A 112,432-nucleotide genomic window follows, 5' to 3' on the forward strand; every position below is an offset into this window, starting at 1 on the left:
GTTATGCCGTTCCAGCCCTCTGTGGCGCCATGCACACCACGGCAATTCTGCCATTCTCGGGCACTCGCGGCGCTTGTCTATAGTAGCTGCTGCGCCTTGCCGAAGGCCGCCTGCGGGTGGGCATGGGGGAAAAGTCTGACTGGGTAGTCAGTCATGGCGCTTTACCAGGGCGGGCGCGGTGGGTAACGTCTGCCGTCTGTCCTTCTATTACAAGCATTACAAGGAATCGCGTCATGAGTGAGTTGATTGCCTACCACCTCGAAGACGGTATCGCGACCCTGACCCTGAGCAACGGCAAGGTGAATGCCATTTCGCCGGCAGTGGTCAGTGCGTTTAATCAAGCGCTGGATCAGGCCGAGAAGGATCGGGCGGTGGTGATCATCACGGGCACGCCGGGGATTTTGTCCGGTGGCTATGATTTGAAGGTGATGACCGCCGGCCCTAAAGAAGCCGTGAGCCTGGTGACGTCGGGCTCCACCCTCGCCCGCCGCCTGTTGTCGCACCCGTTCCCGGTGATCGTGGCGTGCCCCGGGCACGCGGTGGCCAAGGGGGCATTCCTGCTGTTGTCGGCGGATTACCGGATCGGTGTAGACGGACCGTTCAGCATTGGTCTGAATGAAGTGATGATCGGCATGACCATGCATCACGCCGGGATCGAGCTGGCGCGGGATCGTCTGCGTAAGTCGGCGTTCCACCGTTCGGTGATCAATGCCGAGATGTTTAACCCGCAGGACGCATTGGGCGCCGGGTTCCTGGACAAGGTGGTGGCGCCGGAAGCGTTGCAGGCAGCCGCACTGGAAGCCGCTCGCCAGTTGAAGAAGATCAATATGAACGCCCACAAGCACACCAAGCTGAAGGTGCGTAAGGCGCTGCTGGAAGCCCTGGATGACGCGATCATTCAGGACCAAGGCCACTTGGGTTAATTAAACCTACGCCTGCTGAATCGAAGCCCGACCTTGAGTCGGGCTTTTTCTTACAAAGAATTCCGGTTTGCCTACAACCGCTCTAGACAGTGTCTGTCACAGCATGTTGAAACATGCGCTTAAACATCGCCTATCTTCTGACTCTATAGGGGCAATTGCCGAATACAGTGCACATCCGTACACTGCGCCACCTTTTGTCCCGATGGGCTGTGTCGATGCTTTTTTTGTTACGCATGTTGTTGATGGGCCTGCATTTTATGATTGCGGGCGTACTGGGCGTGCTGCTGGGGATCTGTCGGCCGTTCAATCCGGACAACAGCCGTTACTGCGCGCGCCTGTATGCGGTGCCGGCGATGTGGCTATTGCGCCTGCGAGTGAAGGCCGATGTCGACTCGCTGCGTAACAAGCCCAGCAGTTGCGTGATCATCGCCAACCATCAATCCAACTACGACCTGTTTGTGTTCGGCACCGTGGTGCCGTACCGCACGGTGTGTATCGGCAAGAAGAGCCTGAAGTGGGTGCCGTTGTTCGGACAGTTGTTCTGGCTGGCGGGCAATGTGTTGATCGACCGGGGCAATGCGCACAAGGCGCGGCGTTCGATGCTGACCACCACCCACACCTTGCAGCATGCCGACACCTCGATCTGGGTGTTCCCGGAAGGCACGCGCAACTTCGGTGAAACCCTGCTGCCGTTCAAGAAAGGCGCGTTCCAGATGGCGATCGCCGCAGGCGTGCCGATTGTGCAGGTGTGTGTCAGCACCTATGTGAAGCAGATGAAGCTCAATAGCTGGAACAGTGGCGATATTCTGATTCGCTCGTTGCCGCCGATTCCTACGAAGGGGCTGACGATGGATGACATGCCGCTGTTAATGCAGACCTGTCGCGAGCAAATGCGCGACTGCATCGAGGCGATGGACCGCGAGCTGCAAACCACGCCTGCAATCACGGCTGAACCCCGCCGAATTTGCTGACTCTGATTGGGCAGGGCAGCTAAGCTGCCTGACAGTTGTCATCTGCCATTCAAGAAGAAGCGATCAGCACTATGGGTAGAGTTGTTGCGGCCGCCGTCTATAGCGCCGGAAAGAAAGTCACTGATATCACCCTCGACGAAGGCGCCGCGTGGGCCGCCAAGCCTGACCACTTTGTGTGGATCGGCCTGGAAGAGCCCAGCGCACTGGAACTGGCCAACCTGCAGCGCCAGTTCAACCTGCACGAACTGGCCATCGAAGACGCCCTGGAAAAACACAGCCGCCCCAAGCTTGAAACCTTCGGCGACGCGCTGTTTATCGTGACCTACTCACCGGTGCGCGATAACGGCAAGCTGGAGTTTATCGAGACCCATATCTTTGCCGGCAACGGCTACATCATCACCGCCCGCAACGGCCACTCGGCATCCTACGGCTATGTGCGCCAGCGCTGTGAGGCGCGACCGCTGTTGCTGGAGCATGGGGAAGATTTCGTACTCTATGCGCTGCTGGATTTTGTTACCGAGAACTATCAGCCGGTGAGCGAGGCGATTCATGCCGAGGTCGATGAGCTGGAGCGCAACGTGTTGTGCAACTCCCTGAGTGAAGCGGATATCCAGAAACTCCACGGCCTGCGCCGCGATGTGCTGCGACTGAAGCGCTATGTGGCACCGATGGTGGAGATCAGTCAGGAATTGCAGAAACTGAGCTTCCCGTTTATCGACAAGAACATGCGTCCGTACTTTCGCGATGTGCAGATTCACGTCACCCGGCAGATGGAAGACCTGACCACCTTGCGGGATATCGCCAGCCAGACCATCGAGATTGGGGTGTTGCTGGAAGCCTCGCGCCAAAGCGTGGTGCAACGCAAGTTTGCCGCGTGGGCAGCGATTCTGGCGTTCCCGACGGCGGTGGCCGGGATTTACGGGATGAACTTCCAGAACATGCCGGAGCTGCAATGGCACTATGGGTATTTCGCGGTGCTGGGGTTTATTGCGGTGGGGTGTACAAGTTTGTGGGCCAGCTTCAAGCGTTCAGGCTGGCTGTAACAAACCCAGCTCAATTTGCTGAAGATCAAAAGTGTGGGAGCTGGCTTGCCTGCGATGCAGGCACCTCGGTTTGTCAGTTACACCAAGGTGATGCTATCGCAGGCAAGCCAGCTCCTACATTAATCTGCTTTGCCTTGAAGACCGTGCTTCTTGCCCTGGACGGTTTCAGGCCGCTCCTGCTTTTGGTTTGTGCGCCACAAACCGCATCATCCATTCCGCCACGGTAACGCCGTGATGGTCTCGCTCCAGGCTGGCCACACCGTTGGTGTAGACCTTCTCCCCCAGCGTTGTCTGAAGAATCTCCAGCAACTCGCGGGAATAGTCGTGGATAAATTCCGGGTGGCCCTGGAAGCACAGCACCTGGTCTTCAATGTGGTACGCCGCAAACGGGCAGAACTCGCTGGAGGCGATCACGGTGGCGTTTTCCGGCAAGGTGGTGACCTGGTCCTGGTGGCTGATCAACAGCGTCAGTTCTTCCACCACCGGGCTCATCCACGGTGCCTTGGCGTTCAGTTTGTAGTCATGGATGCCCATGCCCCAGCCCTTGGTCGCCCGCTCGGTCTTGCCACCCAACAGCAGCGCCAGCAACTGGTGGCCGAAGCAGATGCCGATCAGCTTGTCGCCGCGGGCATGGCGGTCCAGCAGGTAGGTCTTGAGGGTCTGGATCCACGGATCGGTGCCAAAGGAGTCGGCCTTGCTGCCCGTCACCAGGTACGCGTCGAACACTTCTTCATCCGCCGGGTATTCACCCTGCACCACGTTATAGATGACGAACTCGGCGGCAATAGGCTGTTTGGAGAACAGGCGCTTGAACATCTGCCCGTACCCTTGGTACTGATCGATCAGCCCAGGACGCAGGATATCGGTTTCCAGGATGCACACGCGTAACGACATAAAAAATACCTGACACGGCGATGGGAATAATGAACACCCCCAGAGCCTGCCTTGAAATACCCTTCCAAGGCAAGCCCCATCGCCATGCTCAATGTGGGAGCGGGTTTGCTCGCGAATGCGGTGTGTCAGTCAACACACTCGTTAGCTGATCCACCGCTTTCGCGAGCAAGTCGAATCGTCGCACCGCCGCTCCCACATTTGGATCACCGAAACGCTTCACCCTGTGCAGCTTTCTCCAACAGCAGCGCCGGCGGCGTGAAACGCTCACCATATTGCTCGGCCAGGTAGCGGGCGCGGGCGACGAAATCGTTCAGGCCGTACTGGTTGATGAATTGCAGCGCTCCGCCGCTCCAGGCGGCAAAACCGATACCGAAGATCGAGCCGACGTTGGCATCAGCCGTCGACATCAACACGCCCTCCTCCTCACAGCGCACGGTTTCGATGGCCTGGATGAACAGCAAACGGTCACGCACGTCTTGCGGCGAGATCTGTTGGCCAGGCTTTTCGAAGCGGTTTTTCAGCTCCGGCCACAGGTGTTTCTGCCCGCCCGCCGGGTACTCGTAGAAACCGCCACCCGCCGCCTTGCCCGGGCGCTTGTATTCATTGAGCAACAGGTCGATCACGGCAAACGCCGGGTGCTGCGGTAACGGCTTGCCTTCGGCCTGTAAGTCCTTGGCCGTCTGTTGACGGATATGGCTCATCAGGCTGAGGGAAACTTCGTCAGAGACCGCCAGCGGCCCCACCGGCATGCCGGCCTTGCGTGCCTCGGTCTCGATCATCGGCGCCGCCACGCCTTCGCCGAGCATGGCGATGCCTTCGTTGGTGAAGGTGCCGAACACCCGCGAGGTGAAGAAGCCGCGGCTGTCGTTGACCACGATCGGGGTTTTCTTGATTTGCAGTACGAAGTCGAACCCCCGCGCCAGGGTTTCGTCGCTGGTGCGGGCGCCCTTGATGATTTCCACCAGGGGCATTTTTTCCACCGGGCTGAAGAAGTGCAGGCCGATAAACTTGCCCTGGTCTGGAACGGCGGTGGCTAACCCGCTGATGGGCAAGGTGGAGGTGTTGGAGGCGATCACCGCTTCGGCGCCCACCACGTTTTGCGCGGCCGCCGAGACCTTGGCCTTGAGTTCCCGATCCTCGAAGACGGCTTCGATGATCAGGTCGCAGCCGGCAAGATCAGCATCGGATTCGGTAGGAACAATCCGCGCGAGGATGGTTTCCCGCTGTTCGGCGGTCAATTGCCCACGCCCGACCTTCTTGTCCAGCAACGTGGCCGAGTGGGCCTTGCCCTTCTCTGCCGCCGCCTGGCTGACGTCCTTGAGCACCACCTCAATGCCCGCCGAGGCGCTGACGTAGGCAATGCCCGCGCCCATCATCCCGGCGCCGAGCACGCCGACCTTGCGTGTCACATACGGCGCAAAGCCCTTGGGCCGCAAACTGCCGGCATTGATTTCATTGAGCTGGAACCAGAAGGTGCCAATCATGTTTTTCGCCACTTGCCCGGTGACCAGCTCGGTGAAGTAGCGGGTCTCGATCAAGTGCGCGGTGTCGAAATCCACCTGGGCACCTTCCACGGCGGCGCAGAGGATTTTTTCCGGGGCCGGGAAGCAGCCGTTGGTTTTGGCGCGCAGGATCGATGGCGCAATGGCGAGCATTTGCGCGACTTTCGGGTTGGACGGCGTACCACCCGGGATCTGGTAGCCCTTGATGTCCCAACGCTGTTTCGCCTCGGGGTTGGCCAGAATCCACGCCCGGGACTTGGCCAGCAGCTCGTCACGGTCTGCCGCCAGCTCATCAATCAACCCGGCTTGCAGCGCCTGCTGCGGCGTAATCTTTTTGCCTTCCAGCAAGTAGGGCAAGGCTTTTTCCAGGCCCAGCATCCGCACCATGCGCACCACACCGCCGCCACCCGGCAAAAGCCCGAGGGTGACTTCCGGCAGGCCAATCTGTACCGACTTGTGGTCCAGCGCCACACGGTGCTGGCACGCCAGGCAGATCTCCCAGCCACCGCCCAGCGCTGCGCCGTTGATCGCGGCCACTACCGGTTTGCCGAGGGTTTCCAGGGTGCGCAGTTGCGCCTTCAGCACCAGCACGCTGTCGTAGAAATCCTTGGCGTGGGGCTTGTCGACCTTGATCAGTTCATTAAGGTCGCCGCCGGCAAAGAAGGTCTTCTTCGCCGAGGTGATGATCACGCCCGCAATCGAATCCTTCTCGGCGTCCAGGCGGGCGACGGTGGCCGCCATGGCCTCGCGGTACACCCCGTTCATGGTGTTGGCGCTCTGGCCGGGCATGTCGATGGTCAGCACCACAATCTGGTCCTGGCCCTTTTCGTAACGAATGGCATCGGTCATGACTGATTCCTTAGGCTCAGAGGCGTTCGATGATAGTGGCGATACCCATGCCGCCGCCGACACACAGGGTGGCCAGGCCATAACGCTGCTGGCGCACCTCCAGCTCATCGAGCAAGGTGCCGAGAATCGCGCAGCCCGTGGCGCCCAGCGGGTGGCCCATGGCGATGGAGCCACCGTTGACGTTGACCCGGGCGGCGTCGATGCCCATGTCCTTGATGAACTTGAGCACCACCGACGCAAACGCTTCGTTGACCTCGAACAGGTCGATGTCTTCAACCCGCAAACCCGCCTTGGCCAGTGCCTTGCGGGTTGCCGGTGCCGGGCCGGTCAACATGATGGTGGGGTCGGTACTGGTGACAGCGGTGGCGACGATCCGCGCCCGGGGTTGCAGGCCGAGTTCGCGACCTTTTGCTTCAGAACCGATCAGCATCAGCGCCGCGCCATCGACAATCCCGGAACTGTTGCCCGGTGTGTGCACATGATTGATGCGTTCGACGTGGCTGTAGACCCGCAACGCCGTGGCGTCGAAGCCCATCTGGCCCATCATTTCGAAGCTGGGCTTGAGTTTGCCCAGGCCTTCGAGGGTGGAGTCGGCACGGATGAATTCGTCCTGATCCAGCAGCACAATGCCATTTTGGTCCTGCACGGCGATCAGCGACTTGTTGAAGGAGCCGTCTGATCTGGCCCGCGCCGCTTTCTGCTGTGAGTGCAGGGCAAAGGCGTCGACGTCCTGGCGGGTGAAGCCTTCCAGGGTGGCGATCAGGTCGGCACCGATGCCTTGCGGGGTGAAGTGGCTGTGCATATTGGTTTGCGGGTCGAGCACCCAGGCGCCGCCGTCACTGCCCATGGGCACTCGGGACATGGACTCGACGCCGCCCACCACCACGAGGTCTTCAAAGCCGGAGCGCACTTTCATCGCGCCGAGGTTCACGGCTTCCAGGCCCGAGGCGCAAAACCGGTTGATCTGCACACCGGCGACGCTGATATCCCAGTCCGCCACCAAGGCGGCGGTCTTGGCGATGTCGGCGCCCTGGTCGCCAATCGGTGTGACACAGCCCAGGACGATGTCATCCACTTGCCGGGTGTCGAGGTCGGTGCGCTGTTGCAGTGCCGTCAGCAAACCGGCCACCAGGTTCACCGGCTTGACGCTGTGCAGGGCGCCATCCGCCTTGCCTTTGCCCCGGGGCGTGCGTATCGCATCAAAGATCAAAGCTTGGGTCATGACGTCCTCGAATCACTATGCAACGAATCGTGCCCTTACCTTAGGCGCCGGGGCGCCGGATTCAATGACCGAACCGCTCATTGACCTTGACGCTCACGCTCAGACGAACGGTAGGAGGCTACGGGAATCGGCTGATTAATCGTTTTAGCTGTCTAGCCGTAGGGCTGGCGTCTGGCTGGCAATTGGCCTCATGCCTTTTTAATAATTTTTCTTCAGGTGATGAGACGAAATGGATCTAAGCCATGTAGAACGAGGGCTCTAAGGTTGAATCTGTAAGAGAAGTTAAAGGTTGCTGCCGGGTTTTGCTGGAGCACCTGTAGGAACTGTAAGAAAAGAGTCATGTAGCACCGTCATAGTTGAATCGACCGGCACGCATTTGACGCTCAGGAATAACAACAAAAGGCAGTCAGCCATGTTCAAGCATTCGAAAGTACGTCAGGCGGGACTTATTCTGTTCGCCACCACCCTGATTCTGATCTTGCCCAACCTCACCAAGGTCATTGGGTGACCTCTCACACCCCACATTCTGCGCAGACACAGCGCCAGGATCGCAGCCTTTGGCAGCGCCTTTCGGGATATTGCGTATAGCGATCCCGTCAAGGGCTGCCGTTTTGCGCGCCGAGATTTTTTGATTTTGCGGTATCGTGAGTTCCACCGCCTTTTCCGATATGTGGCCCTTCCTTGAAACAGATCATCGTCCTCCTGATCCTGCTGCTGGCCTTGCCGGCGCACGCCGCGAAATTGACCGTCGAGCTGGATCACGCCAGCAAAACCTGGGAAACCACCGAACTGCTCAAGCGTCCGGATGTGCAGACGGTGCAGATCGTTGATGACGTTTCCTACAAGCGCAATATGACGTATCGCGCAGTGCCGCTGGCAGCACTGTTGCCGGGCATCACGCCGGAAAATCATCTGCAGGCAGTGGCCCTCGACGGCTTTGCCGCGGAACTGACGGCGGCACCGCTGCTATCAAAAAGCGGCGCGCGGGCCTGGCTGGCGGTGGAAGATCCGGCGCATCCGTGGCCGCCACTGGCAGACGGCAAGCCCAGTGCCGGGCCGTTTTATCTGGTGTGGACCGATCCGCAGGCAGGCAATATCAGCCCTGAGCAGTGGCCGTTTCAGATTTCCGGGATCAAGCAGTTGAAGACGGTGGCGGAGCGCTTCCCGGCGTTGTTGCCGGATCCGAAACTGGCGGCGAATGACCCGGTGAATCAGGGGTTCGCACTGTTCCAGAAGAACTGCCTGGCATGTCATCGCCTGAACGGGGCCGGCGATGCGCAGGTGGGGCCGGACCTGAATATTCCTTACAACCCCACTGAATATTTTGCCGGGGATTTCCTCAAGCGCTACATCCGCGATCCGCAAAGCATGCGGCATTGGCCACAGGCGAAGATGCCGGCGTTTGCCACCAGCGTGTTGCCGGATGCGGACCTGGATCTGCTGGTGGGGTATTTGAAGCATATGGCGGGCAGAAAGCAGCCTTAAGGCTCAGGTAAATCTGTGGCGAGGGAGCTTGCTCCCTCGCCACAAAAAGCTTTCCTGGCACAGAGAGCTTTCCTGCTACACACAGCTCCCTCTCTCCCTGGATCCTACTGCTGCTGCACCGAAATCACCGGTGTCGGTGCTACAAATACCTTGGCATGCATCTGCTCATGCCCTCCCCCACGACGCATGCCTCGTACCGGGCAGGCGTCCAGGTAATCCAGACCCACCGCCAGCTTCAAATGCCGCTCCGGCCGCGCCAGTTGATTGGTCACGTCAAAACTGTACCAGGCGTCATCCAGCCACGCTTCAGCCCAGGCATGGCTGGCGAGGTGCTCGCAGTCTTCGCTGTACAAATACCCCGACACATAACGCGCCGGAATCCCCAGGCTGCGGGCACAGGCGAGGAAGGCGTGGGTGTGGTCCTGGCACACCCCGGCACGCCCGGCAAACGCCTTGGCCGCACAGGTGTCGACTTCGGTAGAACCCGGCGAATAGGTCATGTACTGGTTCAGCGCGTGCATCAGGTCGATCAATGCGCTGCGGTCGCGGCGTTGATGGCAATGCTTTTCGGCAAAGCTGCGCAGGGCCTCGTCCGGCTCGGTCAACCGGGTGCAGCGCAGGAACGGGAAGGCCGACTGGCTTTCATGTTCGGCTTCGCGCAATTCGTCGATATCCACCTGGCCACGGGCGCCAATGATGATGGCTTCATGGGGCTCGTCCAGGGTCAACACGTGCAGGATATTGCCGAACGGGTCCAGTTGCGCCCGTACCGGCCGGGGCAAGTCCAACTGCCAACTGAGGACATGCTGGCGCTCGCTGTCGTGGGGCGTGAGCCGCAGGTACTGGATGCTGGCACGCACCTGGTCTTCGTAGTGGTAGGTGGTTTCGTGGCTGATGGAAAGTCTCATGCCGCCTCCAGGTAGGAACTGTAAATAGCATCGCCCAGCTCGCGCACGAGCGGGATGAAGTCGGTCAGCCAAGCGTGCAGGCCTTCCTCGAGAATTTCGTCGATGGCGGTATAGCGCAGGCGTGCGTCCATTTCCGCTGCCAGGCGTTGGGCCGGGCGACCGTTGATGCCGGGCAGGCTGCCAAGGATCTGGTCGATCTCTTCACTGCAGGCCCGCAGCGACCGCGGCACGTCGGCGCGCAGCAGCAACAGCTCGGCGACTTGTCGGGCGCCCGGGGCATCACGGTAGATTTCGGTGTAGGCCTCGAACGACGACAACGCCCGCAACAACGCACTCCATTGATAGTAGGCATGGGCGGTACCATCGGTGACCGCTTCGGCCTGGTCGCCGGCCATTTCATAGCGGGCGTCGAGCAAGCGCAGGGTGTTGTCGGCGCGCTCGATAAAGGTGCCCAGGCGAATAAAACGAAAGGCGTCGTTACGCATGATGGTGCCGTAGGTGGCACCGCGGAACAGGTGGGAACGTTCCTTGACCCACTCGCAGAACCGGCTCATGCCGTAGCGGCTCAGGCCTTGCTGGGCGATGTCGCGAATTTCCAGCCAGGTGGCGTTGATGTTTTCCCACATGTCGGCGGTGATTCGCCCACGCACGGCATGGGCACTGGCGCGTGCAGCGCCGAGGCAGCTGTAGATGCTGGCCGGGTTCGCCGCATCCAGGGCGAAGAAGTGCAGCAGGCGTTCGGCGTGCAGTTCACCGTGGCGCTCGCGGTAATCGTCGAGGGTGCCGGTGATCAGCAGCGGCATCGCCAGTTCATGCAGGCCATCGCCGCGCCCGTCCTGGGGCATCAGCGACAGCGAATAACTGACATCGAGCATCCGCGCGAGGTTTTCCGCGCGCTCCAGGTAGCGTGACATCCAATACAAATCCGAGGCAGTTCTACTCAACATATTTCAATCCTCGACCACCCAGGTGTCTTTGGTGCCGCCGCCCTGGGACGAGTTGACCACCAGCGAGCCTTCCCGCAGCGCCACACGAGTCAGGCCGCCGGGGACCACACGGGTTTCCTTGCCTTGCAGCACAAACGGGCGCAGGTCGATGTGGCGTGGCGCGATGCCGTTTTCGACGAAGGTCGGGCATGTCGACAGGCACAGGGTCGGTTGCGCGATATAGGCGTGGGGCTTGGCCTTGATGCGTGCGCGGAAGGCTTCGATTTCCGCCGCCGAGGCGGCCGGGCCGACTAACATGCCGTAGCCACCGGAGCCCTGGGTTTCCTTCACCACCAAGTCCGGAAGGTTGGCGAGCACGTGGGACAGTTCGCTGGGATTACGGCACTGGAACGTCGGAACATTCTTCAGGATCGGTTCTTCATCCAGGTAAAAACGGATCATCTCGGTGACGAAGGGGTACACCGACTTGTCATCCGCCACCCCGGTGCCGATGGCATTGGCCAACACCACGTTGCCCGAGCGGTACGCCGCCAGCAGGCCCGGCACGCCGAGCATGGAGTCCGGGTTGAAGGCCAGCGGGTCGAGGAACGCGTCGTCGAGGCGACGGTAGATCACATCCACCGCCTTGGGACCATCGGTGGTGCGCATGAACACGCGGTCATCACGCACGAACAGGTCGGCGCCTTCCACCAGTTCCACGCCCATTTCCCGGGCCAGGAATGCATGCTCGAAGAACGCACTGTTGAAACGCCCAGGCGTCAGCACCACCACACTGGGATTATCCAGCGGGCTGGAGCTTTTCAGGGTGTCGAGCAACAGGTTGGGATAGTGGTCGATGGGCGCAATGCGCTGGGCCGCGAACAGTTCGGGGAACAGGCGCATCATCATCTTGCGGTCTTCGAGCATGTAGCTCACGCCGCTGGGGGTACGCAGATTGTCTTCGAGGACGTAGTAAGTGCCGTCGCCATCGCGTACGAGGTCGACACCTGAGATGTGGGAATAGATATCCCGATGCAGGTCCAGGCCCTGCATCGCCAACTGGTACTGCTCGTTGGCCAGGACTTGCTCGGCGGGGATGATCCCAGCCTTGATAATGCGTTGTTCGTGGTAGAGGTCGGCGAGAAACATGTTCAGCGCCTTGACCCGCTGGATGCAGCCGCGCTCGACGATCCGCCATTCACTGGCCGGGATGCTGCGGGGGATCGTGTCGAAGGGGATCAGGCGCTCGGTACCTTGCTCATCGCCATACAAGGTGAAGGTGATACCGGCCCGGTGAAACAGCAAATCGGCTTCGCGCCGGCGCTGGGCCAGCAGTTCGGCCGGCGTGTCGGCCAACCAGCGGGCAAATTCGCGGTAATGGGGGCGCACCTGCCCTGCCCCGTCGTACATCTCATCATAATAAGTGCGGATCATGCCGTACTCCTTGTCACCCGGACGCCAGAACCATCGCAAGGCCCGTGCCAGCGGCATAAACACTTAAGTATCAATCAGTTGGATATAGACGCAGGTCTCATCGCACCATCCCGGTGCAGCAAATGCCCGCTGTCATGGGCGGCGCCTCATTGCAATGCAGGCCATGACTATCACCAGCATAGTCAGAGTTGATTTCACTGCCCGGCAAACCCCGCGGATAATCACCTCCATCAGCTGAACAGGACGCGTCCTACAGCCTCATCCATTGCGCATTACCGCTTGTACCGAATCGCTCTCCTCCTTTGCGATCTTCCCTTTGGCCACCCTGCTCGGGTGGCTTTTTTTTGCGCAGGATTTTTCCCGCGCCAGAAACAAAAACGGCCGACCCAAAGGTCAGCCGATACGCTGTGTTGTTGCTCATGTCGCTACATGGGTAACCCACGCACCTCCTGTTTCACGCCCCATCCCTCGATGATTCCGCCCAAGGGCTCGACCACCGCCTCAAAGTCCTGCTCGAAGTCTCCTATGCCGTCGTAGGTGGCGAACATGATTTTGCTCAATTCCAGGTACCAGGCGCCGTCATCCCGTGCGCTGACCTGGGCATTCAGGGATTCCCCACGAAACCGACCCGCAGCCCGCCGCGCACGTTCCTCATCCGGGAAAATGGCGTAGAACTCGATGGGATGGAAACGCGAGAAGTCAAAGCCGCCCTCTTTCATGCGGCGCAACACGTTGGTGCTGATGTCTTCTTGATAGGCTGTGCTCATGAAACGTCCTCCTCAAACCGATGGATAGACTTTCCGTGCTTCCCAAGGCCCGCGCTGCAAGGGCGCGGGTGTTACGGCAGTGACGTCGCCGCTGGGAGACAAGCATGTAGCTGACAAGACCAGACCTTAGCGATTCATTCGCTGATCTCCATTGCAGAGTAGCGCGAAGCTATCACCTCCACCAGAGTCTGTTTAAAGGCGTACAGGGAATATTCAGGCGGCGGGTTCGACGTTGAGGTCTTTGATGCTGTTTTGATCTTTCAGAATCTTGACCGTGGGTTCGGCGATACGCCCCTCCAGATCGTTGAGATCCAGTTCCTCCAGCACCGGTGATACGCGGGCGCGAACCAGGCGCGCAGCTTCTTCAAGCGTGGGTTTTTGCTCGCACTCGAATTGCTCGACTACCGACTCACCATGATCATTGGTGAAGGAAACGTTCCACTTTGGCATCAGAGCCTCCTCGATAAAACCCATGGGTGGGCTTACATCTATCTGGACCTTGAGGGCCTGGAAATCGTTCCACTCAAGGCAGGAGGCACCTGATCAACTGCAGTTATTTTTCAGCGTGTTCTTTCAGGGCTTTCAAGGTGTTGAACGGTGCGTCCACCACGAACTTGTTGGCCAACCAAGACGGCACGCTGCCACCTGGCTCGGTGTGCACCTGGTAGGTCACTTCGGTCAGGTTGTCGCCTTTAGGCACCAGCTTCCAGTAACCATCGACCTGGGCTACGCGCACATAGCCTTTGACTTCTGGCTGGTAGGTCGGCACTTCCAACAGCTTGCGGGTGACGGTGCCGTCGGCAGCCTTGGTGGTGGTGATTTCCAGGATCGAGTCACGATCGGTCACCGGGAACGGTGCCTTGAACTGGGTGTAGGTCCAGCTCTTGTCGCCTTCCTGCTTGAGCAGTTTCTGCGACTTGCATTCGTGGATCCAGGAGCAGGCCCCCGCCACGTCTTCCTGCAGCGCCTGGATCTTGGCCAGCGGCGCCTTGATGGTCGTCACACCGCGATAAGCCTTGTACTTGGAACCGGCAATTTCACTCAAGGACACTTTGATGCCGTCTTCATCCTTGGCCGTCTGCCAGTCTTCAGCATGCGCTGCGGCAGCGAACAACGCGGTAAAACCGCACAACACAGCAATTCGTTTCAGTGAACCCATGGTCTTATTCCTTATTGTTGAAGTTCAGTACTTTGAACAGCCCACTAAGCCGCCGTCATCTGTTCCCACCAGCCGATCAACCTGATCGCTTCTGCCTGGCTACTGCCGCAGACCTCGATATCCGCCTGGAACGAACTACACACTGCGGGCCGCTCAGGCTGGCCAAACAACTGGCACAGTTGTTCGACCGAAAGATGCAGGCAGCGTTCGCCCGCCGGTTTGCCGGCAGGCATTCCCGGCAACGGAGAACTGATGGATGGGGCAATGCAGCAAGCGCCACAGCCTTCACGGCATTTCATGACGAACAGATCCTCGACAACTCAAGTGTTGATGGCCACGTAAGACTACGCCCTTAAACAGACGTTTTAAATTGGCTTAACAGGGGTTTTTCACCGAAAACAAAAGTGACTGACCAGTCTGCGACAGAAGGTCAGGGGTGCGCGTCACGTTTACTCGTCGGGTTTATTGCTTGAACTGGAAATCCAGCGCTGCGCCTTCTACTTCGCGGCGTTCTTCGTTGCGCAGTTGCAGCTGCATTTCATTGCTGAGCAGGCGCCCGTTGATCTGGAAGGCACTGTTGTCAGTGGGCTTTTCGGCAAACATCGGCGGCAGCAGCGGCACGTTCTTCGGCTGCGGCATGGTGCCGAGGGGTTGCAGGTGGCGAACCATGTTCGACGGCAGGCTCAAATCCAGCTCTGCGGGCGGCAGCGGCGTCTTGGCGACTTCGTGGGCCGACTTTGACTTGCTGGCGATAGGCGCACGTTTTTTAACCGGCGTTGCTTTCTTTGCGGGGGCTTTCTTCGCGACCGGTGCCTTCTTGGCCGCAGCGGCTTTTTTCGCCGGCACCGTTTGCTGGGAGCTGGCAGCAGGTGCCGCTTCACCGGCGGGAGCCGCCAGGACAGCGCCAGCGTTACACAGGCTTAACACGCAGATCAGCAGGGCAGCAGGAAAGGTATAAGTCATATCGCCAGCAGCATTAACGGCAGAAGGCCATATGCTCGCTTGTTGAGGACGGTATGACAAGCATGGTAATTAGCCAGCTACCCGTCGTGTCCCCTTTCCATGCCTCAAAAACCCGCCGCAGTCTCCTGGCATAACTGGCTTGCCAGCATCCCGAGGGTCATCAAGGCGCGCTCCGCCTCGCGGTTCCACGGGGTGCCGCAGTTCAGGCGAATACAGTGGTTGAACTGTTCCGTATTACTGAAGATCAGCCCCGGTGCAATGCTGATGCCCTGCTGCAAGGCGCGCACGTGCAGTTCCTGGGTATTGACCCGTCCAGGCAAACTGACCCACAGGATAAAACCGCCGGTCGGGCGGGTCATCTGGGTGCCTTCGGGAAAATACTGCTGCACGGCCAGCTGGAACGCGCTGAGGTTCTTGCGGTACTCCTGGCGGATATAGCGCAGGTGGCGGTCGTAACCGCCATTCTCCAGGTACGCCGCCGTGCCCATCTGGGTCACGCTGCAGGCCGAATGGGTGCTGAACATTTGCAGGCGCTGGATTTCCTGCTGGTACTTGCCGGCAATCATCCAGCCAATGCGAATGCCCGGTGACAGGGTCTTCGAGAAACTCGAGCAATAGATGACCCGGTCCAGACGGTCGTAGGCTTTCAGGGCCTTGGTGCGGCCCAGTTCGAACATCAGTTCGCCATAGATATCGTCCTCGACCACCTGGATATCGAAATCCGAGGCCAGGCGCAGCAACTGTTTCTGCCGCTCTTCGGGCATGGTGCCGCCCAGGGGATTGCTCAGGCGCGTGGTCAGCACCAGGGCCTTGATCGACCATTGGTTGGCTGCCAGTTGCAGGGCTTCCAGGCTCATGCCGGTGGCCGGGTCGCTGGGGATTTCGATGACCTTCAGGCCCAGCAGATCGGCCAGTTGCAGCAAGCCGTAATAGGTCGGCGATTCGGCGGCGATCAGGTCGCCGGGGCGGGTCAGCACCCGCAGCGACATCTGCAATGCATCGACACACCCATGGGTGATCACCACTTCGGAGGGATCGACCACCACCCCGGCATCGCGCATACGGATCGCCACCTGGCGCCGCAGCGGCTCGAAACCCGGGCTGAACATGTAGCTGAACGCCCGCGGGCTCTGGAAACGCGTGACCTTGGCCAGTTGCTGATGCAGCGCGCGCACAGGCAGGTAGTCGACACTCGGCACGGCGGCGCCCAGCGGGAACACGCCTTCGCGACGGGATTCCACCAACACCTGTTGAATGATGCTGCTGCGGGTGACCAACCCTGGACGCTCGACCCGGGCGATGTCCGGCGTGGGCGCAGTGAGCGCCGGCGTCTGGTGCACGTAATACCCGGACTGCGGCCGCGCGCGAATCAAACCCTGGTCTTCCAGGTTCGCGTAGGCCTGCAACACGGTGGCGTGGCTGACGTTGAGCTGGGAGCTCATTTTGCGTACCGAAGGCACGCGCTCGCCCGGTTGATAGACACCGCGGCGGATATCCTCAGCCAGCTGCTGGGCGATACGTTGGTAGAGCAACAGATTGGTCATGAAGCAGCACTCGATTTCACGGGTATTTTATTTTTGTGTGAAACATACCGGCACAGTTTAGAAGTGTACGGGGACAGTTGCCACAATAGTCGAGCGCGGGCGGCAGTGATAGAAAAAACTGTAAGGGTTGCGAACTGAATCGCGGGCATAAAAAACCCGATCATTGATCGGGCTTATGTGGGAGCTGTCGAGCTTCAGCGAGGCTGCGATGCAGGCGCTGCGGTCTCGCAGGTCCACCGAGGCGATCCTGTCGCAGCCTCGCTGGGGCTCGACAGCTCCCACAGGAATCAGCTTTCACCTTGAGAATCAGGTTCAGCGAGCAGCGCCCAGCTGGCCTTTTTCGTCGGAGAACACAATTTCTACCCGACGGTTCTGCGCCCTGCCCCGCTCAGACGCGTTGGCTTCGACCGGATACTGATCGCCGTAGCCTTCGACCTGAATGCGTTTTTCGTCGATCCCCAGGTCGCTCAGTACATCCGCAACCGCTTGAGCGCGGTCCCGGGACAGTTTGATATTTTCCTGTTCGCCGCCGGTATTGTCGGTGTAACCCTCGATGCGCACCACACGCTTGGGGTTCAGTTGCAGGAACTGCACCACTTTGAGCACGGTGCGGTTGGCCGAGTTTTGCAGCTCTGCATCACCCGTATCGAACAGCACGTCACCCAGGGTCATCACCAGCCCGCGATCAGGCTGGACGGTGGTCAGGCTGGATATCTGCGCCTCAATCCATTTGCCCTGTTGCTGAACGCTGGAGAGCTTGGCTTCACGCAGGGCCAGTTGCAGGCGCTGGCGTTCCAGCTCCAGCTTGACCCCACGCTCCTGATTGAGTGCCTGCTCGGTGTGTTCCCGGGCAATCGCGCTGTAGCGCTGGCTCAGGTAGGCGTAATGCGCCACATCGGCGCCGCTGCCCCAGAAGCTGGAGAAACGGTCGGCACGGGCCAGGGACTCACCGGCGCGAATCACGTCCTTGGGTGCGATACGCAGCACATTCGAATCTTCCTTGACCTTCTGGAAGTCAGTGCTGGCCTGTTGCAAGGCGAGGTTACTGTCGGGATGGGTCGCACAACCACCCAGCGCACTGCCCAGCAACACCACACAGCTCAACCCACGCATCAACGGGCTCATTGGGCGTCTCCCAACTGCAACTGCTTGCGCAGGCGGGTGATGCGGGTGTTGAGCACGTTCAGTTGCTCCTGGCTTTTGCGGGTCAGCACCCGCGCTTCCGCCAGGCGGGCGTCCAGCTCGGCTTCTTCAGCCTGCATGCGGGCGTCCTTGTAGGATTCATCGGCCATGTCGGCACGGGCCTGGGTGAACTTGTCTTCCGCCAGCTTCAGCTCGGGCGAATCGCTGGCAACGGCGCCCACGGCGCTGGCTTGTTCCAGGGCTTGCTGGGTCAGGCGCATCTGTTCATTCGGCGCAGGATCGGCTGCACATCCCGCCAGAGCTACAACGGCGAGGGCCGCGAAAAGAGGTCGAATAGTCACTGAAAATCCCTACTTTGTTGGGGTGCCGACGGGTTGCTGCAACTGCGCTTTCCAGCGCTCAAGATTGCTCTGCAGCGCGGTTTCCGCCAGACCGGACGCGGGCAATTCTGTCATCTTTTTGGCGAGCTGTCCGCGCAACCACGGATCGTTGCAGGCGGAGTTGTGGGAAATGGCCAGGTACAGGCCCGGCTGGTCGATGGGGATTTCCCGCGCCACCAGGTCGTTGCTCATGCCCAACGTCTGGGCCATGGCCATTCCGGAATAACGTCCGGCGAGCACGTAGTCCACTTCTCCCAACAGCAGTTTCTGGAACGCCGGGGTCAGGGTAGGCAGGCGCTGCAGGGTCAGTTGCTCACCGGCGAAGGTTTCAAAGTCGCGGCTCAGGCGTGCCCTTTCCGACACCGCGCCCTTGTGGCCCTGCAGGTCGCTGGCCTGGCTGTAGGCCAGGGAGGAATCCTTGCGGGTCCAGACCAGGTAATCGGTTTGCACCAATGCCGGGTGGATGTAGTCGAGGGCGTCCAGGGCGTCGAGGGTCAATGGCGCGTCGGCGAGGATGTCCATGCGCCCGCTGCGCACTTCTTCCAGCGCCAGGGAACGTTTGCCGCCGTACAGCAGGTCGATTTTCACCCCGAGGTCCTTGGCCACTTGCTGCAGCATGTCGGCGGTGGCGCCGATCAAGTGCGTGGGGTCCTGGGGATCACGCCACAGATAAGGCGGTGCGTCCGGGCTGCCGGTGATCACCAGGCGATCACATTTGCCAGCCGCCAGCGACACCGCCGGCAGCAGTGACAGGGCCAGCAGTACAGTCCAGGAACGCAATTCCATGGCAGGGTTCTCCAGTTGAAAAATTACCGGGCAAAAAAAAGCCCGGTCAAAAGACCGGGCTCTTTATAAGTGAAGCGGCTGGATTAGACCAGCTTCTCCAACTCGGGTACGGCTTCGAACAAGTCCGCCACCAGGCCGTAATCAGCCACCTGGAAGATCGGTGCTTCTTCGTCCTTGTTGATCGCAACGATCACCTTGGAGTCTTTCATACCGGCCAAGTGCTGGATCGCGCCGGAGATACCGACGGCGATGTACAGCTGTGGCGCAACGATCTTGCCGGTCTGGCCGACCTGCATGTCGTTCGGTACAAAACCTGCGTCGACGGCAGCGCGGGAAGCGCCGACCGCAGCGCCCAGCTTGTCGGCCAGGGCGTACAGGTGCTTGAAGTTGTCACCGTTCTGCATGCCGCGGCCGCCGGAAACGACGATCTTGGCAGCGGTCAGTTCCGGACGATCGGACTTGGCCAGCTCTTCGCCAACGAAGCTGGAAGTGCCAGCGTCGTGGGCAGCAGCCACAGCTTCAACCGCAGCCGAACCACCTTCAGCTGCAACCGGGTCGAAACCGGTGGCACGCACGGTGATGACTTTTACCGACGCAGTGGACTGCACGGTAGCGATGGCGTTACCGGCATAGATCGGACGCTTGAAGGTGTCGGCGCTTTCTACCGAAACGATCTCGGAGATCTGGTCAACGTCCAGTTGCGCAGCAACGCGCGGCAGGATGTTTTTGCCGTTGGAGGTGGCGGCAGCCAGGATGTGGCTGTAGCCAGCGCCCAGCTCTGCTACCAGCGGCGCAACGTTTTCCGGCAATTGGTGAGCGTAGGCTGCGTTATCGGCAACCAGTACTTTGCTCACGCCAGCGATTTTGGCAGCGGCCTCAGCCACGGCACCAACGTTTTGGCCAGCGACCAGGACGTGGATATCACCACCGATTTTGGCGGCGGCGGCGACAGTGTTCAGGGTGGCCGGAGCCACGACCTTGTTGTCGTGTTCTGCGATTACCAAGATAGTCATGGTTAGATTACCTTCGCTTCGTTTTTCAGTTTCTCGACCAGTTCAGCCACCGACTTGACCTTGATGCCCGCGCTGCGTGCAGCCGGCGCTTCGACTTTTACGGTCTTGTTGGTGGAGGCGGTGGAAACGCCCAAAGCATCCGGAGTCAGCACTTCGAGAGGCTTCTTCTTGGCTTTCATGATGTTTGGCAGGGACGCGTAGCGCGGCTCGTTCAAACGCAGGTCGGTGGTGACGATGGCCGGCAGTTTCAGGGAAACTGTCTGCGCGCCGCCGTCGATTTCGCGGGTCACGGCAACCTTGTCGCCGCTCACTTCGACTTTCGAGGCGAAGGTGCCCTGGCCGTAACCGGTCAGTGCAGCCAGCATCTGGCCAGTCTGGTTGTTGTCGCTGTCGATGGCTTGTTTGCCGAGGATCACCAGCGATGGCTGTTCCTTGTCGACAACGGCTTTCAACAACTTGGCAACGGCCAGGGAAGTCAGCTCTTCAGCGGATTCGACGAGGATGGCGCGATCGGCACCCAGCGCCAGGGCGGTACGCAGCTGCTCTTGAGCAGTGGTCGGACCGATGGAAACGACGACGATTTCAGTCGCAACGCCTTTCTCTTTCAGGCGTACGGCTTCTTCCACGGCGATTTCGCAGAAAGGGTTCATCGACATCTTGACGTTAGCGAGGTCGACGCCGGAATTGTCCGCCTTGACGCGAACTTTCACGTTGTAATCGACAACGCGTTTGACAGCTACAAGAACCTTCATGGATTCCTCGTTACTCTCCGGTGAAAAGAAAGTCGCCTAGGCGAACCTGGCGGTTTGATGCTCATCGGCACACAAGGGCACCTCCAAAAACACCGGCAATCGTCGGCGGGGGACCTTGCTCACGGGAGTGATGACCGTTCGTCAGCGGTGACTGAGAGGTCATTCATTATCGTGGCGTGTAAACTGCGCGCCATCGTGGCTCGCGCGTCACCCTTATTTGCCTTCAGCCTGTCTTTCGAGGTGGCCTTGAAACCCACAGTCTGCCTACGGGATGCGCAAAACCGACCGTATATTGACCGGAACACCTATTCCGGTCAATACGGCAAAATGGTCAGTTATAAGCCGCGTTGCTTTGATTTACCTAGCTTGCGGGCAATTCAAACAAACGTTTGTATTGGACGCTGAGAGTGGTGTAGATATAATGCGCCACCTAGAGAGAAAGGTGGGTCGTCCCCTGCCCCTTGCATGAGATTGATGCAGGCATTGTGGGACGGATTACCGAACCTCCACCCATTAGAAAAAAAAGCCGTTGAGCCTTGAGTAGGAGATAGCCTGTGGAACGCGAATACATGGAATTCGACGTGGTCATCGTCGGCGCTGGCCCGGCAGGCCTGTCTGCCGCCTGCCGATTGAAGCAGAAGGCCGCCGAAGCCGGTAAGGAAATCAGCGTCTGCGTGGTCGAAAAAGGCTCCGAAGTCGGCGCTCATATCCTGTCCGGTGCCGTGTTTGAACCCCGTGCCCTGAACGAACTGTTCCCGGACTGGAAAGAACTCGGTGCACCGCTCAACACCCCTGTTGTGCGTGATGACATCTATGTACTGCGCTCCAGCGAAGCTTCCACCAAGGTGCCTGACTTCTTTGTGCCCAAGACCATGCACAACGAAGGCAACTACATTATTTCCCTGGGCAACCTGTGCCGCTGGCTCGCCCAGCAGGCCGAGAACCTGGGTGTGGAAGTCTACCCGGGCTTCGCCGCCCAGGAAGCGCTGTTCGACGAAAACGGCGTGGTGCGCGGGATCATCACCGGTGACCTGGGCGTCGACCGTGAAGGCAACCCGAAAGAAGGCGTCTACACCCCGGGCATGGAACTGCGTGGCAAGTACACGCTGTTCGCCGAAGGTTGCCGTGGCCACATCGGCAAGCAACTGATCCAGCGCTTCAACCTGGACAGCGACGCCGACGCCCAGCATTACGGCATCGGCCTGAAGGAAATCTGGGAAATCGACCCGGCCAAACACCAGCCAGGCCTGGTGGTGCACACCGCCGGCTGGCCGCTGGACATCATGAGCGCCGAGAACACCGGCGGTTCGTTCCTCTATCACCTGGAAAACAACCAGGTGGTCGTCGGCCTGATCGTCGACCTGTCCTACAGCAACACCTTCCTGTCGCCATTCGACGAGTTCCAGCGCCTCAAGCATCACCCGGTGCTGGCCCAGTACCTGGAAGGCGGCAAACGCATCAGCTACGGCGCCCGCGCCATCTGCAAAGGCGGCCTGAACTCGCTGCCGAAAATGGTGTTCAAGGGCGGCGCGCTGATCGGCTGCGACCTGGGCACCCTGAACTTCGCCAAGATCAAGGGCAGCCACACCGCGATGAAGTCCGGCATGCTCGCCGCTGACGCCGTGGCAGACCGCCTGTTCGCCGAATCCGAAGGCGGTGACGAACTGACCGCTTACGTCGACAGCTTCAAGAACAGCTGGCTCCACGAAGAACTGTTCGCCAGCCGCAACTTCGGCCCGGCGATGCACAAGTTCGGCCCGATCATTGGTGCCGGCTTCAACTGGTTCGACCAGAACATCCTCGGCGGCAAAATGCCGTTTACCCTGCACGATACCAAGCCGGACTACGCCTGCCTCAAGTTGGCCAAGGACAGCAAGAAAATCGACTACCCGAAACCCGACGGCAAGCTGAGCTTCGACAAGCTGAGTTCGGTGTTCATCTCCGGTACCAACCACGAAGAAGAACAACCGTGCCACCTGAAGCTGAAAGACCCGAGCATCCCGATCGGCACCAACCTGCCGCTCTACGATGAACCGGCGCAGCGCTACTGCCCGGCTGGCGTGTATGAAGTGATCACCAAGGAAGACGGCGAGAAGCGCTTCCAGATCAACGCCCAGAACTGCGTGCACTGCAAGACCTGTGACATCAAGGACCCTTCGCAGAACATTACGTGGGTGACGCCGGAAGGTGCGGGTGGGCCGACTTACCCGAATATGTAAATCCGCTGCTTGAACAGAAGGCTCCCAAATGGGGGCCTTTTTTGTAGCCCGGAAAAAGACCCATCGACTCGGTCAAATGTGGGAGCGGGCTTGCTCGCGAAAGCGGTGTATCAGTCACAGATGTTTTGGCTGAACCACCGCTTTCGCGAGCAAGCCCGCTCCCACATTTTTGACCGAATTGTGCCTGGGAGAGTTACGCCGCCCGCTCATCCCCAGGGCTGCGCTCGAAGTAGCGCTTGTATTCCCGGCTGAACTGCGACGTGCTCTGATACCCCACACTGTGGGCCGCCTGCGCCACGCCCATGCCCTCCACCAACAGCAACTGCTGTGCCTTGAGCAACCGCAGACGCTTGAGGTACTGCACCGGCGACAACAGCGTGCAGCGCTTGAAGTGTTCGTGGAAGGTCGACGCACTCATGTGCGCATAACCTGCCAATGTCTCGATATTCAGCGGCTCGGCGTAATGGGCATGCAGGTGATTCAACGAAGTCGCCACCCGCGAAAACTGCCCCTGCTGCTCCACCAACGCCCGCAACACATCCGCCTGTGGCCCGCGCAATGCGGTGAACAATAATTCCCGCACCCGCGCCGGGCCCATGATCCGGCTCTCCAGTGGATCGTGCAGGCACTGCAACAGGCGTTCGACACAGCCGCGCATGGCGTCGTCCAGCACCACCGAACTCATCGACTCCAACGTCTGCGCCGCCGGCGGTGGCCCGCTCTGGATCCCCATCGCCATCACCAGCTCACCCAGCACCACCCGATCAATGCCCACCGTCACACCCAACAGCGGTGCATTCGGCATGGCAAAAGTCTCGCATTCGAACGGCACCGGCATCGCCTGGATCAGGTAATGCCCCGCGCCGTACTCCAGGGTACGCGGGCCCAGGTACGCGACCTTGCTGCCCTGGGCGACGATCATCAGACTCGGTTCATAAATCTGCGGGCCCCGCGCCACATCGCAACTGGCACGCAATACCTGCACGCCCGGCAGGTTCGTGGGCGAGAACCCATCACGGGGTGTCAGGGGTTCGATCAAGGCAACCAACGCGGCATTGGCATCGACATGGCGGGTCAACAACATGGCAAAAACTTCGCGAAAAAGGGGATGAGACCATCATCGCAGGTCTGGCGCCACAACGATCCAATCCAGGGGCACTCCCGGACGAATAGGCATGAGACTCGGAGCAATCGCCATGGCCGCACCCAGGCACGGCGCGGAGAATGCGCCACCTCACCTGTTACTGCACCTGCGAGGTTTCTCCATGTACACCGCCATCGGTTATGCCGCTCAATCGGCCACCACTCCCCTCGCCCCCATGTCCTTCGAACGCCGCAGCCCGCGCGCCGATGACGTGGCGATCGAAATTCTCTACTGCGGCGTCTGCCACTCCGACATCCACCAGGCACGCAACGAATGGGGCATCGCCGTGTACCCGCTGATGCCGGGCCACGAGATCGTCGGTAAAGTCACCGCCGTCGGCGCCAGCGTCACCGCGCACAAAGTCGGCGACCTGGTGGGTGTTGGCTGCATGGTCGACTCCTGCCGTCACTGCGACGCCTGCCACGCGGACCTCGAGCAATACTGCCTCGAAGGCCCGACCATGACCTACGCCACCCCGGACCGGGTCGACGGCAGCAACACCATGGGCGGCTACTCCGACAGCATCGTGGTCAGCGAGCACTTCGTGGTGAAGATCCCGGCCAAGCTCGACCTGGCCAGCGCCGCGCCGATCCTCTGCGCCGGCATCACCACTTACTCGCCGCTCAAGCACTACGGCGTGAAGGCTGGCGACAAGGTTGGCGTTCTGGGCATGGGCGGTTTGGGCCATATGGGCATCAAGTTCGCCAAGGCCATGGGCGCGGAAGTGACGCTGTTCACCCGCTCCGCGAGCAAGGCTGAAGAAGGCCGTCGCCAGGGCGCCGACCACGTGATCGTGTCCACCGACGAAGCCCAGATGAAAGCCGCTGCCGGGCATTTCGACTTCCTGCTGGACACCATTCCGGTGCAGCACGACTTGAATCCCTACCTCGACGTACTGCGCTTTGACGGCGTGCACATCCTGGTAGGTTTGATCGAGCCGGTCGACCCGCCCGTCAACGCTGCCAAGCTGGTGCTGGGCCGCAAAGTGCTGGCCGGTTCGTTGATCGGTGGGATTGCCGAAACCCAGGAAGTCCTGGATTTCTGCGCCGAGCACGGCATCACCTGCGATATCGAAATGCTCGACATCCGCCAGATCAACGAAGCCTACACCCGCATGATTGCCGGTGATGTGAAGTACCGCTTCGTGATCGACATGGCGACCCTCAAGGCCTGATCATGATCGTTCCCACGCTCTGCGTGGGAACGCATGCTGTGACGCTCTGCGTCACCGTTGCGCAGGGCTCAAGTGCTGGACGCGGAGCGTCCGAAGCGGCATTCCCACGCGGAGCATGGGAACGATCACGGCCTGATCAGGCCTTCGCGCCCAACTCCGCTGACAGCCGTGCTGCGACCTGTTTGATCACAGGGATCAGCTCGGCCATTTTCTCCAGCGGCATGTAGGGCACGGTACTGGCGATGCTGATGCCGGCGACGATTCGCCGGCTGGCATCGCGCACCGGTGCCGCGACACAACGGATCGACGGTTCGTTGTCTTCCAGATCGAATGCATAACCGCCCGCCACGTATTCCTGCATGCGCTGTTCAAACTGCGCCCAGGATTGCTCGGGGTGCTGCGGCCACTGCAGATTCTTCCCGCCCGTCGGCAAGCTGACCTGATACAGGCGCTGCCACTCTTCCACGCTGTCATCCAGCAACAACGCCTTGCCGATCCCGGTGCGCGCCAGCGGCATGCGATGGCCGACGCGCGAGCGCATTTCCGGGCCGTTGCGGCCAGGGTTCTTGTGCAGGTACAGCACGTCGTCGTATTCGCGGATAGCCAGGTGGATGGTATCGCCGGTCAACGCCGACAACTCGTCCAGATACGGCACTGCCAGGCTGACCAAAGGCAGTTCTTCACGGGCCTGGAAACCCAGCTCGATCAATTTGGGGCCCAGCAGATAACCGACTTGCGGCACTACGCGCAGGTAGCGTTCTTCCACCAGGCAACTGGCCAGGCGGTGAGTGGTGCTGCGGGTGGTGCCGATGCGCTTGGCGATTTCCTTCAGATCCCGCGCACCGGCCGCCACTGCCTGCACCACGCCCAGGCCACGAAGCAGGGTTTGAGTGCCGGTGGGCGCGGCTTCTTTGACGGGAGTTTGGGCGTTTTCCTGCATATCGGGCCTATTGGGAAGTACGAAAACGGCGAGCATTATGGCAAATGCGGACCAGCAAAACAGAGGAGATCAAAATGTGGGAGCGGGCTTGCTCGCGAATGCGGTTTTCCAGTGAGTGCATAGGCTGACTGACACACCGTTTTCGCGAGCAAGCCCGCTCCCACATTGGTCGTGTGGCGCCCTTTTTATCGTTGTTTCATGCGGTCGATAATCACCGCCAGCAACAGGATCGAGCCGCGAATCACGTATTGGTAGAAGGTGTCGATGTTCTTCAGGTTCATCGCGTTTTCGATGATCGCCAGAATCAGCACCCCGGCAATCACATGCCGGATCATCCCGATCCCGCCGCTCAGCGACACCCCGCCCAGCACGCACGCCGAGATCACCGTCAGCTCGAACCCCTGGCCAATCATCGGTTGCCCCGAGGTCATCCGCGACGCCAGGATCACCCCGGCCAACGCGCCGATCACGCCGTGCACGGCAAAGATGATGATCTTGGTGCGATCGACATTCACCCCGGCCAACAGCGCCGCTTCCTGGTTGCCGCCGATGGCCATGGTGTTGCGCCCGTAGGTGGTGTAGTTCAGCAACCAGCCAAAAAACACAAAGCACAGCACGGTGATGACGATTGGCACCGGCACGCCAAACAGCTGGCCGTTACCAAAGACGAAGAAGTTTTCGTCCATCACGCCGACCGCCTTGCCGTTGGAAAAAATATACGCCAGCCCACGCACGATCTGCATCGTCGCCAGCGTCGTGATCAACGCGTTGATCCGCAGCTTGGCGATCACGATGCCGTTGATCAGTCCCACCACCAGGCCCATGGCCAACGCCGCCGACACGCCGAAGAACACGCTGTCGGTGTCGCGAATCACGATCCCCGCCACCACGCCCGAACAGGCGATCACCGAACCCACCGACAAGTCGAAGTGCCCCGACGCCAGGCAAAACAGCATGGTGCAGGCCGCAATCCCCACAGTGGAAATCGCCAGACCCAGGCCACGCATGTTCAGCGGCGAGAGGAAGTTGTCGATGAAGATGGCGCTGAGCACAAAGATGCTCAAGGCCGCCAGCAGCATGACCCAATCATCGAGAAACTTGCGCTGGTTGAACCCCGGCCAGAAGCTTCTTGCAGTTTTTACCTGTGACATACCCACCTCGTATTCTTCAGTCCCGCGTACGCGGAAGAGCCAGTTGCAGCAGCCGTGCTTCGTCCGCTTGATCGCGGGTCAATTCGCCGGTCAGGGCGCCTTCGCTCATCACCAGGATGCGGTCGGAGATGCCCATCACTTCCATCAGGTCGCTGGACACCACGATCACCGCGATGCCACTGGCCGCCAGGTTATGAATGATCTGGTAGATCTCCGATTTCGCACCGATATCAATGCCGCGGGTCGGCTCGTCCAGCAGCAACACTTTCATCGGCATCGACAACCAGCGGCCGAGAATCGCCTTCTGCTGATTGCCGCCCGACAGGAACAGAATCGGCTGGTCCGCCGACGGCGTGCGCACGTTCAGCGCGCTGATCTGCCGCTGGGCGTTGGTGCGTTCCCAGCCGCCCTGGATCAGCCAGCCGAAGCGCGCATGGTCGCGCCGCGCACTGATATTGATGTTCTCTGCAACGCTTGCGCGGGGCACGATGCCTTCCTTCTTGCGGTCCTCGGGGCAGAGCAACACCCCCGCCGCAATCGCATCCCGTGGTGTCTTGAACGTCTGCGCCTGGCCATGCAGCACCAGAGTCCCCTGGGTGCTGCGGGACAGCCCGGCGAGCAGGCGCAACAACTCTGTGCGCCCGGCCCCCACCAGGCCGAACAGCCCGAGAATCTCGCCCTTGTTCACCTGCAGGCTCACCGGTTCCTGCAACCCCGGCCCGAGCAAACCTTCGACTCGCAGCGCTTCACCGCAGTGCTCGCGCGGCCTGTAGTCGTAGATATCCTGGATATCGCGCCCGACCATGCAGTTGACCAACTGGTCGACGTTCAACTGCGTCATGTCCTCGAACGTGCGCACGAAGCGCCCGTCCTTGAACACCGTCACCGCATCGCAGATACGGAACACTTCTTCCATGCGGTGCGACACGTAGAGGATCACCCGGCCTTCATCCCGCAGTCGGGCGATGATCACCATCAGCCGCTCGATCTCACGGGCCGAGAGGCTGCTGGTGGGCTCATCGAACGCAATCACATGGGCGTTGCGCGACATGGCCTTGGCGATTTCCACCAGTTGCCGCTGGCCGAGGGACAGGCTGCCCAGGCGCATGTTCGGATCGATTTCATCCGCCAGGCCCTTGAGCAGTTCCCGTGCCTTGCGCACCATCGCCCCGCGATTGACCACGCCAAAGCGCGACGGCATATGCCCCAGCAAGAGGTTCTCGGCGACGGTCATTTCCGGCACCAGTTGCAGCTCCTGGTGAATCACTGCGATGCCGCTGGCGATGCTGTCGGCCGCCGACTTGAAACTCACGCTGCGTTCGCCCAACTGCAAGCTGCCGCTGTTGGGCGGATAAAAACCGCCGAGGATTTTCAGCAAGGTCGACTTGCCCGCGCCGTTCTCGCCCATCAGCGCATGCACCGAATGGGGCCGCGCTTCGAAGCTGATCTGCGCCAGGGCCTTCACCCCGGGAAACTCCTTGCCGATGCCGTTGAAGCGCAGGCTCTCTGCAGCGGCGCTGTTCATTTCCACAGACCGATCTTGCTCAACTCTTCCTTGAAGTTGGCGCGGGTGATCAGGGTCACGTTATCCAGTGCGGTGAACTTGGCAGGCTCAGTGCCTTTGGTCACCCACTCGAACATCGAGGTCGCAGTTTTATAGCCGGACGCATCGGGGCTGAGCAGCATCGAGCCGTAGAAACCGGTGTCGGATTTCTTCAGTTCTTCGATGGCGTCGGTGCCGTTGATGCCCACGCCAATCACGTTTGTGGCCTTGAAGCCGGCGCTTTCGGTGGCGCGTACGCCGCCCAGTACGGTGCTGTCGTTCATGCCGCCAATCAGCAGGTTTTTCGCGCCGCTGGGCAGTTTCACCAGGGCCGAGTTGGTGGAGTCCATGGCGCCCGGCACGTCGAGGGTTTTCTGCGCGGTGAACAGGATATGGTCAACCGGCAGGCCGGCGGCCTTGAGGCCTTCTACCGAACCGTCGGTGCGCTTCTTGCCGGTTTCCAGCTCGTCGAAGGTATTGATGACGGCGTAGGTGTCCTTCCAGTCCCAGTTGCGATGCTTGGCTTCGGTGGCCATGGCTTCGCCTTGTTTCTGGCCGATCTTGTAGGCGTCCAGGCCGACGTAAGGCACGTCTTCCATGGGCTTGCCCTTGGCGTCGACGAAGCGGTCGTCCACCGCCAGCACTTTGAGGTTATTCAGCTTGGCCTTGGCCATGATCGCAGGGCCCAGGGACACGTCCGGCGGGCAGATCACGAAACCCTTGGCGCCGTTGGCGGCCAGGGTATCGATGGCGGACAGGGTTTTCTCGCCGTCGGGCACGGCGATCTTGATCACGGTGAAACCATGGTCCTTGCCGGCTTTTTCAGCGAAGGCCCATTCGGTCTGGAACCAGGGCTCTTCCGCCTGCTTGACCAGGAAGCCGATCTTTACTTCTTCGGCAGAGGCCAGGCCGCTGAGCGCCATCGTGAGGGCAAGGGTGCCTAGTGTTTTCTTGAGCATGAACCACCTCTTCTTGTTATTTGGAAAAGTTTTAATCGTGGTACATCACCGACCGCCCACCATCGATCATCAGGCAGGTGGCATTGATAAAGGGCGCCTCATCGGTCGCAAGAAACAGTGCCGTCATCGCCACTTCAATCGGCTGGCCGATGCGCTTGGGCGGGTGCAGGTCGAAGGCACGCTGGCGCTCGGCGTGCGGGTCGGCAAAGCCGTTCCAGTAATCGACGTTGAGCTGGGTTTCGATATAGCCCGGCGCGATGGCATTTACGCGGATGCCCTTGGGCGCGTATTCGATGCCCAGGGCGCGGGTCAGCCCGAGCAGGCCGTGCTTGGCCACCGGGTACGGGAAGCAACCGGGAATGATGTGGCTGGAATGGGTGGAGGCGATGTTGATGATGTTGCCGATGCCTTGCTCGATCATGTGCGGCAACACGGTACGGCAGCCGTACCAGGCGCCGTCGAGGTCGATGGCGAAGCAGCGGCGCCAGTCTTCGTCGGTCATTTCCAGCGGGTCGCGGAACACGTTGACGCCGGCGCAATTGACCAGCACATCGACGCGGCCAAAGCGTTCGATAGCGACGTCCACCAGGGCGCGCCATTGATCCTTGGAAGTGATGTCGACAGGTTGTGCGTAGATCTCGGCGCCGTGTTCGCGCCAGTGGGCGGCGACCTGCTCGACCTTCTCGCCCTGGATATCACCGATCACCAGGCGCGCCTGCTGAGCCTGGAAGCAGGCGACGATAGCCTCGCCAATGCCTTGGGCGGCACCGGTGATGACCACGACTTTGTTCTTCAGTCGCTCGCCGTAAGTCGGCTCGGGCACCGGAGGTAACGACAACGGTTGTGCCTGCATCGCTTCACCTGTTTTGTTTTTGGTAGTGAGTGCTGATGCGCAAGACTATAAACCCAGAAACCGAAACATCTCAATATATAAATTATCATCCCACATAGTGAGCAAATATATAAAAAAACCGGCTTTAAAAGCCGGTCCTTTATGCACACTTAACCCTGTGCGAAATCCCTGAGGGCGTCGCCTTCCATGCGGTAGCGTACCCACTCTTCCTGGGGCTGGGCACCGATGGATTTGTAGAACGCGATGGCCGGCTCGTTCCAGTCCAGCACGCTCCACTCGAAACGCCCGCAGCCGTTGTCGCAGGCGATTTTCGCCAGGTGGCGCAGCAACTTCTTGCCCGCCCCGCCACCGCGTTGCTCGGGGTTGATGTACAGGTCTTCGAGGTACAGGCAGTTGCTGCCCAGCCACGTGGAATAGCTGAAAAAGAACACCGCAAAGCCGATCGGCAAACCGTCGCGCAGGCAGATCAGGCCGTGGGCGGTGGCACCTTCACTGAACAGGCTGCGCTCGATGTCCACCACGCTGGCAATCACTTCGTGCCGGGCTTTTTCATAGTCGGCAAGCTCGGTGATGAAGGTCAGGATCTGCGCAGCATCGCTGGGCACGGCGGGGCGAATCTCGATGGTCATGGGCAGGCCTTGTCAGGGAAATAAAGCACACATACTAAGGCGCTTTAATGACCGATTGCAGTGCAATTTGATTCGCGGCTAACCTGCAGGCCATCGACCTTTGAGAATCCCCATGCCCTTCACGCCCTTGACCGACCTCGCCGCGACGTTATTGCCTCACGCCCTTGAGCCTTCGGAAGACGGCGCCCACGACCTGTCCCACTTGCAACGGGTGTGGCACAACGTGCGGTCGATCCAGGCAGAGGAAGGTGGCGATCTGGAGGTGCTGCTGGCGGCGGTGCTGCTCCATGACTGCGTCGCGGTGGAGAAGAATTCGCCGTTGCGTTCCAAGGCCTCAACATTGGCGGCGGACAAGGCCGGGCAGATTTTGCAGGGGTTGGCGTGGCAGCCCGAGACGATTGCAGCGGTGACCCACGCCATCGAGACCCACAGCTTTTCGGCGGGCCTGACGCCGGTGACGCTTGAAGCAAAGATTATGCAGGATGCCGACCGTTTGGACTCCCTGGGCATGATCGGCGTGGCCCGCACATTTTACATCGCCGGGCGCATGGGCAGCGGGCTGTATGACCCGGCTGACCCAACGGCGCAGCATCGCGAGTACGACGACAAGCGCTTTTGCCTCGACCATTTCCAGACCAAGCTGCTGCATCTGGCGGGCGGATTTCAGACGCCGACGGGGCAACGCATGGCCCTGGCGCGCCATGAGCGGTTGAAGGGTTTCATGAACCTGTTCATCGAAGAAATAGGCACGCCATACTCCGCTGCGGGCTAACGCAAGCGCCGCGAACCACAGAACAATCCCACGTGCCGTGCATGGTAAAAAGTTGGGCATAAATCCAACAGACGCAAGGCTCCTCCATGCACGCCTCACCTGCGGTCGGCGGAAAACTGTTCGCCCTTTTCTGCCTCGCCAGCTACCTGCTTTCCCTGTCCTATGGCTCGACATTCTTGCTGTCGCTGCTGATCCATTCGCGCGGCGGCAACGAACACGACGCCGGCAGCGTGATCTCCATGGCGATGCTCAGCACCTTTGTGGCGGTGCTGGTTTCCGGGCATCTGGCCGACCTGCTGGGGGCTGCCAGGTCGATCGCCCTGCTCGGCGTATTGCTGGTGGTGGCGTGCCTGGGCTTTGCGCTGGCGCCGGGGTTCGGCGAGGGCTTGATGTTCTTTGGCTTGTCGTTGGGATTGGGCTGGGGCGTGTTCTACACGTTGGGGCCGATCATCGTCGCGATGCTGGTGGAACCGGCGCAACGGGCCAAGTATTTTGCCCTGCTGTCGGGCAGCATGATGACCGGAATCGGCTCCGGGCCACTGCTGGGGCGGGCGGCAAGTGCCCTGGATTTTTCGCTGACGGCGGCCTTTCATATAGCAGCGCTGGCGAGCCTGGTGGGTGTGCTGATTTTCTGGCGACTGGGTCGCGCGCTGAGTCAACACACCGCGCCGGTGGCGAAGATTTCCTGGTCGGCCACGCGCCAGGTGCTGTCATCGAAAGCGGTGTTCGCGATCATCATGGTGGGCCTCGGCGGTTGCGTGTTTGGCGGGCTGTCGAGTTTCCAGACCAGCTACGCAACGCTGCACGGGCTGGACTATTCGCTGTTCTTCCTGGGCTTCATGAGTGCGGCGATTACCAGCCGCCTGCTGATCGCCGGCATCGTGGTCAAGCGTGATCCGTATTGGGCGGCGTGTGTGTTGTCGGGGTTGATGCTGGTGTCGATTTTCCTGTTCGGGTTCAGGGTCAGCGGCAACTACAGCTACCTGCTGGCAGCCGTCACCCTGGGCGTCGGTTACGGCCTGACGTATTCGGTGATCAATGGTTTGGCTGCGAACGAGGCACCCGCTGGCACCACCTCCCAGGCGTTGCTGTTGTTCAGCCTGGCGTACTTTATCGGGGTGTTCGGTTTCCCGCTGCTGGCGGGCAAGGTCATCGTCGAATACGGCATGCCGACCCTGTTGATGAGCGTACTGGCGGTGGCGCTGCTCAATTGGCTGATCACGGTGGCGCGGTTGATCTGGCGCCGAATCTCGTCACACAAAATCTTACAAGCGACCTAAGACCGTTCGTCGGTATCGAGGCACGAATCACAAACGAGGGCGGACCAATATCAGGTAAGGACATTAATCATATGGAGACACCATCATGACGACTTCCAAATTTGCCGCCCTCGCCCTCACCGGTTTGCTGTCTGCTGTTTCGCTGAGCAGCTTTGCCGCCTCCACAGGTTCCAGCACCGGCCCGACCGACCCTGTCGGCAGCCCGCCCAACCCGGCCGCCCAGGAGTCGAAGGACTCGATGGGTACCGGCATGGACACCAACGGCGGCGCCATCATCGACAACAGCAGGGACCCACGCACCCAAGGCGACGACACCAATCGCAACAGCGGTGCGGTGCCCAACGGCAAAATGGGCCCAGGTGCCACTTCGCCCTCGATCAACAAGGGTGACGACTCCAACATCCCCGGCGCGCCAAAACAGCCCGCGCCTTAATGCGCAAGAAAGACGAACACCCAACCATTTCCCAGTGAAGAGGTATGCATGAACGTCGATCACAACCTTGAAAAAGAAGTCCTCACCCGTCTGCTCCACGCTCATCCCAGTGGGTTGGGCAAAGAAGTGCTGGACAACTACCGAGGTGAAAAAGTGGTGGCCAGCGCCTTGGCCACCTTGCAGGACCGCGGGTGGATCAAGGAAGGCCATGTGACCTGCAACGATGCCGGTGAACATTCGCTGAACCTGCCGATCAAGCTCACCGCGTCCGGCGTGGAAGCGGCTCGCAAGCTGGAAAGCGAAGCGAGCCAATAACACACCTTGCCTGGTCTGGCCCTTGTATCTTGTATGAGGGCCAGAAGGAGTATCGCAATGCCTCGTGGAAGCAAAGCCAAATACCCCACCGAACAGAAGCGCAAGGCCGCCCATATCGAAGCGAGTTATGAGCACCAGGGCTTGTCGAAAGAAGAAGCCGAGGCGCGGGCCTGGGCCACCGTCAACAAGCAGTCTGGCGGCGGCGAAAAGGCCGGCGGTTCAGGCCAGCGCAAGGCGCCGGCGAAGAAGTCCCAGGACCGGCATGAGTCGGCCAAGCGGGCTGCGGCCAGTCGTGAGGGGCATCCGCGTAACAGCCGGGTTTCGCTGGGTACGCAGACCAAGGAAAGCTTGCTGAGAGAAGCGCGTGCCAAGGACATTCCCGGGCGCTCGACCATGCGCAAGGATGAGTTGATTGAGGCGCTGAAAAAGGCCGGTTAACGCGGAACAAAATGTGGGAGCGGGCTTGCTCGCGAAAGCGGTGTATCAGTGCCAGATTCATTGGCTGAGCCACCGCATTCGCGAGCAAGCCCGCTCCCACATTTTTGGTCGGGTTTTCACCCAAGGAATCAGCGGTGGGCGGCCACCAGTAGCATCATTGGGCGCTCAAGCTCTTCTGCCAGTGCGGGACGGGCTTTCAGGTCCGCTTCGCTCGGGCCCCACTCGTCGACATGAGTCAGGGTGAACCCTGCCTGGATCAACAGCGTCAGCAACGTGCCTACCGTGCGATGCTGCTTGATCACGCCATCCGCCAGCCAGTTTGTCACCCGTGGTCCTTGCAACTGGTAGTTGTCCACCGGCCAGCTCTTGTGCCCTTGCTCATCAATCAGCCAGCCCGGCTGCCGGGGCGCCATGAAGATCGGGTGTTCGATAGAAAACACCAACCGCCCGCCCGGGACCAACGCTTGATGGATACGCGCGAACAGGCCCTTAAGATCGACGATGTAATGGAACGCCAATGAGCTGTAGGCCAGGTCGAAAGTGGCATCCGGAAGGTCGAGTTTTTCCAGGTCGGCAATGGCGTAGGTGATGGCCGACGACGAAGTCATCTCCTTTGCCCGCGCCAGCATTTTTTGCGAGACATCCAGCCCCAGCACCTGCTCGGCACCCTGCTCCCGGGCCCAGCGACTGAACCAGCCGTAGCCGCAACCCAGGTCTACGACTTTCAATCCCGACATGGGCGGCAGCATGGATTGCAACGCCGGCCACTCCGGCGCGCCGGCGAGGCCTTCTACCGAGCGGCCCATTTTGCTGTAGCCCTCGAAGAAAACCTCGGTGTCGTAGATGTTCTGGGTCATGACGCTGCTCCGTGCTGAATGGCGACTATTCTGCCGAATCAGCCCTCGCTCAACAACGCATCCACTTCAGCCGTGCCCGGTGACGTGGCCGGCCCCCAGCGCGTGACCGCCAAGGCCGCCGCCGCGTTCGCGCGACGTGCCGCGACAGCTGGCGCCAAACCATTGGCCAGGCCGGCGATAAACACCCCGGCGTGAGCATCGCCGGCACCGTTGCTGTCCACCGCCTTGACCTTGAATCCCGGCACATGCTCGGCCTGGCCATTACGGCTGGTCCAGCAGCCATTCGGTCCATCGCGCACCACCAGCAAGGTCTCGGCGGGCAAGTGCTCGTTGAGCTTGAGCAATGCCCCCGCCAGATCGCTCGCGCCGGTAAAGGCCAGCGCTTCCGGACCGTTGCTGGTCCAGATATCGATACGCGGCAACAGGGCGACCATCAAGGCCGAGTCCGGTGCCTTCACCAGCGGGCCCGGATCGAACACCACCGTGATCTGGCGCGGCAATGCCAATAGCCAATCGAGCAACGCCTGGGCCTTGCCTTCCAGCAGCAGGCTGTAGCCACTGACGTACACGTAGTCGTCGTCGCGTGGTACCGCATTGGCCAGGTCTTGCGCCAGCAAGTCACCCTCAGCGCCAATATGGGAAATGAAGGTGCGCTCGGTGGTGGCTTCGGTCAGGGACACACACAGGCCTGTGTCCTTGTCGTCGCTGGCGGCCAAGGCCATTTCAATGCCCTCGGCCTGCATCGCCGCGCGCGCCAGGTCGCCGAAGCGGCCGGTGCCATGGCGGCCCAGGTAGACCACCGGCAAGCCATTGCGTCGGGCCGCGGCCATCACGTTGAAGCCACCGCCGGCTTCGAAGCTGGCGGAGTTGGCCAATACATCGCCACCGGTGGCAGGCAATGTGTCGAGGGACATGACCAGGTCGACGATGACCTGGCCGCTGTGCAGCAATCTAGACATTAGCGCTCTCTACCAAAGCCGGGCGACGATCAGCCGCGCCCCCCAGTACCGCATAAATCCCGCCGGCCACCAGGAAGGTGACGATCCAGCCCAGGCCGTTGTGGCCCAGCCACGAATCGGACAGCGGACCGGCGAACCAGATGTTCTCGGCCGTGGTGCCGATGGTGGTGAAGCTGAAGCCCAGCACGATCGCAATCGCCCAGGCGCCGAACGCACGCCATTCAACTCCGCCACGGTACCAGTAGGCGCTGCTTGGCGTTACGTCCAGCAGGTCTTTGGGGCTGTAGTAGTGGCGATGAATCAGGTCGACGACAAAGATCCCGACCCAGGCGGTGATCGGTACCGCCAGCAACGAGATGAAGGTGATGAACGGGCCGTAGAAGCTGTCGGCGATCAGCATGAAGTAGATCGAACCGGCGAAGATCGCAACGATGTCGACGATCACCGCGTGCACGCGCTTGACCTTCAAACCGAGGGTCAAGGTGGTGAGGCCCGCCGAGTACACCGACAGGTTATTCGACAGCAACAGCCCGCCAAACGCGGTGATCAGGTACGGCACCGCCATCCAGGTCGGCAGCATGTCGCGGATCGCGATGATCGGGTCAGTGGCCGACGCCAGGTCATTGTTGCCCACCGACAGCAAGCCGCCGAGGGTGATCAACAGCACCAGCGGAATCCCCGCACCGAATGCCGCGGAGGCCACCAGGCGCACGGCCTTGACGCTGCGGTGCTGGTAGCGCGACATGTCGGCACCGGCGTTGGCCCAGCCGATACCGGTACCGGCGGCCATGGTGCCAACGCCGATGATCATCGCGCTCAACGGCGCAGGCGTGGCGTTGAATACCGCGCTCCAGTCGATGGTGGCGCAGAGGAAACCGCCCACCAGGATATTCAGTGCGCCGAACACGTAGGTGGCCCACTTCTGGATCACCAGCAAGGTGGCATGGCCCAGGCCCGACACGGCGAGGGTCAGCAGCACGAAGATGCCGATGAACAGCAGGGTCAGTACCGGCGCGCTTTTGGCGGCAACCGGCGAGTTGAACAGGATCGAGCACAACGACAACAGCACGAACGCAGCCGTAGTGGTGTTGACGGTTTCCCAGCCGAGGCGCGACATCAGCGACACCAGCGTCGGGCCGATATTGCCGCGTACGCCAAAGATCGCCCGGGACAGGGTCAGGCTCGGTGCACGGCCACGACGGCCGGCGATGGAGATGATGCCGACCACCGCAAACGAACCGGCAGCGCCGAGGATTGCGACGATGATCGCCTGCCAGATCGCCAGGCCGCGAAACGCCACGAGGGTCGCGCCCAGGGGCAAGCCGAGGATGCTGATGTTAGCCGCAAACCAGACCCAGAACAGTTGCAGCGGATGGCCGTTGCACTCGCCTTCCGGGACCGGCTCGATGCCGCGTGTTTCCAATTGCCCGGCGCTTTGGCCGGAAGAGGACGTACTCATGGTGGGGTGCTCCTGATGCCTGTTTTTTTGTGGTTGTGGCAGGTTGGCAAGTTGAATCTGTGTGCCGGTCTTCCTGACTCGACTGGATCAATGTGGGAGCGGGCTTGCTCGCGAAAGCGGTGTGTCAGGCAACGCATGTGTCACTGATGCACCGCTTTCGCGAGCAAGCCCGCTCCCACATTTTTTAATCTGCGGTGCTCAGCGCAGATCGAGCAGGCCTTGGACCAAGGGTTCCAGTTCCAGGCCGTTCACCTGCTTGACCTGTTCGATCATCGCCTCAGGCCAGCACTGCATCCCCAGGCACGCACCGAGCATCGCGCCGAGAATCGCGGCGATGGTGTCGGTGTCGCCGCCGAGGCTGGCGGCCATGCACAGGGCTTCGATGGCGTTCATTTCACCCACCGCGACTTGCTGCGCGAGGGCAAACGACACGACCACCGATTCCTGGGACGCAACGGAGGTGCCGATCAATTCGTAAAGCAGGTCGGTAAACAGCGCCTTGTCGCCGCTGTCGACACTCAAGGTGCGCGCCCAACTGATGCGGGTGGCGATGCGCCCGCCGGCAATCCAGTGGCCGTGGTTTTCCGCCTGCTGGGCGATCTGCGTGCCGATGTTCAGCGCTTCGCCCAGATCGACGCCGTTGATCCCGGCGGAAACCACCGCCGCCACCGCCGCCGCGCTGGAGATGCCCAGGTTGGTGTTATGGGTGACCTGGCACGCCTGGATCACCGCCTGGATAAAATGCGCCGGGTCGTTGACGTCCGCCGCGATGCCCACCGGGGTGATGCGCATGGCGGCGCCGTTGGTGGTGCCGTAGCGACCGGACTCTTCCGGGGTATGGCCCGCCAGGATCATGTCGATCGCACGCTTGGTCGAGGGGCCCAGCAAATCCTGGGAGCCCTTGGCGCGCATCACCGCTTCCCAGTCGATCAAACGTTGGGCGAGTTCGGTGGGTTCAATCCTGCCCTGCCCGTCCACCAGCAACTGGCCGACGAGGATCGCCTGTTCGGTGTCATCGGTGATCGAGCCCTTGGGCATGTTCGGCGCGATCGGCTGATCGGCGTCGGCATCTTCCAGGCCGGTGATCGCGCCGAAACGCGCCTTGACCTGCTCGCGGCTCAGGGACTGGGTGGGCATGCCCAACGCATCGCCCAGGGCCAGGCCGTAGAAGGCGCCGAGGGCGCGGGTGGTGGCGGTCATGTCGGTGTTCCAAATTGAAGGTGCAAGCGGAAATGCAGAGGGTCGAGCAAGCTTTCGACGGATTCCATGAAGCGGTCCTGGCGGTCGTAGGTGGTGCGCAGGGCCTTGAGGAACACCGTGCCCACCGGGCGCCCCAGGAGCTGGGCGTCTTCTTCGTTCAGAGGCTCGGCACCGATCCATTGGTTGCCGGTGGCGCCGACATAGCCATAGGCCGCCAGGGTGATGGTCAGGGAATTATCGATCAGGCCGACTTGCGGCAGGCTTTCCAGGCCACCCGAGGCCGGCATCAGCGAGCGCTCCAGGGAAACGAACGTGCCGTCGGCAGCGCGACGGCGGCGGTCGAGGGCGATGAATTGGTCGCTGCCGTGACGGCTGAGCAGGTCCGGGCGGGTGACCGCTTCCAGGCGCAGGATTTCGGAGGTCACCACCGCGCCGGTGTCGGCCAGGGCTTGGGCCCAGCCGCTGCGCTGGTCGAGCACCATGCCGTCGAAGGTGACGATGGAGCCGACACCGCTTTGGGTGGCGATGTAGCTGCGGCGCTTGAGTTCGGCCAGGGCTTCACGCAGGGTGCCGCGGCTGACGGAAAACTCTTCGGCCAGTTGGTGCTCGCCCGGCAGCAGGACACCGTCGGCCATCACTCCACCCTCGATACGGCGGATCAGCTCGTCGACGACGCGTTTTTTCTTATCAAATCGGACATGTCTAATCATGTACAAATTGATAACCGAAAGAGCCCGGCTACAGCAAGCGAATTATTTCAGGGAGAGCGAGAAATCAGCCTCAGGGCTCCAGGCCGATGGGGAAAAATACCCCGCCGCTCCAGACGCCAAGCCAGTTCTTACCGTTGATCGGACGGGTCACCGCCAGCTCCACCAACTGGTAGAACGCATTGCGGTGAACCAGGGCTTCGAGGTTGGTGCGCACCCGCAGGTATGGCGAGGGTTCCTGGGTGTCCGGGTCGATCACCACCCGCAGCGGATGCTCGATACCGGCCTCGACCTGCTCATCCACGTTGGTGGTAAAGCGCAGGACCTGGCTTTCGCCCTGCCCTTCGACTTCCAGGGTCACGGCGACGAAGGGCGCGTCATCGACCTTGATCCCGACCTTTTCCACCGGGGTGATCAGGAAATAATCATCGCCATCGCGGCGGATGATGTTGGAGAACAGCTTGACCATCGGCTTGCGGCCAATCGGCGTGCCCATGTAGAACCAGGTGCCGTCACGGGCGATGCGCATGTCGATATCGCCGCAAAACGCCGGGTTCCACAGATGCACCGGCGCGGGCCCCTTGCCCTTGGGCAATTGCGCCAACAACTCATTGGCCTTGGCCGAATCGGTCATGCTGCTCTCCTTGTGTCTTACTGATCGCTCATGCCCAACAGGCTGCGCGCGTAGTGCGCCAGGGGCTTGCCGATCAGATCTTCAGGCTTGTTGTCGTGGAACGTCAGTAAACCGCCACGGCTATGGATGCGCACAGTATCAATCAAATATTGGGTACTGGTCTCGATCAACATGACCTGGATGGTTCCGGTGTCGATACCCAGGCGATCCACCGCCTCCTGGTCAGACCATTCATCGGCGTTGCCGATACGGTCATCCGCCTGGGCGAAGCGGCAGTACAGCAGGTAATGCGCACCCGCCGCGCGGGCTTCCGACATCGCCTGCTCGAGGCCTTCCGGCTTGCGGGCGCGGCGGACCATCGGGAAATATTCGACAAAGCCGTTGAAGGCTTCCTCGGCCACCACGTTAGGCCGTGGATAAGCACTGCCCGGCGGGGTGAAGGCGCCCTGGGCGATGAAGACGAAGGAGTCCGGCTGTATGCGGACCGAATTGACGCGGCGAGTATCGCTGTGGTCCAGCAGCCCGGCATCGCTCATCTGATAGCGCGTGCCTTCGGCCATATCACTGACGGTCATGCAGCCACCCAGCGCGAGTGACGCCAGCACCAAAACCAGACTACGCATCCTAATTCTCCAGAGGCCGGTGACGGAAAACCGGCGAATGGGCACGAGATGCAGATTTTGCGCCAGCTTGCGAGACTAGCCGCCGATGATCTTCATGATGGTGGCGCCGCCGGAGAAGGCCACTTCCTGCTTGTCACCCAAGGCCTTGACCAACAAGCGCTGCAAGGCCGGCAGGGCCTGGTGGCGGGGTTTGTCCAGCAGGTCGCCGACGTAGTGGCGGTTGCTCGACGACAGGCAGCCATGCAGCCAGCCAGTGGACGACAGGCGCAAACGCGAACAGGTCCGGCAGAACGGCACGCTTTCGTTGGCAATGACACCGAAGAAACCTTTGCCGGGCACTTCGTAGCGCACGGCAGTGGCGTCCACCGGGGCGTTGGCTTGCAGGTATTCGTACTGTTCGCCGATCAGGCTGAGCAATTGCTGAAGGCTGACGAATTGCTGCAGGAACGCGTTGGAATCGTTGGCGAGGTGGCCCATGCGCATCAATTCGATAAAGCGCAACTCGTAGCCACGCTCCAGGCAGTAGTCGAGCAGCGGCATCACCTGGTCGAGGTTCTGGCCGCGCAGCGGCACCATGTTGACCTTGATCTTGATTCCGGCGGCGCTCGCCTGGTCCATGCCATCGAGCACGGTGGCCAGGTCGCCACCGCGAGCGATGCTGCGGAAGGCGTCGGCGTCCAGGGTGTCGAGGGACACGTTGATCCGGCGAATCCCGGCGTCCACCAGCAGCGGCAGTTTGCGCGCCAGCAGTTGGCCGTTGGTGGTCAGGCTGATATCACTGAGCCCCATCGGCCCCACCGCGCCCATGAAGGCTTCCAGCTTGGGGCTGACCAACGGTTCACCGCCGGTAATCCGCAGGCGCTCGATGCCGGCGGCCTCGATCAGGTACTCGACACCCCGCGCCATCGCCTCGGCCGACAGTTCGTCCTGCGCAGCCACCAGCCGCTTGCCGTTGGGCACGCAGTAGGTACAGGCGTAATTGCAGGCTGAGGTCAGGCTGATCCGCAAATTGCGGAATCGCCTGCCTTGACGATCAACGATCATGGATCACTCCGGCAGAGGATAATTCGGGCGCACTAAAACCTGACTGAAAAATCAAGTTTTAGCAAGGTCCTTGCCTGAGTATATTCCTGGGTTACTGCGCTGGGCAGGAAATCATATCGCCATCACGCTGGCGAATGATTCAAGTGGCCGGCGTTTCGGCGTTCGGCAAATCAGTGCTGTGCTTGCGCTTGTTGCCCATGCGCACGCCGATGTCCATCAGGAACTGGAAGAAACCTTCCTGGTCTTCCAGCACATTGCTCCAGAACGGCGAGTGGTACAACGCCACGGCGCCGTGCACCAACGCCCAGGCGGCGCAGTAGTGGAAATACGGTGGCACGTCTTCGAGCTTGCCTTCGCTGATACGGCCCTTGATCAGCAGGGTCAGGCGTTCGAAGTTCGAGGCACGGATCTTGTGCAGCTCCTCGACCATTTCCGGCACCTGATGGCCCTTCACCACTTTTTCTTCCAGGCGATCAAACAAGCGGTAGCGCTGCGGGTCACGCATGCGGAACTCGAAGTAGGCGCGGGACAGCGCTTCCTTGTCCTTGTCGACATCGGCCGAGTGCAGCAGCTCGTTCAGGTCGCGCTCGTAGTCGAGCATCAGGCGCAGGTAGATCTCGGCCTTGGACTTGAAGTGCTTGTAGATGGTGCCTTTGCCGATACCCACGGCATCCGCAATCATCTCGACGGTGACGCTGTCTTCACCCTGGTCGAGGAACAGCTTGAGTGCGGTGTCGAGAATTTCCTGCTCGCGGCGGCGAAACTCACGGACCTTGCGGGGTTCTTTGTGCATAAGAAAAAGGTCTGCAGAGATGGATATTGGAAGGGCGTTCGCTCCCCAAGCCGTGCTTGTCGGAACGTTTTACCCGGTGCGCGGGATTATCCCGACTGAACGGTCGTTGGGCAACGCCTATATGAACAACCTTTGCACTTAACTTACAACACGCCAACGAATGTGCCGATTCGAGTCAGAAATAAAACAGGTGATTGGCGCGTGTGCATCGCATCCAATGAGAACTCAACCGAAGCGGGCGTATTCCAAATCTGTTTAAAAAACGATCAGATGTGGCTGGACTGAATCGGATACTGATCAATACTTGAAATGTCGGCGTGGCATCTCCCCCAAGTGACGCGTCGACCTGGGTACCGACGGACTGCGTACCCTTGTTTTACTCCTAATGGTCTTAGCCCGGATTCACCCCCCAGAACCCGGGTTTTTTTTGCCTGCGATTCAGTGGCCGACGTGGGCCAGCGGGAACAGGCGCTTGAAGTTTTCGGTGGTCTGTTCGGCAAAGCGCTCGTAGGACTCGCCCCGCAGCATCGCCAGGTAATCCGCCACATCCCGTACGTATTCCGGCAGGTTGGGTTTGCCGCGATGGGGAATTGGCGCCAGGTACGGCGAATCGGTTTCCACCAGCAGGCGGTCTGCCGGGACCTGGCGCGCGACATCGCGCAGGGCATCGGCGTTGCGGAAGGTCACGATGCCCGACAAGGAAATGTAGAAACCAAGGTCCAGCGCGGCCTTGGCCATGTCCCAGTCTTCAGTGAAGCAATGCAGCACACCAGCCTGGGGCAGCGCGGCTTCGCGCAGCAGGGTCAGGGTGTCGGCACGGGCGCCACGGGTGTGGACGATCACCGGCTTGCCAGTCTGCTGGGCGGCTTGCAGGTGCAGACGGAACGACGCCTGCTGCAACTCGGCAGCTTCCGGTTCGTAGTGGTAATCCAGGCCGGTCTCACCGATGGCCACCACGCGCGGGTGATTGAGTTCACCGAGCAGCCAGTCGAGGGCCGGGGCTTCGCCGGGCTTGAGGTCCAGCGGGTGAATGCCCACCGAGCAGTCGACATCGGCATAACGATCGGCCAGGGCTTTGACGTCGGCGGCGTTTTCCGCGCTGACGCCGATGCACAGGAAGTGCCCTACCCCGCGCTGGCGCGCAGCTTCAAGGGCGGCGTCGAGGGAGCCGCCGTGCTGGGCCAGGTCGAGGCGATCAAGGTGGCAATGGGAATCTACGAGCATAGGGATCTACAACTTGAGTCACGGAAAGTGTCTGGCCAACGATACACCCGTCGGCCACTGAAATTAACGGCGGCCGAGCAAACCGACCCACTGCACCAGCAAGGCCTCAAGCAACAGCACGCGATTGAGGTTGGCCTTGCCGAGGACCTTCTGGCGTTGGGCGAGGATCCAGTCCTGGATGTTCAGCACCTTGTCCTGGGCGCTCTTCTGCGCCAGGTATTGCACGACTTTGCGCATGTCCGGCAGCCCAAGGCCGTTTTCGTCCTGGGTCAGCTGGTAGCGCAGGATCAGGCTCGACCAGTCGCAAAACCAGTCGAACAGCAGCAGCAAGGGAATGTCTTTCCAGGCGCTTTCGGCCAGTTGCGTGGCCGACACTTCCTGCTTGAGCAGTTTCTTCACCCCGTCCACCACCAGCGCACGCTGTTCACGCACGCCCTGGGCCTGGAGCTTGACCGCCGCCAGGGGCGAACCGGCCGCCAGGGTCAGCAACTCGACGCGCTCTGCCTCGCCGCAGTCCGGCAACGCCTGCGCCAGCCACTGCAGGCTCATGGCTTCGCTCGGCAACGGGCAGGCCTGCTGCACGCAGCGGCTGCGAATGGTCGGCAGCAGGCGGCTGGACTGGTGGCTGACCAGCAGCAGCACGGTATCGCCGGACGGTTCTTCCAGGCTCTTGAGCAAGGCGTTGGCGGCGTTGATGTTCATCGACTCCACCGGTTCGATCAGCACCACCTTGCGCCCGCCCATCTGCGCGGTCTGCACCACGAAGCTGACCAGATCACGCACCTGGTCGACCTTGATCGCCTTGTCGGCCTCTTCCGGTTCCAGCAGATAGTTGTCCGGGTGGCTGCCGGCCTTGAGCAGCATGCAGGATTTACATTCGCCGCAGGCTTCCAGGCCGTTGGGCCGCTGGCACAACAAGCTGGCCATCAGCCGCTCGGCCAGGGCGCGCTTGCCGATGCCCACCGGGCCGTGGAGCAGGTAGGCGTGGGCGTGCTGGGCACGGCCCGCCAGTTGCTGCCAGAGGCTGTCCTGCCACGGGTAGGCTTCAGCCACGGACACGCTCCACAAGCTTCGGCAACAGGGCGTCAATGCACTGCTGAACCTGAGTCAACGGTTGTGCGGCGTCCAACAGGTAGTAACGGGCGGGGTCGGCTTCGGCGCGCTTGAGAAACGCGCCGCGCACAGCTTCAAAAAAGACTCGGGTTTCCAGTTCGAAACGATCGAGGCGACCCCGGGCGGTGGCACGGGCCATGCCGACTTCCACCGGGAGATCGAACACCAGGGTCAGATCGGGCCGCAAATCGCCCTGGACGAAGGTCTCCAAGGCCGCAATGCGCTCCAGGGACAAGCCACGACCGCCGCCCTGATAGGCATAGGTGGAATCGGTAAACCGGTCACAAATCACCACGGCGCCCCGGGCCAGTGCCGGGCGAATGACTTCGGCCAGGTGCTGGGCGCGGGCGGCGAACACCAGCAACAGCTCGGTGTCGGGGTTCATCTGTTCGTCGCCCGGGGTCAGCAGCACTTCACGGATACGCTCGGCCAGTGGCGTGCCGCCAGGCTCACGGGTCAGCAGCACCTCGATACCTTCGGCGCGCAGGCGCTCGGCCAGGTATTCACGATTGGTGCTCTTGCCGGCGCCTTCCGGGCCTTCCAGGGTAATAAACAAGCCAGTCACAGGCAGTCCTTAGTCAGAGTCATTGCGGGCTTTGCGGTGCGGCGTCATCGGGTGCCGGAGCCGGCTCGGCGGGCGTATCCAGCGGCGCGTCCGCAGGCTTTGCCGCCGGCGCCGGGCTGGAACGGTAATCGGCGCGACGCTTCATCTGGAACTCACGCACTGCTGCGTTATGCGCATCCAGGTTATCCGAGAAAATATGGCTGCCATCGCCTCGGGCAACGAAATACAGGCTGCTGCCCGCCACCGGGTTCAGCGCAGCATGAATCGCCTCCCGCCCGACCATGGCGATCGGCGTCGGCGGCAGGCCGGCGATCACGTAGGTGTTGTAGGGCGTGGCTTCCTTGAGGTGCGCGCGGGTCAACTTGCCGGTGTAGCGCTCGCCGAGGCCGTAGATCACCGTCGGGTCGGTTTGCAGCAGCATGCCGATCTGCATGCGCCGCACGAATACCCCGGCGATCTGGCCGCGCTCTTCCGGCACGCCGGTTTCTTTCTCCACCAGCGAGGCCATGATCAGCGCTTGATAGGGGTCGGTGTAAGGCGCATCGGCCGCGCGCTTGCTCCACTCCTGGGCGAGGACATCGTCCAGACGGTTGTAGGATTTTTTCAGCAGTTCAACGTCGCTCATGCCGCGCACGAAGCGGTAGGTGTCCGGGAAGAAGCGCCCTTCAGGAAATACGCCCGGGTGACCGAGTTTTTCCATCACCTCGCTGTCACTCAGGCCGGACAGGGTCTGCTCGATCTTTTCATGCTTGGCCAGGGCCGCGCGCACCTGGCGGAAGTTCCAGCCTTCCACCAGCGTAATGCTGTACTGCACCACTTCGCCACGCCGCCACAGGCCGATCAGTCCCTCGGCGGTGAGGCCCGGGGTCATGCGGTATTCGCCGCTGTGCAGCGGCTGGCCGTCGAGGTTGAAGCGCCAGTAGAGACGCAACCAGAACGCATCCTTGAGCACGCCGTCATTTTCCAGGCGATTGAAGGTGCCGGTGGGCGTCGCGCCAGCCGGTACATCCAGCAATTGCTCCTGGGTCAGATTCAGGGGCTGTTCAAGGGCCGAGTTCAGCTTCCAGGCCGAAGCGCCCAGCAGCAAACCCGCCAGGACCACACCGATCTCCAGCAACAATATAAATTTACGTCTCAAATCAAATATCCAATAGTGCGCGAACAATGCCCTGCAGTTTACGGGTGAGCGGCCCAACCGGCCAGCTCATCGCAGCACATCCGCGCACCGGCCAAATGCCATATACGCTGTTGCACACCAAGACTTCATCGGCCTGTTGCAGCTGCTCAAGGCTGATATCGGCCACGCTTGTCGGGATGCCCAACGCCTGCGCCTGGGCCAACAGCTCGGCCCGCATGACGCCGGCGACGCCGCAGCGTTTCAGATCAGCGGTCAGCAACACGCCGTCACACACCAGGAACAGGTTGCTGAACACGCCTTCGATGACTCGACCGGACATATCCAGCATCAAACCTTCGGCGTGTTCGGCATCCTGCCACTCGGCGCGGGCGAACACCTGTTCCAGTCGATTGAGATGCTTGAGGCCGGCGAGCAACGGTTGCTCGGACAAACGCGTGGTACACGCAAACAGGCGGATGCCTGACGCTGCATGTTCCGGGGGATAAGTGGCAGGTGGACTGCCTTGCAGAATGCGCCGCGCCGGAGCGCCAGCACTGATGCCATAACCGCGCTGGCTATCGCCACGGGTCAGGATCAACTTGAGTACACCGTCACCGAGGGCGGCGGCGTAGGCCAGCAATTCGCTGCGGATCAGGGGTTGATCCGCAACAATCGCCAACCGCCTGCAACCTTCTTCAAGGCGCTGCAGGTGGCGGTCAAGCAGCACGGGCTGCCCGGCCTTGACGGCAATGGTCTCGAACAGCCCATCACCGTATGCCAGGCCACGGTCTTTCAGGGGCACTGCGCCCGCCGGCTGACCGTCGACCCAGCTCTCCATCACTCGGCGAACCGGCGGAACACCAGGGAACCGTTGGTACCACCAAAACCGAACGAGTTGGACAGCACCACGTCGATCGGCATCTTCTGCGGCTCGTGAGGCACGAAGTTCAGGTCGCAGCCCTCATCCGGTTCATCGAGGTTGATGGTCGGCGGAGCGACCTGATCCTTGATGGCCAGCACGCTGAAGATTGCCTCGACCGCGCCCGCCGCACCCAACAGGTGCCCGGTCATGGACTTGGTGGAACTGACCGCCAGCTTGTAGGCATGCTCGCCGAACACCGACTTGATGGCCTCGGCTTCCGCCAGGTCGCCGGTCGGGGTCGAAGTGCCATGGGCATTGATGTACTGCACCTGGTCAACGTTGACCTTGGCATCACGCAACGCATTGGTGATGCAGCGTGCAGCACCCGCGCCGTCCGACGGAGGCGAGGTCATGTGGTACGCATCACCGCTCATGCCGAAACCAATCAGCTCGGCGTAGATGGTGGCGCCACGGGCCTTCGCGTGCTCCAGCTCTTCGAGTACCAGCGCACCGGCACCGTCGGCCAGAACAAAACCGTCACGGCCCTTGTCCCACGGACGGCTGGCACGGGTCGGCTCGTCATTGCGGGTCGACAACGCACGGGACGCGCCGAAGCCGCCCATGCCCAAACCGCAGGCGGCCATCTCGGCACCGCCAGCGATCATCACGTCGGCCTCGTCATAGGCGATATTGCGCGCCGCCATGCCGATGCAGTGAGTGCCCGTGGTGCACGCCGTGGAAATGGCGTAGTTAGGCCCCTGGGCACCCAAGTGGATGGACAGGAAACCGGAAATCATGTTGATGATCGAGCCAGGCACGAAGAACGGTGAAATTCTGCGAGGGCCGGACTCATGCAGGGTGCGGCTGGTTTCTTCGATATTGGTCAGACCGCCAATACCCGAACCCATGGCCACGCCGATGCGCTCACGGTTGGCGTCGGTGACTTCCAGGCCGGCATTACGCACCGCCTGAAAACCGGCTGCCAGGCCGTATTGAATGAACAGGTCGAGTTTGCGGGACTCTTTGACCGAGAGATATTCCTCGACATTGAAGTCCTTTACCGAGCCGCCAAAACGGGTGGAATAGGCAGAAAGGTCCGTGTGTTCGATCAGACCAATACCACTGCGGCCAGCCAGAATGCCCTGCCAACTGCTCGGCACATCCGTACCCAGTGGCGACAACATACCCATACCGGTGACTACGACGCGTCTACGCGACACAGCACTCTCCTTTTTCTAATGACGACACTTTGCATCAGGCTTAAAGGAAAAAACCGCACGCCATAGGGCAGTGCGGTTTTTCCATCACAGCAAGCGACGATTACAAACTATTACGCCTGGTGGCTAGTAACGTAGTCGATAGCAGCTTGAACGGTAGTGATTTTTTCAGCTTCTTCGTCCGGGATTTCGGTCTCGAATTCCTCTTCCAGAGCCATCACCAGCTCAACGGTGTCAAGGGAGTCGGCACCCAGGTCTTCAACGAAGGAAGCGCTGTTGGTCACTTCTTCTTCTTTAACGCCCAGTTGCTCGGCAACGATTTTCTTGACGCGCTCTTCGATGGTGCTCATACCTTGTTTTCACTCCTAATGGACAAATTCAGGCAGCTGGCCAGTGGGTAAGTGTATAGAAAGACTTTTCAGCTTTTCAACTGAAAGCTTCACCCTCGTACCCTATTGGCCATCTGCCTATAAATAGATTGCAGCTTTATAACGGATTTTAGACAGCTCGTATGACATTTTTTTGAAGCGATCCGTCACAATTTAACTCATGTACATCCCGCCGTTCACCGGGATTGTAGCCCCAGTCACGTATGCCGCACCGTCGGATGCCAGGAAAGCGACCACATTCGCGATCTCTTGAGCCTGGCCCAGACGGCCCAGCGGAATCTGCGTCAGCAACGCTTCACGCTGCGCTTCAGGCAATTCGCGGGTCATATCGGTGTCGATGAACCCTGGGGCCACCGAGTTGACCGTAATCGACCGCGAGCCTACTTCACGCGCCAATGCACGGCTGAAACCTTCCAGACCGGCCTTGGCGGCTGCGTAGTTTACTTGGCCTGCGTTGCCCATGGCACCCACAACAGAGCCAATATTGATAATTCGCCCCCAACGAGCCTTGGTCATGCCGCGCAAAACACCCTTGGACAGGCGAAACAGACTGTTCAGGTTGGTATCAACGACGTCATGCCACTCGTCGTCTTTCATACGCATCATCAGGTTATCGCGGGTAATACCGGCATTGTTCACCAGAATAGCCGGTGCACCGAATTGCGCCGTGATTTCAGCCAATACGGCCGCCACGGACTCATCGCTGGTCACGTTAAGCTCAAGACCGGTGCCCTGGACGCCGTTTTCCTTCAGCGTCGCGGCAATACGTTCAGCGCCGGCGGCGGAGGTTGCGGTACCGATGACCACAGCGCCCAGACGGCCCAGCTCCAGGGCGATCGCCTGGCCAATGCCACGGCTTGCGCCGGTGACCAGTGCAACTTTACCTTGCAGACTCATGCAGGCTTCTCCTAGGTTCGGAAATTAACGTCAGGCCAGGGCTGCGCGAGCGGCAGCGAAGGCATCCGGGGTATTGAGGTTGGAAGTCGACACGCCTTCGGCGCAACGCTTGTTCAGGCCGGCGAGGACTTTGCCCGGGCCGCACTCTACCAATTGGGTGGCGCCGTTGGCGGCCAGGGTCTGCACCGACTCAACCCAGCGAACCGGCTTGTACAGCTGTTCCAGCAGATCGCGCTTGAGGGTTTCCAGGTCAGAGGCCACGGCGGCACTGACGTTCTGCACCAACGGAATCTGCGGCGCCTGCCAGTTGATCGCAGCGATCGACTCGGCGAAACGCTCGGCAGCCGGGCGCATCAGTTCGCAGTGGGACGGCACGCTGACCGGCAACGGCAACGCACGCTTGGCGCCACGGGCCTTGCAGCCTTCGATGGCGCGCTCTACCGCCGCCTTGGCGCCGGCGATCACCACCTGGCCAGGGGAGTTGAAGTTCACGGCGCTTACCACTTCGCCCTGGGCCGCTTCGGCGCAGGCGGCAATCACGTCAGCATCTTCCAGGCCGAGAATGGCAGCCATGCCGCCCTGCCCGGCAGGAACCGCTTCCTGCATCAACTGGCCACGACGCTCCACCAGCTTGACCGCTTCACCGAGGGTCAGGCTGCCAGCAGCTACCAGGGCGCTGTATTCGCCCAGGCTATGACCGGCAACGTAGGCCGGACGCGCACCGCCTTCAGCCAGCCACAGGCGCCACAGGGCGATGGAGGCGGTGAGGATGGCGGGTTGGGTCTTGTCGGTTTGATTGAGCAGCTCTTCCGGCCCTTGCTGGGTCAGTGCCCACAGGTCGTAACCCAAGGCATCGGAGGCTTCCTTGAAAGTGTCCAGGACCAACTGATGTTCCGCGCCCAGCTCGGCCAACATGCCGAGGGACTGCGAACCCTGCCCTGGAAAGACGAATGCGAGGGATGTAGACATGTAACAAGCCCCTAATGATCTGGTCGTCGGAAATTGGCGCCCCACACGTGGGAGCGCAAGAAACTGACAGATTGGATGGTCAATTGAACTGGCCGGTCACATTTAAGCATTTCCGGCCCGATTCGCCTAAGGCAACAGATCCTCAAGGCGGCCGTGCAAGCGTTGCGGCAGGTTTTCCTGGATCTCGATCAAGGCGCGCTGGATGGCACTTTGAAAACCCTGCACCCCCGCCGAACCATGACTTTTCACCACGATGCCCTGCAACCCGAGGAAACTCGCACCATTGTGCCGCGCCGGAGCCAGGTCAGCCTGCAAGCGCCGCATCAAGGGCAGCGCCAGGGCGCCAACCAGGCGTGACGCCAGGTTGCGCTTGAACAAGGCCTCAATGCGCGCAGCAATCATCGTCGCCAGGCCCTCGCTGGACTTGAGCAGGATATTGCCGACAAACCCGTCGCACACCACCACGTCGGCTTCGCCGCGGTACAGACCGTCACCCTCGACAAAGCCGATGTAGTTCAAGCCTCGCGCGCTTTGCAACAGCGTCGCCGCCAGCTTGACCTGCTGGTTGCCCTTGATGTCTTCGGTGCCGATATTCAGCAGCGCCACCCGAGGCCGGGCCACGCCCAGCGCTTCGGCCGCCACCGAGCCCATCAGGGCAAAGTGCAGCAGATGCTCGGCACTGCAATCGACGTTCGCCCCCAGGTCCAGCAACTGGCAATAGCCCTGCTGGGTCGGAATAGCCGCAACCATCGCCGGCCGGTCAATGCCCGGCAGGGTTTTCAGCACATGCCGGGACAACGCCATCAACGCCCCGGTATTGCCGGCACTGACACAGGCCTGGGCCTTGCCATCGCGTACCAGCTCAAGCGCCACCCGCATCGAAGAATCAGGCTTGCCGCGCAAGGCCTGCGCAGGCTTTTCATCCATGGTGATGGTTTCGCTGGCCGGTGTAATAGTCAGGCGCGCGCGATCCACCGCCGGATGGCTGGCAATCAGTTCTTCAAGTAAGGAGGGTTGACCGACGAGGGTCAGGTGCAGCGAGGGCGTGGCAGACAGGCAAGCAATGCAGGCCTGAACAATGCTGCGGGGACCGAAGTCCCCGCCCATTGCGTCAATCGCGATGACTTGAGCAGACAAGTGATTACTCGTCAGCGCCCTTGTCGATCACTTTACGGCCACGGTATACGCCTTCTGGCGATACGTGGTGACGCAGGTGAACTTCACCGGTGGTTTTTTCTACAGACAGAGTGCTTGCCGTCAGGGCGTCGTGCGAACGACGCATGTCACGGGCAGAGCGGGATTTTTTGTTCTGCTGAACAGCCATAATTGATTAACTCCTAAACGTTTGGGTCACGCTTTAACTGCGCCAATACACTGAACGGGTTGGACCGCGTTACCTCGTCCTCGCTCGGTTCGGGCTCATCGAGACCCGCCGGCTGCTGGCATTCTTCCGGATGATGAGCAGGCACAATGGGCAAGGCGAGCAAAAGCTCCTCCTCGATCAGTGACTGCAGATCCAAAGGATCTTCGCCCAGTTCCAGCACGTCATAACCTTTCGGCAACGACTGGGTATTCGCACCCTCTTTCACCACAGCATAACTGCATTCGCTGTGGATCGGCAGGGTGACCAGCTCAAGACAACGCTGGCAAACCATTTTGACTTCGGTGTCGATAAAGCTGTGGATTACCACAGACTTACGTTCATCTCGTTCAAAAACGAATTTAGCCTGCACCGTACCGACAGTGTCGGAAAGCGGGTCGCAGAGTCTCTCCAAATCGGCCAGGAGCAGCTCACCTTGAAGGGTGGTGCCACGATCAGCCAATTTGCGCGGGTCAACGTGAGGTGGAATCGGGTCATTCAACATAGGCGCAGCATTATAGGGATGCACCCGGCCATGTCAAAGGAAATTCAGCCCTGTCCGTCACCGGGCCTCCCCGCTAGAATCCGCGACTGCCTTGAGGAGACGCCCATGCTGCCTTTATTACTCGCTTCCAGCTCGGTTTATCGCCGGGAATTGTTGAACCGCCTGCACCTGCCGTTCATCTGCAGCTCGCCGGATATCGACGAAAGCCACCGCCGGGACGAGTCCGCCGTGGAGCTGGTCAAGCGCCTGGCCGAGGAAAAGGCCCGTGCCCTGGCTGACAGCCATCCGGGCCACCTGATCATCGGCTCGGACCAGGTCGCCGCGCTCGACGGCCAGATCATCGGCAAGCCCCACACCTTCGAGAAAGCCCGTGAGCAACTGCTGGCGGCCAGCGGCAAGCGCGTCAGCTTCCTCACCGGCCTGGCTGTACTGAACAGCGCCACCGGCCATTGCCAGGTCGACTGCATCCCCTTCACCGTACACATGCGCACGCTGGACGCCGCACGCATCGAACGCTACCTGCGCATCGAGCAGCCCTACGACTGCGCTGGCAGCTTCAAGGCCGAAGGCCTGGGGGTGAGCCTGTTTCAAAGCACCGACGGGCCAGACGCCACCAGCCTGGTCGGACTGCCGCTGATCCGACTGGTGGACATGCTACTGGCCGAAGGCGTACAGATTCCCTGAGAACATCACAAACAAATGTGGGAGCTGGCTTGCCTGCGATGCAGACACCCCGGTACATCAGTCGCACCGAGGTGATGCTATCGCAGGCAAGCCAGCTCCCACATTTCGAGCCATGTCGCGCTCAAGCTCTCAGCGCAGGGTCGGACCCTGGAAGCCCATGTATAGCGCCAGCTTCTCAGCCACGCTGGCACCCAGCTTCTTGGAGAAACGGTCAAACGGCGATTCCTGAACAGTGAAGTCCACCAGTTCTTTCTCGCCAATCACGTCCCGCGCCACCGAACTGGCACTGCCCAGGCCATCGATCAAGCCCAATGGCAGCGCTTGCTCGCCAGACCAGACCAGACCGGAGAACAGCTCCGGATGTTCCTTATCCTTGAGCCGGTCACCGCGCCCCTGCTTCACACTGGCAATGAACTGCCGATGAGTGGTATCCAGCACACCCTGCCAGAACTGGGTTTCATCCGCCTTTTGCGGCTGGAACGGGTCCAGGAACGACTTGTGCTCACCCGACGTGTAGGTACGACGCTCAACCCCGAGCTTCTCCATGGCGCCGACAAAGCCATAACCGGCCGCCGTCACACCAATCGAACCCACCAGGCTGGCCTTGTCGGCATAGATCTGGTCGGCAGCACTGGCGATGTAGTAGGCACCCGAGGCACCCAGGTCGGAAATCACTGCATACAGCTTGATGTCCGGGTGCAAGGCGCGCAGGCGACGAATCTCGTCGTACACGTAACCCGACTGCACCGGACTGCCGCCCGGGCTGTTGATGCGCAGGATCACAGCCTTGACCTTGGAGTCCTCGAAGGCCGCCCGCAGGCTGCTGACGATGTTGTCTGCACTGGCAGACTCCTTGTCGGCAATCACTCCGCGCACTTCGATCAACGCCGTGTAATTACCGCTTCGGGTGGCGCTCTTTTCCATGTCCATCAGCGGACTGAACAGCACCAGCATGCCCAACAGATAAATAAAGGTCAGAAGCTTGAAAAAGATCCCCCAACGCCGGGAGCGACGCTGCTCCTGGACACTGGCCAGCAAGGTCTTCTCCAGCAACTTCCAGCTTCTGTCATCGCCATTGTTATCGGCATTGGCCTTCTCAGGCGCTTTCCACTCATCGGTCATGCCATCTACCCCAGCAAAGACTTAATGGGCCCGGCTGAGCCAGGCCTGCAATTCAGAAAAACGGTCAATTGTCAGGCGCGGCTCGTAGGCCTGCAACGCCTGAGCAGATTGGGCGCCGTAGCTGACCGCCACGGAGTCCATGCCAGCATTACGCGCCATCATCAGGTCGAACGACGCATCACCCACCATCAACGCCTGCCGAGGCGACACGCCACATTGAGCGAGGATCTGCTCGAGCATCAGAGGGTGGGGCTTGCTGGCGGTTTCATCCGCCGCACGGGTGGCGTCGAAATAATCTTCCCAGCCATGGGCCTTGAGCACCCGGTCCAGGCCGCGACGGGCCTTGCCGGTCGCGACCGCAAGGTGATAACCGTCGGCGCGAAATGCTTCCATGGCCTGCGCCACGCCTTCAAACAGCGGCGAAGGCTGGGCGTCGAGCGCCATGTAGTGATCGGCGTAGTGCTGACGAAACGCTATCAGCTCGTCATCACCAATCTCCGGGTACAGGGTGCGGATCGCTTCCGGCAGCCCCAGGCCAATAATGCCCTTGACCGCCAGGTCGTCGCACAATGCATAACCGGAACGGGTCGACGCCGCGTGCATCGACTCGACAATCCGACCAATGGAATTACACAACGTGCCATCCCAGTCAAAGATCAACAGCTTGTAGTCAGGGTGCGACACTCAGGCGCTCCACGGTCTTGGCCCACATTTCATCGACAGGCGCTTGCAGCTTCAATTCGCCACCATCGGGCAGCGGCACGGTCAGCATGTAGGCGTGCAGGAACAGGCGTTTGCCACCCAGGTCGCGGATTTCCTTGGAGAAATCTTCATCGCCGTATTTGGTATCGCCGGCAATGCAGTGCCCCGCATGCAGGGTGTGCACACGAATCTGGTGGGTACGGCCAGTGACCGGCTTGGCCTCGACCATGGTGGCAAAGTCACCAAAGCGGCGCAGCACCTTGAACAGGGTCAGCGCCTCCTTGCCCTCCTCGTCCACCTCGACCATGCGCTCGCCGGAACGCAGGTTGCTCTTCTGCAACGGCGCGCGCACGCTCTTGATCGAGGTGGCCCAGTTGCCACGCACCAGCGCCATGTAGCGCTTGTCCACGCCATCACCGCGCAGGGCGGCATGCAGGTGACGCAACATGCTGCGTTTCTTGGCGATCATCAACAGGCCGGAGGTGTCACGGTCCAGACGGTGGACCAGCTCCAGCTCCTTGGCATCCGGGCGCAACTGACGAAAGGCTTCGATCACCCCGTAGTTGAGGCCGCTGCCACCGTGGACCGCGATGCCACACGGTTTGTTGATCACGATCAGTGCCTTGTCTTCGAAGACAATCGACGCTTCAAGGCGCTGCAACAAGCCCTGGGCCAGTGGGACCGGTTCGTCACGCTCAGGCACCCGCACCGGCGGCACGCGGACGATATCGCCCGCCTGCAGCTTGTACTCGGGCTTGATCCGGCCCTTGTTCACGCGCACTTCGCCTTTACGCAAAATGCGGTAAATCAAGGTCTTGGGCACGCCTTTGAGCCTGGCAAGAAGAAAGTTGTCGATGCGTTGGCCGGCATATTCCGGCGAGACCTCGAGCAGCTGGACGCTGGGGGTCTGGGGGGCGGTAGTCGTCATGGCGGCGATGATAACAATTTTTTATGGAATTGAAGCACTTAATCATTGCTGCTATAGTCGCGAACGCCGCCAAAAGCGGCCTGGACAGAGGACTAGCGGCAAACTGCCGGCCCTGACCATCGCAATTCATCAGGACGCGAGGCCGTCCTACGGGGCTTTCGCCACCCTGGAAGGCTCGAGATTGTAACAAGCGCAGGTGACATGAGGCCTGAAGCGAGTGCAAAAAGCAGAGTGATTACTCGCCTTTTGCGCCGATATTTACGGCCAGTTCACAAAGTGCAGTCAGTCTGGAGCCAGACCACGGCGAATGCTTCGGAAACAACGCCTGTTACGAGCTGAGTGAGAGCACAATCGCCCACACCCGGTCTTGTTTAGCCATGAGCGTGGACTCCCCATTGGAGAACACGGTAAATGCCAACCCGCTGCGGATTCTGCGCGCGGCAGCACCCGAATTATCAGGGATACGTGTAGGGTGGAGATGCACAACCGTCGGACTGTGTAGCACTAGGCTTATATTTAGACGCTTCATCTCGTCCACAGTCGCCGGTTGATTCCTCCTCCTGACTGAGTGCTTAAGTCACCACAGCAAGCAGGAAGCGTACGTCGCGATACCGCCCATTTTGGCGGGTATTGCTGGACACTGGAGTGGCCAACCACTCTTGACGCACCTGACACCGACCGTGAGAAGTCGTGTGTGCCGAACGCCGTTTCCGGCAGCCCGGAAACCGACGGTACAACATGAAAAGAATGCTGATTAACGCAACTCAACCCGAAGAGTTGCGTGTTGCACTGGTAGACGGCCAACGCCTCTACGACCTGGACATCGAGTCCGGTGCACGCGAGCAAAAGAAGGCCAACATCTATAAAGGCCGGATTACTCGCATCGAACCAAGCCTTGAGGCTGCCTTTGTCGATTTCGGCTCCGAGCGCCATGGCTTCCTGCCCCTCAAAGAAATCTCCCGCGAATACTTCAAGAAATCCCCTGAAGGCCGCGTGAACATCAAGGACGTCCTGAGCGAAGGCCAGGAAGTCATCGTTCAGGTAGAAAAAGAAGAACGTGGCAACAAGGGCGCCGCCCTGACCACCTTCATCAGCCTGGCTGGCCGTTATCTGGTCCTGATGCCGAACAACCCGCGTGCCGGCGGTATCTCCCGTCGCATCGAAGGCGAAGAGCGCAACGAACTGCGTGAAGCGCTGAACGGCTTGATCGCTCCGGCCGACATGGGCCTGATCGTGCGCACTGCCGGCCTGGGCCGCAGCAGCGAAGAAATGCAGTGGGACCTCGACTACCTGCTGCAACTGTGGACCGCTATCAAGGAAGCGTCCCTGGATCGTTCCGCGCCATTCCTGATCTACCAGGAAAGCAACGTGATCATCCGCGCCATCCGCGATTACCTGCGCCAGGACATCGGCGAAGTGCTGATCGACAGCGTCGAAGCCCAGGACGAAGCCCTGACCTTCATCCGCCAGGTGATGCCGCAGTACGCCAGCAAGATCAAGCTGTACGAAGACAGCGTTCCGCTGTTCAACCGTTTCCAGATCGAAAGCCAGATCGAAACCGCTTTCCAGCGCGTCGTCGAACTGCCTTCCGGCGGCTCCATCGTGATCGATCCGACCGAAGCCCTGGTGTCCATCGACATCAACTCGGCGCGTGCCACCAAGGGTAGCGACATCGAAGAAACCGCCCTGCAGACCAACCTGGAAGCGGCTGAAGAAATCGCCCGCCAGCTGCGCCTGCGTGACATCGGCGGCCTGATCGTGATCGACTTCATCGACATGACCCCGGCCAAGAACCAGCGCGCCGTGGAAGAGAAAGTCCGCGAATGCCTGGAAGCTGACCGTGCCCGCGTACAGGTCGGCCGCATCTCGCGCTTCGGCCTGCTGGAAATGTCCCGTCAGCGCCTGCGTCCATCCCTGGGTGAAAGCAGCGGCATCGTCTGCCCGCGTTGCAACGGCACCGGCATCATCCGTGACGTTGAATCGCTGTCGCTGGCGATCCTGCGCCTGATCGAAGAAGAAGCCCTGAAAGACCGCACTGCCGAAGTGCGCGCCCAGGTGCCGATCCCGGTCGCTGCGTTCCTGCTCAACGAAAAACGCAACTCGATCACCAAGATCGAACTGCGCACCCGTGCCCGTATCGTCATCCTGCCGAACGATCACCTCGAGACGCCGCACTTCGAAGTGCAGCGCCTGCGTGATGACAGCCCGGAAGCCCACGTCAACCAGTCCAGCTACGAAATCGCTGCTGCCGCTGCCGAAGTGGAAGAAGTCCAGCCAGCCGCTGCGACCCGCACCCTGGTTCGCCAGGAAGCCGCCGTCAAGACCGCGCCAGCCCGTGCCAACGCACCGGTTCCGGTCGAGGCTGCCGCGCCGGTTGCCGCACCAGCTGCCCTGCCTGAGCCAAGCCTGTTCAAAGGCCTGGTGAAGTCGCTGGTCAGCCTGTTCGCCACCAAGGAAGAGCCAGTGGCTCCAGTTGTGGTCGAGAAGCCTGTGACTGAACGCCCTGCACGCAATGAAGAGCGTCGCAACGGTCGCCAGCAGAGCCGCAATCGCAACGGTCGCCGTGACGAAGAGCGCAAGCCTCGTGAAGAACGTGCACCCCGCGAAGAACGCGCTCCACGTGAAGAACGCCAACCGCGCGAAGCCCGTGAAGAAACACCAACCGTAGCCCGTGAAGAGCGTGCACCACGCGAAGAACGTGCACCGCGTGCTCCACGCGCTCCACGTGAAGACCGCAAGCCACGTGGCGAGCGTGAAGAACGCGTGCGTGAATTGCGCGAGCCGTTGGATGCCGCTCCAGCCGTAGCCGCTGCTGCTGCCACCGCTGCCACTGCTGAAGAGCGTCCAGCTCGTCAGCCGCGTGAAGAACGTGCGCCACGCCCTCCTCGTGAAGAGCGTCAACCACGTGCCGAGCAAGCGGCTCCCGCCGGTGAAGAAGAAGAGCTGCTGTCCAACGAAGACCAGCAACAGGAAGACGGCCAGGACAACGCCGAAGGCGATCGTCCACGCCGCCGCTCCCGTGGCCAGCGTCGTCGCAGCAACCGTCGTGAGCGTCAACGTGATGCCAACGGCAACGAAATCGAAGGCTCGGAAGAGACCGGCGAAGCCAACGCAGCCGCTACCGGCGAACCGACTGGCGCCGAACTGGCTGCCGGCCTGGCCGTTACCGCGGCTGTTGCCAGCTCGGTCATCAGCGCACCTGCTGAAGCCCAGGCCAACGAGCAAGCTGAAGCCGCTACCGCTGCCATCCAGGAAACCCCTGCTGTAGAGACGCCAGCCGTCGAAGCACCTGTGGTTGAAGCGACGACGCCAGTCGAAGCCCCGGTTGTTCCGGAAGTGGAAGTAGCGCCAGCTCGTCAAGTTCGTGAAGTTCGCGAACCTAAGCCTGAAGCTGAAGTGGTTGCCGAGCCTGCCGCTGTTGTTGAACAACAGCCCGTGGTTGAAGCCGCCGTTGAAGCACCGGTTGCCGAGCCAACCCCTGAAGTGCGTGAAGTTCGCGAAGAACAGACCGCCTTCCAGTGGACTGCCGAACCTGCCCCAGTGGTCGAAGCGGTTGAAGCACCAGCGCCTGCTCCAGTGGTCGAAGAAGCTCCAGCGCCAGTCGCTGAAGTGGTTGTCGCCCCTGAACCTGTGGCCGTGGTTGCCGAGCCTGCTCCAGTGGTTGAAGCGCCAGTGGTTGCCGAAGTGGCAGCCCCGGTGGTTGAAGCCGCTCCGGCCAGCGCCCTGACCGAAAATGGCCGTGCGCCGAACGACCCACGCGAAGTGCGTCGTCGTCGCAAGGAAGCTGAAGCGGCTGCCGCTGCTGCCAAGGCCGCTGCCGAAGCTGCTCCAGCCGTCGCTGAAGTTGCCCAAGCAACCCCTGCTCCGGTCACCGAAGCCGTGGTTGAGCACACTGCCCCTGCCATCGACGAGAACGTACGTTCCGTTGAGGAAGTGGTAGAGCACCACCCTAAGGCCCTGGAAGAAGAGCACGAGCCTAAACCCCTCGTCTGATTCCATCGGCCACTAAAAAGCCCCGCCTGAGTGATCAGGCGGGGCTTTTTTATGCCCGCTACATCAGTTAGCGGTAGTCCAACAACCCTGGCACATCGACGTCCCACAACACACCGGGATCATCGACTACGACTTCCTGCACCGAAGCCTTGGCAAATAACGGTTTTGCCCCGCGGTCTCCGGTCAGCGCGATCAAGGCCGGGCCGAATGAACGGCCAAACCCCACGGGGTGCCCGTACTGACCTGCATGCACCGGGGCGCTGATACCGTCTTCCTCCAGGCCTGCCATCACTTGCTCGATACTTGCCGGCAGGATAAACGGCATATCCCCCAACACCACCAGCCAACCAGCCGACGGCCCACTGGCCGCCACCGCTGCGGCGATGCTGTCACCCATGCCCGGCGAGCGCAAAAGCAATACTTCGCAACCGTGCACCTTAGCCAACCGAATCACTTCGGTGCGATCCGGTGACGTCACCAGCCAACGTCTCGTAGCCACAGGCGGCAAATTCACCAATACCTGCTCGATCACCGGCCGCGTGATGCCATCCCGGCCCACGCAGGGCGCCAGCAACTTGTCCTGATCGGCACCCGCCTCGGCCCGAAAACGACTGCCCTGCCCCGCCGCCAGGATGATTACGGCGATGCCCGTCAACTGACCGCTGCCTGCAACGGCTTTTTCTGCAGCAGATCGATCCCGTTCTTGATGGCGACGATTTCCGCCATCAACGACAAGGCGATTTCCGCCGGCGTATGGCTGCCGATATGCAGGCCAATCGGCCCATGCAGCCGCGCAATGGCGTCCGCACTGAGCCCCAGTGCCGCGAGGTTTTCCCGGCGCTTCTGGCTGTTGACCCGCGAACCCAGCGCGCCTATGTAGAACGCCCGGGAATTGAGGGCCGTCAGCAACGCCATGTCATCCAGGCGCGGGTCATGGGTGAGCGCGACAATGGCGGTGCGTTCATCGGTCTGGATATTCAACACCGCTTCATCCGGCATACCCGGCACAAAGCGCCCGTGCTGCTCCTCCCAGCCATAAACAAACTCCTGGCGCGGGTCGCAGATCAGCACTTCGAAATCCAGCAACCGAGCCATTTCCGCCACATAACGTGACAGCTGGCCCGCGCCGATCAGCAGCAGGCGCCAGCGCGGACCGTAGATCGCGCGCAAACGCTCGCCGTTGAAGCTGACCACATCGGTCTTGCTCGCACCGCTCAACACCACCTCGCCGGTGGCCAGGTCCAACTCACGGGCGACAATCTCGTGGGCCTCACAGCGCGCCAGCAGTTCAGCTACCCAACCCGGATCACTCACCCGCTCTTCGGTGAGACGCAGGGTGCCGCCACACGGCAGGCCAAAACGCGCCGCTTCGTCCCGGGTGACACCGTAGGTGACCAGCTGCACCGGCGGCCCGTCGTCAGGCAGCCGACCGTCCTGCAACCGGGCGATCAAGTCGTCCTCGATACAGCCGCCGGACACCGAGCCAATCACCACCCCGTCGCCGCGCAAGGCCAGCATCGCCCCCGGCGGACGCGGGGCGCTGCCCCAGGTCTGGACCACGCTGTACAGCACCACTCGCTGCCCGGCGAGGCGCCATTCCAGCACGCTGCGTAATACATTCAGATCAACACTGTCCATCAGGCTTTCGCCTCCCGCCAACCTTGCAACTGATTTTGATAAACAGCATCTATGGGTTGATCAAAAATATCGGTAGTCAGCTAAGTTAACTCACCGGCAATAAAAAAGCCCTGCAATGCAGGGCTTGGTGCGTCAAAAAACAAGCTTAGTTCAATAGCGATTCGGCTCCATTTCCAGCACCACCTTGAAGCGCTTTTCGATGTCCTGCTGGATACGCAGCGCGAGCCCGGCAATGTCCTGGCCGCTGGCCGCGCCGTAGTTCACCAATACCAGTGCCTGCAAGCGATGCACGCCGGCATCGCCATCGCGAAAGCCTTTCCAGCCGGCCTTGTCGATCAGCCAGCCGGCGGCCAGTTTCATCTGCCCGTCGGCCTGGGGGTAAGCCACCAGGTCCGGGTATTGACGCTGCAACTCGGCAGCCAGTGCCTGGGACACCAGCGGGTTCTTGAAGAAACTCCCCGCATTGCCGAGCACCGCCGGGTCGGGCAGTTTCTCGCTACGAATGCTGGAAATCGCGCGGCTGACATCGCTGGGCGTGGCCTGCGCGATGCCTTGCTCGGTCAGGCGCTGTCGCACCGGCCCGTATTCAAGTTTCAGATGCACGGCACGGCTCAGGGCAAAACGCACCCGCAGGATCAGCCAGCGCCCCACTTCGTGCTTGAACAGGCTGTCGCGGTAGGCAAAGTTGCACTCGGCCAGGCTGAAATCCCGCAGTTCGCCGGTCTGGCGATCAAGGGCGGTCAGGCCGCTGAATACATCCTTGATCTCTACACCGTAGGCGCCGATGTTCTGCATCGGTGCGGCGCCGACCGTGCCGGGAATCAGGCTGAGGTTTTCCAGGCCGGAAAAGCCCTGGGCCAGGGTCCACAGCACAAACGGATGCCACGCTTCGCCCGCTTCGGCCTCAACCACGACCTGCACGCCATCGTCGTGCAACACCCGGATGCCCTGGCTGGCCATGCGCAGTACCAGTGCGTCAATATCCTGGGTCAACAGCAAGTTGCTGCCGCCGCCAATCACCAGCAACGGCAGTTGTTGCTCGGCGGCACAGGCCAGGGCCTCACGCACGTCGGCGTCATTGTGGGCCTCGGCAAACAGCCGGGCACGCACGTCGATGCCAAAGCTGTTGAACGGCTTGAGCGAAACCTGTGCCCGTACCTGCAAAGTCATAACCGGCCCTTCAATTCAATCACCAACAGGTCACAGGCGCGCTCGATCAGGTCGAGGACAGTTTCAAAGCCCTGGTCACCTTCGTAGTACGGGTCCGGCACTTCATCCACCAGCGAGTCGTAGCGGCGCAGGAACAGGTCCAGGTCCGCCTTGCCCTGAGCCGGCTGCATGGCCTTGAGGTTGCGCAGGTTGCTCTGGTCCATGGCGAGGATCAGGTCGTAGCGGGAAAAGTCGGCACGCGACACCTGTTGTGCACGCTGGGCCGACAGGTCGTAGCCGCGTTGCAGCGCTGCACGCTGGCTGCGCTTGTCCGGTGGATTGCCGACGTGCCAATCACCGGTACCGGCAGAGGCCACTTCAACCTGATCGGCCAGGCCGGCTTCGCGCAATTTGTGGCGCAGAACGCCTTCTGCCGTGGGCGAACGGCAGATGTTGCCCAGGCAGACGAACAGAACCTGCATCAGGCCCCCAGCAGGCGACGGACGCGCTCGAGGTCTTCAGGGGTGTCGACGCCCGCCGGCGGCGCTTCCAGGGCATCGCCCACATGAATGCGCACGCCGTGCCACAGGGCACGCAGTTGTTCCAGGGATTCGGTATTTTCCAGCCAGCACGGGCCCCAGCTCACGAAGTCGTGCAGGAAACCGGCGCGGTAGGCGTAGATGCCGATGTGGCGACGGTACGGCACGCCAGCCGGCAGCACGTCAGGCTGTTTGGCGAAAGCATCCCGCGCCCACGGCAAGGTGGAGCGGCTGAAGGTCAGCGCCAGGCCATTGATGTCGCTGACCACTTTCACCACGTTGGGGTTGAACAGGGTCTCGATGTCTTCAATCGGCTCGGCCAGGGTCGCCATGCGCGCTTCGCCATGGGCTGCCAGGTTGGCCGCCACCTGATCGATCACGCTGGGCGGAATCAACGGCTCGTCACCTTGCACGTTGACCACGATGGCGTCCGCCGCCAGGCCCAGCTTGGTGGCCACTTCGGCCAGGCGGTCGGTACCGGAGTTGTGGTCTTCACGGGTCAGCACCGCTTCGGCACCAAAGCCTTTGCAGGCCTCGATGATGCGCGGATCGTCGGTGGCCACCACTACCCTTTCGGCGCTGCTTTTGCAGGCCTGTTCCCACACCAGCTGGATCATCGGCTTGTTGCCGATCAGTTGCAGCGGCTTGCCGGGCAGGCGGGTGGAGGCGTAGCGGGACGGGATGACAACGGTGAAGGCGGTGGTCATTTATCCAGGCGCTCGTCGGTGGTCAGGGTGCGGGCTTCGCTTTCGAGCATTACCGGAATGCCATCACGAATCGGGTACGCCAGGCCGGCGCCCTTGCTGATCAGCTCGGTTTTGTCGGCGCTGAGCTTGAGCGGACCCTTGCAGATCGGGCAAGCGAGGATATCGAGCAGTTTGGTGTCCATGAGTATGTCCTGGAGAGCAGCGTTTTAAGGCAAAAGGCGAGCGGGCAGCAAGCGCATCAACTGCGTGTCGAACCAGGCGATAAACGCCGGTGACGGTGCCGCGTCCACCGCAAGGTACCACCAGTCGGGCCTGGCAAAGGCGCGGCACTTCACCGCGTCCTTTTCAGTCATGACCAACGGCAGTGCCGGTGTGAAATTCAAGACCTCGGCGCTGTACGGCGCGTGGTCGGCAAAAGCATGGGGTATTGGGCGCCAGTGTAGCGTTTCAAGGGTATTGAAGAAACGTTGCGGGTTGCCGATGCCGGCCACCGCATGTACCTGCTGCCCCACCGGGAAGTGTTCGACGGGTTTACGCTCGCCGGTATGCAGGTTGACCAGCGCGGCAGGCAACAGACGGAAGGCAAAGCCGTCGTCACGGTCAGAACCTGCGCCGTTGTAAAGCAGCGCATCGACGCTCTGCAAACGCTCGACCGGCTCACGCAACGGCCCCGCCGGCAGGCAGCGACGGTTACCCAGCCCGCGGGCGGCGTCAATCAACACCAGTTCCAGGTCACGGGCCAGGCGGTAATGTTGCAGGCCGTCGTCGGAAAGGATCAGGTCGAGGGTTTCGCTGGCCAACAGCGCCTTCACGGCGCGGCTGCGGTCGGGGTCGATCATCAGCGGCACGCCGCTGCGCTGCACGATCAGCAAGGGTTCGTCCCCCGCCACCGCTGCGGTTTGATCGGCCTCTACGCGCCATGGAAACTGTGGCGGCTTGGCGCCATAACCGCGGCTGACCACACCGACGCGCAAACCACTGCGCTGGCAATGGTCGATCAGCCAGAGAATCATGGGCGTCTTGCCGGTGCCACCCACCGTGATATTGCCTACCACCACGACCGGCACCGGCGACTGATAGATCTCGCCCTCGCCCGCCAGGAACCGTGCGCGCTTGCGCTGCACCACCCGGCGATAGAGGGATTCCAGCGGCTGCAATAACGCAAGTGCAGGATGGCCTTCGTACCAGGCCTTGAGCAAACGATCAGTCATGGCCATCAGGGTTGGCTCGCCGCCTCGACGGTGGTCATGCGCAAATGGCTGAAGCCGAGCTTGCCGGCAGCGTCCATCGCCGTGATCACGGCCTGGTGCTTGGTGTTGCCATCGGCGCTGATGGACAGTGGCAAGTTAGTGTCCCCACCAGACTCTTTTTGCAGCGCTTCCATCAGGCTGGCCAGGTCGTTTTTCTCCAGCAACTGGTTATTCACCGAGAACACGCCATCGGCGCTGATGGCGATGTCCAGTTGCTTGGCCTGCTGGTCTTCCGCCGGCGAACCGCTGACGGCTTCCGGCAGGTCGACGCGCAGCTGGGTTTCCCGGGTAAAGGTGGTGGTGACGACAAAAAACAGCAGCAGGATAAACACCACGTCGATCAACGACGCCAGGTTGATATCGACGTTTTCCCTTTGCTTGCGACGAAATTTCACGCGTTGCCCTCAACCAGGTCCACGTCACGGTCGCCCTGTACCACTTCCACCAGCTTGATGGCTTCCTGCTCCATGCCCACCACCAGTTCGTCGATGCGCCGTTGCAGGAAACGGTGGAAGAACACCGAAGGAATACCGACCATCAGGCCCGCCGCCGTGGTGATCAAGGCCTTGGAAATACCACCGGCCAGCACTGCGGCGTTGGTGGTCATACCCGACCCCATGAATGAGCTGAAAATATCGATCATGCCCAGCACCGTACCGAGTAGGCCGAGCAACGGTGCCATGGCGGCGATGGTGCCCAGGGCATTGATGTAGCGCTCCAGCTCATGGATGACCCGGGCGGCGGCCTCTTCGATGCACTCCTTCATGATCTCGCGACCGTGCTTGGAGTTGGCGAGGCCGGCGGCGAGGATTTCACCCAGGGGCGAGTTGGCGCGCAGTTCCTTGAGCTTTGTCTTGTCGAGCTGCTTGTTCTTGATCCAGCCCCAGACCTGGCCCAGCAGGTGGTCAGGCGTTACACGGCTGGCACGCAGGGTCCATAGGCGTTCGGCGATGATGCCGAGTGCGGCGATGGAACTCAAAATGATCGGCAACATCATCCAGCCGCCGGATTTGACCAATTCCCACACAGTGAATGTCCCCTCGAAAAAGTGCGCCACTTTACCATAAGGGTCCGGTGGAAGGGCTGGCCTGCCCCCAGAGCATCCTGACGCAGGGGCCGCTCTTTGGTAACGCTGTTTTGCGGCGGGCGCTCGCGCCAGAAACGCCGCTGGCTGCGCGCGGCCAGCGGCGGCTGGAACGTGCCCAGTTGCAGGCGGAGTGCGCCTTGCTCGGCACTGTCATAAATCGCGCTGCCCATGGCCTGGTAACGCTCCAGCACCTGTGGATGCGGGTGGCCAAACCCATTGCTGCGCCCCCGGGAAATTAACACGGCCTTGGGTGCCAGGCGCTGTAGAAAGGCCCATGACGACGAGCTGCGGCTGCCGTGGTGCGGCGCTTGCAGCCAATCGACAGGAGCGCCCATGGGAGTGGCCAGCAATGCCCGCTCGGCGTCATGGTCAATATCCCCGGTCAGCAACAAGCGCTCGCCATTGGCCTGCACCCGCAACACGCAGGACATCTGGTTACCGTCCGTCGCATCAGGCCATTGCCATAGCTCGAACCTCACGCCGTCCCACTCCCACTGCTCGCCGCTGACACACGCCTGGGTACCGAGCGAGGCCGGCAGCCGTGCCGTCTCACCGCCCACCACACGCTTGACCGGCAACCCTTGGGCGACGGCCAACGCGCCGCCGGCATGATCGGCATCGGCATGACTGAGCAGCATCACGTCCAGCTCTGCGACACCCAGCTTGCGCAACGCAGGCAATACGACACGCGCGCCAAGATCGAACTCACCGGAGCGCGGCCCGGCGTCATACAGCAGTACATGGTTGCGGGTACGCAGGATGATCGCCAACCCCTGGCCGACGTCCAGTTGCACCACCTCGACCAGCCCATGAGGTATCGACTCCCGCGGCGGAAACACCGCCAGCAGCAACATCGGCCAACCCAGCAGCCGAAACGGGACGCCCTTGGGCAGCAATAACAGCACTGCCCCCAGCAGGCTCACCAGCCAATAGCCAATGGGCACTTGCGCCGGTATCCAGGCCGGCAAGTACTGCGCCAGCAGCGCCAGTGCCCTGAACAGCCCGTCCAGCGTGCCGCCCGCCAGCCATAACAACCCCTCTCCTATATAAGGCAGCGGCAATAACACCGTACCCAGCAAGGCCAGGGGCAGCACCACCAGGCTGATCCACGGCACCGCAACCAGGTTGGCCAGCGGCCCGCTCAGGCTGATAGGCAGGCCGAGCACCAGCAGCAGCGGAAACAGGCCGATGGCAATCATCCATTGGGCGCGGGTCCAGGCTTGCCACAAGGGCCAGGGGCCCAATCGGCCACTGAACGCCAAAATCAGCACCGCAACAGCCGCAAAAGACAGCCAGAACCCCGGCTGCAGGCTGGCCAGCGGTTCGAGGATCAGCACCGCGTCCAGCGCCAGCAACAGCGGCCACCAGATTCCCAGGTGACGAAACCGCAGACGCCACAGCAACACCAGGCCCACCATCACGCAGGCCCGTTGCACCGGCACCTCGAAACCTGCCAGCAGGCCGTAGCCCAGCGCTGCAGCAAACGCCAGGCCGCAGGCCCAGGGCAGCCACGGCAAAGGTTTTGGCCACCCCCCGTAGCGCGCAAGCCCGGCGACCAGGCCATAGATCAACCCCGCCAGCAGGCCGATGTGCTGCCCGGATATCACCAGTAAATGCACGGTGCCAGTGGCTTGCAGGACCCGCCAATCCTCGGCGGCCAACCCGGAACCATCGCCGAGCACCAGCGCCGCCAGGCCCGCCTCTCGCCCCTGGGCATCCACTGCCAGCAGCCGCTGGCGAATCCCGTCGCGCCAGGCATGTCGTGGCGGTGCCAGCAGTTGGCCGTCCTTGACCGAGCCGGTGGCGCCAATCCGCTGGGCCAGCAGCCAGGCTTCATAGTCAAAGCCATCGGCATTGAGCAATCCGGAAGGACGCTTGAGAGTCACCGCCAGTCGCCAGCGCTCACCGCTCTTAACCGGTGGGCCGCCGCGCCAGGACACGCGAATGCGCTTGGGAAGCAGCTCCTTGCGTGACCGGCTGTCGGTCAGTTCGAAGCGCACACCGTCGCCCATCTGCTGCGGTAACCCGCTGACACGCCCCTCCACCCAGCGGGTCTGGCCATCCAGATGCGGGGCCAACCGGTCATCCAGCGCCCACTGCGCGCTGAGGCATGCCCAGCCCAGGCCAAGCAGGAAAAACCCCAGCGGATAGGTACGAAAAGACAACAACATCAGGGCCAGCACCGGCATCAACAACAGCCAGCCGCCAGACGGCAACGCGGGTAAAAAACGCAAGGCGAGCAGCCCCAGCGCGAGTGCGAACATCCCTGTTCTCATGGATCTTTCCTTGAAAGCGACCCATTGAGTCTTAGCCGGGCTAGCGGTGTGGCCTATTATTATTTGTCACAAAGTCTGAATTTCACGTTCGTGGAATGCGGGCATACTTGCCCCTCGAACTGACCTGGACCCCTTATGCCACGGCGCTTATTCAAACGGTACATGCCCGATCCGACCAGCATTCGGGAACACAAGTCCTTACGCTTTCTCGGCAAGTTGCTGCATGACCCGAATCTCTGGCACCTCAATCGGCACTCGGTCGCGCGGGCCATGGCCGTTGGCCTGTTCGCGGCATTCATCCCCATTCCCTTGCAGATGCTGCTGGCAGCGGTCCTCGCCATCAGCGTGCGCGGCAACATGCCGATTGCCGTGAGCCTGGTCTGGCTGACCAACCCGATTACCATGCCGCCGGTGTTTTTCTGCACCTACATGACCGGGGCCTGGCTGATGAATGTGCCACCCCGCAGCATGCCCGACGAGCTGACCTGGGAATGGATCAGCGGGCAGTTGTCGACGCTGTGGCAACCGTTCCTGCTGGGCTCGGTAGTACTGGGGCTGGTGATGGCGGTGCTGGGTTATTGCCTGACCATGGGCTATTGGCGCTGGTGGGTGGCCCGACAGTGGAAAAAACGCAAACAGCGCAGGTTGTAACCGTTAGCGCGCCAGCAAGCGCATGTGCACACGTAAACCCTGGCCGGTATTTTCCGCCCACAGGCTGCCGTCCTGACGCTGCACAGCGTTGCGCGCAATGCTCAAGCCCAGGCCAAAGCCGCCGTCGCCGGGCCGTGAACCGTCCAGCCGGGTGAATGGCGCAAAGATTCGCTCCAACTCCACCTCATCGATCCCGCCGCCCTGGTCTTCCAGCCACAAGTGCCAGTGATCCCCCTCACGCTGCCCGCCCAATTGCACCGTTCCGTCTTGCGCAGAGTGCCGGATGGCATTGCGCAGGATGTTCTCCAATGCCTGGGCCAGCAGGTTCAGATGACCGCGCACCCAGCAGTCGGCCCCCAGCTCGCACTGCAAGCGTGAAGCCGGCCAGCCACTTTCAAAACAGGCGTTTTCCCGGAGCATGTCCCACAGCGCCTGCACCTGGATGTCTTCCTTGGGCAACGGCGCGCGTTCGGTGTCGAGCCAGGCCAGTTGCAGGGTGTCGTCCACCAGGCGCTGCATGCCGTCGATTTCCCTCCCCAGGCGCTCGCGCAGCTGGGTCAGGTCCTGCTCGCTGTCACTGGCCACACGCAGGCGGCTCAACGGTGTGCGCAACTCATGGGACAAATCCCGCAGCAGTTGCTGTTGCAGGGCCACGGTGCCTTGCAGGCGTTCAGACATCTGGTCAAACGCGCGGCCCAATTCCCCCAGTTCATCCTGGCGGCTGGTGGTGTCGCGGGAAAGCCGGGTGCCCAGTTGATCGGCACGCCAGGCGTTGGCCTGCTCTCGCAGGTGGTTGAGAGGCATGATCAACAGCCGGTAGAGGCCGATGCACAGCAGCAGGGTGAACAGGCCGGGAATCACGCCATTGGTGACGATCCGCCAGAACAGCTGGTTTTGCCCGGGCATGAAACGCCGCGGCAACTCGATCACCAGGGAGCCCGCACCCGGGTCGAGCGGGAACGGGATTTTCAACCACGGCAGGCCCTTGGCATGCCGGCTGACGGGCCAGTCCAGGCCGCGCAGGAAGGTCAGGCGCTGGCTCTCCTTGTCCGTCAGTGGGTAGCTGCTCAGGGATTGCAGGTCGTTGCCGATGACCCCCACCCAGGTGCGCTCGCGCTGGCCCAGGGTGTGCAACCATTCGTCCACACCGGCGTTGCCGCCCTTGTTCCAGGCCAGTTCCGCGCCAGCGGCATAACCGCTCAGGGTGGCGCGGGCCTCGCTGGACAGAAAGGCATTCTGCTCTTCCATATACCGGCCCCATGACCAACTGAGCCAGATCATCAGCAAGCAGAACGCGATCAGCAGACAGGCCAGTTTCCAGAATAACGAATGCTTGCCCGGCAGCCGTTTGAACGCGGCTTTAAAGCCCGTCATCGTGACCGCTCAACACATAGCCCTTGCCCCACACCGTGCGCACTTCCCGCTCGCTGTAGCCGACAGCCTTGAGCTTGCGACGAATCTGGCTGATGTGCATGTCCAGGCTGCGGTCATGGGGCGCATAGCCGCGCTGGAACACATGCTGGTAGAGGAAGGCTTTGCTGAGGACTTCTTCGGCGTTGCGGTGCAGTGTTTCCAACAGGCGATATTCGCTCCGGGTCAGGCCGGCCCACTGCTCCCGGTGAAACACATCACACAGCTCGTCATCGAAACGCAGGCTGCGGGCATCGCCGCGCACCGCCGCCAGGGCCGGCAACGGCCGCCGGTCCAGGGCGACCCGGCGCAGGATCGCTTCGATGCGCACCCGCAACTCGGCCATGCTGAACGGCTTGGGCAGGTAATCGTCGGCCCCCAGGCGAAAACCGCTGATGCGATCAGCTTCGGCCCCCAGGGCCGACATCAGGATCACCGGCATCGAATGGCTCTGGCGCAAATGCGTGAGCACCGACAAACCGTCCATGCCCGGCAGCAGGATGTCCATCAACACCACGTCGAAGCGCTGATCGCGGGCCATTTGCAGGCCCTGCTGGCCATTCTGGCACCAGGTCACCTGGAAGCCACAGAGGCCCAATTGCTCATGGACATAGGCGCCAAGCACAGGATCGTCTTCAATCGCCAGGATACTGGGTAAGCCAAGTGCTGCGGGATTCATTAGCGTCTGCAAGTCATTCTCAATGACTGATTATTCAAGATTGCCCCCCCATGAGCAACCGCCGCCGGGCGTCCGGCGGCCCAAGGTTTGCCTCAGGTCATTAATTTTGCAAGATTCCCCGCCGCGCAAATGGCTACACTGCGCAGGTGGCGCGGGCCGGATGCCTGCGTGGAATTCGACAACAGTGTGGTAGCAGGAGAGTGGCGTGCTTAAAAGAATGGGGATAAAAGGCCGCGTACTGTTGCTGACCTTATTGCCTACCAGCCTGATGGCGTTGCTGCTGGGCGGGTACTTCACCTGGATGCAGCTTTCGGAGTTGCAGTCGCAGTTGCTGCAACGCGGCGAGATGATCGCCGAGCAACTGGCGCCGCTGGTGGCCCCGGCCCTCGGCACCAGGAACACCGACCTGCTGGAACGCATCGCCACCCAGTCCCTGGAACAAACCGATGTGCGCGCCGTGTCGTTCCTCGGGCCCGACCGCACGCCCCTGGCCCACGCCGGGCCGACCATGCTCAACCAGCCGCCCATCGGCAACAGTTCGCACCTGTTGCAGCGCACCGGCAATGACGCCACCCGTTATCTGCTGCCGGTGTTCGGCCGCCATCGCAACCTCGCCGGTGAACTGATCCCGGATGAATCCGACCGCCTGCTGGGCTGGGTCGAGCTGGAACTGTCCCACAACGGCATGTTGCTGCGTGGCTACCGCAGCCTGTTCGCCAGCCTGTTGCTGATCGCCATCGGCCTGATCTGTACCGCTGCCCTCGCCTTGCGCATCAGCCGTACGATCAACTCACCGATCGGCCTGATCAAACAGGCCGTCGCGCAACTCAAGGACGGCAATCTGGAAACCCGCTTGCCACCGCTGGGTAGCCAGGAGCTGGATCACCTGGCCTCGGGCATCAACCGCATGGCCGAGACCCTGCAAAACGCCCAGGAAGAATTGCAACACAGCATCGACCAGGCCACCGAAGACGTGCGGCAAAACCTCGAAACCATCGAGATCCAGAACATCGAGTTGGACCTGGCCCGCAAGGAAGCCCTGGAAGCCAGCCGCATCAAGTCGGAGTTTCTGGCCAACATGAGCCATGAGATCCGCACGCCGTTGAACGGCATCCTTGGTTTCACCCATTTGTTGCAGAAAAGCGAACTGTCACCGCGCCAGCTGGATTACCTGGGCACCATCGAAAAATCCGCCGACAACCTGCTGGGCATCATCAACGAAATCCTCGACTTCTCGAAAATCGAGGCCGGCAAGCTGGTGCTCGACAGCATCCCGTTCAACCTGCGGGACTTGCTGCAAGACACCCTGACCATCCTCGCCCCGGCCGCCCACGCCAAACAGCTGGAGCTGGTGAGCCTGGTCTACCGCGACACGCCGCTCGCCTTGGTGGGTGACCCGCTGCGGCTCAAGCAGATCCTCACGAACCTGGTGAGCAACGCGATCAAGTTCACCCGCGAAGGCACCATCGTTGCCCGCGCCATGATTGAAGACGAACAGGAAGACAGCGTGCAACTGCGCATCAGCGTGCAGGACACCGGCATCGGCCTGTCGAACCAGGATGTGCGGGCACTGTTCCAGGCGTTCAGCCAGGCGGACAATTCGCTGTCACGCCAACCCGGCGGGACCGGCCTTGGCCTGGTGATTTCCAAGCGCCTGATCGAACAGATGGGCGGTGAGATCGGCGTCGACAGCACGCCGGGAGAAGGCTCGGAATTCTGGATCAGCCTGAACCTGCCGAAAACCCGTGACGATATCGAAGACCTGCCCTCCGCGCCGCTGCTGGGCCGGCGCGTGGCGGTGCTGGAAAACCACGAGCTGGCGCGCCAGGCCCTGCAACATCAGCTGGAAGACTGCGGCCTGGAAGTCACCCCGTTCAACAGCCTGGAAAGCCTGACCAACGGCATCACCAGCGCCCACCAGACCGAACAGGCGATTGACCTGGCCGTGCTGGGCATCACCGCCAACGACATTCCGCCGGAGCGTTTGAACCAGCACCTGTGGGACCTCGAACACCTGGGCTGCAAGGTACTGGTGTTGTGCCCGACCACCGAACAGCTGCTGTTCAACCCCTCGGTGCCCAACCCCAACAGCCAGTTGCAGGCCAAGCCCGCGTGCACCCGCAAACTGCGTCGCGCCCTGGCCGACCTGATCAGCCCGCGCCCGCTGCGCAGCGAACCCGGCGAGCCCCTGTCCAGCCGCGCGCCGCGGGTGCTGTGTGTCGACGACAACCCGGCCAACCTGCTGCTGGTGCAAACCCTGCTGGAAGACATGGGCGCCAAGGTCCAGGCGGTGGAAAGCGGTTACTCGGCCATCGAGGCAGTGAAGCAGGAAGCCTTCGACCTGGTGCTGATGGACGTGCAGATGCCGGGGATGGACGGTCGCCAGAGCACCGAGGCAATCCGCACGTGGGAAAGCGAACGCCATGGCACACCGCTGCCCATCGTCGCGCTGACGGCCCATGCGATGGCCAACGAAAAACGCGCCCTGCTGCAAAGCGGCATGGATGATTACCTGACCAAACCCATCAGCGAACGGCAACTGGCCCAGGTGGTGTTGAAATGGACCGGGCTGGCCCTGCGCAACCAGGGCCCGGACCGTGGCACCGAAAGTTTCGGGCATGCCACGCAATTGCCGGTACTGGACCATGAAGAAGGTTTGCGCCTGGCGGCCGGTAAGGCGGATCTGGCGGCAGACATGCTCGCGATGCTGCTGGCCTCGCTGGAAGCGGACCGTGAAGCGATTCGCGTCGCCCGTGACGCCAATGACCGCAACGCCCTGATCGAACGGGTGCACCGCCTGCACGGCGCCACCCGGTATTGCGGCGTGCCGCAACTGCGTGCGGCCTGCCAACGGGCCGAGACCCTGCTCAAGCAGGACGACGCCAAGGCCATGCCGGCCCTGGATGAACTGGACATGGCGATTGCCCGGCTGGCCAGCGAGGCGCGGGTCAGCGCGTAAACTTTCGGGGCAATGTGGGCAGGGAGGCTTGCTGTGGCGAGGGAGNNCGCACTCCAGCAGGAGCAAGCGCCCTCACCACAGCAAGCTCACTCACCACAGACAAGCCCCCTCGCCACAAAAGCAGCTTTCCATCATCAAGAAGGAATATTTGATGCGCATCATCCTCTTCAGCAGCCAGACCTACGACCGCGACAGCTTTCTCGCCCAACCGCTGCCCGAAGGCATGCAGTTGCAATTCCAGCCGGCCCGGCTGAACCTCGACACCGTGGCCCTGGCCGAACACCACGAAGTGGTCTGCGCCTTTATCAACGATGACCTCAGCGCTCCGGTGCTGGAGCAGTTGGCCAGCGGCGGCACCCGCCTGATCGCCCTGCGTTCCGCCGGCTACAACCATGTCGACCTGCCCGCCGCCAAGCGCCTGGGCCTGACCATCGTGCGGGTGCCGGCCTACTCGCCCCATGCGGTGGCCGAACATGCGGTCGCGTTGATCCTGGCCCTCAATCGCCGCCTGCACCGCGCCTACAACCGCACCCGCGACGGTGACTTCAGCCTGCACGGCCTGACCGGGTTCGACCTGGTGGGCAAGACCGTCGGCGTGGTCGGCACCGGGCAGATCGGCGCCACATTCGCCAAGATCATGGCCGGGTTCGGCTGCCGGCTGCTGGCGTACGATCCCTACCCCAATCCGCAGGTCGAGGCCCTTGGCGCCCGGTATGTGAGCCTGCCGCAGTTGCTGGGCGAATCGCAGATCATCAGCCTGCATTGCCCGCTGACGGCGGACAGCAAACACCTGATCAACGCCCAAAGCCTCGCCCATATGCAGCCCGGCGCGATGCTCATCAACACCGGGCGCGGCGGCCTGGTGGACACCCCGGCGCTGATCGACGCACTCAAGGATGGCCAGCTCGGCTATCTGGGGCTGGATGTGTATGAAGAAGAGGCCCAGCTGTTTTTCGAAGACCGCTCGGACCTGCCCCTGCAAGACGACGTATTGGCGCGCCTGCTGACCTTCCCCAATGTGATCATCACCGCGCACCAGGCCTTCCTGACCCGCGAGGCGCTGGGGGCGATTGCCGGCACCACCCTGGCCAACATCGCGGCGTGGGCTGGCGGGCAGGCGCAAAACCTCGTCGAAGGATGATCAGCGGTCACATAGCCGCGCCATGATGGGTAGCGGCGCATGATAGGATGCCGCGCCTATTTGGAGGATCCATGGCCGAACACGATTTCCGCTTCAGCTTGCTGAGCCCGCAACACACCCTGATCGAATGCCGCGCCCTGGTGCCGGGCCGTTATCAAGTCACCGGCAACGGTGGCTCGATCAAGAACGGCGACGTTCTGATCGTCACCCTGCGCGGCAGCAAAACCCTGTCGATGCGCCTGACCGTCGAAGGCGATGCGCGCTACTCCATCCGCCCGGCGGGCCAGTGGGTCGCCATGGCCCAGGGGCCGAAATTCGGCGAACTGGAGATTCACACCTGGAAGGTCAACTGCGACAGCTGCGACAACGTGCTGGAGTTTGAATTCGCGGTGGAAACCAAGCTGACCAAGGAGCCGCTGCAACCGGCCGCCACTGCACGGGTTACCGAGTTGGGCTGGGCCACCCTGGGTGACAAGCACCGCTGCCCGAAATGCCAGCAGGCCGCGCAATGAAAGCCTTGCTGATGCTGGCCGTGCTGGGTGCAGGCCTTGCGGGCTGCGCCAGCGACGAGGTCAAGCTCAAGCAGGATCACAGCTACGTGGTGGAATGGATCGGTGAGCGGCCGCTGATGGATTACGCCCACCTGACCGTGACCCTCGGCGCCGATGGCCGGGCCTATGGCAATGGTGGCTGCAACCATTGGTTTGCGCCCTACACCCTGGACGGCGACAAGCTGAGCTTCGGCAAGGTCGGCAGCACCCGCAAACTCTGCGCCGAAGCGCTGATGGAGCAGGAGCACCGCTTCTTCCAGGCCCTGCAGGGCGTGCAGCGCTGGGACATTTCGCCGATCGAACAGACCCGCTTCTGGCCGGCGGATGGCAAGCCGTTGCGGTTGTGGCTGGAAGAAGGCTGATCTGTAAGGCGCAGCAGGTCTAAATGTGGGAGCGGGCTTGCTCGCGAAAGCGGTGGATCAGTCGATGTATCCGGTGACTGCCACACCGCATTCGCGAGCAAGCCCGCTCCCACATTTTTTATCCGCGCAACGCCTTGAGCTTGGCCAACACCCCTTCCGCCGTCTGCTCACCCATCAGTTGCTCGCGCACCTTGCCCTTGTCATCAATGATGTAGGTCACCGGCAGGGCTTCACTGCGGGGAATGTCGAAGATCCCGTCCGGGTTCTGCGCCAGTACGGTGAACTTGATGCCCAGCTTCTCGCTGGCGCTCTTGAGCTCTTCACCCTGGACGTTGTCGAAATTCACCCCGAACACCCCCACCGACTGGCCCTTGAGCTGTTCGGCCAAGGCGTTGAGTTCCGGGATTTCGGTACGGCACGGGCCACACCATTCGGCCCAGTAGTTAACCACCAGCCATTGCTTGTCCAGGCGTTCGGCGGCCACTTTCTGACCATATTGGTCAACGCCATAATCATTGCCACAGCCGCTGAGCAGCAGTGTGCCGATGATTGCCAATGCGCCTAACAGTCGCCTCGTCATGGGGTAATCCTTCGTAAAAATGAACGTTGGCTGCGGCCTATCGCCTCTCATGGTTTAAGGACGCGGCGCAGCGCGGGTAGAATACCCGCCACCTTACGCAAGATGCGACCCGCACATGACCGATCTGACGCTTTATCACAACCCGCGCTGCTCGAAATCCCGCGGTGCGCTCGAACTGCTGGAAGCCCGTGGCCTCACACCGACGGTGGTGCGCTACCTGGAAACCCCGCTCGACGCCGCGCAATTGCAGGCCCTGCTGGGCAAGCTGAACATCAGCGCGCGGCAACTGCTGCGTACCGGCGAGGACGAATATAAAACCCTCAACCTGGCTGACACCAGCCTCAGCGAAGCACAGTTGATCGCTGCCATCGCCGCTCATCCGAAACTGATGGAGCGTCCGATCCTCGCCACCGCCGACAAGGCCGTGATCGGCCGCCCACCGGAGAACATCCTGGAGCTGGTTTCGTGAGTGCGCCGTATGTGCTGGTGTTGTATTACAGCCGCAACGGTTCAGTCAGCGAAATGGCCCGGCAGATTGCCCGGGGCATCGAGCAAGCCGGGCTTGAGGCGCGGCTGCGCACCGTGCCGGCCATCTCCAGTGAATGCGAGGCCGTGGCGCCGGACATTCCGGTCGACGGCCCGCTGTACTGCAGCCTCGATGACCTGAAGAACTGCGCAGGCCTGGCGCTGGGCAGCCCGACCCGTTTCGGCAACATGGCCGCGCCGCTCAAGTACTTTCTCGACGGCACCAGCAACCTGTGGCTGACCGGCGCCCTGGTCGGCAAGCCGGCGGGTGTGTTCACCTCCACCGCCAGCCTGCACGGCGGCCAGGAGACCACGCTGATGTCGATGCTGCTGCCGCTGCTGCACCACGGCATGCTGATCACCGGACTGCCCTACAGTGAACAGGCGCTGCTCGACACCAAGGGCGGCGGTACGCCTTATGGCGCCAGCCACCATTCCGGTGCCGACGGCAAGCGTGCGCTGGATCAACACGAGATCGCCCTGTGCCGCGCCCTCGGCCTGCGCCTGGCGAAGACCGCTGCGCTACTGGAGAACGGCCGTGGCCAGGAAGCCTAAGCTACTGCCGCCCCAGGCCTGGCTGGAGCCACGGGTCAAGGCGATGCGGGCGTTGAGCCTGCTGGCGTTCCTGGGATTGGTGGGGCTGCTGTGTGCCTACTACCTGGCGTTCGCCGATCTGCATGGCGCGCGGCCGTGGGTGATTCTGCTGATCGAGTTGGTGCCGCTGCTGTTGCTGGCGCCGGGGATGATCCTGGGCAGCGCGCGCGGGCATTCATGGATGTGCTTTGTGGTGAACCTGTATTTCATCAAGGGCGCGCTGGCGGCCTATGACCCGAATCGGCAGTGGTTTGGTGTGCTCGAGATGCTGGCGAGCCTGGCGGTGTTCTGCACGGCGTTGATGTATGTGCGGTACCGGCATCAGCTAAATCGGCGGTTGGCGGGGGAAGGATTGCCTGTCTGATGCTTTTGTAGTGCCTGACCTGCCGCTATCGCAGGCAAGCCAGCTCCCACAGAGGAATGCATTCCAAGTGTGGGAGCTGGCTTGCCTGCGATGGCATCAACCCGGTATCAATGATTCACGGTGTAAGCCAGCATCATCGACAACTGGCACATCGGCCGCCCGCTCTCGGCATGCCACTGGTTGAATGCGCCCTGCACCGTGGCCAGGTCCCGCAGGCTGGTGGGCACCTTGTCGACGATCTTCTGCGCATTCAGCGCCGCCACCACGTCATAGCTCGGCACGAACGTGTCCTTGCCCACCATCCGCAAAAAGCGCGGCGCCGACAGCCCGCCCAACTGGTGGCCGTGCTTGCTCAGGTACTTCCACAGGCCGACGATATCGGTCACCGGCCAGTCGGCAATAAACCCGCCGAAGCTGCCTTTTTCCTTCTCGATATCCAGAATCATCTGCGCATTGCGCGGCACGCTCTTGAGCTTGCCCAGGTGACGGATGATGCGCGTGTCCTGCATCAGCCGCTCCAGGTGCTCGGCGCCCATGAGCACGACTTTTTCCGGGTCAAACCCAAAGAACACCTGCTCGAAGGCCGGCCACTTGGCGTCCACCACGCTGTGCTTCAGGCCGGCGCGAAACACCCGCAGCGACAAGGTCGACAGGTAGCGGTCATCGCTGATCTTGCGCAGTTTCGCCGGGGTCAGGGGCACAGGCAGGTGGGCTTCCAGCTCGGCCGCCGAACCAAACCGGTTCAGACAATATTCGTGCAGCCACTTGTAATCGCGCATGCCCTCTCCTAAGGATTGAAATGAAAACGGCGCCCAGGAGCGCCGTCTGTCAGAGCGGTGAAAACACTCAGAGGTTCACTACGTTGACGAAGCGCGACGCCGCACTTTCGTCGATACGCAAGCTGGTGAAGTCGAACAGGTTACGGTCAGCCAACTGCGACGGCTGCACGTTCTGCAAGCTGCGGAAGATGCTGTCGACGCGGCCCGGGGTCTTGCGGTCCCAATCCTGGAGCATGTCCTTGACCACCTGGCGCTGCAGGTTTTCCTGGGAGCCGCAGAGGTTGCACGGGATGATCGGGAATTGCTTGAGGTCGGAGTAGGCCTGGATGTCCTTCTCATGGCAGTACGCCAGTGGGCGGATCACCACGTTGCGCCCGTCATCGGCCCGCAGCTTGGGCGGCATGGCCTTGAGGCTGCCGTTGAAGAACATGTTGAGGAAGAAGGTTTCGACGATGTCATCGCGGTGATGACCGAGGGCCATCTTGGTCGCGCCGATTTCGTCGGCAAACGTATAGAGCGTGCCACGGCGCAGGCGCGAGCACAGCGAGCAGGTGGTCTTGCCTTCCGGGACCAGCTCCTTGACCACCGAATAGGTGTCTTTCTCGACGATGTGGTACTCGATCCCCAATTCCTTGAGGTAGGCCGGCAGTACATGCTCGGGAAAACCCGGCTGCTTCTGGTCCATGTTCACGGCAACGATGTCGAACTTGATCGGCGCGACCTTTTGCAGGTGCATCAGCACGTCGAGCATGGTGTAGCTGTCCTTGCCGCCGGACAGGCAGACCATGACCTTGTCGCCCTCTTCGATCATATTGAAATCGGCGACTGCCTCGCCGGCCAGGCGACGCAGGCGTTTTTGCAGTTTGTTCTGGTTGACCGTAAGAGTGCCCATGGCGCTTGGATCCGCGAAAGGTGTGTGACGAAAAGCCGGGTATTTTACCGGGATGGACGACCGAGTTCCAATGTGGGAGCGGGCTTGCTCGCGAACGCGAAGTGTCATTCGCCAGGTATTTAGCTGACCCACCGCATTCGCGAGCAAGCCCGCTCCCACAGTTGACCGCATTCCAATCAACAGACCCCGCCGCGATTAAGCCCAATGTTTACAGCGCAATTTGCTCTAAAGCCCCACACTTTTTCCGGTCATCACTTCCTATACTGCGACATAAGGTCGCACATATATCCAGACCTTTCAGGCCAATTGGCCCGTGGGCGCTCCGCTGGGGGGCGATGGTAATAACGACAGGAGTGACTGGCATGATCCATCACGTCGTGGGACTTTTCACCCACCCCGATCAGGAATGGCGGGAAATTCGTGGCGATAAAGAAGAAAGCATCGGCCACATGTACCTCACCCACACGCTGATTCTCGCGGCCATCCCCGCTGTCTCAGCCTTTATCGGTACCACTCAGGTGGGTTGGGTCATCGGCAGCCGCGCCCCGGTGATGCTGACGGTGGAAAGCGCGTTGTGGATGACCCTCATGTCCTACGCGGCGATGCTCGGCGGCGTGGCGGTGATGGGCGCGTTCATTCACTGGATGGCCCGCACCTATGACGCCAACCCCAGCATGGCGCGCTGCGTGGCGTTTGCCACCTACACCGCGACACCGCTGTTTATCGGCGGGCTGGCGGCGCTGTACCCGCATATGTGGCTGGGCATGGTGGTGGGCACGGCGGCCATTTGCTACACGGTGTATCTGCTGTACGTGGGGCTGCCGACCTTCATGAACATCCACCCGGACGAGGGCTTCCTGTTTTCCAGCTCGGTACTGGCGGTAGGCCTGGTGGTGCTGGTGGCGATCATGGCCTTTACCGTGATCGTCTGGGGGCTGGGCGTAGGCCCGATCTACACCAACTGACGCGGTTTACCCGCAGGAAAAGCCACCGCAAGGTGGCTTTGTGCGTTATGCATGACCATTCGGCGCCTGACAGATTCGGATACACCCTTGTTTGCGGCATACTGGACATCTCTGGAGATATGTACAGCATGCCCGAGCAACTCAATACCCGCGTCGAAGATTGTTTCCTGCAAGCCGAATCCTTTTTCAAACGAAGCTTCAAACGCCCCCAGGTCAGCCTCAAGCTGCGGGGCCAGAAGGCCGGTGTCGCGCATTTGCACGAGAACCTGCTGCGCTTCAACCCGCAGCTCTACCGTGAAAACAGCCAACACTTCCTTAAACAGACAGTCGCCCATGAAGTGGCCCACCTGATTGCCCACCAATTGTTCGGCGAGCGCATCCAGCCCCATGGCGAGGAATGGCAGTTGATCATGCGTGGGGTTTACGAACTGCCGCCGGACCGCTGCCACACCTATGAAATCCAGCGGCGGCGCGTCACGCGGTATATCTACCGCTGTCCGTGTGCCGACAGTGACTTCCCGTTTTCGCCCCAGCGTCACGGGTTGGTGGGCCAGGGGCGGCGGTATTTGTGCCGCAGGTGCCGGCAGACTTTGGTGTTTACCGGGGAAACCCGCGTCGAGTGAGGTTTGTGGTGGATTTAAGGGCCCCTTCGCGAGCAAGCCCGCTCCCACATTTGATCGCATTCCAACGATGGAACTCGGTTGAATGTGGGAGCGGGCTTGCTCGCGAAGGGGTCGGCCCAGGCGCTACTGAACTACCTTGGCACGCCGCAAATCGTCTATCTGCTGAGCACTGAATCCCAACTCCGCCAACACCTCATCGCTGTGAGCGCCCACCGCCGCGCCTATGTGCCTGGCCGCCGGCAAGCCCTCGGAAAACTTCAGCGGGCAGGCCATTTGCGCTTGGCTGGAACCATCGCCCCGCGGCACCTGGCTGACCAGCTCCCGGGCTTTCAACTGCGGGTGTTCAACGGCCTCGCTCAGATTCAGCACCGGCTCGACACACGCATCAATCCCGGCAAACAGCTCACACAGCTCATCAAAGCTGCGTTTCTCGAACTCGACCTGCAGCGCCAGCTTGAGGGCTTTCTGCTGCTCGGGTTTGGGCGATAGGCCCATTGCCGCCAATTCAGGGCGGCCAAGCGCCGTACACAGCTGCTGCATAAACGCCGGCTCCAGACTGCCCACCGACAACCAGCGTCCTTCCCGCGATCGGTAATAGTCATAGAAACTGCCGCCATTGAGCACTTGGTTCTCCCACGCCGGCTCCACGCCGCACGCCAGGTAACCGGCGCCGGCCATGGCATTCAGGCTGAAGGCGCAGTCGGTCATGCTCACGTCCAGGTATTGCCCCACCCCACTGTGCTGCCGGGCAATCACCGCCGCCAGCAAACCGATCACCGCGTGCAACGAGCCGCCCCCCACATCCGCCAACTGCACACCCAAGGGCAACGGCCCGCTGTCCTGGCGCCCGGTGTAGCTGGCAATGCCTGCCAGGGCCAGATAATTGATGTCATGGCCGGCGCGATCCTTGTAGGGGCCGGTCTGGCCGTAGCCGGTGATGGAGACGTAGATCAGCTTTGGGTTGATCGCCTTCAACGCCTCGTAACCCAGGCCCAGGCGCTCCATGACCCCGGGGCGGAACTGCTCGAGGACGATGTCGTAGTCCGCCACCAGTTGCCGCACGATCGCCACCGCCTCGGCCTGCTTGAGGTCCAGGGCCAGGCTGCGTTTGTTGCGGTTCAGATAGGCATGGCTGGCCGACACGCCCTGGTCATGGGGCGGCAGTACTCGCAGCAGGTCCATGCGTGTGGGGGATTCGATGCGCAACACCTCGGCGCCCATGTCGGCCAGCAGCAACGAGGCGAACGGCCCCGGCAGCAAGGTGGAGAAATCCAGTACTTTGAGGGACGCCAAGGGACCTGACATGCGGACTCCGATTCCGATTCGATTGGCCACAGAGTAGGCAAACCCGGCGGCCGGCGGCAATCACATAAACCATCATCCGAAGTGACTGATGCTTCCCGAAGGCATAAAAAAACCCATCCGAAGATGGGTTTTTCACAAACGCTGCAGCCTTACTTGACGGCGGTTGGAGCCGGGCCTTCGGCCACGCCCAGGTCGTCTTCTTCACGGGTGTCGGAGATACCGCGACCACCGGAAGCCAGTTCGACTTTCAGCTTGTCTTCGTCCAGTTCCTTGACCCACTTGGCCACAACTAGGGTTGCAACAGCGTTGCCAACCAGGTTGGTCAGTGCGCGGGCTTCGGACATGAAGCGGTCGATACCCAGGATCAGCGCCAGGCCGGCAACCGGCAGGTGGCCAACAGCCGACAGGGTAGCGGCCAGTACGATGAAGCCACTACCGGTCACGCCAGCAGCGCCCTTGGACGACAGCAGCAGTACCAGCAACAGGGTGATCTGGTGGGTGATGTCCATGTGGGTGTCAGTCGCCTGGGCGATGAACACGGCAGCCATGGTCAGGTAGATCGAAGTACCGTCCAGGTTGAAGGAGTAGCCAGTCGGGATAACCAGGCCGACTACCGACTTCTTGGCGCCCAGGCGTTCCATCTTGATCAGCATGCGTGGCAGTGCGGATTCGGACGAGGAAGTACCCAGTACGATCAGCAGTTCTTCACGGATGTAGCGGATCAGTTTCAGGACGCTGAAGCCGTGTGCGCGGCAGATGGCGCCCAATACCAGCACCACGAACAGGATGCAGGTGATGTAGAAGCAGATCATCAGCTGACCGAGCTGCACCAGCGAACCTACGCCGTAGGCACCGATGGTGAACGCCATGGCGCCCAGGGCACCGAGTGGCGCGAGCTTCATGATCATGTTGATGATGTTGAACATCACGTGGGCGAAACGATCGATGAAGTCCAGCACCGGCTTGCCGTAGGCACCCAGGCGGTGCAGGGCGAAACCGAAGATCACCGAGAACATCAGCACTTGCAGGATGTCACCGGTAGCGAACGCGCCAACGATAGTGTTCGGGATCACGTTCAGCAGGAAGCCAACGATGCTCTGGTCGGCACCGGCAGTCACGTAGGCCGCGACTTTGGAGGCGTCCAGGGTAGCCACGTCGATATGCATGCCGGCGCCCGGTTGCACGACGTTGACCACGACCAGGCCGATCAGCAGGGCGATGGTGGAGACGATTTCGAAGTACAGCAGCGCGTAGCCGCCGGTCTTGCCGACCGATTTCATGCTTTGCATGCCAGCGATGCCGCTGACAACGGTGCAGAAGATGATCGGGGCGATGACCATTTTGATCAGCTTGATAAAGCCGTCACCCAGTGGCTTGAGGGCCACGCCGGTCTGCGGGTAGAAGTGACCGAGCAAAATACCGATAACGATTGCAACGATCACCTGGAAATACAGGGATTTGTACAGTGGCTGACGAGTCGTCATTGCAAAGTTCCTCAATCGTCCCGTGTGGCAAATATCCGCCATTGCCCACGACACTTGAATTGCGAACCCTCCTGCACTGGAGGGATTTGTTGTTTGAGAGCCTGCTCGAGGCGGTCTCCCTGCGCTCTGTATCGCAAGCGTCGTGCCACTTCTGCTGAAACTCCCTGAAGGCCTTTAGACATCAGCGCTCGGGCGATTTCCAGCTTAAGGTTATGCCTACAGACAGTGGCGGATTTCCGCCTGCTCGCCTGATCTCGTCCTACAATTTGGCGGATATCCGCCTTGTTGCACCCGCCCGGGGTGGCTAACATCCGCCACTCAATGGACGAGGCCCCTCATGCGTGAACGAACCATCGCCAGTCACTACGCCCGAGCCGCTCTCGGCGGTGCTCGCCGGGCCGGCTACGATTATTCGGGCCTGCTGCAGCAGGTCGGCATCACTGCGGAACTGCTGAGCGAGCCCCGCGCCCGCATCGCCCCCGAGCAATTCACCCAGTTGTTGCAAATGCTGTGGCTGGCGCTGGATGACGAATACCTGGGCTTCGCCGAAGGCCCGAGCAAGCGCGGCACCTTCGCCATGATGTGCCACGCGCTGATTCACTGCCGCACCCTGGAGAAGGCTCTGGAACGCGGCTTATTATTTTATAGCCTATTCCCGCAGGGTCCGCGCTGGCGTCTGACACGTGAAGGGGAAATGGCCCGCCTGAGCCTGGACGATTCGCAACTCTGGGACCCGGATCACTTCCTCAGCGAATGCCTGCTGGTGATCTGGCATCGACTCGGCAGTTGGCTGATTGGCCAGCGCATCCGCCTGCACCAAGCCACCTTCAGCTACCCGACGCCGCCCCATGCCGGTGAGTACGACTTGCTGTTCCCCTGCCCGCAGGTATTCGCGGCACCCACCAGCAGCCTGGTGTTCCCCAGCCGCTACCTGAGCCTGCCGTTGTTGCAGGACGAGCGCACCCTCAAGCATTTCCTCGAACGCTCCCCGGCCGACCTGCTGTCGCGGCCGGATGAAGGCGACAGCCTGAGCAGCCAGTTGCGGCGCCTATTGAGCCGCGACCGCACGCCCTGGCCTGACCTCGAAGCCGTCGCCCAGCACCTGCATATCAGCCCGCAGACCCTGCGTCGGCATTTGCGGGAGGAAGGCACCAGCTTTCAGGCGCTCAAGGATGAGTTGCGCCGGGACATTGCGATCTATCATTTGGGGCGGGCGGATTTGTCGTTGCAGGAAATCGCCGAGCAGCTGGGGTTTTCCGAACCGTCGGCGTTTCATCGGGCGTTCAAGAAGTGGACCGGGTTGACGCCGGGGGCCTATAGAGCACAAGAGAGTTAGATAAGCGTTGCCAGTACCCGCCTCATCGCGGGCAAGCCCGGCTCCCACAGTTTGATTTGTGAACACAGTCACAATGTGGGAGCTGGCTTGCCTGCGATGAGGCCGGTGCAGCCATAAAGATCACACGGCCGGGAAGTGGATCTTGAACGCAGCCCCACCCAGCGGTGAATCCCCAAGGGTCAGCCGGGCGCCATAGCTTTCAATGATGTCCTTGACCACCGCCAGGCCAATCCCCTGCCCCGGATGCTGGCGGTCGAGCCGCTCGCCCCGCTGCAGGATGCGCGCACGCTGGTCCGGCGGCACGCCGGGGCCATCGTCTTCGATGCACAACTCGGTGCCCTCCAGGCTTTCCTGCAAGGTGATGCGCACTTCGCTCAGGCACAGGCGATAGGCGTTCTCCAGCAGGTTGCCGAGCAGTTCCAGCAAGGCGCCCTTCTCGATCGGCACGTCGCATTCGTCCGGCAGTTCAAAGGCGACCTTCACGCCCTTATCGCGATAAACCTTGTCCAGCGTGTCGCACAGGCTTTGCAGCACCGGCTCCAGCCGTACCTGGTGGCGCACCAGGCCGCTTTTACGCAGGCTGGCGCGCTGCAATTGGTAGCTGATCTGCTGGCTCATGCGTTCGATCTGCGATTGCAGTACCCAGGCCTGGTCCCGATCTTCGGGGCGCTGGGCCATGTCTTCACTCACGCCTTGCAACACCGCCAACGGGGTTTTCAGGCTGTGGGCCAGGTCATCCAGGGAATCGCGGTAACGGGTGCGTTGCTCCCGCTCGCTGTGGAGCAACCGGTTCAGGGAGCCGGTCAGGCGCAGCAGCTCGCGCGGGTGTTGCTCGCTGAGGCTTTCCCGGGTACCGCCTTCGATTTCATCCAGTTCCTGGCTCAGCCGGCGCAGCGCCTGCAGGCCCCAGGTCAGGCCCAGCCACAACAGGGTCAGCAGCACCAGCAAGGCGGCGCCGAAGCCCAGGTAGAGGTTTTCCCGCAGGCCTTCGAGGGTCAGTTGGTATTCACGCACCGGTTGCAGGGCGACGATACTGAACGCCGCGCTCTTGCCGCCCAGCAGCTTGACCTCGACGTCATAGACAAAAAATTCCTGGCCGTTGGCCTCGCGGATCCGCGCAAATTCGTTACCGCGCCCGTCATAGCGCGGCTTGTAGTTGATGTTTTCTTCCTGGGTGGCGCGCGACCGCCAGACCAGATGGCCTTCGCGGTCATAGATGTAGCCCAGCAGGCGGCTGTCGGTGAGGTTGAAACGCTCGTCCGGCAACTGCGCGGGCATCAGCAGGCGATTGTTTTCAACCCGGGCAGCCGAAATCAGCGTCGTGACATCCGACGCCAGGCGCTGCTCGATGGAGTCCTGCAGGGCCAGGCTGAAGGCGCCCTGCATGGCCGGCAACAAGGCCAGCATAAACAGCACGGCCAGGATGGTGGCCGCGAGCATCAAACGTACACGTAGCGAGCGAATCAACGGCAGCGCTCATTGAACAGGTAGCCCAGGCCACGCACGGTGTCGATCGGTTTGAAACCCGCCGGGCCTTCCAGCTTGCGGCGCAGGCGGCCCACCAGCACTTCGATCACGTTCGGATCACGCTCGTCGTCATCGGGGTAGAGCTGTTCCATCAGGCGGTCCTTGGCGACCACTTGCTGGTGATGCCGCATCAGGTATTCGAGGATGCGGTATTCGTAGGCGGTCAGCGCCAGTGGCTGTTCGTCGAGGGACGCCTGCTTGCGATTGAGGTCCAGCAGCAACGGCCCGGCGACGATGGTGGATTGGGTGAAACCGCTGGAGCGGCGCAACAGTGCGTTCATCCGCGCTTCCAGCTCTTCGAACTGGAACGGCTTGACCACGTAGTCGTCGGCACCCGCTGCCAGGCCTTCGACCTTGTCCTGCCAGTTGCCACGGGCGGTCAGGATCAGGATCGGGAAGGTCTTGGCCTGGGCGCGCAATTGGCGGATCAGGTCCAGGCCGCCCATGCCGGGCAGGCCCAAATCGATGATCGCCAGGTCGTGGTTGAATTGCCCGGTCTGGTACAGCGCCTCTTCGGCATTGGCGACGGCCTCGACCACGTGACCGCTGTCGGTAAGGCGGGTCAACAGGTGATGGCGCAGCAACGCCTCATCTTCGACAACCAGCAATTTCATAAAGCTCTCCAAGGCAAATCAACTTTCCAACTGGGGTATATCATAGCGGCCCTGCAGGTCTTGCTGGCGCAATTTACTGCCGTTGAAGTGACCTGACAGGTTTTCGTTGCCCACGCGATAGTCTGACTGCGGGGTGTGCTGGCCCAGGGACTGGCCCCATGGAGCCGCCTGTTCACCGGCATCTTCGAAGCTCACCCGCTGGAGAAGGCTGTAGGGCTTTTTGCTCTTCTCCTTGGAGAAACCCGCGAAACTCGAATCAGAGGCCTGGACGCCAGCGGTGGCGCTGAGCATAGTTAAGGCCAACATCAGCTTCTTGATCGCAGTCATGGTGCTACCTCATACGCTTGGGCTTTGGGTACGGGGCCAGACTACGCAGACGCCCCTGAACTCCCCCTGAACACTCTCTGAACCTGGGCTGAACCGAGGCCGGCTACTGTGTAAAGAGTTATTTACGTATCCCCGGCCGCAGGCTATCCAGCGGCCCTGCAACTCGGCAAAATACCCGGCATGAATTCCCTACCCGCCTGCTGCACCCCACTTGACGCCCATTGGCCGTTGCCCGATGCCTTGCCCGGCACGGTCTTGCTGAGCACCCGTTTTGACCCGGCCCTGCTGGCCATCGGCGATTTCCAGCGCAGCGCCGTGCCGCCACCCGCGAGCATCCAGCGTTCGGTGGCCAAGCGGCAGGCGGAGTTCCTGGCCGGTCGCCTGTGCGCCCGCGCGGCCCTGCAACAGCTGGACGGGCTGGATTGCGTGCCGGCGATCGGCGACGACCGCGCGCCGGTCTGGCCCGCGCACATCAGTGGTTCGATCACCCACAGCACCGGCCATGCAGCGGCCATCGTCGCCCACAAGTCACAGTGGCGCGGGCTGGGGATGGACCTGGAGAACCTGCTGCCCCTGGAGCGGGCGGAACGCCTGGCCGGGGAAATTCTCACTCCGGATGAAATGCTGCGCATGGCCGCCGGGCCGCGGGAGCAGGTTGCGCAACTGGTGACGCTGACGTTTTCGGCGAAAGAGAGCCTGTTCAAGGCGCTCTACCCGATCGTGCAGAAGCGCTTTTATTTTGAGCATGCCGAGTTGCTGGAGTGGTCGGATACCGGCCATGCGCGGCTGCGGTTGCTGACGGACCTGTCCGCAGAGTGGTGCCATGGCAAGGAGCTGGAGGCGCAGTTTGCGGTGGATGGCGGGCAGTTGTTGAGCCTGGTGGCCGTCCAGGCCTAGACCTTCTCCTGATCCCGTGGCCAACTCAGGCTGAAACACGCGCCACCCAGATTGTTGCTCTTGCTGATCAACGCCCGGCCGCCGTGCCAATAGATGATCCGCCGCACAATGGATAACCCCAGGCCGTGCCCACCCGACGCGCGGGTCCGGCTGTCATCCAGGCGAAGGAACGGCGTGAAAATCCGCTCCCAGGCACTTTCCGGTACGCCCGGCCCGTCGTCTTCCACGTCGATGCGGCAACGCACCTGGCCCACCTGGTAACTGATCAGCACCTGCCCCTGGGCGTGGCGCATGGCGTTGCTCACCAGGTTTTGCAGGGCACGGTGCAGGTAGCGCGGCTCGGCCTCCACCCATGCATCATCCCAATGCGCCGAGGACAGGCAGATGCCCCGCGCCACGTTGATTTCCGGGCGCAGCGGTGACAGTTCATCAATCACCTGATCCAGCAACGCATTGAGGTCGACCCGCTGGAAATTCAGTGCCGGCGCCCCCTGTTCCAGCCGCGCGTAGGTGAGCATTTCGTCCACCAGGCCATCGAGGTCCTGGATGTCGCTGTCCATGCCCTCCATATACTTGCGCCGCGCTTCAGGCGTGGCCGCGTCGCCGATCATCTCCAGGCCGAACCGCAGGCGCGCCACCGGGGTGCGCAGTTCGTGGGACACCGCCCGCACCAGTTCGCGCTGAATTGCCAACAGGCGTTGCAGGTGCTCGGCCATGCCATTGAACGCTGCCGCCAGGCGCCCCACCGAATCGGCGCCGCGGGCCGGCACCCGCACTTCCAGGCTGCCTTTGGCGATGCGCGTGGCGGCGGCTTCCAGGCCACTCAAGCGCCGCTCCAGCTGGCGCACCAATAAATAGACGATCAAGCCGATCAAGGTCAGGCTGATCAGCGCAATCAGGATCAGCCATTGCGCCGGGTACGGATTCATCTGATACAGCGGGCCGATTTCCAGGACCCACGGCGTGCCGACCATGCCGGCAAATACCCGGATCGAATCCCCACCCTTGCCCAGGGCCATCACGGTATCGCCTTCGGACACGCGGCGGCGCTGGTCTTCGTCCATATCAGCCTGATTGAGCATCACCAGGTGCATCTCGAAACCAAAGCCCTTGGCTTCCTTCAGGTCTGCGAGTTTCTGCGGTTGCTCCGCCACCGGGAAACGCACCAGCTCATCGGCCAGCAGGTAAATCGTCGCGCGGGCCAGTTGTTCGCTGATTTGCTGCACTTCACCGGTCAGCAACAGTTGCTCCTGGTCACTGACCAAGCGCAGCACCCTGGCCGCGTGAGGCCCGGTTTGCTCCACCAACACCTGGCCGCGTTGCAGACGGGTACGCTGGGTCAGGTCCAGGTGCGCCTCCGCCACGGTCTGCAATTGCAGCGGGATACCCAGCAAGCGCTCCCACACTGCCAGGGCGCGGCGGCGCTCGATGGCACTCATGGGTTGCAGGTTGTCGCCCATCAGCGCGAAGGTGCCGTGGGCCAGGCGCTCGCGGTACTGGCCGCTGCGCACTTCATTGAGCAGGTGCAAGGCCAGTACGCCAAGCAACGCCACCAGAATCAGCGCCGCGCACATGCCGCCGTAGATGCGCAGGAAGATTGAGTTCACGGCGTCAGGTCAGCCGCGGCTTCGGGGACGAACAGGTAGCCTTTGCTGCGAATGGTCTTGATCAGGCGTGGGTGGATCGGGTCGTCGCCGATTTTCGGACGGATGCGCGAGATGCGCACGTCGATGGAGCGGTCCTGGCCGTCATAGCCAATGCCGCGCAAGGCGGTGAAGATTTCTTCCCGGGACAGGATCCGCCCGGCATTCGCCACCAGCAACCACAGCAGGTCGAATTCGGCGCTGGTCAGTTCGATGCCGCCTTCGTGCAGCCAGGCTTCACGCAGGGCGTTGTCCACCACCAGCGGGCCGAATTGCAGGCGCCGCTGTTTTTCGGGGAGTGCCGGCTCGACGCTTTCGCTGCGCCGCAGCAGGGCCTGGATGCGTGCCAGCAACAGGCGTGGACGCACGGGTTTGCACACGTAATCGTCGGCGCCCATGTCCAGGCCCAGCACCTGGTCCATGTCGTCGGTGCGCGCGGTGAGCATCAGGATCACCCCGTCGTAGCGCTCGCGCACCTTGCGGCAAATGCTCAGGCCGTCTTCACCGGGCAACATCAGGTCGAGGATCACCAGGTCCGGCTGCTCGGCGATGATCCGCGCCGCCGCGAGGGCGCCATTGCCTTCCACCGACACCCGCAAGCCGTTGCTCTCCAGGTAGTCACGGGTCAACTCGGCCAGTCGCTCGTCGTCCTCGACAATCAATACCTGCCAGGCTTCTTGCTCCATGCGTTACCTCGGTTCTAATTATTGTAGGGGCGGGTTTGCCCGAGAAAACTCGAGGGCGCCGCGCTTATTCAGGTTTCCAGCGTCATCGTTGACGTCCTTCGCGGGCAAGCCCGCTCCTACAGTTGTCATGTAGGCGAGGCATAAACTGTATGGATAACCGCCGATTGTAGCAACGGGCCGGCCCTCTGCCACAAGCGCGCAAATGCGTTCGGACATCGTGTTTTTTTGTGATAGGGTTCGCGCCCGCAAAAATCCAACCGGTTGTTTTTACCTCGGAATATTCGGTGACAAACGGCGCAATGCAGCAGTACTGCGGCCTACACGGCCATTCCACGTTTCATACACATTTTACCCACAGCGTTATCCACAGGTAGTCCGTTGCTAAGCCCCCCAAAACGCATTATCTTGTAGGTCGTCGCCAAAAAAACCCTACATGTAGGGTTTTCAGCGAAAAGACCAAACACAAATCAGACAAGAAACTCAAGCTCTTTCTTGCTCCTGTTTGGTGAACTTAAGCCTTTTTCAGAAGACCAAACCGCGCACGCGGATGGCAGCCGTTTTCTGCCCCGATCAGGCGAAAACGGTACGGGTGTTGCAGTACGAAACTGTCACCCACCAGGAATACGGTAAAGAGCCCCAAGGCTTGTAACCGAAGACTTCGGCATGGAAGCGGCGCGAACAGCTCCCTTCCTCCTGTCCCGAAGTTGTTATGCCAGGCCCCTGGCCTGTTGTAAGTGCTTCAGGACGGAACGGTGGGCACCGTGATGGTGCCCAAATAAATATAGAATGTGGAGACAACCCCCCATGCAAACCGACACAACTCGCGAGAACCCGCAGGGCTCCGTGCCGCAGGCCGCTGATTCGAACCTGGATCTGTCCGCCACCGCGCCCGGCCAATTGCGCGTGATCAAGCGTAACGGCACTGTCGTTCCTTACACCGATGACAAAATCACCGTCGCGATCACCAAAGCGTTTCTTGCAGTTGAAGGCGGCACCGCTGCTGCCTCGTCGCGCATCCACGACACCGTTGCCCGCCTGACCGAACAGGTCACCGCAACCTTCAAGCGTCGCATGCCATCGGGCGGCACCATTCACATCGAAGAAATCCAGGACCAGGTCGAACTGGCCCTGATGCGTGCCGGCGAGCAGAAAGTCGCCCGCGACTACGTGATCTACCGTGACTCCCGCGCCAAGGAACGTGCCGTACGTTCCCCGGCCGAAGAAGCTGCCGTACAAGCTCACCCGTCGATCCGCATCACCCTGGCCGACGGTACGTTTGCACCGCTGGACCTGGGCCGCCTGAACACCATCATCACCGAGGCCTGCGAAGGCCTGGAAGAAGTCGATGGCGACCTGATCCAGCGCGAAACCCTGAAGAACCTGTACGACGGCGTGGCCCTGACCGACGTCAACACCGCACTGGTGATGACCGCCCGTACCCTGGTCGAGCGTGAGCCGAACTACTCGTTCGTCACCGCGCGCCTGCTGATGGACACCCTGCGTGCCGAAGGCCTGGGCTTCCTGAAAGTCGCCGACAGCGCCACCCACCACGAGATGGCCGACCTGTACGCCAAGGCCCTGCCGGCCTACATCGCCAAGGGTATCGAATTCGAATTGCTGAACCCGATTCTGGCCACCTTCGACCTGGAAAAACTCGGCAAGGCGATCAACCACGAGCGCGACCAGCAGTTCACTTACCTGGGCCTGCAAACCCTGTACGACCGTTACTTCATCCACAAGGACGGGATCCGCTTCGAACTGCCGCAAGTGTTCTTCATGCGCGTGGCAATGGGCCTGGCGATCGAAGAGAAGCAGAAAGAAGACCGTGCCATCGAGTTCTACAACCTGTTGTCGTCCTTCGACTACATGTCGTCGACCCCGACCCTGTTCAACGCCGGTACCCTGCGTCCACAGCTGTCCAGCTGCTACCTGACCACCGTGCCGGATGACCTGTCGGGCATCTACCACGCGATCCACGACAACGCCATGCTGTCCAAATTCGCCGGCGGCCTGGGTAACGACTGGACCCCGGTGCGTGCACTGGGTTCGTACATCAAGGGCACCAACGGCAAGTCCCAGGGCGTTGTACCGTTCCTCAAAGTAGTGAACGACACCGCCGTAGCCGTGAACCAGGGTGGCAAGCGCAAGGGCGCTGTATGTGCCTACCTGGAAACCTGGCACATGGACATCGAAGAGTTCATCGAGCTGCGCAAGAACACCGGTGATGACCGTCGTCGTACCCACGACATGAACACCGCCAACTGGATCCCTGACCTGTTCATGAAGCGCGTCTTCGATGACGGCAAGTGGACCCTGTTCTCGCCATCCGAAGTACCGGACCTGCACGACCTGACCGGCAAGGCTTTCGAAGAGCGCTACGAGTACTACGAAGCCCTCACCGAATACCCGGGCAAGGTCAAGCTGTTCAAGACCATCCAGGCCAAAGACCTGTGGCGCAAAATGCTCTCCATGCTGTTTGAAACCGGCCACCCATGGCTGACCTTCAAAGACCCGTGCAACCTGCGCAGCCCGCAGCAGCACGTGGGCGTGGTCCACAGCTCGAACCTGTGCACCGAGATCACCTTGAACACCAACAAGGACGAGATCGCCGTTTGCAACCTGGGCTCGATCAACCTGCCGAACCACATCGTCAACGGCAAGCTGGACACCGCCAAGCTGGAACGCACCGTGAACACCGCCGTTCGCATGCTCGATAACGTTATCGACATCAACTACTACTCGGTACCCCAGGCGCAGAACTCCAACTTCAAGCACCGTCCGGTCGGCCTGGGCATCATGGGCTTCCAGGACGCGCTGTACCTGCAGCACATTCCTTACGGTTCGGACGCTGCAGTCGAGTTCGCCGACAAGTCCATGGAAGCGGTCAGCTACTACGCGATCCAGGCTTCCTGCGACCTGGCCGACGAGCGTGGCGCCTACGAGACGTTCCAGGGTTCGCTGTGGTCCAAAGGCATCCTGCCGCTGGATTCGCAACAGATCCTGATCGAGCAACGTGGCCAGAAGTACATCGACGTTGACCTGAACGAATCCCTGGACTGGGCGCCGGTACGTGCCCGTGTGCAGAAAGGCATTCGTAACTCCAACATCATGGCCATCGCACCGACCGCCACCATCGCCAACATCACAGGCGTGTCGCAGTCGATCGAACCGACCTACCAGAACCTGTATGTGAAATCGAACCTGTCGGGCGAATTCACCGTGATCAACCCGTACCTGGTTCGCGACCTGAAAGCCCGCGGCCTGTGGGACTCGGTCATGATCAACGACCTGAAGTACTACGACGGTTCGGTGCAGCAGATCGAGCGCATCCCGCAAGAACTCAAAGAGCTCTACGCGACTGCCTTCGAAGTGGACACCAAGTGGATCGTCGACGCCGCCAGCCGTCGCCAGAAGTGGATCGACCAGGCTCAGTCGCTGAACCTGTACATCGCCGGCGCGTCGGGCAAGAAACTCGACGTGACCTACCGCATGGCCTGGTACCGTGGCCTGAAAACCACTTACTACCTCCGTGCCCTGGCTGCCACCAGCACCGAGAAGTCGACCATCAACACCGGCAAGCTGAACGCTGTTTCCAGCGGCGGCAACCACGGTGATGATTCGGTTCTCGCCGCACCTGCCGGCCCGGCGCCAGTGCCTAAAGCCTGCGCGATCGACGAGCCGGATTGCGAAGCTTGCCAATAAGCTGAGCACACCCTGGGTCTAACCACCCAAGGTTGAAAAACCCCCGATAGGCCTACGGCGTATCGGGGGTTTTCTTTTGCCTGGAACAACACCGTCGCGATTCGCGCACGTATTTCACCTCCTTGAAAACATCGGTGGGCTTCTGGCCGACGTGCATCATGGCGGCTTTTATCGCTGAAACAGTGATGCAGTTGCCGTCGGAGCCCTGACTGAATCCGCTCCAGATATCGCCCGGCTGGCCTTGTACCGTTCCGACAGCCGTGTATCCGCCTGTGACGCCCCCACCTATAGGCGTTATCTGAACATCCAAAAAAAAGCCCCTCACGCGAGGGGCTTTTCGGTAAAGCGAGTTAAAGCGACAACATCAGGTCATCTGAATGATGGTCTGCATGATGGTGCTTTGGGTGGAGATGGTCTTGGCGTTCGCCTGATAGTTGCTCTGGGCCTTGATCAGGTCCACCAGCTCGTTGGTCAGGTTGACGTTGGAGTTCTCCAGGGAGTTGGCCACGATCGAACCCAGGGTACCGACTTGCGGGGTATCAAAACCCGGCTGGCCCGACGCGAAGGTTTCTTTCCAGGTGGTGCCGCCGGCTGGCTGCAGGCCCTGCTCGTTGTTGAAGCTGGCCAGGGAGATCTGGCCGATGGCCTTGCTCTGCTGGTTGCTGAACGTGGCGAACAGTACACCGCTGCCGTCGATTTTCAGCCCGGTGATTTGCCCGGTGGCGTAGCCATCGGTGGTCGGCGGGTTGCGGTAGGTGGCGGAGTTGTACTGGGTGATGTTCCCCATGTTGACGGCCACGCCGTCTGCGTTGGCGGCCGCACCGTTAGGCGTCCAGACACCATTGACCAGGCCGCCCGGCTTCCAGTCGGAAATGGTCAGGGTGGTATTGGAAGCGGTGGCTGGCGGGGTAACGATCCCGGTCAGCTTGCCGGAGGTGTCAAACGACAGCGTCGAGGCGACTGGCGCTTTCACGTCAGTACCGGTGCCGCTGATCGGCGAGCCGTCAGGGTTGCGCCCATCGATCAGGGTGTAGGACTTCCAGGTGTTGGAGTCGGTCTTCACCAGGTACTGCACCATCGGATGCGCGTTGCCCTGCGTATCGTACAGCGTGGTGGAATATTGAGTGGTGAAGCTGTCCGATTTGGTCGGATCAAACGGGTGCGCCGTCTGGTCGATCGCCGTCTCGGAGGAGTTCAGGTTACTGGTGGAATCCACCTTGCTCGAAGCCTTCGGCGGCAGGTACGACAGGTTGAGCTGCAGGTCGGTCAAGCCGCCCTTCTGGATGTTGCCATCGGCATCCGCTGCGTAGCCTTGCAGGCGCGAGGTGCCGGTGTTGTTGGTGATGTAGCCGTCCTTGTCGGCCCGGAACGCACCGTTGCGGGTGTATTCCAGCGAACCGTCGCTGCCCTTCTGCACGAAGAAGCCGCCGCCCTGGATCGCCATGTCGAGCGTGCCGCCGCTGTTGTTGACGTCACCCTGGGTGAACTGCTGGGACACGGCCGCCAGGTTCACGCCATTGCCGATGCTGTTCTGGCCGGTACCCAGCTTGGAAGCCGCGTAGATATCCGCGAATTCCGCACGGGACGACTTGAAGCCGGTGGTCGCGACGTTGGCGATGTTGTTGCCCGTCACGTCCAGTTGTTTGTTGGCCGCATAGAGGCCGCTAAGGCCGATGTTAAAAGACATTGTTCTCTCCTTTTGCCGTATTTAGCCGGCTCTATGTACCGATAGTCTGAATTTGCGACAGCTTGATACTGCCCAGGCCGCCCGCCAGGTTCAGCACCATTTCAGCGCCGTTCGTACCCAGGGTTACGCTGGTCACCGTTGCCGGCAGCGAGGTGGCGAGGGCCACCGAGTCACCCTTGTCATTCTTGGTGGTGGCATTGAAGGTGTAGGTGCCGGGTGGCGCCGTCTCACCCGCATCGGTCTTGCCGTCCCAGACGAAGCTGGAGTTGCCGGCGCTCTGGGCGCCCATGTCGATGGTGCGAACGACGTTGCCATCCTTGTCGGTGATCTTGACGGAGACGTTGCCCGTCGCCGCCGTCACCGCCACGGAACCGGTCATGCTCTTGCTGGTATCCACCATCGCCTTGTCGGTCTGGGTGATGACCGAACGCCCCACCAGCGACGAAGCCTGCAGCGCCTGGGAGGAGCTGAAGTTGCTGGAAATCGCATTCACCGAGTCATTCAGGTTGTTGATGCCTTCCAGACTGCTGAACTGCGCCAACTGTGCGACGAACGCGCCATTGTCCTGGGGCGACAGCGGGTCCTGGTTTTTCAGCTGGGTCACCAGCAATTGCAGGAACGCGTCCTTGCCCATCGCCTGGTTGCCCGTCGCCGACTTGGCGGCGTCACCGACGCTGGTGTTATCTGTCGCCGTCTTGACCTTGGAGTTAAAAAGGTCCTGGACTGCCGTGTTCGTCGAACTGTTATCAACAATGGCCATTATTTGGCGCCCCTTATCACTGACCCAGGGTCAGGACCTTCTGCATCATGGTTTTGGCGGTGTTCATCATTTCCGCGTTGGTCTGGAACGAGCGGCTGGCGGAAATCATGTCGGCCATTTCCTCGACCACGTTGACGTTGGGGTAGTACACGTACCCTTTTTCGTTCGCGGCAGGGTGGTTCGGCTCGTAGCGGGCTTCGAGGTTGCTCTGGTCTTCGACCACACCGAGCACCTGCACGCCCTGGCCTGCGGCATCCTGGTTCTGGAACAGCGAATCGCCGCTGCCACTCTGGCCGCCCTGGCCGCCCTGGAACATGGTGGCGAACACCGGGTGCCGGGCACGGTAGGTCTGGTCGATGCTCGAAGACACGGTCTCGGCGTTGGCGATGTTACTGGCGACGGTGTTGAGGCGCGTGGTCTGCGCACTCATGCCACTACCGGCAATATTGAAAACACTGGCGAGGGACATGGCTTATTCTCCACGCAGGGCTGACATCAGCCCTTTGAATTTGCTGTTGAGCAGGGTGAAGCTGGCCTGGAAGTTCACTGAGTTCTCGGCGTAGGCCGATTGCTCCAACTGGGCGTCCACGGTGTTCTGGTCGATCGACGGTTGCATCGGCGTGCGATACAGCAGCGACTCGTCACCATTGCCCAGGCCTTGCGCCTCGATATGACGGCTGTTGGTCATGTTCAGGGCGAAGGTGCCGTTCTTGGTCTTGTCTTGCTGGGCGGCGAGCACGGCAGAGAAGTCCAGGTCCCGAGCCTTGTAGTTCGGGGTGTCGGCGTTGGCGATGTTGTTGGCCAGGACTTCGGCACGCTGGGCGCGAAAGCCCAGTGCTTGTTCGTGGATACCGAGCGCTTTATCGAAGCTGATGCTCATGGCGGAAACCTTTAGGGGCTGACCTGCTTTTCGTAACAAGGATTTAGCAAGGGCCATGCCAAGTTGCTTGAGCCCCGTAAATCAAGGGTTTGCGAGGGAATTGCCGGCGGCAATGCCAGAAAAGCGGCAAAGGGTTTCCGCGAAACGCCAGTAAAGCGGCAATGAGGGCTTGCCGCTTTGCGGCCATAAAAAAAGGGAGGCCTGTGCAGGCCTCCCTTTTTGTCCAAGCACTCGTCACTTGGCCTGGTAAATGATTCCAGGACTGCACTGCACCATCTGGTAATGATCCGGCAAACCGTTCAGCGCCTCGGAAGCCCCCAGGAACAGATAACCGCCACGCTTGAGGGTGCCGTGGATGCGCAACAGAATGTCTTTCTTCACCTCGGCCGAGAAGTAGATCAGCACGTTGCGGCAAAACACCATGTCGAACTTGCCCAGGCTGGCATAACTGTCCAGCAGGTTGAACGAACGAAACTCCACCCGGCTCTTGATCGGCGCCTTGACCGCCCAACGCCCTGCTCCCTTGGGATCGAAGAAACGCTGCAAGCGCTCCTGGGACAACCCGCGCCCCAGCGCCAGGCTGTCGTACTCGCCGGTCTTGCAGTTGGTGAGCATGGTGCCGGACAAATCCGTGGCCACGATTTGCGCCCCGGCCTTCAACTGGCCCATGTTGGTCCGCTCGAACTCATCGATGGCCATCGAAATCGAATACGGTTCCTGTCCCGACGAACAGGCGGCCGACCAGATGCGCAGGCGCTGGCCGGGAGCGGCCTTGATCGCCTCGGGCAGCACCTTGTTCTTGAGCACTTCAAACGGATAGGTATCGCGAAACCACAAGGTTTCGTTGGTGGTCATGGCGTCGACCACCATCTCCTTGAGCCCGCTGCGTGGCTGGCCCTGGATCCGTTGCACCAACTCCCCGAGGGACTTGATGCCTTGCTGCTCCATCAGTTTGTTGAGACGGCTGGATACCAGGTACTGCTTGTTTTCACCGAGCAATATGCCACAGGCCTTTTCCAGGAAGACCCGGAACTGTTCGAAATCCAAATTACCCGTAGACAATGATACCGCCTCTTAAATCGTGTGACCGCCAGGGAAAAGGCCCCTAGCCGTGATCTGCTGCCTTGATCCGGTCGACTACCCGGGATGCCAGGTCATCAGGGCGGAATTTGGCCAGGAAGTCATCGGCACCGACCTTCTTGACCATCGCCTGATTGAATACACCCGACAACGAAGTATGCAGGATGATATGTAGTTTTTGCATGCGTGGGTCGTTGCGTATCTCGGCCGTGAGGGTGTAGCCGTCCATTTCCGGCATCTCGATGTCGGAGATCATCATCAGGAATTCTTCTTCCGGCTTCTTGCCCTCATCCACCAGCTTGCGCAGGTAATCCAGGGCCTGGCGACCGTCATTGAGCGCGACCACTTCGACCCCAACGGTCTGCAGGCAACGGGACACCTGCTTGCGCGCAACCGAAGAGTCGTCCACCGTCAGCACCCGCAGCGAGATCGCCTTGTGCGCGGTTTCGGCGTCTACCACACCCACCGATATCGCCTCGGAGGTCGGGGCCACTTCGGCGAGGATTTTCTCCACGTCGATGATTTCCACCAACTGGTTGTCGACCCGCGTCACCGCCGTGAGGTAGTGATCGCGACCGGTGCCCTTGGGCGGCGGATGGATCTCTTCCCAGTTCATGTTGACGATGCGCTCCACCGAGCGCACCAGGAAACCCTGGGTCTTGGTGTTGTACTCGGTAATGATCACGAACGGGCTCTCGCGGTCCTGCAACCCCGCCGAACCGGTGGCCATTGCCAGGTCAAGAATCGGGATGGTCGCGCCACGAATGTTCGCCACACCGCAAACCACCGGGCTGGACTTGGGCATTATTGTCAGCTTGGGACACTGCAGCACTTCGCGAACCTTGAAGACATTAATCCCGTACAGCTGCTTGCCGTCCAGACGGAACAACAGCAACTCCAGGCGATTCTGCCCCACCAGCTGTGTGCGCTGGTTCACTGAATCCATTACACCGGCCATGCCCAGACTCCTACGCTAAAACTTAGGGGTACGACGCGTACCCAACACTAAACGGCACGAGCTTTGCTTTTTTATTGGCCATGGACATCAAAACGACAGTTTCCCGACGCCTCCGATCCCCACAGTACCGCAGATTGCTCTGCGTCTCGATGGCGTTGCTTGCCTTGGCTACGGGCCAGCCGGCCCGCGCCGATAACGTCACCTTGCCTGATCTGCTTATCGGCGTCACTCAAGGCTTTCTTGAGTTCACTGTAGAAGATTATCTGGCCACGACGCAGACACCGGGCCGCTACGAAATCCAGGTCAACCAGCTGGATCCGCGCCTGCGCATGCCCATGTGCGACAGAGAATTGACAGCTTCCCTGGAAAGCCCCGCCCAGCCCATCGGGCGCGTGACCGTGAAAGTGCGCTGCGAAGGCGCCTCGCCCTGGACGGTGTTCGTGCCCGCCCAGGTCAAACTGTTTCGCGAAGTGGTGGTGGTGACGCGCCCGCTGAAACGTACCGGAATCATTGGTTATGATGACGTCGCGATGCGCGAGCGCGACATCAGCATGATCACCCAGAGCTACCTCACGTCCCTTGACCAGGCACTCGGGCAGAAACTTACCCGACCAATGGTCGCCGACCAGGTGATTACCCTGGTCCATCTCGAGCAGGCCGAAGTCGTGCGCAAAGGTGACCAGGTGGTGATTTCCGCCAGCAGCGGTGGCCTGAATGTAAAAATGCCGGGGGAAGCCCTGTCCAACGGCGGCATGAGTGAACAGATTCGCGTCAAGAACCTGAATTCCAACCGCGTGATCAAGGCCCGGGTGACTGCGCCGGGGCAGGTTGAGGTGGCTTTATAGATCACTGGCATCGGACGCCAGCTTTTCCTACACTGTGCGCAAAGCGGCATCGCGCATAGGTTTATTGTCAATCGAGCCTAAAGTTTGTCCGGGTATGGCCGAAAACATGGCAAGCGTCCAAATACCCAGAGGTTTTTTTAACATGGTCATCGATTTCAGTCGTTTGAATAACGCCCTGCCAACGCCCGGTTCTTCGCGCACCAACGGTGCCAAAGACAGCGTTGAAGCCAAGTCCCAGCCTCTGCCTGCCAAGACAGAACAGGCCGGTGCGAGCCAAAGCGGGGAATCGGTACACCTGAGCAATGAGGCTCAACAGTTGCAGAAGGTCACTGACTCGCTGAGCGATCAGCCAGTTGTCAATAAAGCCCGTGTGGCCGAATTGAAACAGGCGATTGCCGATGGCAGCTATAAGGTCGACAGCAACCGTGTAGCCAGCAAACTGCTTAACTTCGAAGCCGAGCGCTAGGCAAAGGCCTGCGCCAGGCTTTTGGACGCTTAAACCCCAAGGCCAGCCATGCACGACGAAAACTTGCTACAACTGATCATTGAAGACCTGCCTCCCGCACAGCAGCTGCTGGAGCTCCTTCGAGAAGAATCACTGGCCCTGTACGGCCGGGACATGCGCATGCTGGAAGAAATCCTGGCGCGCAAGCAATCGCTGATCGTCCTGCTGGAACAGCACGGCAAGAAGCGCAGCCAGATTCTGATCAGCCTGGGCCTCACGGCCGACCACAAGGGCCTGGAACAACTCGCCAGCCACTCCACGGTGGGCGACCAGTTGCTGGCCCAGAGCAAAGAACTCAACCAGTTGCTGACCCTGTGCCAGGAAACCAACCTCCTCAACGGCCAGGCCATCCAGCTTCAGCAAGCCACGACCGCCAATCAGTTGCGTATCCTCCACGGCGGCGAGCCTCCGGCTCTCTACAACGCTCAAGGCTCCACCTCACGCCTGGCCAAGCCAAGCACCCGCAGCCAAGCCTGAAACCAGTTTGAGCGCGCCCTATCCAAGTCGCGCCACATACTGGCAAAATGACAGCACTTGCGTGTAGTCGTATTTTGTCTGGAGATGGAAGAACCGTGTTCAACGCCCTTAACGCGGAAGATGCTCCGCAGCCACCCAAGGTACTCACCACGCCGCTGGAAATCGCTGGCACCTTGCGGATGCTGCAAGAAAGCCATGATCCGCTGATCATCACCTTCCATGAACGCAACCAGCGGTTTCAAAGCTACCTGGTGGAAATCGACCGGGACAGCAAGACACTGGCCCTGGACGAAATGGTCCCGCGCGACGGCGAACGCTACCTCGAGAATGGCGAAGCTTTCCGGATCGAAGGTTTTCACGAGGGGGTGCGGGTAGCCTGGGAAAGCAACGGCACCCTGACCCTCGATGAAGCCGGCGGCCACCGTATTTACCGCGGCAGCATGCCTGGCGAGGTGATTTACCATCAGCGTCGCAACGCCTTCCGCGCGGCGCTGAAGCTGGCGCAACTGGTGAGCGTCGAACTGGGCGGCGACAAACTCAAGGCCCCCATCAGCGGCAAGTTGCTGGATATTTCCGCCACCGGCTGCAAATTGCGCTTCGAAGGGGATATTTCCGAGCGCCTGCAACTGGGCCAGGTCTACGACCGATTTATCGCCGCGCTACCCTTTGGCAGCATGACCACCTCGGTAGAACTGCGTTACCTGCACTTCGAAGAAAGGATCAACACCACCTTCGCCGGCCTACGTTTTCATAACATGAGCGGGCTGGTGCAGCGCCAGGTCGAGCGGTTTGTGTATCAACTGCAGCGTGAAGCGCGCCGGTTTGACAAGGACGACGACCTTTAAACAATAAAGGTCGCGACAAAAAAACGGGCAGTCCCTCAAGGGGGCTGCCCGTTTTTGCTTTCAGGGGCGCGCCCTGCTCAAGTCGTGGGGGTGATCATCCGGGTCCGGATGCTCTGGTGGCTCGGTGACAGGCTCCGGCTGATCCAGCTCGGGATCGACTACTGGCTCGGGATCCACAACGGCGGTCTGCATCTGGTCCTGCACCACCTGTTCGTCCACTCGCGGATCGAGGCACGCTACCAGGGGCGAGCTGGACATGCTGTCGGGCATCGCCACGTGATGCAGCGGTGCGTCGTCCACCTGATGCAGGTTGGTGACCGCCTTGGGCCGGATGCGCCACACCAGGATCAATGCGCACACGCTGAAAAACGCATACAGCATATGGCTGCCGAACAGCTTCATCACCACACCGGCCAACAGCGGGCCGACACTGGCGCCGATGCCGTAGGTCACCAGCAACATCGCAGTGAGCGACACCCGGCGATCACCCTCGACGTGGTCGTTGGAAAACGCCACAGCCAGCGGGTACAGGCAGAACTGCACCAGGGAACAGAGAAAGCCCGCGACGAACAGCACTTCCAGTGGTACCTGGGTCATGATCGCCAACGGCAACGCGGCCACCGCCAGGCACAAGGCGAAACAGCGAATCAACAGCGCGCGGTCATATCGATCGGAAAGCCAGCCCAACGGCCACTGCACCAGCAGCCCGGCGAAAATGCAGCTACCCATGAACAGGCCGACCTGCTCGGTGGTCAGCCCTTGCTGAGACGCGTACAGCGGCGCCAAACCGTAGAACGAGCCGACGATCAGCCCGGCCCCCAACACCGTACTGAGGGACTGCGGCACCCGCTTGATAAAGAAGCGCGGCTCCATCGGCGCCGGATGCAGCGGCGCCGGGTGAATGCGGCGAGTCATGGCCACCGGCACCAGGCACAGCGCAAAACACAGCGCGACCAGCATCAGCAACTCAAGCCCCAACTGCGGGTGCATCACAAGGATCAACTGGCCCAGCACCAGGCCCAGGTACGAGGCGATCATATAGCCGCTGAACACCGCACCGCGCTGCTTGGCTTCAGCCTGTTCGTTAAGCCAGCTCTCGATGACCATGTACTGGCACATCATGCCCAGGCCGACAATCATCCGCAGCACAATCCAGGCTGGCAGCCAGTTGATCAGCCCGTGGCCCAACACCGCCGCGCCGACGATCCCGGCACAGGTGGCGTAGGCCCGGATATGCCCGACGCGGCCAATCAGGCGGTGACCGATCTTGCCCCCCAACACCAGGCCAAAATAGTTGGCGGCCATCAACGCACCGACCCACAGGCTGTCGACGTGATCTGCCGCCAGGCGCAAGGCCAGGTAAGTACTGAGCAGGCCAGAGCCGATCAGCATCATCAGGGAAGCAAAATAAAGGGCTCGAAAAGGTTTCCAGATCTGGCGCATCGGCGTTCCGAGCGGCTCCTTGCTGTGGGTGTCAGGACTACCGGAATGATAGTCCCGGGTCGTCGGGTCCGGACAGCCAAAACACGCGGTTGCCGGGGAATATTTTGCTCATGCCAATTGGCTACGTGTCAGACGCTCGCCAGTCACCCGCGAGGTACAGGATGCAGACGAATACTTGCGCCGCCCCGCTCTTGCCTCCCGTGTGAACCTCAAACGCGAGCAAGGTTCGGTTGGTGTTTGAAAAGACTGCCACACTCAAACGCCCGGCCACAAAAAAGCCCCGCCAGATGAATCTGATCGGGGCTTGCGGACGTCGAGGCCGCTTGGGCAGCAACGGTGAAGTGGTGTCCCAGGGCCGGTTCGAACGGCCAACCTTCCCCTTAGGAGGGGGATGCTCTATCCAATTGAGCTACTGGGACTAATGACAGCCAACCGGCGATGGGCACGGCGACGGACGGCGTGCATGTTAACGGCGCAGGTGAATTTTGTCATGTCGTCCGTTGGCTTTTTGAGTGTAGGCCCATGCCAGTGACACCCGGTGGTATTCCGCTCAACGATTACGGACGGTTCGGATCATCGTGCAAAATGCACTCCCCCAAAATGCCATCATTGCAAATTGCAACAACATGGCAATCTGTACACCACATAAGTATTTGATTCTAAAGAATTTATTATCAATTAAAGACTGGCACGACACCTGCAATCCTTTATCCTACAAATACAGTCCGGCCCAGCCATCTGCGGAGAACATGCACATGAACAGCGCACTTCTACTAGCCCTCAATACCGTTGCACTGGCTGCGCTGGTGATGTTCCATTTTCAGTCCACCACTTCCGACGACGCCGCGCAGGTCAGCCAGGCGATTCCCCATCACCTGCAACAGCGCCCGCAACTGGCTGTCATGAAGCCGAACATGCAATCCCCACTGCAACTGACCCAGGGCACTCAAGCTGCTCCTGCCGCTGAACACTGGGTTTTCTGAACCGCTTACCGGAGCATTCCATGAACAAGTCCGCCTGGCTGTTTCTGACCCTGGCACTGGCCGCCGCCGGCCTCGGCCTGAACGTATTGTCGCAAGACGTACAGACAGTCTCCTTCGTCGCCGCCGGCGTGTTTGGCAGCCTGTGGGTATTGGCAGTCTTCATTGGTCGCCGCATCAAATTCGATCCCGTACTGCGCTGAATCCCCCCGCTCGTCGCCCTCGCTAAAATCGCTGCCACGCCTCGGCTTGTCCGTCCGGACAGCCGACCATATGTCGCTCCGCATTCGTAAATTGGCAATTTGCCACTAATCTTAAAGTTAAGGGCAAAAGGCCATATTGCTATAGGATGTGCGCCCGAAAAGCCTTTTGCGCCCAGGGTCTGCGGGCTCAACACTCATTTGGGTGCGTCCGCGGAAAGTTTTCCAACCAGTCCGCAAATTTTGAAATGAGTACTGGCATAAAGCCGGTAGCCGGTTCAATATTTGTCACAGAATTGACGCCAAGGAACTGGCAAATCTGAGGCATGATGCGGCCTCTTTGCAATTCAGGTTGAACATTTGGCAGCAAACCTTGTCCTAACATGCATCTTGCGGCCAATTCCAAAAACCGCTCCCCTGAACTAACCGGTTAAATATATGCGCCCATTGAAACAGGCAATTTATTCCAGCCGTACGGCTGACAAGTTCGTCGTACGTCTGCCAGACGGAATGCGGGAACGCATTGCCGAGGTGGCTCGCAATCATCACCGCAGCATGAACTCTGAAATCATCGCACGCCTGGAACAAAGCCTGATTCAGGAAGGTGCGCTGGGCGACGAGCTGAGCATGCGCCTGGACAGCCCCGAGCTGTCACTGCACGAACGCGAACTGCTGCAGCGTTTTCGTCAGCTCTCCCACCGCCAGCAAAATGCTCTCGTCTCGCTGATCGCCCACGACGTTGAGGCAGCTGCAGAAGCCAACTGATTGGCAACTGAAAGCTGAAAGCCAGCCATGCGCTGGCTTTTTTTTGCCCGGGATTTGGTCAGGAAAGGATCAAGGGGCAAATGCCCCCGATCCATGGAAGGGATCAAAGCAGGAAGATGGTTGCCAGGCCCAGGAAGATGAAGAAGCCGCCACTGTCGGTCATGGCCGTGATCATCACACTGGCGCCCATCGCCGGGTCTCGTCCAAGGCGCACCAGGGTCATTGGAATCAGAACCCCCATCAACGCTGCCAGCAGCAGGTTAAGCGTCATGGCCGCCGTCATGACCACGCCGAGCGACCAGCTGCCATACAGCAGGTACGCCACGATACCGATGACACCGCCCCACACCAGGCCGTTGATCAGCGCGACCGCAAGCTCCTTGCGCATCAAACGCTTGCCATGCCCGGTCCCCACCTGATCCAGCGCCATGGCGCGGACGATCATGGTAATGGTCTGGTTACCCGAGTTACCGCCAATACCCGCCACAATCGGCATCAGTGCAGCCAGGGCCACGAGCTTCTCGATGGAGCCTTCAAACAGGCCGATCACCCGTGAAGCAATAAACGCGGTAATCAAATTCACCGCCAGCCAGGCCCAGCGGTTACGCAGGGACTTCCAGACCGACGCAAAAATATCCTCTTCTTCCCGCAGACCGGCCATGTTGAGGACTTCGCTTTCGCTCTCCTCACGAATCAGGTCGACCATTTCATCGATGGTCAGACGGCCGATCAGCTTGCCGTTCTTGTCGACCACCGGGGCCGAGATCAAGTCATAACGCTCAAACGCCTGGGCCGCGTCGTAAGCGTCTTCGTCCGGATGGAAACTCACCGGGTCACTGGCCATGACGTCCGCGACTTTTTTGTCCGGATCATTGACCAGCAGGCGCTTGATCGGCAGTACGCCCTTGAGGATCCCTTCGTAGTCGACCACGAACAGCTTGTCGGTGTGGCCTGGCAGCTCTTTCAACCGGCGCAGGTAGCGCAGAACCACTTCCAGGCTGACGTCTTCACGGATGGTGACCATCTCGAAGTCCATCAACGCACCGACCTGCTCCTCGTCGTAGGACAACGCCGAGCGCACACGCTCGCGCTGCTGGCCATCGAGGGTTTCCATCAGCTCATGGACGACGTCACGCGGCAGCTCGGAAGCCAAGTCAGCGAGTTCGTCGGCATCCATGTCCTTGGCGGCCGCCAAGAGCTCGTGATCGTCCATGTCGGCGATCAGCGTTTCACGGACCGAGTCGGATACTTCGAGGAGGATGTCGCCGTCGCGGTCAGCCTTGACCAACTGCCAAAGGGTCAGGCGGTCATTCAGCGGCAAGGCTTCGAGGATGTAGGCAACGTCGGCGGAGTGCAGGTCATCGAGCTTGCGTTGCAGCTCGACAAGGTTTTGCCGGTGGACCAGGTTCTCGACCCGGTCGTTGTTCGCGCCTTCCTGGCGATGCGTCAGGTCTTCGACCACGCGCTGGCGCTGCAGCAGCTCGACGACTTGAGCCAGGCGATCCTGCAGGCTTTCTTGTGTTTTCTTTACTTCAACTTCGGTCATAGGCGAACTCCACTCCCAGCAGCGGGGCACGCCGGAAGGATCAATCAGTCAATTCATGATTGGTAAAACGGGGTACTGAGTAACTACTGGGTAAGTCCATGGAGGTGTTCCACAAGCCCCGGCGGGGCTGACGGGCGCAATGATACACCGGGCGGCCGCGTTTAACGTCAAAAAACTGGAAAGAACAAGCGCTTGCGACACAAAGCTGAGCATTGGCCACACATATGAACTGCGACGACGCAGCTTGAAAGGAAAACACATGGGCGGGAGAAAAAGGCGCCCCGGGAAATAAAAACCCCAGACGGCAAAAAGCCCGCACTAGGCGGGCTTTTTGTTGTTTGGTGCACTCGACAGGATTCGAACCTGTGACCGCTCGGTTCGTAGCCGAGTACTCTATCCAGCTGAGCTACGAGTGCAGATTGTGTTTTTAGACCAGATCACAACTGGTTGAAGCCAAGCTACCTGCATTGCTGCAACTAACTCTTAAATGGTGCACTCGACAGGATTCGAACCTGTGACCGCTCGGTTCGTAGCCGAGTACTCTATCCAGCTGAGCTACGAGTGCATTTGTTGCCGCGCATTATAGGCCGTTCAATCTCTATGTAAAGCTATTTTTTCGTTTAGTTTCAACAACTTAGCGAAAAAACCAGATTGCAACGTACTAAGCAAATAATGGCGGAGAACGGGGGATTCGAACCCCCGACACCCTTTTGAGGTGTACTCCCTTAGCAGGGGAGCGCCTTCGGCCACTCGGCCAGCTCTCCGCAACACGGGGCGTATATTAACCAGCTTCATCCCCGTTTGCAAACATAAAAAACGATAAAAATTAATGGCTTGGTTCTTCGTCCTTCTCTTTCTTGATCCGCAGGTAGATTTCCTCGCGGTGGACAGCCACCTCTTTCGGAGCGTTAACCCCGATACGCACTTGATTGCCTTTGACGCCGAGCACGGTCACGGTGATTTCGCCATCACCAATAATCAGGCTTTCTGCGCATCGACGAGTCAGAATCAGCATACCTTTCTCCTCACGCATTTCATTTCGGGAACAACAGTCTGCAAAAAAAAGGCATTCGACCTACAACCAAATGGCCATAGCCCTACACGCCTAAGTATTGTCGAGCGCAGGTAAAAGAACAGGTCTTAACCACACACCCGGCAAAAAAATGAAAGGCGCGGATAACCGCGCCTTCCTGGCAACGCATCACTCGCCCTGTCGGGCCGGAGCGTCCAGCTCAAAAGCGGTATGCAGTGCGCGTACAGCCAGTTCCAGGTACTTCTCTTCGATCACCACCGACACCTTGATTTCCGATGTGGAGATCATCTGGATGTTGATGCTTTCCTTGGCCAGGGCTTCGAACATGCGGCTGGCAACGCCCGCATGGGAACGCATGCCCACACCCACGATCGACACCTTGGCAATCTTCGTATCGCCGACCACTTCACGGGCGCCGATTTCCTTCGCAGTATTCTGCAGGATCCGCTCCGCCGCATCGTACTCGTTGCGGTGCACGGTGAAGGTGAAATCGGTGGTGTTATCGTGCGAGACGTTCTGCACGATCATGTCGACTTCGATGTTCGCGCCACTGATAGGGCCCAGGATCTTGAAAGCCACGCCCGGGGTGTCTGGCACGCCACGGATAGTCAGCTTGGCTTCATCACGGTTGAAAGCGATACCGGAAATGATCGGCTGTTCCATGGATTCCTCTTCATCAATAGTAATGAGGGTGCCCGGACCCTCCTTGAAGCTGTGCAGTACGCGCAGCGGAACGTTGTATTTGCCGGCGAACTCAACGGCACGGATCTGCAACACCTTGGAACCGAGGCTGGCCATTTCCAGCATCTCTTCGAAGGTGATCTTGTCCAGGCGCTGAGCCACGGACACAACCCGCGGGTCGGTGGTGTAGACGCCATCCACATCGGTGTAGATCTGGCATTCGTCAGCCTTCAGGGCTGCCGCCAGGGCCACGCCGGTGGTGTCGGAACCGCCACGACCGAGGGTGGTGATGTTGCCGTGCTCGTCGACGCCCTGGAAACCGGCGACAACTACCACACGACCGGCTTTCAGGTCAGCGCGAATCTTCTGGTCATCAATCTGCAGGATGCGGGCTTTAGTGTGCGCGCTATCCGTAAGAATGCGGACCTGGTTGCCAGTGTAGGACACCGCCGGCACACCACGCTTGTTCAGCGCCATGGCCAGCAATGCGATGGTCACCTGCTCCCCGGTGGAAATGATCACGTCCAGTTCACGGGGAACCGGTTGCTGATCGCCACTGATTTGCTTGGCCAGATCGATCAGGCGATTGGTCTCGCCGCTCATGGCCGACAGCACCACCACCAGGTCATCGCCGGCATCGCGGAATTTCTTAACCTTGTCGGCGACCTGCTCGATTCTTTCGACAGAGCCGACCGAGGTGCCTCCAAATTTCTGTACGATCAAAGCCATTTCTAAGCCGCCTCAGCCCGTAAAGGGGCGCCTGTTATTCAATCAACCAGCACTGACTGAGCCCGCGACTAGACCACGGGCTCATTAACAGCGTCTTAAATACCTGCCTCGACAAACGGCACGGTCAGGGCCAGGGCCGCGTCCAGGGCGCCGGCGTCAACACCACCGCCTTGCGCCATGTCCGGACGACCACCGCCCTTCCCGCCCACTGCCGCGGCGGCTTGCTTCATCAAATCACCGGCCTTGAGTTGGCCGGTCAGGTCTTTGGTTACACCGGCAACCAGAACGACCTTTTCCTCATGGACACTGCCGAGCAGGATCACTGCGCGGCCGAGCTTGTTCTTCAACTGATCGACCAAGGCCAACAGCGCCTTGCCGTCCTGACCGTCCAGGCGTACGGCCAGCACTTTCACACCCTTGACGTCCAGGGCGGAAGCCGACAGATCGTCGCCCGCCGCGCTGGCCGCCTTGGCCTGCAACTGCTCCAGCTGTTTCTCCAGCTGACGGTTGCGCTCCAGTACGCCGGAGAGCTTGTCGATCAGGTTGTCGCGGCTGCCCTTGACCAGGCCGGCCGCTTCCTTGAGTTGTTCTTCTGCCGCATTGAGGTAGGCCAGGGCCGCAGCACCGGTGATCGCTTCAATACGACGTACGCCGGAAGCCACGCCGCCTTCGCTGATGATTTTCAGCAGGCCGATGTCGCCGGTACGGCTGGCGTGAATACCACCACACAGCTCCACCGAGAAGCTGCCGCCCATGCTCAATACGCGCACTTCGTCGCCGTACTTCTCGCCAAACAGCGCCATGGCGCCTTTTTGCTTGGCGGTCTCGATATCGGTTTCTTCGGTTTCCACCGGGGTGTTCTTGCGAATCTCGGCGTTGACGATGTCTTCCAGGGCCTTCAACTGCTCAGGCTTGATCGCCTCGAAATGACTGAAGTCAAAACGCAGGCGCTGGCTATCGACCAACGAACCCTTCTGTTGCACATGCTCACCCAGCACCTGACGCAACGCAGCGTGCAGCAAGTGAGTGGCAGAATGGTTCAAGGCAGTTGCATGCCGTACGTCGGCATCTACCTGAGTGTCCACCGGGGCGCCGACGGTCAGGTTGCCCAGCACCAGCACGCCGTGATGCAGGAACGCACCGCCGGTCTTGGTGGTGTCGCGCACTTCAAAACGACCGGAGGTGGAGCTCAGGAAACCACAGTCGCCAACCTGGCCACCGGATTCAGCGTAGAACGGGGTCTGGTCGAGGACCACAACACCCTCGTCACCTTCGTTCAGCACGTCAACCGACTTGCCATCCTTATAGATAGCCACGATCTTGGCCGAGCCAACGGTGG

General features: G+C 61.0%; 114 protein-coding genes and 4 tRNA genes (1 of these 118 cut by a window edge). 33 read left to right on the forward strand and 85 right to left on the reverse strand.

Annotated elements, in window-relative coordinates; all coding sequences use genetic code 11:
* Positions 1–233: 233 nt before the first annotated feature.
* From HX873_RS15075 to HX873_RS15085, 3 genes are all read left to right on the forward strand, one after another.
* Positions 234–923 carry a crotonase/enoyl-CoA hydratase family protein gene (locus HX873_RS15075; protein WP_177122856.1) on the forward strand — a complete coding sequence of 230 codons (690 nt, stop codon included), beginning with the start codon at positions 234–236 and terminating at the stop codon, positions 921–923.
* Positions 924–1,138: 215 nt separating this feature from the next.
* Complete coding sequence (locus tag HX873_RS15080; RefSeq protein ID WP_004371188.1) at positions 1,139–1,894, forward strand: 1-acyl-sn-glycerol-3-phosphate acyltransferase; 756 nt, start codon at positions 1,139–1,141, stop codon at positions 1,892–1,894.
* A gap of 71 nt (positions 1,895–1,965) precedes the next feature.
* Entirely contained in the window at positions 1,966–2,937 is a 972-nt protein-coding gene (locus HX873_RS15085; RefSeq protein WP_004371189.1) for a magnesium and cobalt transport protein CorA, read from the forward strand.
* Positions 2,938–3,102: 165 nt separating this feature from the next.
* Here the strand turns inward: HX873_RS15085 and HX873_RS15090 are convergent, their stop codons facing one another.
* From HX873_RS15090 to HX873_RS15100, 3 genes are all read right to left on the reverse strand, one after another.
* Complete coding sequence (locus HX873_RS15090) at positions 3,103–3,831, reverse strand: amidotransferase (protein ID WP_087692757.1); 729 nt, start codon at positions 3,829–3,831, stop codon at positions 3,103–3,105.
* 203 nt (positions 3,832–4,034) lie between these two features.
* A complete protein-coding gene (locus tag HX873_RS15095) occupies positions 4,035–6,182 on the reverse strand; it encodes a 3-hydroxyacyl-CoA dehydrogenase NAD-binding domain-containing protein (RefSeq protein WP_177122857.1) in 2,148 nt (715 codons plus the stop codon).
* 16 nt (positions 6,183–6,198) lie between these two features.
* A complete protein-coding gene (locus HX873_RS15100; protein WP_008434901.1) occupies positions 6,199–7,404 on the reverse strand; it encodes an acetyl-CoA C-acetyltransferase in 1,206 nt (401 codons plus the stop codon).
* Positions 7,405–8,085: 681 nt separating this feature from the next.
* Between HX873_RS15100 and HX873_RS15105 the strand changes: the two genes are divergently transcribed.
* Positions 8,086–8,889 carry a cytochrome c gene (locus HX873_RS15105; protein ID WP_177019576.1) on the forward strand — a complete coding sequence of 268 codons (804 nt, stop codon included), beginning with the start codon at positions 8,086–8,088 and terminating at the stop codon, positions 8,887–8,889.
* Between the two features lie 104 nt (positions 8,890–8,993).
* Here the strand turns inward: HX873_RS15105 and HX873_RS15110 are convergent, their stop codons facing one another.
* From HX873_RS15110 to HX873_RS15175, 14 genes are all read right to left on the reverse strand, one after another.
* On the reverse strand, positions 8,994–9,797 hold the full coding sequence (locus HX873_RS15110) for a transglutaminase family protein (RefSeq protein ID WP_004371203.1): 804 nt from the start codon (positions 9,795–9,797) through the stop codon (positions 8,994–8,996).
* Positions 9,794–10,744: an alpha-E domain-containing protein gene (locus tag HX873_RS15115; RefSeq protein WP_004371204.1), complete on the reverse strand. Its 951-nt coding sequence runs from the start codon at positions 10,742–10,744 to the stop codon at positions 9,794–9,796. Before HX873_RS15115 ends, HX873_RS15110 begins: the two co-directional genes overlap by 4 nt.
* Positions 10,745–10,747: 3 nt before the next feature.
* On the reverse strand, positions 10,748–12,157 hold the full coding sequence (locus HX873_RS15120) for a circularly permuted type 2 ATP-grasp protein (RefSeq protein WP_087692761.1): 1,410 nt from the start codon (positions 12,155–12,157) through the stop codon (positions 10,748–10,750).
* 425 nt (positions 12,158–12,582) lie between these two features.
* The gene (locus HX873_RS15125; protein ID WP_003193463.1) at positions 12,583–12,924 is read right to left on the reverse strand and encodes a ribonuclease E inhibitor RraB; all 342 of its coding nucleotides are present in this window, start codon (positions 12,922–12,924) and stop codon (positions 12,583–12,585) included.
* Between the two features lie 213 nt (positions 12,925–13,137).
* A complete protein-coding gene (locus HX873_RS15130; RefSeq protein ID WP_008434908.1) occupies positions 13,138–13,398 on the reverse strand; it encodes a hypothetical protein in 261 nt (86 codons plus the stop codon).
* Positions 13,399–13,477: 79 nt separating this feature from the next.
* Positions 13,478–14,083 (reverse strand): START domain-containing protein, encoded by a 606-nt coding sequence (locus HX873_RS15135; RefSeq protein WP_004371215.1) that lies wholly within the window; start codon positions 14,081–14,083, stop codon positions 13,478–13,480.
* Positions 14,084–14,127: 44 nt separating this feature from the next.
* Positions 14,128–14,382, reverse strand: coding sequence for a YkgJ family cysteine cluster protein (locus HX873_RS15140; RefSeq protein ID WP_004371217.1), 255 nt, complete (start codon positions 14,380–14,382; stop codon positions 14,128–14,130).
* 163 nt (positions 14,383–14,545) lie between these two features.
* Positions 14,546–15,046, reverse strand: coding sequence for a hypothetical protein (locus HX873_RS15145; RefSeq protein ID WP_004371218.1), 501 nt, complete (start codon positions 15,044–15,046; stop codon positions 14,546–14,548).
* 104 nt (positions 15,047–15,150) lie between these two features.
* The gene (locus HX873_RS15150; protein ID WP_008434911.1) at positions 15,151–16,590 is read right to left on the reverse strand and encodes a PLP-dependent aminotransferase family protein; all 1,440 of its coding nucleotides are present in this window, start codon (positions 16,588–16,590) and stop codon (positions 15,151–15,153) included.
* A 312-nt stretch (positions 16,591–16,902) separates the two neighbouring features.
* Positions 16,903–17,715, reverse strand: a complete 813-nt coding sequence (locus HX873_RS15155) for an OmpA family protein (RefSeq protein ID WP_004371220.1) — start codon at positions 17,713–17,715, stop codon at positions 16,903–16,905.
* A complete protein-coding gene (locus HX873_RS15160; protein ID WP_008434912.1) occupies positions 17,712–18,074 on the reverse strand; it encodes a DUF4398 domain-containing protein in 363 nt (120 codons plus the stop codon). Before HX873_RS15160 ends, HX873_RS15155 begins: the two co-directional genes overlap by 4 nt.
* A 9-nt stretch (positions 18,075–18,083) precedes the next feature.
* Positions 18,084–18,899, reverse strand: coding sequence for an ABC transporter substrate-binding protein (locus HX873_RS15165; RefSeq protein WP_177122858.1), 816 nt, complete (start codon positions 18,897–18,899; stop codon positions 18,084–18,086).
* A gap of 83 nt (positions 18,900–18,982) precedes the next feature.
* Complete coding sequence (locus tag HX873_RS15170) at positions 18,983–19,912, reverse strand: electron transfer flavoprotein subunit alpha/FixB family protein (RefSeq protein WP_004371223.1); 930 nt, start codon at positions 19,910–19,912, stop codon at positions 18,983–18,985.
* Between the two features lie 2 nt (positions 19,913–19,914).
* The gene (locus tag HX873_RS15175; RefSeq protein ID WP_004371224.1) at positions 19,915–20,664 is read right to left on the reverse strand and encodes an electron transfer flavoprotein subunit beta/FixA family protein; all 750 of its coding nucleotides are present in this window, start codon (positions 20,662–20,664) and stop codon (positions 19,915–19,917) included.
* 554 nt (positions 20,665–21,218) lie between these two features.
* Between HX873_RS15175 and HX873_RS15180 the strand changes: the two genes are divergently transcribed.
* Positions 21,219–22,883, forward strand: coding sequence for an electron transfer flavoprotein-ubiquinone oxidoreductase (locus HX873_RS15180; RefSeq protein WP_087692763.1), 1,665 nt, complete (start codon positions 21,219–21,221; stop codon positions 22,881–22,883).
* Between the two features lie 193 nt (positions 22,884–23,076).
* Here the strand turns inward: HX873_RS15180 and HX873_RS15185 are convergent, their stop codons facing one another.
* Complete coding sequence (locus HX873_RS15185) at positions 23,077–23,967, reverse strand: AraC family transcriptional regulator (RefSeq protein ID WP_004371227.1); 891 nt, start codon at positions 23,965–23,967, stop codon at positions 23,077–23,079.
* Between the two features lie 181 nt (positions 23,968–24,148).
* Between HX873_RS15185 and HX873_RS15190 the strand changes: the two genes are divergently transcribed.
* Positions 24,149–25,201, forward strand: coding sequence for an NAD(P)-dependent alcohol dehydrogenase (locus HX873_RS15190; protein WP_004371228.1), 1,053 nt, complete (start codon positions 24,149–24,151; stop codon positions 25,199–25,201).
* 136 nt (positions 25,202–25,337) lie between these two features.
* On the opposite strand, the gene HX873_RS15195 is transcribed toward HX873_RS15190, so the two are convergent.
* The 6 genes from HX873_RS15195 to HX873_RS15220 form a co-directional block, all read right to left on the reverse strand.
* Positions 25,338–26,141 (reverse strand): IclR family transcriptional regulator, encoded by an 804-nt coding sequence (locus HX873_RS15195; protein ID WP_004371229.1) that lies wholly within the window; start codon positions 26,139–26,141, stop codon positions 25,338–25,340.
* A 185-nt stretch (positions 26,142–26,326) separates the two neighbouring features.
* Positions 26,327–27,292, reverse strand: a complete 966-nt coding sequence (araH, locus tag HX873_RS15200; protein WP_004371231.1) for an L-arabinose ABC transporter permease AraH — start codon at positions 27,290–27,292, stop codon at positions 26,327–26,329.
* Between the two features lie 16 nt (positions 27,293–27,308).
* Positions 27,309–28,817, reverse strand: a complete 1,509-nt coding sequence (gene araG / locus HX873_RS15205) for an L-arabinose ABC transporter ATP-binding protein AraG (protein ID WP_004371233.1) — start codon at positions 28,815–28,817, stop codon at positions 27,309–27,311.
* Positions 28,814–29,794: a substrate-binding domain-containing protein gene (locus HX873_RS15210; RefSeq protein WP_008434927.1), complete on the reverse strand. Its 981-nt coding sequence runs from the start codon at positions 29,792–29,794 to the stop codon at positions 28,814–28,816. The genes araG and HX873_RS15210 overlap by 4 nt, the downstream gene beginning before the upstream one ends.
* Positions 29,795–29,825: 31 nt before the next feature.
* Complete coding sequence (locus HX873_RS15215; RefSeq protein WP_004371237.1) at positions 29,826–30,647, reverse strand: SDR family oxidoreductase; 822 nt, start codon at positions 30,645–30,647, stop codon at positions 29,826–29,828.
* A 149-nt stretch (positions 30,648–30,796) separates the two neighbouring features.
* Complete coding sequence (locus HX873_RS15220) at positions 30,797–31,276, reverse strand: GNAT family N-acetyltransferase (RefSeq protein WP_004371239.1); 480 nt, start codon at positions 31,274–31,276, stop codon at positions 30,797–30,799.
* A gap of 112 nt (positions 31,277–31,388) precedes the next feature.
* Between HX873_RS15220 and HX873_RS15225 the strand changes: the two genes are divergently transcribed.
* From HX873_RS15225 to HX873_RS15245, 5 genes are all read left to right on the forward strand, one after another.
* A complete protein-coding gene (locus tag HX873_RS15225) occupies positions 31,389–32,048 on the forward strand; it encodes an HD domain-containing protein (protein ID WP_004371242.1) in 660 nt (219 codons plus the stop codon).
* Positions 32,049–32,134: 86 nt separating this feature from the next.
* Positions 32,135–33,328 (forward strand): MFS transporter, encoded by a 1,194-nt coding sequence (locus HX873_RS15230; RefSeq protein ID WP_087692765.1) that lies wholly within the window; start codon positions 32,135–32,137, stop codon positions 33,326–33,328.
* A gap of 85 nt (positions 33,329–33,413) precedes the next feature.
* A complete protein-coding gene (locus HX873_RS15235) occupies positions 33,414–33,761 on the forward strand; it encodes a hypothetical protein (RefSeq protein ID WP_008434934.1) in 348 nt (115 codons plus the stop codon).
* Between the two features lie 48 nt (positions 33,762–33,809).
* The gene (locus tag HX873_RS15240; protein ID WP_087692767.1) at positions 33,810–34,076 is read left to right on the forward strand and encodes a hypothetical protein; all 267 of its coding nucleotides are present in this window, start codon (positions 33,810–33,812) and stop codon (positions 34,074–34,076) included.
* A gap of 57 nt (positions 34,077–34,133) precedes the next feature.
* Positions 34,134–34,514: a Rho termination factor N-terminal domain-containing protein gene (locus tag HX873_RS15245; protein ID WP_177122859.1), complete on the forward strand. Its 381-nt coding sequence runs from the start codon at positions 34,134–34,136 to the stop codon at positions 34,512–34,514.
* A 128-nt stretch (positions 34,515–34,642) separates the two neighbouring features.
* On the opposite strand, the gene HX873_RS15250 is transcribed toward HX873_RS15245, so the two are convergent.
* From HX873_RS15250 to HX873_RS15350, 21 genes are all read right to left on the reverse strand, one after another.
* Positions 34,643–35,371 (reverse strand): bifunctional 2-polyprenyl-6-hydroxyphenol methylase/3-demethylubiquinol 3-O-methyltransferase UbiG, encoded by a 729-nt coding sequence (locus tag HX873_RS15250; RefSeq protein WP_177122860.1) that lies wholly within the window; start codon positions 35,369–35,371, stop codon positions 34,643–34,645.
* 38 nt (positions 35,372–35,409) lie between these two features.
* Positions 35,410–36,330, reverse strand: a complete 921-nt coding sequence (locus tag HX873_RS15255; protein ID WP_177122861.1) for a PfkB family carbohydrate kinase — start codon at positions 36,328–36,330, stop codon at positions 35,410–35,412.
* Complete coding sequence (locus tag HX873_RS15260) at positions 36,323–37,789, reverse strand: cytosine permease (RefSeq protein ID WP_008434943.1); 1,467 nt, start codon at positions 37,787–37,789, stop codon at positions 36,323–36,325. The genes HX873_RS15255 and HX873_RS15260 overlap by 8 nt, the downstream gene beginning before the upstream one ends.
* A 198-nt stretch (positions 37,790–37,987) precedes the next feature.
* Positions 37,988–38,989 carry an ADP-ribosylglycohydrolase family protein gene (locus tag HX873_RS15265; RefSeq protein ID WP_177122862.1) on the reverse strand — a complete coding sequence of 334 codons (1,002 nt, stop codon included), beginning with the start codon at positions 38,987–38,989 and terminating at the stop codon, positions 37,988–37,990.
* Positions 38,986–39,699, reverse strand: coding sequence for a GntR family transcriptional regulator (locus HX873_RS15270; protein ID WP_080673275.1), 714 nt, complete (start codon positions 39,697–39,699; stop codon positions 38,986–38,988). The genes HX873_RS15265 and HX873_RS15270 overlap by 4 nt, the downstream gene beginning before the upstream one ends.
* A 70-nt stretch (positions 39,700–39,769) precedes the next feature.
* Complete coding sequence (locus tag HX873_RS15275) at positions 39,770–40,330, reverse strand: DUF1285 domain-containing protein (protein ID WP_102369697.1); 561 nt, start codon at positions 40,328–40,330, stop codon at positions 39,770–39,772.
* 17 nt (positions 40,331–40,347) lie between these two features.
* Positions 40,348–40,953, reverse strand: a complete 606-nt coding sequence (locus HX873_RS15280) for a DUF4823 domain-containing protein (protein ID WP_004371272.1) — start codon at positions 40,951–40,953, stop codon at positions 40,348–40,350.
* Between the two features lie 75 nt (positions 40,954–41,028).
* A complete protein-coding gene (locus HX873_RS15285) occupies positions 41,029–41,997 on the reverse strand; it encodes a GTP 3',8-cyclase MoaA (protein ID WP_177122863.1) in 969 nt (322 codons plus the stop codon).
* Between the two features lie 139 nt (positions 41,998–42,136).
* Complete coding sequence (locus HX873_RS15290) at positions 42,137–42,790, reverse strand: TetR/AcrR family transcriptional regulator (RefSeq protein WP_004371278.1); 654 nt, start codon at positions 42,788–42,790, stop codon at positions 42,137–42,139.
* Positions 42,791–43,228: 438 nt separating this feature from the next.
* The gene (locus tag HX873_RS15295) at positions 43,229–44,014 is read right to left on the reverse strand and encodes a TatD family hydrolase (RefSeq protein ID WP_017475806.1); all 786 of its coding nucleotides are present in this window, start codon (positions 44,012–44,014) and stop codon (positions 43,229–43,231) included.
* 63 nt (positions 44,015–44,077) lie between these two features.
* Positions 44,078–45,067 (reverse strand): DNA polymerase III subunit delta', encoded by a 990-nt coding sequence (locus HX873_RS15300; RefSeq protein ID WP_004371282.1) that lies wholly within the window; start codon positions 45,065–45,067, stop codon positions 44,078–44,080.
* Positions 45,060–45,692, reverse strand: a complete 633-nt coding sequence (gene tmk / locus HX873_RS15305) for a dTMP kinase (protein ID WP_008434959.1) — start codon at positions 45,690–45,692, stop codon at positions 45,060–45,062. The genes HX873_RS15300 and tmk overlap by 8 nt, the downstream gene beginning before the upstream one ends.
* Before the next feature lie 19 nt (positions 45,693–45,711).
* Positions 45,712–46,830, reverse strand: coding sequence for an endolytic transglycosylase MltG (gene mltG, locus HX873_RS15310; RefSeq protein ID WP_177122864.1), 1,119 nt, complete (start codon positions 46,828–46,830; stop codon positions 45,712–45,714).
* A gap of 1 nt (position 46,831) precedes the next feature.
* The gene (gene pabC, locus HX873_RS15315; protein WP_177122865.1) at positions 46,832–47,647 is read right to left on the reverse strand and encodes an aminodeoxychorismate lyase; all 816 of its coding nucleotides are present in this window, start codon (positions 47,645–47,647) and stop codon (positions 46,832–46,834) included.
* Positions 47,647–48,891 carry a beta-ketoacyl-ACP synthase II gene (gene fabF / locus HX873_RS15320; protein WP_004371291.1) on the reverse strand — a complete coding sequence of 415 codons (1,245 nt, stop codon included), beginning with the start codon at positions 48,889–48,891 and terminating at the stop codon, positions 47,647–47,649. Before fabF ends, pabC begins: the two co-directional genes overlap by 1 nt.
* A gap of 110 nt (positions 48,892–49,001) precedes the next feature.
* Positions 49,002–49,238: an acyl carrier protein gene (acpP, locus tag HX873_RS15325; RefSeq protein ID WP_004371293.1), complete on the reverse strand. Its 237-nt coding sequence runs from the start codon at positions 49,236–49,238 to the stop codon at positions 49,002–49,004.
* A gap of 192 nt (positions 49,239–49,430) precedes the next feature.
* Entirely contained in the window at positions 49,431–50,174 is a 744-nt protein-coding gene (fabG, locus tag HX873_RS15330; RefSeq protein WP_004371297.1) for a 3-oxoacyl-ACP reductase FabG, read from the reverse strand.
* A 30-nt stretch (positions 50,175–50,204) separates the two neighbouring features.
* Positions 50,205–51,143 (reverse strand): ACP S-malonyltransferase, encoded by a 939-nt coding sequence (gene fabD, locus HX873_RS15335; RefSeq protein ID WP_023659248.1) that lies wholly within the window; start codon positions 51,141–51,143, stop codon positions 50,205–50,207.
* A 126-nt stretch (positions 51,144–51,269) separates the two neighbouring features.
* Entirely contained in the window at positions 51,270–52,280 is a 1,011-nt protein-coding gene (gene plsX / locus HX873_RS15340; protein ID WP_080673274.1) for a phosphate acyltransferase PlsX, read from the reverse strand.
* 4 nt (positions 52,281–52,284) lie between these two features.
* Positions 52,285–52,467: a 50S ribosomal protein L32 gene (rpmF, locus tag HX873_RS15345; RefSeq protein ID WP_004371305.1), complete on the reverse strand. Its 183-nt coding sequence runs from the start codon at positions 52,465–52,467 to the stop codon at positions 52,285–52,287.
* A 13-nt stretch (positions 52,468–52,480) separates the two neighbouring features.
* Complete coding sequence (locus tag HX873_RS15350; RefSeq protein WP_004371317.1) at positions 52,481–53,008, reverse strand: YceD family protein; 528 nt, start codon at positions 53,006–53,008, stop codon at positions 52,481–52,483.
* 105 nt (positions 53,009–53,113) lie between these two features.
* Here HX873_RS15350 and HX873_RS15355 point away from each other — a divergent pair, with 105 nt between their 5' ends.
* Positions 53,114–53,692, forward strand: coding sequence for a nucleoside triphosphate pyrophosphatase (locus HX873_RS15355; RefSeq protein ID WP_177122866.1), 579 nt, complete (start codon positions 53,114–53,116; stop codon positions 53,690–53,692).
* A 129-nt stretch (positions 53,693–53,821) separates the two neighbouring features.
* Here the strand turns inward: HX873_RS15355 and HX873_RS15360 are convergent, their stop codons facing one another.
* From HX873_RS15360 to rluC, 3 genes are read right to left on the reverse strand one after another with little or no spacing between them, the layout of a single operon-like run.
* Positions 53,822–54,814: a S49 family peptidase gene (locus HX873_RS15360; protein WP_177122867.1), complete on the reverse strand. Its 993-nt coding sequence runs from the start codon at positions 54,812–54,814 to the stop codon at positions 53,822–53,824.
* Positions 54,815–54,835: 21 nt separating this feature from the next.
* Positions 54,836–55,498, reverse strand: a complete 663-nt coding sequence (locus tag HX873_RS15365) for an HAD-IA family hydrolase (RefSeq protein WP_004371323.1) — start codon at positions 55,496–55,498, stop codon at positions 54,836–54,838.
* Positions 55,485–56,444, reverse strand: coding sequence for a 23S rRNA pseudouridine(955/2504/2580) synthase RluC (gene rluC / locus HX873_RS15370; protein ID WP_004371325.1), 960 nt, complete (start codon positions 56,442–56,444; stop codon positions 55,485–55,487). The genes HX873_RS15365 and rluC overlap by 14 nt, the downstream gene beginning before the upstream one ends.
* Before the next feature lie 747 nt (positions 56,445–57,191).
* Between rluC and rne the strand changes: the two genes are divergently transcribed.
* The gene (gene rne / locus HX873_RS15375) at positions 57,192–60,437 is read left to right on the forward strand and encodes a ribonuclease E (RefSeq protein ID WP_177122868.1); all 3,246 of its coding nucleotides are present in this window, start codon (positions 57,192–57,194) and stop codon (positions 60,435–60,437) included.
* Between the two features lie 67 nt (positions 60,438–60,504).
* On the opposite strand, the gene HX873_RS15380 is transcribed toward rne, so the two are convergent.
* The 10 genes from HX873_RS15380 to HX873_RS15425 all read right to left on the reverse strand — a co-directional run bounded on the left by HX873_RS15380 (position 60,505) and on the right by HX873_RS15425 (position 69,083).
* Positions 60,505–61,092: a nucleotidyltransferase family protein gene (locus HX873_RS15380; RefSeq protein WP_177022196.1), complete on the reverse strand. Its 588-nt coding sequence runs from the start codon at positions 61,090–61,092 to the stop codon at positions 60,505–60,507.
* A complete protein-coding gene (locus HX873_RS15385; protein WP_008434978.1) occupies positions 61,089–62,075 on the reverse strand; it encodes an XdhC family protein in 987 nt (328 codons plus the stop codon). Before HX873_RS15385 ends, HX873_RS15380 begins: the two co-directional genes overlap by 4 nt.
* Positions 62,076–62,225: 150 nt before the next feature.
* A complete protein-coding gene (gene murB / locus HX873_RS15390) occupies positions 62,226–63,245 on the reverse strand; it encodes a UDP-N-acetylmuramate dehydrogenase (RefSeq protein ID WP_177122869.1) in 1,020 nt (339 codons plus the stop codon).
* Positions 63,242–63,706: a low molecular weight protein-tyrosine-phosphatase gene (locus HX873_RS15395; protein WP_177122870.1), complete on the reverse strand. Its 465-nt coding sequence runs from the start codon at positions 63,704–63,706 to the stop codon at positions 63,242–63,244. The genes murB and HX873_RS15395 overlap by 4 nt, the downstream gene beginning before the upstream one ends.
* Positions 63,706–64,470: a 3-deoxy-manno-octulosonate cytidylyltransferase gene (gene kdsB, locus HX873_RS15400; protein ID WP_008434982.1), complete on the reverse strand. Its 765-nt coding sequence runs from the start codon at positions 64,468–64,470 to the stop codon at positions 63,706–63,708. The genes HX873_RS15395 and kdsB overlap by 1 nt, the downstream gene beginning before the upstream one ends.
* Positions 64,467–64,652, reverse strand: a complete 186-nt coding sequence (locus HX873_RS15405; protein ID WP_003174668.1) for a Trm112 family protein — start codon at positions 64,650–64,652, stop codon at positions 64,467–64,469. The genes kdsB and HX873_RS15405 overlap by 4 nt, the downstream gene beginning before the upstream one ends.
* A 24-nt stretch (positions 64,653–64,676) precedes the next feature.
* Positions 64,677–65,687 carry a tetraacyldisaccharide 4'-kinase gene (gene lpxK / locus HX873_RS15410; RefSeq protein ID WP_177008421.1) on the reverse strand — a complete coding sequence of 337 codons (1,011 nt, stop codon included), beginning with the start codon at positions 65,685–65,687 and terminating at the stop codon, positions 64,677–64,679.
* Positions 65,687–66,115, reverse strand: a complete 429-nt coding sequence (locus tag HX873_RS15415) for a biopolymer transporter ExbD (RefSeq protein WP_004371361.1) — start codon at positions 66,113–66,115, stop codon at positions 65,687–65,689. The genes lpxK and HX873_RS15415 overlap by 1 nt, the downstream gene beginning before the upstream one ends.
* Entirely contained in the window at positions 66,112–66,747 is a 636-nt protein-coding gene (locus tag HX873_RS15420; protein ID WP_004371363.1) for a MotA/TolQ/ExbB proton channel family protein, read from the reverse strand. Before HX873_RS15420 ends, HX873_RS15415 begins: the two co-directional genes overlap by 4 nt.
* A complete protein-coding gene (locus HX873_RS15425; RefSeq protein WP_177122871.1) occupies positions 66,714–69,083 on the reverse strand; it encodes a DNA internalization-related competence protein ComEC/Rec2 in 2,370 nt (789 codons plus the stop codon). Before HX873_RS15425 ends, HX873_RS15420 begins: the two co-directional genes overlap by 34 nt.
* A 135-nt stretch (positions 69,084–69,218) precedes the next feature.
* On the opposite strand from HX873_RS15425, the gene HX873_RS15430 reads away from it, so the two are divergent.
* A complete protein-coding gene (locus HX873_RS15430) occupies positions 69,219–69,734 on the forward strand; it encodes a DUF2062 domain-containing protein (protein WP_004371367.1) in 516 nt (171 codons plus the stop codon).
* Positions 69,735–69,737: 3 nt separating this feature from the next.
* On the opposite strand, the gene HX873_RS15435 is transcribed toward HX873_RS15430, so the two are convergent.
* Positions 69,738–71,108 carry a sensor histidine kinase gene (locus tag HX873_RS15435; RefSeq protein ID WP_008434990.1) on the reverse strand — a complete coding sequence of 457 codons (1,371 nt, stop codon included), beginning with the start codon at positions 71,106–71,108 and terminating at the stop codon, positions 69,738–69,740.
* On the reverse strand, positions 71,095–71,823 hold the full coding sequence (locus HX873_RS15440) for a response regulator transcription factor (protein ID WP_004371371.1): 729 nt from the start codon (positions 71,821–71,823) through the stop codon (positions 71,095–71,097). Before HX873_RS15440 ends, HX873_RS15435 begins: the two co-directional genes overlap by 14 nt.
* 205 nt (positions 71,824–72,028) lie before the next feature.
* Between HX873_RS15440 and HX873_RS15445 the strand changes: the two genes are divergently transcribed.
* The 4 genes from HX873_RS15445 to HX873_RS15460 all read left to right on the forward strand — a co-directional run bounded on the left by HX873_RS15445 (position 72,029) and on the right by HX873_RS15460 (position 76,836).
* The gene (locus HX873_RS15445) at positions 72,029–74,782 is read left to right on the forward strand and encodes a response regulator (RefSeq protein WP_008434994.1); all 2,754 of its coding nucleotides are present in this window, start codon (positions 72,029–72,031) and stop codon (positions 74,780–74,782) included.
* Between the two features lie 151 nt (positions 74,783–74,933).
* Positions 74,934–75,923, forward strand: coding sequence for a 2-hydroxyacid dehydrogenase (locus HX873_RS15450; protein WP_177122872.1), 990 nt, complete (start codon positions 74,934–74,936; stop codon positions 75,921–75,923).
* Between the two features lie 71 nt (positions 75,924–75,994).
* The gene (locus HX873_RS15455; RefSeq protein ID WP_004371378.1) at positions 75,995–76,435 is read left to right on the forward strand and encodes a hypothetical protein; all 441 of its coding nucleotides are present in this window, start codon (positions 75,995–75,997) and stop codon (positions 76,433–76,435) included.
* On the forward strand, positions 76,432–76,836 hold the full coding sequence (locus tag HX873_RS15460; RefSeq protein WP_004371380.1) for an META domain-containing protein: 405 nt from the start codon (positions 76,432–76,434) through the stop codon (positions 76,834–76,836). The genes HX873_RS15455 and HX873_RS15460 overlap by 4 nt, the downstream gene beginning before the upstream one ends.
* Before the next feature lie 118 nt (positions 76,837–76,954).
* On the opposite strand, the gene HX873_RS15465 is transcribed toward HX873_RS15460, so the two are convergent.
* A complete protein-coding gene (locus HX873_RS15465) occupies positions 76,955–77,416 on the reverse strand; it encodes a TlpA disulfide reductase family protein (protein ID WP_004371382.1) in 462 nt (153 codons plus the stop codon).
* 115 nt (positions 77,417–77,531) lie between these two features.
* Here HX873_RS15465 and arsC point away from each other — a divergent pair, with 115 nt between their 5' ends.
* Genes arsC through HX873_RS15480 form a run of 3 tightly spaced genes read left to right on the forward strand, consistent with a single transcriptional unit; the run spans position 77,532 to position 78,899 of the window.
* Positions 77,532–77,885: an arsenate reductase (glutaredoxin) gene (gene arsC, locus HX873_RS15470; protein WP_004371385.1), complete on the forward strand. Its 354-nt coding sequence runs from the start codon at positions 77,532–77,534 to the stop codon at positions 77,883–77,885.
* On the forward strand, positions 77,882–78,496 hold the full coding sequence (gene wrbA / locus HX873_RS15475) for an NAD(P)H:quinone oxidoreductase (RefSeq protein ID WP_004371390.1): 615 nt from the start codon (positions 77,882–77,884) through the stop codon (positions 78,494–78,496). Before arsC ends, wrbA begins: the two co-directional genes overlap by 4 nt.
* Positions 78,480–78,899, forward strand: a complete 420-nt coding sequence (locus tag HX873_RS15480) for a DUF2069 domain-containing protein (RefSeq protein WP_087692782.1) — start codon at positions 78,480–78,482, stop codon at positions 78,897–78,899. The genes wrbA and HX873_RS15480 overlap by 17 nt, the downstream gene beginning before the upstream one ends.
* A 107-nt stretch (positions 78,900–79,006) precedes the next feature.
* Here HX873_RS15480 and HX873_RS15485 read toward each other — a convergent pair whose 3' ends face one another.
* A complete protein-coding gene (locus HX873_RS15485) occupies positions 79,007–79,678 on the reverse strand; it encodes a DNA-3-methyladenine glycosylase I (RefSeq protein ID WP_004371396.1) in 672 nt (223 codons plus the stop codon).
* A 67-nt stretch (positions 79,679–79,745) separates the two neighbouring features.
* Positions 79,746–80,570 (reverse strand): tRNA 2-thiocytidine(32) synthetase TtcA, encoded by an 825-nt coding sequence (gene ttcA / locus HX873_RS15490; RefSeq protein ID WP_008435321.1) that lies wholly within the window; start codon positions 80,568–80,570, stop codon positions 79,746–79,748.
* 362 nt (positions 80,571–80,932) lie between these two features.
* Between ttcA and HX873_RS15495 the strand changes: the two genes are divergently transcribed.
* On the forward strand, positions 80,933–81,535 hold the full coding sequence (locus HX873_RS15495) for a Yip1 family protein (protein ID WP_004371402.1): 603 nt from the start codon (positions 80,933–80,935) through the stop codon (positions 81,533–81,535).
* A 128-nt stretch (positions 81,536–81,663) separates the two neighbouring features.
* Positions 81,664–82,158 (forward strand): SprT family zinc-dependent metalloprotease, encoded by a 495-nt coding sequence (locus tag HX873_RS15500; protein ID WP_004371405.1) that lies wholly within the window; start codon positions 81,664–81,666, stop codon positions 82,156–82,158.
* A 123-nt stretch (positions 82,159–82,281) separates the two neighbouring features.
* On the opposite strand, the gene HX873_RS15505 is transcribed toward HX873_RS15500, so the two are convergent.
* Together HX873_RS15505 and HX873_RS15510 are read right to left on the reverse strand one after the other, a co-directional pair.
* Positions 82,282–83,463, reverse strand: a complete 1,182-nt coding sequence (locus HX873_RS15505; RefSeq protein ID WP_177122873.1) for a CaiB/BaiF CoA-transferase family protein — start codon at positions 83,461–83,463, stop codon at positions 82,282–82,284.
* 149 nt (positions 83,464–83,612) lie between these two features.
* Complete coding sequence (locus HX873_RS15510) at positions 83,613–84,947, reverse strand: dicarboxylate/amino acid:cation symporter (RefSeq protein ID WP_008435307.1); 1,335 nt, start codon at positions 84,945–84,947, stop codon at positions 83,613–83,615.
* 337 nt (positions 84,948–85,284) lie between these two features.
* Here HX873_RS15510 and HX873_RS15515 point away from each other — a divergent pair, with 337 nt between their 5' ends.
* A complete protein-coding gene (locus HX873_RS15515; RefSeq protein WP_087692785.1) occupies positions 85,285–86,283 on the forward strand; it encodes an AraC family transcriptional regulator in 999 nt (332 codons plus the stop codon).
* Between the two features lie 120 nt (positions 86,284–86,403).
* Here the strand turns inward: HX873_RS15515 and HX873_RS15520 are convergent, their stop codons facing one another.
* Genes HX873_RS15520 through HX873_RS15530 form a run of 3 tightly spaced genes read right to left on the reverse strand, consistent with a single transcriptional unit; the run spans position 86,404 to position 88,751 of the window.
* A complete protein-coding gene (locus HX873_RS15520; protein ID WP_023659245.1) occupies positions 86,404–87,750 on the reverse strand; it encodes an ATP-binding protein in 1,347 nt (448 codons plus the stop codon).
* On the reverse strand, positions 87,747–88,424 hold the full coding sequence (locus tag HX873_RS15525) for a response regulator transcription factor (RefSeq protein WP_003214228.1): 678 nt from the start codon (positions 88,422–88,424) through the stop codon (positions 87,747–87,749). Before HX873_RS15525 ends, HX873_RS15520 begins: the two co-directional genes overlap by 4 nt.
* A gap of 18 nt (positions 88,425–88,442) precedes the next feature.
* On the reverse strand, positions 88,443–88,751 hold the full coding sequence (locus HX873_RS15530) for a hypothetical protein (protein WP_003214230.1): 309 nt from the start codon (positions 88,749–88,751) through the stop codon (positions 88,443–88,445).
* A gap of 180 nt (positions 88,752–88,931) precedes the next feature.
* On the opposite strand from HX873_RS15530, the gene HX873_RS15535 reads away from it, so the two are divergent.
* Positions 88,932–89,648 carry a 4'-phosphopantetheinyl transferase gene (locus HX873_RS15535; protein ID WP_177122874.1) on the forward strand — a complete coding sequence of 239 codons (717 nt, stop codon included), beginning with the start codon at positions 88,932–88,934 and terminating at the stop codon, positions 89,646–89,648.
* Here the strand turns inward: HX873_RS15535 and HX873_RS15540 are convergent.
* Complete coding sequence (locus HX873_RS15540; RefSeq protein ID WP_008435298.1) at positions 89,645–91,255, reverse strand: ATP-binding protein; 1,611 nt, start codon at positions 91,253–91,255, stop codon at positions 89,645–89,647. The two genes, HX873_RS15535 and HX873_RS15540, sit on opposite strands and share 4 nt — an antisense overlap.
* Positions 91,252–91,977, reverse strand: coding sequence for a response regulator (locus tag HX873_RS15545; RefSeq protein WP_008435295.1), 726 nt, complete (start codon positions 91,975–91,977; stop codon positions 91,252–91,254). Before HX873_RS15545 ends, HX873_RS15540 begins: the two co-directional genes overlap by 4 nt.
* 804 nt (positions 91,978–92,781) lie before the next feature.
* Here HX873_RS15545 and HX873_RS15550 point away from each other — a divergent pair.
* Positions 92,782–95,679 carry a ribonucleoside-diphosphate reductase subunit alpha gene (locus tag HX873_RS15550; protein ID WP_008435294.1) on the forward strand — a complete coding sequence of 966 codons (2,898 nt, stop codon included), beginning with the start codon at positions 92,782–92,784 and terminating at the stop codon, positions 95,677–95,679.
* Between the two features lie 364 nt (positions 95,680–96,043).
* On the opposite strand, the gene flgE is transcribed toward HX873_RS15550, so the two are convergent.
* The 6 genes from flgE to HX873_RS15580 form a co-directional block, all read right to left on the reverse strand.
* Entirely contained in the window at positions 96,044–97,366 is a 1,323-nt protein-coding gene (gene flgE / locus HX873_RS15555) for a flagellar hook protein FlgE (RefSeq protein WP_003214240.1), read from the reverse strand.
* 31 nt (positions 97,367–97,397) lie between these two features.
* Positions 97,398–98,126, reverse strand: a complete 729-nt coding sequence (gene flgD / locus HX873_RS15560) for a flagellar hook assembly protein FlgD (RefSeq protein WP_003214242.1) — start codon at positions 98,124–98,126, stop codon at positions 97,398–97,400.
* Between the two features lie 16 nt (positions 98,127–98,142).
* Complete coding sequence (flgC, locus tag HX873_RS15565; protein ID WP_003214244.1) at positions 98,143–98,595, reverse strand: flagellar basal body rod protein FlgC; 453 nt, start codon at positions 98,593–98,595, stop codon at positions 98,143–98,145.
* 3 nt (positions 98,596–98,598) lie between these two features.
* Positions 98,599–99,006 (reverse strand): flagellar basal body rod protein FlgB, encoded by a 408-nt coding sequence (gene flgB / locus HX873_RS15570; RefSeq protein WP_003214246.1) that lies wholly within the window; start codon positions 99,004–99,006, stop codon positions 98,599–98,601.
* Positions 99,007–99,240: 234 nt separating this feature from the next.
* The gene (cheR, locus tag HX873_RS15575) at positions 99,241–100,068 is read right to left on the reverse strand and encodes a protein-glutamate O-methyltransferase CheR (protein ID WP_003214248.1); all 828 of its coding nucleotides are present in this window, start codon (positions 100,066–100,068) and stop codon (positions 99,241–99,243) included.
* A gap of 43 nt (positions 100,069–100,111) precedes the next feature.
* Positions 100,112–101,044 carry a chemotaxis protein CheV gene (locus HX873_RS15580; RefSeq protein WP_003214250.1) on the reverse strand — a complete coding sequence of 311 codons (933 nt, stop codon included), beginning with the start codon at positions 101,042–101,044 and terminating at the stop codon, positions 100,112–100,114.
* A gap of 80 nt (positions 101,045–101,124) precedes the next feature.
* Between HX873_RS15580 and flgA the strand changes: the two genes are divergently transcribed.
* From flgA to HX873_RS15600, 4 genes are all read left to right on the forward strand, one after another.
* The gene (gene flgA / locus HX873_RS15585; protein ID WP_032899382.1) at positions 101,125–101,889 is read left to right on the forward strand and encodes a flagellar basal body P-ring formation chaperone FlgA; all 765 of its coding nucleotides are present in this window, start codon (positions 101,125–101,127) and stop codon (positions 101,887–101,889) included.
* A 142-nt stretch (positions 101,890–102,031) separates the two neighbouring features.
* Positions 102,032–102,355: a flagellar biosynthesis anti-sigma factor FlgM gene (gene flgM, locus HX873_RS15590; RefSeq protein WP_003214254.1), complete on the forward strand. Its 324-nt coding sequence runs from the start codon at positions 102,032–102,034 to the stop codon at positions 102,353–102,355.
* A 48-nt stretch (positions 102,356–102,403) separates the two neighbouring features.
* Entirely contained in the window at positions 102,404–102,871 is a 468-nt protein-coding gene (gene flgN, locus HX873_RS15595) for a flagellar protein FlgN (RefSeq protein WP_003214256.1), read from the forward strand.
* Between the two features lie 95 nt (positions 102,872–102,966).
* A complete protein-coding gene (locus HX873_RS15600) occupies positions 102,967–103,716 on the forward strand; it encodes a flagellar brake protein (protein WP_087694479.1) in 750 nt (249 codons plus the stop codon).
* A 60-nt stretch (positions 103,717–103,776) separates the two neighbouring features.
* Here HX873_RS15600 and HX873_RS15605 read toward each other — a convergent pair whose 3' ends face one another.
* The gene (locus HX873_RS15605; RefSeq protein WP_102369716.1) at positions 103,777–105,159 is read right to left on the reverse strand and encodes an MFS transporter; all 1,383 of its coding nucleotides are present in this window, start codon (positions 105,157–105,159) and stop codon (positions 103,777–103,779) included.
* A gap of 342 nt (positions 105,160–105,501) precedes the next feature.
* A tRNA-Arg gene (locus HX873_RS15610) sits at positions 105,502–105,578 on the reverse strand.
* A gap of 336 nt (positions 105,579–105,914) precedes the next feature.
* Between HX873_RS15610 and HX873_RS15615 the strand changes: the two genes are divergently transcribed.
* From HX873_RS15615 to HX873_RS15625, 3 genes are all read left to right on the forward strand, one after another.
* On the forward strand, positions 105,915–106,142 hold the full coding sequence (locus HX873_RS15615; protein WP_102604982.1) for a hypothetical protein: 228 nt from the start codon (positions 105,915–105,917) through the stop codon (positions 106,140–106,142).
* 20 nt (positions 106,143–106,162) lie between these two features.
* Positions 106,163–106,342 carry a PA3371 family protein gene (locus HX873_RS15620; RefSeq protein ID WP_003214263.1) on the forward strand — a complete coding sequence of 60 codons (180 nt, stop codon included), beginning with the start codon at positions 106,163–106,165 and terminating at the stop codon, positions 106,340–106,342.
* Positions 106,343–106,777: 435 nt separating this feature from the next.
* A complete protein-coding gene (locus HX873_RS15625; RefSeq protein ID WP_003175643.1) occupies positions 106,778–107,104 on the forward strand; it encodes an Arc family DNA-binding protein in 327 nt (108 codons plus the stop codon).
* A gap of 103 nt (positions 107,105–107,207) precedes the next feature.
* Here the strand turns inward: HX873_RS15625 and mgtE are convergent, their stop codons facing one another.
* The 7 genes from mgtE to alaS form a co-directional block, all read right to left on the reverse strand.
* Positions 107,208–108,650, reverse strand: a complete 1,443-nt coding sequence (mgtE, locus tag HX873_RS15630) for a magnesium transporter (protein ID WP_003214265.1) — start codon at positions 108,648–108,650, stop codon at positions 107,208–107,210.
* A gap of 339 nt (positions 108,651–108,989) precedes the next feature.
* A tRNA-Arg gene (locus HX873_RS15635) sits at positions 108,990–109,066 on the reverse strand.
* 72 nt (positions 109,067–109,138) lie between these two features.
* A tRNA-Arg gene (locus HX873_RS15640) sits at positions 109,139–109,215 on the reverse strand.
* A gap of 108 nt (positions 109,216–109,323) precedes the next feature.
* Positions 109,324–109,414, reverse strand: a tRNA-Ser gene (locus tag HX873_RS15645).
* 62 nt (positions 109,415–109,476) lie between these two features.
* A complete protein-coding gene (gene csrA / locus HX873_RS15650) occupies positions 109,477–109,665 on the reverse strand; it encodes a carbon storage regulator CsrA (protein ID WP_002554426.1) in 189 nt (62 codons plus the stop codon).
* A 186-nt stretch (positions 109,666–109,851) separates the two neighbouring features.
* Positions 109,852–111,093, reverse strand: coding sequence for an aspartate kinase (locus HX873_RS15655; protein WP_003214308.1), 1,242 nt, complete (start codon positions 111,091–111,093; stop codon positions 109,852–109,854).
* Positions 111,094–111,188: 95 nt separating this feature from the next.
* Positions 111,189–112,432 carry the 3' end of an alanine--tRNA ligase gene (alaS, locus tag HX873_RS15660; protein ID WP_003214310.1) on the reverse strand. Its footprint extends 1,375 nt past the window's final position, so the window shows 1,244 of its 2,619 coding nt (coding positions 1,376–2,619); its start codon lies beyond the right edge, outside the window; its stop codon occupies positions 111,189–111,191.

Origin of the sequence: Pseudomonas sp. P7758 (assembly GCF_013386485.1) — a bacterium.
Taxonomy (GTDB): domain Bacteria; phylum Pseudomonadota; class Gammaproteobacteria; order Pseudomonadales; family Pseudomonadaceae; genus Aquipseudomonas.

Excerpts from the sequence above, each read along its gene's own strand:
- HX873_RS15605 (WP_102369716.1), bottom strand. The coding sequence starts at position 105,159 with ATGCGCCAGATCTGGAAACCTTTTCGAGCCCTTTATTTTGCTTCCCTG.
- HX873_RS15265 (WP_177122862.1), bottom strand. The coding sequence starts at position 38,989 with ATGACCGCCACCACCCGCGCCCTCGGCGCCTTCTACGGCCTGGCCCTG.
- HX873_RS15250 (WP_177122860.1), bottom strand. The coding sequence starts at position 35,371 with ATGACCCAGAACATCTACGACACCGAGGTTTTCTTCGAGGGCTACAGC.
- HX873_RS15185 (WP_004371227.1), bottom strand. The coding sequence starts at position 23,967 with ATGTTGTTGACCCGCCATGTCGATGCCAATGCCGCGTTGGTTGCCTTG.
- HX873_RS15290 (WP_004371278.1), bottom strand. The coding sequence starts at position 42,790 with ATGCACAAAGAACCCCGCAAGGTCCGTGAGTTTCGCCGCCGCGAGCAG.
- fabG (WP_004371297.1), bottom strand. The coding sequence starts at position 50,174 with ATGAGTCTGCAAGGTAAAGTTGCACTGGTCACCGGCGCAAGCCGTGGC.
- flgC (WP_003214244.1), bottom strand. The coding sequence starts at position 98,595 with ATGTCCCTCGCCAGTGTTTTCAATATTGCCGGTAGTGGCATGAGTGCG.
- HX873_RS15245 (WP_177122859.1), top strand. The coding sequence starts at position 34,134 with ATGCCTCGTGGAAGCAAAGCCAAATACCCCACCGAACAGAAGCGCAAG.
- HX873_RS15455 (WP_004371378.1), top strand. The coding sequence starts at position 75,995 with ATGGCCGAACACGATTTCCGCTTCAGCTTGCTGAGCCCGCAACACACC.
- acpP (WP_004371293.1), bottom strand. The coding sequence starts at position 49,238 with ATGAGCACCATCGAAGAGCGCGTCAAGAAAATCGTTGCCGAGCAACTG.
- HX873_RS15285 (WP_177122863.1), bottom strand. The coding sequence starts at position 41,997 with ATGATCGTTGATCGTCAAGGCAGGCGATTCCGCAATTTGCGGATCAGC.
- HX873_RS15225 (WP_004371242.1), top strand. The coding sequence starts at position 31,389 with ATGCCCTTCACGCCCTTGACCGACCTCGCCGCGACGTTATTGCCTCAC.
- HX873_RS15550 (WP_008435294.1), top strand. The coding sequence starts at position 92,782 with ATGCAAACCGACACAACTCGCGAGAACCCGCAGGGCTCCGTGCCGCAG.
- mgtE (WP_003214265.1), bottom strand. The coding sequence starts at position 108,650 with ATGACCGAAGTTGAAGTAAAGAAAACACAAGAAAGCCTGCAGGATCGC.
- HX873_RS15155 (WP_004371220.1), bottom strand. The coding sequence starts at position 17,715 with ATGAGCCCGTTGATGCGTGGGTTGAGCTGTGTGGTGTTGCTGGGCAGT.
- HX873_RS15450 (WP_177122872.1), top strand. The coding sequence starts at position 74,934 with ATGCGCATCATCCTCTTCAGCAGCCAGACCTACGACCGCGACAGCTTT.
- HX873_RS15140 (WP_004371217.1), bottom strand. The coding sequence starts at position 14,382 with ATGAAATGCCGTGAAGGCTGTGGCGCTTGCTGCATTGCCCCATCCATC.
- HX873_RS15395 (WP_177122870.1), bottom strand. The coding sequence starts at position 63,706 with ATGCAGGTTCTGTTCGTCTGCCTGGGCAACATCTGCCGTTCGCCCACG.
- HX873_RS15125 (WP_003193463.1), bottom strand. The coding sequence starts at position 12,924 with ATGAGCACAGCCTATCAAGAAGACATCAGCACCAACGTGTTGCGCCGC.
- HX873_RS15385 (WP_008434978.1), bottom strand. The coding sequence starts at position 62,075 with ATGGACAGTGTTGATCTGAATGTATTACGCAGCGTGCTGGAATGGCGC.
- rpmF (WP_004371305.1), bottom strand. The coding sequence starts at position 52,467 with ATGGCTGTTCAGCAGAACAAAAAATCCCGCTCTGCCCGTGACATGCGT.
- araG (WP_004371233.1), bottom strand. The coding sequence starts at position 28,817 with ATGAACAGCGCCGCTGCAGAGAGCCTGCGCTTCAACGGCATCGGCAAG.
- flgA (WP_032899382.1), top strand. The coding sequence starts at position 101,125 with ATGGACATCAAAACGACAGTTTCCCGACGCCTCCGATCCCCACAGTAC.
- HX873_RS15190 (WP_004371228.1), top strand. The coding sequence starts at position 24,149 with ATGTACACCGCCATCGGTTATGCCGCTCAATCGGCCACCACTCCCCTC.
- HX873_RS15515 (WP_087692785.1), top strand. The coding sequence starts at position 85,285 with ATGCGTGAACGAACCATCGCCAGTCACTACGCCCGAGCCGCTCTCGGC.
- HX873_RS15295 (WP_017475806.1), bottom strand. The coding sequence starts at position 44,014 with ATGCTCGTAGATTCCCATTGCCACCTTGATCGCCTCGACCTGGCCCAG.
- HX873_RS15350 (WP_004371317.1), bottom strand. The coding sequence starts at position 53,008 with ATGTTGAATGACCCGATTCCACCTCACGTTGACCCGCGCAAATTGGCT.
- HX873_RS15260 (WP_008434943.1), bottom strand. The coding sequence starts at position 37,789 with ATGAGTACGTCCTCTTCCGGCCAAAGCGCCGGGCAATTGGAAACACGC.
- rne (WP_177122868.1), top strand. The coding sequence starts at position 57,192 with ATGCTGATTAACGCAACTCAACCCGAAGAGTTGCGTGTTGCACTGGTA.
- HX873_RS15270 (WP_080673275.1), bottom strand. The coding sequence starts at position 39,699 with ATGATTAGACATGTCCGATTTGATAAGAAAAAACGCGTCGTCGACGAG.
- HX873_RS15280 (WP_004371272.1), bottom strand. The coding sequence starts at position 40,953 with ATGCGTAGTCTGGTTTTGGTGCTGGCGTCACTCGCGCTGGGTGGCTGC.
- HX873_RS15115 (WP_004371204.1), bottom strand. The coding sequence starts at position 10,744 with ATGTTGAGTAGAACTGCCTCGGATTTGTATTGGATGTCACGCTACCTG.
- HX873_RS15120 (WP_087692761.1), bottom strand. The coding sequence starts at position 12,157 with ATGATCCGCACTTATTATGATGAGATGTACGACGGGGCAGGGCAGGTG.
- HX873_RS15530 (WP_003214230.1), bottom strand. The coding sequence starts at position 88,751 with ATGACTGCGATCAAGAAGCTGATGTTGGCCTTAACTATGCTCAGCGCC.
- HX873_RS15525 (WP_003214228.1), bottom strand. The coding sequence starts at position 88,424 with ATGAAATTGCTGGTTGTCGAAGATGAGGCGTTGCTGCGCCATCACCTG.
- kdsB (WP_008434982.1), bottom strand. The coding sequence starts at position 64,470 with ATGACCACCGCCTTCACCGTTGTCATCCCGTCCCGCTACGCCTCCACC.
- HX873_RS15485 (WP_004371396.1), bottom strand. The coding sequence starts at position 79,678 with ATGCGCGATTACAAGTGGCTGCACGAATATTGTCTGAACCGGTTTGGT.
- HX873_RS15505 (WP_177122873.1), bottom strand. The coding sequence starts at position 83,463 with ATGTCAGGTCCCTTGGCGTCCCTCAAAGTACTGGATTTCTCCACCTTG.
- flgD (WP_003214242.1), bottom strand. The coding sequence starts at position 98,126 with ATGGCCATTGTTGATAACAGTTCGACGAACACGGCAGTCCAGGACCTT.
- flgN (WP_003214256.1), top strand. The coding sequence starts at position 102,404 with ATGCACGACGAAAACTTGCTACAACTGATCATTGAAGACCTGCCTCCC.
- HX873_RS15110 (WP_004371203.1), bottom strand. The coding sequence starts at position 9,797 with ATGAGACTTTCCATCAGCCACGAAACCACCTACCACTACGAAGACCAG.
- HX873_RS15615 (WP_102604982.1), top strand. The coding sequence starts at position 105,915 with ATGAACAGCGCACTTCTACTAGCCCTCAATACCGTTGCACTGGCTGCG.
- HX873_RS15085 (WP_004371189.1), top strand. The coding sequence starts at position 1,966 with ATGGGTAGAGTTGTTGCGGCCGCCGTCTATAGCGCCGGAAAGAAAGTC.
- HX873_RS15435 (WP_008434990.1), bottom strand. The coding sequence starts at position 71,108 with ATGACGGGCTTTAAAGCCGCGTTCAAACGGCTGCCGGGCAAGCATTCG.
- HX873_RS15095 (WP_177122857.1), bottom strand. The coding sequence starts at position 6,182 with ATGACCGATGCCATTCGTTACGAAAAGGGCCAGGACCAGATTGTGGTG.
- HX873_RS15430 (WP_004371367.1), top strand. The coding sequence starts at position 69,219 with ATGCCACGGCGCTTATTCAAACGGTACATGCCCGATCCGACCAGCATT.
- HX873_RS15495 (WP_004371402.1), top strand. The coding sequence starts at position 80,933 with ATGATCCATCACGTCGTGGGACTTTTCACCCACCCCGATCAGGAATGG.
- araH (WP_004371231.1), bottom strand. The coding sequence starts at position 27,292 with ATGTCACAGGTAAAAACTGCAAGAAGCTTCTGGCCGGGGTTCAACCAG.
- flgE (WP_003214240.1), bottom strand. The coding sequence starts at position 97,366 with ATGTCTTTTAACATCGGCCTTAGCGGCCTCTATGCGGCCAACAAACAA.
- HX873_RS15500 (WP_004371405.1), top strand. The coding sequence starts at position 81,664 with ATGCCCGAGCAACTCAATACCCGCGTCGAAGATTGTTTCCTGCAAGCC.
- rluC (WP_004371325.1), bottom strand. The coding sequence starts at position 56,444 with ATGACGACTACCGCCCCCCAGACCCCCAGCGTCCAGCTGCTCGAGGTC.
- HX873_RS15235 (WP_008434934.1), top strand. The coding sequence starts at position 33,414 with ATGACGACTTCCAAATTTGCCGCCCTCGCCCTCACCGGTTTGCTGTCT.
- HX873_RS15240 (WP_087692767.1), top strand. The coding sequence starts at position 33,810 with ATGAACGTCGATCACAACCTTGAAAAAGAAGTCCTCACCCGTCTGCTC.
- csrA (WP_002554426.1), bottom strand. The coding sequence starts at position 109,665 with ATGCTGATTCTGACTCGTCGATGCGCAGAAAGCCTGATTATTGGTGAT.
- HX873_RS15175 (WP_004371224.1), bottom strand. The coding sequence starts at position 20,664 with ATGAAGGTTCTTGTAGCTGTCAAACGCGTTGTCGATTACAACGTGAAA.
- HX873_RS15625 (WP_003175643.1), top strand. The coding sequence starts at position 106,778 with ATGCGCCCATTGAAACAGGCAATTTATTCCAGCCGTACGGCTGACAAG.
- HX873_RS15440 (WP_004371371.1), bottom strand. The coding sequence starts at position 71,823 with ATGAATCCCGCAGCACTTGGCTTACCCAGTATCCTGGCGATTGAAGAC.
- HX873_RS15215 (WP_004371237.1), bottom strand. The coding sequence starts at position 30,647 with ATGCAGGCACAACCGTTGTCGTTACCTCCGGTGCCCGAGCCGACTTAC.
- HX873_RS15620 (WP_003214263.1), top strand. The coding sequence starts at position 106,163 with ATGAACAAGTCCGCCTGGCTGTTTCTGACCCTGGCACTGGCCGCCGCC.
- HX873_RS15150 (WP_008434911.1), bottom strand. The coding sequence starts at position 16,590 with ATGACCAATCTGTTGCTCTACCAACGTATCGCCCAGCAGCTGGCTGAG.
- HX873_RS15170 (WP_004371223.1), bottom strand. The coding sequence starts at position 19,912 with ATGACTATCTTGGTAATCGCAGAACACGACAACAAGGTCGTGGCTCCG.
- HX873_RS15220 (WP_004371239.1), bottom strand. The coding sequence starts at position 31,276 with ATGACCATCGAGATTCGCCCCGCCGTGCCCAGCGATGCTGCGCAGATC.
- HX873_RS15275 (WP_102369697.1), bottom strand. The coding sequence starts at position 40,330 with ATGACCGATTCGGCCAAGGCCAATGAGTTGTTGGCGCAATTGCCCAAG.
- flgM (WP_003214254.1), top strand. The coding sequence starts at position 102,032 with ATGGTCATCGATTTCAGTCGTTTGAATAACGCCCTGCCAACGCCCGGT.
- HX873_RS15405 (WP_003174668.1), bottom strand. The coding sequence starts at position 64,652 with ATGGACACCAAACTGCTCGATATCCTCGCTTGCCCGATCTGCAAGGGT.
- fabD (WP_023659248.1), bottom strand. The coding sequence starts at position 51,143 with ATGTCTACATCCCTCGCATTCGTCTTTCCAGGGCAGGGTTCGCAGTCC.
- HX873_RS15355 (WP_177122866.1), top strand. The coding sequence starts at position 53,114 with ATGCTGCCTTTATTACTCGCTTCCAGCTCGGTTTATCGCCGGGAATTG.
- ttcA (WP_008435321.1), bottom strand. The coding sequence starts at position 80,570 with ATGGGCACTCTTACGGTCAACCAGAACAAACTGCAAAAACGCCTGCGT.
- HX873_RS15230 (WP_087692765.1), top strand. The coding sequence starts at position 32,135 with ATGCACGCCTCACCTGCGGTCGGCGGAAAACTGTTCGCCCTTTTCTGC.
- HX873_RS15195 (WP_004371229.1), bottom strand. The coding sequence starts at position 26,141 with ATGCAGGAAAACGCCCAAACTCCCGTCAAAGAAGCCGCGCCCACCGGC.
- HX873_RS15425 (WP_177122871.1), bottom strand. The coding sequence starts at position 69,083 with ATGAGAACAGGGATGTTCGCACTCGCGCTGGGGCTGCTCGCCTTGCGT.
- HX873_RS15535 (WP_177122874.1), top strand. The coding sequence starts at position 88,932 with ATGAATTCCCTACCCGCCTGCTGCACCCCACTTGACGCCCATTGGCCG.
- HX873_RS15465 (WP_004371382.1), bottom strand. The coding sequence starts at position 77,416 with ATGACGAGGCGACTGTTAGGCGCATTGGCAATCATCGGCACACTGCTG.
- HX873_RS15255 (WP_177122861.1), bottom strand. The coding sequence starts at position 36,330 with ATGTCTAGATTGCTGCACAGCGGCCAGGTCATCGTCGACCTGGTCATG.
- HX873_RS15460 (WP_004371380.1), top strand. The coding sequence starts at position 76,432 with ATGAAAGCCTTGCTGATGCTGGCCGTGCTGGGTGCAGGCCTTGCGGGC.
- HX873_RS15145 (WP_004371218.1), bottom strand. The coding sequence starts at position 15,046 with ATGACTTATACCTTTCCTGCTGCCCTGCTGATCTGCGTGTTAAGCCTG.
- arsC (WP_004371385.1), top strand. The coding sequence starts at position 77,532 with ATGACCGATCTGACGCTTTATCACAACCCGCGCTGCTCGAAATCCCGC.
- flgB (WP_003214246.1), bottom strand. The coding sequence starts at position 99,006 with ATGAGCATCAGCTTCGATAAAGCGCTCGGTATCCACGAACAAGCACTG.
- HX873_RS15580 (WP_003214250.1), bottom strand. The coding sequence starts at position 101,044 with ATGGCCGGTGTAATGGATTCAGTGAACCAGCGCACACAGCTGGTGGGG.
- lpxK (WP_177008421.1), bottom strand. The coding sequence starts at position 65,687 with ATGGCCATGACTGATCGTTTGCTCAAGGCCTGGTACGAAGGCCATCCT.
- pabC (WP_177122865.1), bottom strand. The coding sequence starts at position 47,647 with ATGGAGAGCTGGGTCGACGGTCAGCCGGCGGGCGCAGTGCCCCTGAAA.
- HX873_RS15075 (WP_177122856.1), top strand. The coding sequence starts at position 234 with ATGAGTGAGTTGATTGCCTACCACCTCGAAGACGGTATCGCGACCCTG.
- HX873_RS15655 (WP_003214308.1), bottom strand. The coding sequence starts at position 111,093 with ATGGCTTTGATCGTACAGAAATTTGGAGGCACCTCGGTCGGCTCTGTC.
- HX873_RS15080 (WP_004371188.1), top strand. The coding sequence starts at position 1,139 with ATGCTTTTTTTGTTACGCATGTTGTTGATGGGCCTGCATTTTATGATT.
- murB (WP_177122869.1), bottom strand. The coding sequence starts at position 63,245 with ATGACTTTGCAGGTACGGGCACAGGTTTCGCTCAAGCCGTTCAACAGC.
- HX873_RS15090 (WP_087692757.1), bottom strand. The coding sequence starts at position 3,831 with ATGTCGTTACGCGTGTGCATCCTGGAAACCGATATCCTGCGTCCTGGG.
- HX873_RS15545 (WP_008435295.1), bottom strand. The coding sequence starts at position 91,977 with ATGGAGCAAGAAGCCTGGCAGGTATTGATTGTCGAGGACGACGAGCGA.
- HX873_RS15360 (WP_177122867.1), bottom strand. The coding sequence starts at position 54,814 with ATGACCGATGAGTGGAAAGCGCCTGAGAAGGCCAATGCCGATAACAAT.
- HX873_RS15165 (WP_177122858.1), bottom strand. The coding sequence starts at position 18,899 with ATGGAATTGCGTTCCTGGACTGTACTGCTGGCCCTGTCACTGCTGCCG.
- HX873_RS15100 (WP_008434901.1), bottom strand. The coding sequence starts at position 7,404 with ATGACCCAAGCTTTGATCTTTGATGCGATACGCACGCCCCGGGGCAAA.
- HX873_RS15130 (WP_008434908.1), bottom strand. The coding sequence starts at position 13,398 with ATGGGTTTTATCGAGGAGGCTCTGATGCCAAAGTGGAACGTTTCCTTC.
- HX873_RS15510 (WP_008435307.1), bottom strand. The coding sequence starts at position 84,947 with ATGACGACTCGTCAGCCACTGTACAAATCCCTGTATTTCCAGGTGATC.
- HX873_RS15135 (WP_004371215.1), bottom strand. The coding sequence starts at position 14,083 with ATGGGTTCACTGAAACGAATTGCTGTGTTGTGCGGTTTTACCGCGTTG.
- HX873_RS15210 (WP_008434927.1), bottom strand. The coding sequence starts at position 29,794 with ATGCTCAAGAAAACACTAGGCACCCTTGCCCTCACGATGGCGCTCAGC.